This is a genomic window from Streptomyces sp. NBC_00414, assembly GCF_036038375.1.
Taxonomy (GTDB): domain Bacteria; phylum Actinomycetota; class Actinomycetes; order Streptomycetales; family Streptomycetaceae; genus Streptomyces.
In genome coordinates, this window is record NZ_CP107935.1 from 4,821,314 (window position 1) to 4,934,193 (window position 112,880).

At 69.5% G+C, this 112,880-nt stretch carries 108 protein-coding genes, 1 tRNA gene and 1 riboswitch (2 of these 110 running past the window's edge); of the genes, 65 read left to right on the forward strand and 44 right to left on the reverse strand.

Going from position 1 to position 112,880, the window contains the following annotated elements; translation table 11 throughout:
• The 4 genes from OHS59_RS20685 to OHS59_RS20700 all read left to right on the forward strand — a co-directional run.
• A protein-coding gene (locus OHS59_RS20685) for a DUF5753 domain-containing protein (protein ID WP_328494900.1) crosses the window boundary here: on the forward strand, positions 1–587 show its 3' portion. The gene continues 190 nt to the left of window position 1, outside the view; the window shows 587 of its 777 coding nt (coding positions 191–777); its start codon lies off the left edge, out of view; it ends in the stop codon at positions 585–587.
• 107 nt (positions 588–694) lie between these two features.
• A complete protein-coding gene (locus OHS59_RS20690; protein ID WP_328494901.1) occupies positions 695–1,357 on the forward strand; it encodes an HD domain-containing protein in 663 nt (220 codons plus the stop codon).
• 120 nt (positions 1,358–1,477) lie between these two features.
• A complete protein-coding gene (locus tag OHS59_RS20695) occupies positions 1,478–2,707 on the forward strand; it encodes a Cmx/CmrA family chloramphenicol efflux MFS transporter (protein ID WP_328499293.1) in 1,230 nt (409 codons plus the stop codon).
• An 18-nt stretch (positions 2,708–2,725) separates the two neighbouring features.
• The gene (locus OHS59_RS20700) at positions 2,726–3,805 is read left to right on the forward strand and encodes a GNAT family N-acetyltransferase (protein ID WP_328494902.1); all 1,080 of its coding nucleotides are present in this window, start codon (positions 2,726–2,728) and stop codon (positions 3,803–3,805) included.
• On the opposite strand, the gene OHS59_RS20705 is transcribed toward OHS59_RS20700, so the two are convergent.
• The gene (locus tag OHS59_RS20705; protein WP_328494903.1) at positions 3,794–4,084 is read right to left on the reverse strand and encodes a DUF4031 domain-containing protein; all 291 of its coding nucleotides are present in this window, start codon (positions 4,082–4,084) and stop codon (positions 3,794–3,796) included. The two genes, OHS59_RS20700 and OHS59_RS20705, sit on opposite strands and share 12 nt — an antisense overlap.
• The gene (locus OHS59_RS20710) at positions 4,081–4,512 is read right to left on the reverse strand and encodes a hypothetical protein (protein ID WP_328494904.1); all 432 of its coding nucleotides are present in this window, start codon (positions 4,510–4,512) and stop codon (positions 4,081–4,083) included. Before OHS59_RS20710 ends, OHS59_RS20705 begins: the two co-directional genes overlap by 4 nt.
• 93 nt (positions 4,513–4,605) lie before the next feature.
• Between OHS59_RS20710 and OHS59_RS20715 the strand changes: the two genes are divergently transcribed.
• The 4 genes from OHS59_RS20715 to OHS59_RS20730 all read left to right on the forward strand — a co-directional run bounded on the left by OHS59_RS20715 (position 4,606) and on the right by OHS59_RS20730 (position 8,174).
• A complete protein-coding gene (locus OHS59_RS20715; RefSeq protein ID WP_328494905.1) occupies positions 4,606–5,529 on the forward strand; it encodes a MurR/RpiR family transcriptional regulator in 924 nt (307 codons plus the stop codon).
• Positions 5,530–5,781: 252 nt separating this feature from the next.
• The gene (gene murQ / locus OHS59_RS20720; protein WP_328494906.1) at positions 5,782–6,753 is read left to right on the forward strand and encodes an N-acetylmuramic acid 6-phosphate etherase; all 972 of its coding nucleotides are present in this window, start codon (positions 5,782–5,784) and stop codon (positions 6,751–6,753) included.
• Complete coding sequence (locus OHS59_RS20725; protein WP_328494907.1) at positions 6,750–7,214, forward strand: HIT family protein; 465 nt, start codon at positions 6,750–6,752, stop codon at positions 7,212–7,214. Before murQ ends, OHS59_RS20725 begins: the two co-directional genes overlap by 4 nt.
• Positions 7,215–7,574: 360 nt before the next feature.
• On the forward strand, positions 7,575–8,174 hold the full coding sequence (locus OHS59_RS20730; protein WP_328494908.1) for a hypothetical protein: 600 nt from the start codon (positions 7,575–7,577) through the stop codon (positions 8,172–8,174).
• Here the strand turns inward: OHS59_RS20730 and OHS59_RS20735 are convergent.
• Complete coding sequence (locus OHS59_RS20735; RefSeq protein WP_328494909.1) at positions 8,171–9,760, reverse strand: subtype B tannase; 1,590 nt, start codon at positions 9,758–9,760, stop codon at positions 8,171–8,173. The two genes, OHS59_RS20730 and OHS59_RS20735, sit on opposite strands and share 4 nt — an antisense overlap.
• A gap of 316 nt (positions 9,761–10,076) precedes the next feature.
• On the reverse strand, positions 10,077–10,664 hold the full coding sequence (locus OHS59_RS20740) for a TetR/AcrR family transcriptional regulator (RefSeq protein WP_328494910.1): 588 nt from the start codon (positions 10,662–10,664) through the stop codon (positions 10,077–10,079).
• A 108-nt stretch (positions 10,665–10,772) separates the two neighbouring features.
• Here OHS59_RS20740 and OHS59_RS20745 point away from each other — a divergent pair, with 108 nt between their 5' ends.
• Entirely contained in the window at positions 10,773–11,732 is a 960-nt protein-coding gene (locus OHS59_RS20745; RefSeq protein WP_328494911.1) for an NmrA family NAD(P)-binding protein, read from the forward strand.
• Positions 11,733–11,878: 146 nt separating this feature from the next.
• Here OHS59_RS20745 and OHS59_RS20750 read toward each other — a convergent pair whose 3' ends face one another.
• The 5 genes from OHS59_RS20750 to thrC form a co-directional block, all read right to left on the reverse strand.
• Positions 11,879–13,012, reverse strand: a complete 1,134-nt coding sequence (locus OHS59_RS20750) for an NADH:flavin oxidoreductase (RefSeq protein WP_328494912.1) — start codon at positions 13,010–13,012, stop codon at positions 11,879–11,881.
• Positions 13,013–13,333: 321 nt separating this feature from the next.
• Positions 13,334–14,962, reverse strand: coding sequence for a chaperonin GroEL (gene groL, locus OHS59_RS20755; protein WP_328494913.1), 1,629 nt, complete (start codon positions 14,960–14,962; stop codon positions 13,334–13,336).
• Between the two features lie 433 nt (positions 14,963–15,395).
• A complete protein-coding gene (locus tag OHS59_RS20760; RefSeq protein ID WP_007493268.1) occupies positions 15,396–15,602 on the reverse strand; it encodes a cold-shock protein in 207 nt (68 codons plus the stop codon).
• Between the two features lie 451 nt (positions 15,603–16,053).
• Positions 16,054–16,329, reverse strand: coding sequence for a MoaD/ThiS family protein (locus tag OHS59_RS20765; protein WP_210881130.1), 276 nt, complete (start codon positions 16,327–16,329; stop codon positions 16,054–16,056).
• Positions 16,330–16,445: 116 nt separating this feature from the next.
• Positions 16,446–17,753: a threonine synthase gene (thrC, locus tag OHS59_RS20770; protein ID WP_328494914.1), complete on the reverse strand. Its 1,308-nt coding sequence runs from the start codon at positions 17,751–17,753 to the stop codon at positions 16,446–16,448.
• Between the two features lie 15 nt (positions 17,754–17,768).
• Positions 17,769–17,926, reverse strand: a riboswitch (SAM riboswitch).
• Between the two features lie 199 nt (positions 17,927–18,125).
• Between thrC and OHS59_RS20775 the strand changes: the two genes are divergently transcribed.
• Positions 18,126–19,073 (forward strand): glucosyl-3-phosphoglycerate synthase, encoded by a 948-nt coding sequence (locus tag OHS59_RS20775; protein ID WP_328494915.1) that lies wholly within the window; start codon positions 18,126–18,128, stop codon positions 19,071–19,073.
• Positions 19,074–19,303: 230 nt separating this feature from the next.
• The gene (locus OHS59_RS20780) at positions 19,304–20,713 is read left to right on the forward strand and encodes an alpha,alpha-trehalose-phosphate synthase (UDP-forming) (RefSeq protein WP_328494916.1); all 1,410 of its coding nucleotides are present in this window, start codon (positions 19,304–19,306) and stop codon (positions 20,711–20,713) included.
• A 154-nt stretch (positions 20,714–20,867) separates the two neighbouring features.
• Here OHS59_RS20780 and otsB read toward each other — a convergent pair whose 3' ends face one another.
• The 3 genes from otsB to OHS59_RS20795 form a co-directional block, all read right to left on the reverse strand.
• Positions 20,868–21,725, reverse strand: coding sequence for a trehalose-phosphatase (gene otsB, locus OHS59_RS20785; RefSeq protein WP_328494917.1), 858 nt, complete (start codon positions 21,723–21,725; stop codon positions 20,868–20,870).
• A 29-nt stretch (positions 21,726–21,754) separates the two neighbouring features.
• Positions 21,755–21,994, reverse strand: coding sequence for a DUF3263 domain-containing protein (locus OHS59_RS20790; RefSeq protein WP_328494918.1), 240 nt, complete (start codon positions 21,992–21,994; stop codon positions 21,755–21,757).
• 213 nt (positions 21,995–22,207) lie between these two features.
• Positions 22,208–23,473 (reverse strand): ABC transporter substrate-binding protein, encoded by a 1,266-nt coding sequence (locus OHS59_RS20795; protein WP_443061474.1) that lies wholly within the window; start codon positions 23,471–23,473, stop codon positions 22,208–22,210.
• 204 nt (positions 23,474–23,677) lie between these two features.
• On the opposite strand from OHS59_RS20795, the gene OHS59_RS20800 reads away from it, so the two are divergent.
• The 3 genes from OHS59_RS20800 (at position 23,678) to OHS59_RS20810 (ending at position 26,836) form a co-directional block, all read left to right on the forward strand.
• A complete protein-coding gene (locus OHS59_RS20800) occupies positions 23,678–24,628 on the forward strand; it encodes an ROK family protein (protein ID WP_328494920.1) in 951 nt (316 codons plus the stop codon).
• Positions 24,628–25,800: an N-acetylglucosamine-6-phosphate deacetylase gene (nagA, locus tag OHS59_RS20805; RefSeq protein ID WP_328494921.1), complete on the forward strand. Its 1,173-nt coding sequence runs from the start codon at positions 24,628–24,630 to the stop codon at positions 25,798–25,800. Before OHS59_RS20800 ends, nagA begins: the two co-directional genes overlap by 1 nt.
• 106 nt (positions 25,801–25,906) lie before the next feature.
• On the forward strand, positions 25,907–26,836 hold the full coding sequence (locus OHS59_RS20810) for a 1-phosphofructokinase family hexose kinase (protein ID WP_328494922.1): 930 nt from the start codon (positions 25,907–25,909) through the stop codon (positions 26,834–26,836).
• Between the two features lie 119 nt (positions 26,837–26,955).
• Here the strand turns inward: OHS59_RS20810 and OHS59_RS20815 are convergent, their stop codons facing one another.
• A complete protein-coding gene (locus tag OHS59_RS20815) occupies positions 26,956–27,921 on the reverse strand; it encodes a carbohydrate-binding protein (protein WP_328494923.1) in 966 nt (321 codons plus the stop codon).
• A 118-nt stretch (positions 27,922–28,039) separates the two neighbouring features.
• Positions 28,040–29,740 carry a diguanylate cyclase CdgB gene (cdgB, locus tag OHS59_RS20820; protein ID WP_328494924.1) on the reverse strand — a complete coding sequence of 567 codons (1,701 nt, stop codon included), beginning with the start codon at positions 29,738–29,740 and terminating at the stop codon, positions 28,040–28,042.
• Between the two features lie 327 nt (positions 29,741–30,067).
• Between cdgB and OHS59_RS20825 the strand changes: the two genes are divergently transcribed.
• Positions 30,068–30,631 carry a flavin reductase family protein gene (locus OHS59_RS20825; protein WP_328494925.1) on the forward strand — a complete coding sequence of 188 codons (564 nt, stop codon included), beginning with the start codon at positions 30,068–30,070 and terminating at the stop codon, positions 30,629–30,631.
• A 344-nt stretch (positions 30,632–30,975) separates the two neighbouring features.
• On the opposite strand, the gene arfB is transcribed toward OHS59_RS20825, so the two are convergent.
• Positions 30,976–31,404 carry an alternative ribosome rescue aminoacyl-tRNA hydrolase ArfB gene (gene arfB / locus OHS59_RS20830; RefSeq protein WP_328494926.1) on the reverse strand — a complete coding sequence of 143 codons (429 nt, stop codon included), beginning with the start codon at positions 31,402–31,404 and terminating at the stop codon, positions 30,976–30,978.
• 247 nt (positions 31,405–31,651) lie between these two features.
• On the opposite strand from arfB, the gene OHS59_RS20835 reads away from it, so the two are divergent.
• Positions 31,652–32,227: a TerD family protein gene (locus OHS59_RS20835; protein ID WP_328494927.1), complete on the forward strand. Its 576-nt coding sequence runs from the start codon at positions 31,652–31,654 to the stop codon at positions 32,225–32,227.
• Between the two features lie 219 nt (positions 32,228–32,446).
• On the forward strand, positions 32,447–32,962 hold the full coding sequence (locus tag OHS59_RS20840) for a GNAT family N-acetyltransferase (RefSeq protein ID WP_328494928.1): 516 nt from the start codon (positions 32,447–32,449) through the stop codon (positions 32,960–32,962).
• A 63-nt stretch (positions 32,963–33,025) separates the two neighbouring features.
• Here OHS59_RS20840 and OHS59_RS20845 read toward each other — a convergent pair whose 3' ends face one another.
• The gene (locus OHS59_RS20845) at positions 33,026–34,429 is read right to left on the reverse strand and encodes a M1 family metallopeptidase (RefSeq protein ID WP_328494929.1); all 1,404 of its coding nucleotides are present in this window, start codon (positions 34,427–34,429) and stop codon (positions 33,026–33,028) included.
• A 37-nt stretch (positions 34,430–34,466) separates the two neighbouring features.
• Here OHS59_RS20845 and OHS59_RS20850 point away from each other — a divergent pair, with 37 nt between their 5' ends.
• Positions 34,467–34,967: a hypothetical protein gene (locus tag OHS59_RS20850; RefSeq protein ID WP_328499294.1), complete on the forward strand. Its 501-nt coding sequence runs from the start codon at positions 34,467–34,469 to the stop codon at positions 34,965–34,967.
• 332 nt (positions 34,968–35,299) lie between these two features.
• Here the strand turns inward: OHS59_RS20850 and OHS59_RS20855 are convergent, their stop codons facing one another.
• Entirely contained in the window at positions 35,300–35,977 is a 678-nt protein-coding gene (locus OHS59_RS20855; protein WP_328494930.1) for a pentapeptide repeat-containing protein, read from the reverse strand.
• 163 nt (positions 35,978–36,140) lie between these two features.
• Here OHS59_RS20855 and OHS59_RS20860 point away from each other — a divergent pair, with 163 nt between their 5' ends.
• Complete coding sequence (locus OHS59_RS20860) at positions 36,141–37,313, forward strand: NAD(P)-binding protein (RefSeq protein WP_328494931.1); 1,173 nt, start codon at positions 36,141–36,143, stop codon at positions 37,311–37,313.
• A gap of 74 nt (positions 37,314–37,387) precedes the next feature.
• The gene (locus OHS59_RS20865; RefSeq protein ID WP_328494932.1) at positions 37,388–38,401 is read left to right on the forward strand and encodes a zinc-binding dehydrogenase; all 1,014 of its coding nucleotides are present in this window, start codon (positions 37,388–37,390) and stop codon (positions 38,399–38,401) included.
• Positions 38,402–38,445: 44 nt separating this feature from the next.
• On the opposite strand, the gene OHS59_RS20870 is transcribed toward OHS59_RS20865, so the two are convergent.
• Positions 38,446–39,270 carry an aminoglycoside phosphotransferase family protein gene (locus tag OHS59_RS20870; RefSeq protein WP_328494933.1) on the reverse strand — a complete coding sequence of 275 codons (825 nt, stop codon included), beginning with the start codon at positions 39,268–39,270 and terminating at the stop codon, positions 38,446–38,448.
• A 73-nt stretch (positions 39,271–39,343) separates the two neighbouring features.
• On the opposite strand from OHS59_RS20870, the gene OHS59_RS20875 reads away from it, so the two are divergent.
• Positions 39,344–40,828, forward strand: a complete 1,485-nt coding sequence (locus OHS59_RS20875; RefSeq protein WP_328494934.1) for an NAD(P)/FAD-dependent oxidoreductase — start codon at positions 39,344–39,346, stop codon at positions 40,826–40,828.
• A 16-nt stretch (positions 40,829–40,844) separates the two neighbouring features.
• Positions 40,845–41,573 (forward strand): alpha/beta hydrolase, encoded by a 729-nt coding sequence (locus OHS59_RS20880; protein ID WP_328494935.1) that lies wholly within the window; start codon positions 40,845–40,847, stop codon positions 41,571–41,573.
• 26 nt (positions 41,574–41,599) lie between these two features.
• Here the strand turns inward: OHS59_RS20880 and OHS59_RS20885 are convergent.
• Positions 41,600–41,674, reverse strand: a tRNA-Thr gene (locus OHS59_RS20885).
• A 252-nt stretch (positions 41,675–41,926) separates the two neighbouring features.
• Here OHS59_RS20885 and OHS59_RS20890 point away from each other — a divergent pair.
• The 3 genes from OHS59_RS20890 (at position 41,927) to OHS59_RS20900 (ending at position 44,696) form a co-directional block, all read left to right on the forward strand.
• Positions 41,927–43,063 (forward strand): ABC transporter ATP-binding protein, encoded by a 1,137-nt coding sequence (locus OHS59_RS20890; RefSeq protein ID WP_328494936.1) that lies wholly within the window; start codon positions 41,927–41,929, stop codon positions 43,061–43,063.
• 229 nt (positions 43,064–43,292) lie between these two features.
• Complete coding sequence (locus OHS59_RS20895) at positions 43,293–43,775, forward strand: hypothetical protein (RefSeq protein WP_328494937.1); 483 nt, start codon at positions 43,293–43,295, stop codon at positions 43,773–43,775.
• 189 nt (positions 43,776–43,964) lie between these two features.
• Positions 43,965–44,696, forward strand: a complete 732-nt coding sequence (locus tag OHS59_RS20900) for a nucleotidyltransferase family protein (protein WP_328494938.1) — start codon at positions 43,965–43,967, stop codon at positions 44,694–44,696.
• A 112-nt stretch (positions 44,697–44,808) separates the two neighbouring features.
• On the opposite strand, the gene OHS59_RS20905 is transcribed toward OHS59_RS20900, so the two are convergent.
• The 6 genes from OHS59_RS20905 to OHS59_RS20930 all read right to left on the reverse strand — a co-directional run bounded on the left by OHS59_RS20905 (position 44,809) and on the right by OHS59_RS20930 (position 51,597).
• A complete protein-coding gene (locus OHS59_RS20905; RefSeq protein ID WP_328494939.1) occupies positions 44,809–46,482 on the reverse strand; it encodes a DoxX family protein in 1,674 nt (557 codons plus the stop codon).
• Between the two features lie 182 nt (positions 46,483–46,664).
• Positions 46,665–47,609, reverse strand: a complete 945-nt coding sequence (gene rlmB / locus OHS59_RS20910; RefSeq protein WP_328494940.1) for a 23S rRNA (guanosine(2251)-2'-O)-methyltransferase RlmB — start codon at positions 47,607–47,609, stop codon at positions 46,665–46,667.
• 154 nt (positions 47,610–47,763) lie between these two features.
• Positions 47,764–49,164, reverse strand: coding sequence for a cysteine--tRNA ligase (gene cysS, locus OHS59_RS20915; RefSeq protein WP_328494941.1), 1,401 nt, complete (start codon positions 49,162–49,164; stop codon positions 47,764–47,766).
• A gap of 350 nt (positions 49,165–49,514) precedes the next feature.
• Complete coding sequence (gene ispF / locus OHS59_RS20920) at positions 49,515–50,027, reverse strand: 2-C-methyl-D-erythritol 2,4-cyclodiphosphate synthase (protein WP_328494942.1); 513 nt, start codon at positions 50,025–50,027, stop codon at positions 49,515–49,517.
• Positions 50,017–50,769 (reverse strand): 2-C-methyl-D-erythritol 4-phosphate cytidylyltransferase, encoded by a 753-nt coding sequence (ispD, locus tag OHS59_RS20925; RefSeq protein ID WP_328494943.1) that lies wholly within the window; start codon positions 50,767–50,769, stop codon positions 50,017–50,019. Before ispD ends, ispF begins: the two co-directional genes overlap by 11 nt.
• Before the next feature lie 345 nt (positions 50,770–51,114).
• Positions 51,115–51,597, reverse strand: coding sequence for a CarD family transcriptional regulator (locus tag OHS59_RS20930; protein WP_006380568.1), 483 nt, complete (start codon positions 51,595–51,597; stop codon positions 51,115–51,117).
• Between the two features lie 689 nt (positions 51,598–52,286).
• Between OHS59_RS20930 and OHS59_RS20935 the strand changes: the two genes are divergently transcribed.
• Positions 52,287–52,991 carry a copper chaperone PCu(A)C gene (locus OHS59_RS20935; RefSeq protein ID WP_328494944.1) on the forward strand — a complete coding sequence of 235 codons (705 nt, stop codon included), beginning with the start codon at positions 52,287–52,289 and terminating at the stop codon, positions 52,989–52,991.
• A gap of 125 nt (positions 52,992–53,116) precedes the next feature.
• Here OHS59_RS20935 and OHS59_RS20940 read toward each other — a convergent pair whose 3' ends face one another.
• Together OHS59_RS20940 and OHS59_RS20945 are read right to left on the reverse strand one after the other, a co-directional pair.
• Entirely contained in the window at positions 53,117–53,797 is a 681-nt protein-coding gene (locus OHS59_RS20940; RefSeq protein WP_307538050.1) for a response regulator transcription factor, read from the reverse strand.
• Positions 53,794–55,071 (reverse strand): sensor histidine kinase, encoded by a 1,278-nt coding sequence (locus tag OHS59_RS20945; RefSeq protein WP_328494945.1) that lies wholly within the window; start codon positions 55,069–55,071, stop codon positions 53,794–53,796. The genes OHS59_RS20940 and OHS59_RS20945 overlap by 4 nt, the downstream gene beginning before the upstream one ends.
• Positions 55,072–55,359: 288 nt before the next feature.
• Here OHS59_RS20945 and phoU point away from each other — a divergent pair, with 288 nt between their 5' ends.
• Together phoU and OHS59_RS20955 are read left to right on the forward strand one after the other, a co-directional pair.
• Entirely contained in the window at positions 55,360–56,037 is a 678-nt protein-coding gene (phoU, locus tag OHS59_RS20950; RefSeq protein WP_328494946.1) for a phosphate signaling complex protein PhoU, read from the forward strand.
• 158 nt (positions 56,038–56,195) lie between these two features.
• The gene (locus tag OHS59_RS20955) at positions 56,196–56,348 is read left to right on the forward strand and encodes a hypothetical protein (protein ID WP_188113919.1); all 153 of its coding nucleotides are present in this window, start codon (positions 56,196–56,198) and stop codon (positions 56,346–56,348) included.
• A 191-nt stretch (positions 56,349–56,539) separates the two neighbouring features.
• Here the strand turns inward: OHS59_RS20955 and OHS59_RS20960 are convergent, their stop codons facing one another.
• Entirely contained in the window at positions 56,540–58,576 is a 2,037-nt protein-coding gene (locus OHS59_RS20960) for a cell wall-binding repeat-containing protein (RefSeq protein ID WP_328494947.1), read from the reverse strand.
• Between the two features lie 299 nt (positions 58,577–58,875).
• Here OHS59_RS20960 and OHS59_RS20965 point away from each other — a divergent pair, with 299 nt between their 5' ends.
• Together OHS59_RS20965 and OHS59_RS20970 are read left to right on the forward strand one after the other, a co-directional pair.
• Positions 58,876–59,460, forward strand: a complete 585-nt coding sequence (locus OHS59_RS20965; protein ID WP_328494948.1) for an HAD domain-containing protein — start codon at positions 58,876–58,878, stop codon at positions 59,458–59,460.
• A 29-nt stretch (positions 59,461–59,489) separates the two neighbouring features.
• Complete coding sequence (locus OHS59_RS20970; protein ID WP_328494949.1) at positions 59,490–60,020, forward strand: AAA family ATPase; 531 nt, start codon at positions 59,490–59,492, stop codon at positions 60,018–60,020.
• A gap of 1,442 nt (positions 60,021–61,462) precedes the next feature.
• Here the strand turns inward: OHS59_RS20970 and OHS59_RS20975 are convergent.
• Positions 61,463–64,555, reverse strand: a complete 3,093-nt coding sequence (locus OHS59_RS20975; RefSeq protein WP_328494950.1) for an NACHT domain-containing protein — start codon at positions 64,553–64,555, stop codon at positions 61,463–61,465.
• An 825-nt stretch (positions 64,556–65,380) separates the two neighbouring features.
• Positions 65,381–66,439 (reverse strand): HNH endonuclease, encoded by a 1,059-nt coding sequence (locus tag OHS59_RS20980; RefSeq protein ID WP_328499295.1) that lies wholly within the window; start codon positions 66,437–66,439, stop codon positions 65,381–65,383.
• Between the two features lie 453 nt (positions 66,440–66,892).
• On the opposite strand from OHS59_RS20980, the gene OHS59_RS20985 reads away from it, so the two are divergent.
• The 3 genes from OHS59_RS20985 to OHS59_RS20995 are packed head-to-tail and all read left to right on the forward strand — an operon-like array spanning position 66,893 to position 68,097.
• Positions 66,893–67,255: a hypothetical protein gene (locus OHS59_RS20985; RefSeq protein WP_328494951.1), complete on the forward strand. Its 363-nt coding sequence runs from the start codon at positions 66,893–66,895 to the stop codon at positions 67,253–67,255.
• Positions 67,246–67,599 carry a hypothetical protein gene (locus tag OHS59_RS20990; RefSeq protein WP_328494952.1) on the forward strand — a complete coding sequence of 118 codons (354 nt, stop codon included), beginning with the start codon at positions 67,246–67,248 and terminating at the stop codon, positions 67,597–67,599. The genes OHS59_RS20985 and OHS59_RS20990 overlap by 10 nt, the downstream gene beginning before the upstream one ends.
• A 3-nt stretch (positions 67,600–67,602) precedes the next feature.
• A complete protein-coding gene (locus tag OHS59_RS20995) occupies positions 67,603–68,097 on the forward strand; it encodes a DUF6941 family protein (protein ID WP_328494953.1) in 495 nt (164 codons plus the stop codon).
• A gap of 291 nt (positions 68,098–68,388) precedes the next feature.
• Here OHS59_RS20995 and OHS59_RS21000 read toward each other — a convergent pair whose 3' ends face one another.
• Positions 68,389–69,198 (reverse strand): hypothetical protein, encoded by an 810-nt coding sequence (locus tag OHS59_RS21000; protein WP_328494954.1) that lies wholly within the window; start codon positions 69,196–69,198, stop codon positions 68,389–68,391.
• A gap of 2 nt (positions 69,199–69,200) precedes the next feature.
• Positions 69,201–70,106, reverse strand: a complete 906-nt coding sequence (locus tag OHS59_RS21005; RefSeq protein ID WP_328494955.1) for a sigma-70 region 4 domain-containing protein — start codon at positions 70,104–70,106, stop codon at positions 69,201–69,203.
• Positions 70,107–70,506: 400 nt separating this feature from the next.
• Between OHS59_RS21005 and OHS59_RS21010 the strand changes: the two genes are divergently transcribed.
• From OHS59_RS21010 to OHS59_RS21065, 12 genes are all read left to right on the forward strand, one after another.
• On the forward strand, positions 70,507–70,773 hold the full coding sequence (locus OHS59_RS21010; RefSeq protein WP_328494956.1) for a DUF6284 family protein: 267 nt from the start codon (positions 70,507–70,509) through the stop codon (positions 70,771–70,773).
• A complete protein-coding gene (locus OHS59_RS21015) occupies positions 70,770–71,633 on the forward strand; it encodes a protein spdB (protein WP_328494957.1) in 864 nt (287 codons plus the stop codon). Before OHS59_RS21010 ends, OHS59_RS21015 begins: the two co-directional genes overlap by 4 nt.
• Positions 71,633–72,193: a hypothetical protein gene (locus tag OHS59_RS21020; protein WP_328494958.1), complete on the forward strand. Its 561-nt coding sequence runs from the start codon at positions 71,633–71,635 to the stop codon at positions 72,191–72,193. The genes OHS59_RS21015 and OHS59_RS21020 overlap by 1 nt, the downstream gene beginning before the upstream one ends.
• Positions 72,194–72,214: 21 nt before the next feature.
• Positions 72,215–74,332, forward strand: a complete 2,118-nt coding sequence (locus OHS59_RS21025; protein WP_328494959.1) for an ATP-binding protein — start codon at positions 72,215–72,217, stop codon at positions 74,330–74,332.
• Positions 74,333–74,538: 206 nt separating this feature from the next.
• Positions 74,539–74,997 carry a hypothetical protein gene (locus OHS59_RS21030; RefSeq protein ID WP_328494960.1) on the forward strand — a complete coding sequence of 153 codons (459 nt, stop codon included), beginning with the start codon at positions 74,539–74,541 and terminating at the stop codon, positions 74,995–74,997.
• A 27-nt stretch (positions 74,998–75,024) separates the two neighbouring features.
• Entirely contained in the window at positions 75,025–75,450 is a 426-nt protein-coding gene (locus OHS59_RS21035; RefSeq protein WP_328494961.1) for an NUDIX hydrolase, read from the forward strand.
• Positions 75,451–75,540: 90 nt separating this feature from the next.
• On the forward strand, positions 75,541–76,269 hold the full coding sequence (locus OHS59_RS21040; protein ID WP_328494962.1) for a DNA methylase: 729 nt from the start codon (positions 75,541–75,543) through the stop codon (positions 76,267–76,269).
• Complete coding sequence (locus OHS59_RS21045) at positions 76,266–77,108, forward strand: bifunctional DNA primase/polymerase (protein WP_328494963.1); 843 nt, start codon at positions 76,266–76,268, stop codon at positions 77,106–77,108. The genes OHS59_RS21040 and OHS59_RS21045 overlap by 4 nt, the downstream gene beginning before the upstream one ends.
• Positions 77,101–78,576, forward strand: a complete 1,476-nt coding sequence (locus tag OHS59_RS21050) for an ATP-binding protein (RefSeq protein WP_328494964.1) — start codon at positions 77,101–77,103, stop codon at positions 78,574–78,576. The genes OHS59_RS21045 and OHS59_RS21050 overlap by 8 nt, the downstream gene beginning before the upstream one ends.
• 516 nt (positions 78,577–79,092) lie before the next feature.
• A complete protein-coding gene (locus OHS59_RS21055; protein WP_189776308.1) occupies positions 79,093–79,290 on the forward strand; it encodes a helix-turn-helix domain-containing protein in 198 nt (65 codons plus the stop codon).
• Entirely contained in the window at positions 79,290–80,561 is a 1,272-nt protein-coding gene (locus tag OHS59_RS21060; protein ID WP_328494965.1) for a tyrosine-type recombinase/integrase, read from the forward strand. Before OHS59_RS21055 ends, OHS59_RS21060 begins: the two co-directional genes overlap by 1 nt.
• Positions 80,562–80,794: 233 nt before the next feature.
• On the forward strand, positions 80,795–82,033 hold the full coding sequence (locus OHS59_RS21065) for a PIN domain-containing protein (RefSeq protein ID WP_328494966.1): 1,239 nt from the start codon (positions 80,795–80,797) through the stop codon (positions 82,031–82,033).
• 350 nt (positions 82,034–82,383) lie between these two features.
• On the opposite strand, the gene OHS59_RS21070 is transcribed toward OHS59_RS21065, so the two are convergent.
• Both OHS59_RS21070 and OHS59_RS21075 read right to left on the reverse strand, forming a co-directional pair.
• Entirely contained in the window at positions 82,384–82,944 is a 561-nt protein-coding gene (locus OHS59_RS21070) for a GNAT family N-acetyltransferase (RefSeq protein WP_328494967.1), read from the reverse strand.
• Complete coding sequence (locus OHS59_RS21075; protein WP_328494968.1) at positions 82,941–83,714, reverse strand: GntR family transcriptional regulator; 774 nt, start codon at positions 83,712–83,714, stop codon at positions 82,941–82,943. Before OHS59_RS21075 ends, OHS59_RS21070 begins: the two co-directional genes overlap by 4 nt.
• Before the next feature lie 466 nt (positions 83,715–84,180).
• Between OHS59_RS21075 and OHS59_RS21080 the strand changes: the two genes are divergently transcribed.
• From OHS59_RS21080 to OHS59_RS21130, 11 genes are all read left to right on the forward strand, one after another.
• Positions 84,181–84,447, forward strand: a complete 267-nt coding sequence (locus OHS59_RS21080) for a DUF6284 family protein (protein WP_328494969.1) — start codon at positions 84,181–84,183, stop codon at positions 84,445–84,447.
• A complete protein-coding gene (locus OHS59_RS21085; RefSeq protein ID WP_328494970.1) occupies positions 84,444–84,737 on the forward strand; it encodes a DUF6303 family protein in 294 nt (97 codons plus the stop codon). Before OHS59_RS21080 ends, OHS59_RS21085 begins: the two co-directional genes overlap by 4 nt.
• On the forward strand, positions 84,734–85,744 hold the full coding sequence (locus OHS59_RS21090; RefSeq protein WP_328494971.1) for a DUF2637 domain-containing protein: 1,011 nt from the start codon (positions 84,734–84,736) through the stop codon (positions 85,742–85,744). Before OHS59_RS21085 ends, OHS59_RS21090 begins: the two co-directional genes overlap by 4 nt.
• Positions 85,744–86,085, forward strand: coding sequence for an RRQRL motif-containing zinc-binding protein (locus OHS59_RS21095; protein ID WP_328494972.1), 342 nt, complete (start codon positions 85,744–85,746; stop codon positions 86,083–86,085). Before OHS59_RS21090 ends, OHS59_RS21095 begins: the two co-directional genes overlap by 1 nt.
• 18 nt (positions 86,086–86,103) lie before the next feature.
• A complete protein-coding gene (locus OHS59_RS21100; protein WP_328494973.1) occupies positions 86,104–86,412 on the forward strand; it encodes a hypothetical protein in 309 nt (102 codons plus the stop codon).
• Between the two features lie 325 nt (positions 86,413–86,737).
• A complete protein-coding gene (locus OHS59_RS21105; protein WP_328494974.1) occupies positions 86,738–88,579 on the forward strand; it encodes an ATP-binding protein in 1,842 nt (613 codons plus the stop codon).
• A 91-nt stretch (positions 88,580–88,670) separates the two neighbouring features.
• The gene (locus tag OHS59_RS21110; protein ID WP_328494975.1) at positions 88,671–89,411 is read left to right on the forward strand and encodes a DNA methylase; all 741 of its coding nucleotides are present in this window, start codon (positions 88,671–88,673) and stop codon (positions 89,409–89,411) included.
• On the forward strand, positions 89,408–90,250 hold the full coding sequence (locus tag OHS59_RS21115; RefSeq protein WP_328494976.1) for a bifunctional DNA primase/polymerase: 843 nt from the start codon (positions 89,408–89,410) through the stop codon (positions 90,248–90,250). Before OHS59_RS21110 ends, OHS59_RS21115 begins: the two co-directional genes overlap by 4 nt.
• A complete protein-coding gene (locus OHS59_RS21120) occupies positions 90,243–91,724 on the forward strand; it encodes an ATP-binding protein (protein WP_328494977.1) in 1,482 nt (493 codons plus the stop codon). The genes OHS59_RS21115 and OHS59_RS21120 overlap by 8 nt, the downstream gene beginning before the upstream one ends.
• A gap of 445 nt (positions 91,725–92,169) precedes the next feature.
• Entirely contained in the window at positions 92,170–92,415 is a 246-nt protein-coding gene (locus OHS59_RS21125; RefSeq protein ID WP_328494978.1) for a helix-turn-helix transcriptional regulator, read from the forward strand.
• Positions 92,416–92,486: 71 nt separating this feature from the next.
• A complete protein-coding gene (locus tag OHS59_RS21130; protein WP_328494979.1) occupies positions 92,487–93,722 on the forward strand; it encodes a tyrosine-type recombinase/integrase in 1,236 nt (411 codons plus the stop codon).
• Between the two features lie 78 nt (positions 93,723–93,800).
• On the opposite strand, the gene OHS59_RS21135 is transcribed toward OHS59_RS21130, so the two are convergent.
• Complete coding sequence (locus OHS59_RS21135; protein ID WP_328494980.1) at positions 93,801–94,562, reverse strand: phosphoglyceromutase; 762 nt, start codon at positions 94,560–94,562, stop codon at positions 93,801–93,803.
• A gap of 239 nt (positions 94,563–94,801) precedes the next feature.
• Between OHS59_RS21135 and OHS59_RS21140 the strand changes: the two genes are divergently transcribed.
• Positions 94,802–96,106 (forward strand): MDR family MFS transporter, encoded by a 1,305-nt coding sequence (locus OHS59_RS21140; RefSeq protein ID WP_328494981.1) that lies wholly within the window; start codon positions 94,802–94,804, stop codon positions 96,104–96,106.
• Positions 96,107–96,124: 18 nt separating this feature from the next.
• Here the strand turns inward: OHS59_RS21140 and OHS59_RS21145 are convergent, their stop codons facing one another.
• Entirely contained in the window at positions 96,125–96,601 is a 477-nt protein-coding gene (locus OHS59_RS21145) for a DUF2000 domain-containing protein (protein WP_328494982.1), read from the reverse strand.
• Positions 96,602–96,650: 49 nt separating this feature from the next.
• Between OHS59_RS21145 and OHS59_RS21150 the strand changes: the two genes are divergently transcribed.
• Positions 96,651–97,520: a helix-turn-helix transcriptional regulator gene (locus OHS59_RS21150; protein ID WP_328494983.1), complete on the forward strand. Its 870-nt coding sequence runs from the start codon at positions 96,651–96,653 to the stop codon at positions 97,518–97,520.
• Here the strand turns inward: OHS59_RS21150 and OHS59_RS21155 are convergent.
• The 3 genes from OHS59_RS21155 to mshA all read right to left on the reverse strand — a co-directional run bounded on the left by OHS59_RS21155 (position 97,475) and on the right by mshA (position 101,252).
• Positions 97,475–99,265 carry a glycosyl hydrolase family 28-related protein gene (locus OHS59_RS21155; RefSeq protein ID WP_328494984.1) on the reverse strand — a complete coding sequence of 597 codons (1,791 nt, stop codon included), beginning with the start codon at positions 99,263–99,265 and terminating at the stop codon, positions 97,475–97,477. The two genes, OHS59_RS21150 and OHS59_RS21155, sit on opposite strands and share 46 nt — an antisense overlap.
• A 144-nt stretch (positions 99,266–99,409) precedes the next feature.
• Positions 99,410–99,922, reverse strand: a complete 513-nt coding sequence (locus tag OHS59_RS21160; protein WP_328494985.1) for a YbjN domain-containing protein — start codon at positions 99,920–99,922, stop codon at positions 99,410–99,412.
• Entirely contained in the window at positions 99,915–101,252 is a 1,338-nt protein-coding gene (gene mshA, locus OHS59_RS21165; protein ID WP_328494986.1) for a D-inositol-3-phosphate glycosyltransferase, read from the reverse strand. Before mshA ends, OHS59_RS21160 begins: the two co-directional genes overlap by 8 nt.
• A gap of 326 nt (positions 101,253–101,578) precedes the next feature.
• On the opposite strand from mshA, the gene OHS59_RS21170 reads away from it, so the two are divergent.
• The 3 genes from OHS59_RS21170 (at position 101,579) to OHS59_RS21180 (ending at position 106,045) form a co-directional block, all read left to right on the forward strand.
• Positions 101,579–102,388 carry a class I SAM-dependent methyltransferase gene (locus OHS59_RS21170; RefSeq protein ID WP_328494987.1) on the forward strand — a complete coding sequence of 270 codons (810 nt, stop codon included), beginning with the start codon at positions 101,579–101,581 and terminating at the stop codon, positions 102,386–102,388.
• A 311-nt stretch (positions 102,389–102,699) separates the two neighbouring features.
• The gene (locus OHS59_RS21175; RefSeq protein ID WP_328494988.1) at positions 102,700–103,797 is read left to right on the forward strand and encodes a C40 family peptidase; all 1,098 of its coding nucleotides are present in this window, start codon (positions 102,700–102,702) and stop codon (positions 103,795–103,797) included.
• Positions 103,798–104,563: 766 nt separating this feature from the next.
• Positions 104,564–106,045, forward strand: a complete 1,482-nt coding sequence (locus OHS59_RS21180; RefSeq protein WP_328494989.1) for a PP2C family protein-serine/threonine phosphatase — start codon at positions 104,564–104,566, stop codon at positions 106,043–106,045.
• A gap of 209 nt (positions 106,046–106,254) precedes the next feature.
• Here the strand turns inward: OHS59_RS21180 and OHS59_RS21185 are convergent, their stop codons facing one another.
• The 5 genes from OHS59_RS21185 to OHS59_RS21205 all read right to left on the reverse strand — a co-directional run bounded on the left by OHS59_RS21185 (position 106,255) and on the right by OHS59_RS21205 (position 109,602).
• Positions 106,255–106,593 carry a DUF2516 family protein gene (locus OHS59_RS21185; RefSeq protein ID WP_443061475.1) on the reverse strand — a complete coding sequence of 113 codons (339 nt, stop codon included), beginning with the start codon at positions 106,591–106,593 and terminating at the stop codon, positions 106,255–106,257.
• 160 nt (positions 106,594–106,753) lie between these two features.
• Positions 106,754–107,350: a hypothetical protein gene (locus tag OHS59_RS21190; RefSeq protein WP_328494991.1), complete on the reverse strand. Its 597-nt coding sequence runs from the start codon at positions 107,348–107,350 to the stop codon at positions 106,754–106,756.
• 133 nt (positions 107,351–107,483) lie between these two features.
• The gene (locus OHS59_RS21195) at positions 107,484–108,032 is read right to left on the reverse strand and encodes a helix-turn-helix domain-containing protein (RefSeq protein ID WP_328494992.1); all 549 of its coding nucleotides are present in this window, start codon (positions 108,030–108,032) and stop codon (positions 107,484–107,486) included.
• Between the two features lie 90 nt (positions 108,033–108,122).
• A complete protein-coding gene (locus tag OHS59_RS21200) occupies positions 108,123–108,740 on the reverse strand; it encodes an NADPH-dependent F420 reductase (protein WP_328494993.1) in 618 nt (205 codons plus the stop codon).
• A 127-nt stretch (positions 108,741–108,867) separates the two neighbouring features.
• Positions 108,868–109,602, reverse strand: coding sequence for an SDR family NAD(P)-dependent oxidoreductase (locus tag OHS59_RS21205; RefSeq protein ID WP_328494994.1), 735 nt, complete (start codon positions 109,600–109,602; stop codon positions 108,868–108,870).
• Positions 109,603–109,727: 125 nt separating this feature from the next.
• Between OHS59_RS21205 and OHS59_RS21210 the strand changes: the two genes are divergently transcribed.
• The 4 genes from OHS59_RS21210 to gap form a co-directional block, all read left to right on the forward strand.
• A complete protein-coding gene (locus OHS59_RS21210) occupies positions 109,728–110,396 on the forward strand; it encodes a TetR/AcrR family transcriptional regulator (RefSeq protein WP_328494995.1) in 669 nt (222 codons plus the stop codon).
• 177 nt (positions 110,397–110,573) lie between these two features.
• Entirely contained in the window at positions 110,574–111,053 is a 480-nt protein-coding gene (locus OHS59_RS21215) for a hypothetical protein (RefSeq protein WP_328494996.1), read from the forward strand.
• Positions 111,054–111,195: 142 nt separating this feature from the next.
• On the forward strand, positions 111,196–112,203 hold the full coding sequence (locus OHS59_RS21220; protein ID WP_328494997.1) for a GlxA family transcriptional regulator: 1,008 nt from the start codon (positions 111,196–111,198) through the stop codon (positions 112,201–112,203).
• Between the two features lie 290 nt (positions 112,204–112,493).
• Positions 112,494–112,880 carry the start of a type I glyceraldehyde-3-phosphate dehydrogenase gene (gene gap, locus OHS59_RS21225; RefSeq protein WP_328494998.1) on the forward strand. 612 nt of this gene lie beyond the right edge of the window, so only the first 387 of its 999 coding nucleotides appear in the window; its start codon is at positions 112,494–112,496; its stop codon lies beyond the right edge, outside the window.

A 112,880-nucleotide genomic window follows, 5' to 3' on the forward strand; every position in this document is an offset into this window, starting at 1 on the left:
AGGACTGGGCGCCCGACCTGGTCCCCGGCCTGCTCCGTACCGCGGCCTACACACGGGCGGTGATCCGGTCGTACGACCCGGCCGCGACGGACGAGGCCGCCGACGCACGGATGGCCTCGCGACAGGTCCGGTCGCGCATCCTCGACGCCCCGGCGGGGCCCCGCTACTGGGTGATCCTGGACGAGGTCGTCGTACGACGCCCGGTGGGCGGCCCGCCCACCATGGCCGAGCAGCTCCGCCACATCGCCGCGCTGGTCCGCCGCCATCGGATCATCGCCCAGGTGCTGCCCCTCTCGGAAGGCGCGCACGCCGGGCTCGACGGCCTCTTCAAGCTGCTGACCTTCGACGACGCGCCACCCATCGCGTACGTCCAAGGTGTCCGTGCCGGCCGCCTGTCGGCCGATCCGGCCGTGACCACCCGCTGCACGCTCACCCACGAACTGCTCGGGGCCACGGCCTTGTCACCCGCCGCGTCTCTCGCCCTCATCGAGCAGGCGGCCGCGGAGTACGAGACGCACGCCGAGAACGACGAGCACGAGGACCGGTACGAGGCGACGCACAAGTACGAGGACGCGCACCGCACCTGAATGCACAGGACGGTGGCCGGTGGCCGGTGGCCGGTGGCCGGTGGCCTGCGGGTGCTGGGCGGCAAGCGGCAGACGGCAGACGGCAGACGGCAGCGGACAATGGGCCCATGGCCGATCCCGACGCCCTGCGCACCCGTTGGTCCCGCACGCTCCACCGGAGCCGTGGGACGGAGACCCCCACCCCCGCCGCCCCCGCCCCCTCGCCGGAGGCCTACGCCGACAACCTCCTCGCCCGCTGGTCGGAACCCCAGCGGCGCTACCACACCCTCGATCACCTCACGGTGGTGCTGGACCACATCGACGTGCTGGAGGAGGCCGCCGACGACCCGGATCTGGTCCGGCTGGCCGCGTGGTTCCACGACGCGGTCTACCTCCCCGACCGCTCCGAGAACGAGGAACGCTCGGCCCGGCTCGCCGAGCGCGCGCTCCCCGAGGCCGGCCTCTCCGCCGCCGCCACGGCCGAGGTCGCCCGACTCGTCCGGCTGACGGTCACGCACGCCCCGGGCGGTGACGACCCGAACGGCCAGGTCCTGTGCGACGCCGACCTGGCGATCCTCGCCTCGCCCTCCGACGCGTACGCCGCCTACACGAAGGCGGTCCGCGAGGAGTACGCCTTCGTGCCCGCGGACGCCTTCCGGGAGGGCCGCGCGGCGATCCTCCGGCAGCTCCTGGACCTGCCACGGCTCTTCCACACCCCTTACGGCACAAGGGAATGGGAGGGGCCGGCCCGCGACAACCTGACGAACGAGCTGACCCTGTTGACGGCCTGAAGCGCACCCGATGGAATGGGCTGCCCACCGTCGAGGTTGGCACTTGATATGCCCGTCCCCACGAGCTCCAGCTCACCCACGCCTTCCCTCACCCCCGACAGCGGCGCCGCCCGCACCCGGATGCCCCTGGCCGTCTACATCCTCGGGCTCTCCGTCTTCGCGCTGGGCACCAGCGAGTTCATGCTCTCCGGGCTGCTGCCGGCGGTCGCCGAGGACATGAACGTGTCCATTCCGCGGGCGGGACTGCTGATATCCGCCTTCGCGGTCGGCATGGTCGTCGGGGCGCCCCTGCTGGCCGTGGCCACGCTCCGGCTCCCCCGCCGTACGACCCTCATCGCGCTCATCGCCGTCTTCGGCCTCGGCCAGATCGCGGGTGCCCTCGCCCCGAACTACGCCGTCCTCTTCGCGTCCAGGGTCGTGAGCGCGCTGGCCTGCGCCGGTTTCTGGGCGGTCGGCGCGGCCGTGGCCGTCGCCATGGTCCCGGTGAACGCCCGCGCCCGCGCGCTCGCCGTGATGATCGGCGGCCTGTCGATCGCGAACGTCCTCGGCGTCCCGGCGGGTGCCTTCCTCGGCGAGAGCCTCGGCTGGCGTTCGGCGTTCTGGGCGGTCGGCGCGGCCTCCGCGATCGCGCTCGTCGGGGTGGCCACGCTCATCCCCCGTATCCCGCTCCCCGCCGAGAAGCCCCGGCTCATGCGCGAGCTGCGGATCTACCGCGACCGGCAGGTCTGGCTCACCATCTCGCTGATCGCGTTCGCCGCGGGCGGTGTCTTCTGCGCGTTCAGCTATCTCGCCCCGCTGCTCACGGATGTCGCGGGGCTCGACGAGGGCTGGGTGCCCGCCGTGCTCGCGCTGTTCGGGATCGGCGCGCTCATCGGGACGGCGATCGGCGGCCGGATCGCGGACGCGCACCTCTTCGGGGTGCTGCTCTCGGGCATCGTGGCCTCGACGGTCCTGCTCGTGGCGCTCGCGCTGCTCGGACAGTACGCCGTCGCGGCCGCCGCCCTCGCCTTCCTCCTCGGGGTCTCCGCCTTCTACACGGCCCCGGCCCTGAACGCCCGGATGTTCAACGTCGCTGCCGACGCCCCCACCCTGGCCGGGGCCACCACCACGGCCGCCTTCAACCTCGGCAACACCGGCGGCCCCTGGATCGGCGGCGCCACCATCGACGCGGGCCTCGGCTACGCCTCCCCGGCCTGGGCCGGGGCGGCCATCACCGTCGTGGCGGGCGTGCTGACCACGATCTCGCTGCGCCTGTACCGGCGCGGGGCGCCGTCACGGGTGGTCACCGGAGGCGTGACCGGAGGCGTGACCGTTGCGGCCGAGAAAAAGATGAACCGCTCCGTGAACTGATCACCTATCCTCACCGGCATGCGAGCCATGGGCGGGGACCAGGTGGAAGAGGCCGTCTCGGGTGCGGTCGCGGCCCTGCGGGGCGCGGCCGACCGGGACTGGGACGTCAAGGCGGGCCGTCTCGAATGGAGTTGCCGCACGACGGCGGAGCACATCGCGTCGGACCTCATCTCCTACGCGGGCCAGCTGACCGGCCGCCCCACCGACCGCTACGTACCCTTCGACATCACCTTCGAGGAGTGCGAGAGCCCCGAGGACGTCCTGCAGGTCGTCGAGGCGACCGGCGCCCTGCTCGCGGCGGCCGTGCGCACCACCCCCCGGGAGGCCAGGGCCTTCCACCCGTACCCCTTCCGCAGCGCGAACCGTGAGGGCTTCGCCGCGATGGGTGTCACCGAGGTGCTCGTGCACACGCACGACGTGGCGGAGGGCCTGGGCATCGCGTACGAGCCGCCGGCCGCGCTCTGCGCCGACGTACTCACCCGGATCTTCCCGCACGTGCGCCCCGAACCCGGCCCCGACCACTGGCGGACCCTCCTGTGGGCCACGGGCCGCGGCGAGCTGCCCGGGCGCGCACCCCTCACCACCTGGAAGTGGAGCAACAACCTCGTCATACCGGCCGAGCGCCTCACCCTCCAGGGCGTCACCCCCGCGGCCGCCGCCGACCTGTGCGCGGGCGGCAACGGCGGCTTCGAGTGGGTCGAGGGCGGCCCCTTCCAGGGCACGCGGGACGCCGCGGGAATGGTCGTCAAGGCGTACGAGGCCGGGGTGCACCGGCCCGAGTGGGGCATGTTCGTCCTGGTCCGGCGGGAGGACGGCCGCGCGGTCGGCGGCATGGGCTTCCACGGCGCCCCGGACGAGGAGGGCCGCGCCGAGGTCGGCTACGACCTGGCCGAGTCGGCCCGCGGCAACGGTTACGCCACCGAGGCCCTGCGCGCCATGTCCGCCTGGGCGCTGGCCCGCGAGGACCTCACCTACCTGTTCGCGACGGTGGACCGCACCAACTCGCCCTCCCAGGGCGTGATCTCCCGCGCGGGCTTCACCCAGGTCAGCACGGTGGACGACGACGGGGAGCAGTACGCGTACGAGCTACGCGGCTGAACCCGGCCCTCGGGCCACCGGCCGCCCCTTGGGCCTGCGCAGCCCGGCCGCGTGCAGGATGCGTACGACCTCGCGGCTGCGCACCTGTACGGCGCCGGCCCGCACGGCGTCCTCGTACCGGTGCGAGGGAATGTCGTAGTGGTCCCGCTCGAAGGCACGGGCGGGGGCGCCCAGCCGCCGGGCGAATTCATGAAGCTCGTCGAACGAGACATCGCTGACCAGGTGGGACCACATGCGCCCGTGCCCCGGCCAGTCGGGCGGATCTATGTAGACGGTCACGAGGAACCCGCCCCGCCCGACCCGCCGGTACCTCCCATGGCAGGTCCGAGCACGCCCACCGGCGCCACCGAGACCCCCGCCTTGTGGCACACCCAGTGCGGGTCGGGCCCCAGCTCCGGCTCCACCTCCAGGGCGTGCGGATCACCGCCGTCGCAGACGGGACACAGCGGCCAGCGCCCGTACTTCTCCAGCAGCGCGTCCTGTACGTCCTGGGCGATCAGCCCGGCCACGAAGTCGACGCCCTCGGGCCACTGCTCCACCCACCACCGCCGCTGTACGACCGACTCCTCGACCATCGACACGACATCGGCCTCCGCGACCTCCCCCGCGACAAGATCAGCGAGCACCAACGCCCGAGCCGCGTGCAGGGCCTGCTCCAACGGACTCACAGGAGGGGGAGAAGAAGAGGAAGGGACGCCGGATTCCATACCCCCCATTGTGCGCCGTCCCACCGCCGCACCCGCGCCCGCTCCCGACCGGCCCCCCTTGACCCTCCCCCCACCCGAAAATATCTTTCATACGTGACCCACGAAGTGAAGGAAATTTTCGCGGGCGAAACCCCGCCGGCCCCCGCGGCCCTCGCCGCAAAGGTCCGCACCCTCGCCCCCTCGATGACCCGCTCCATGCAGCGAGTGGCCGAGGCCGTGGCCAACGACCCCGCAGGCTGCGCGGCCCTCACCGTCACCGGCCTCGCGGAGCTGACCGGCACCAGCGAGGCGACGGTCGTCCGCACGGCCCGCCTGCTCGGCTACCCCGGCTACCGTGACCTGCGCCTCGCCCTCGCCGGCCTCGCCGCCCAGCAGCAGTCGGGCCGCGCGCCCGCAGTTACCGCCGACATCGCGGTCGACGACCCGATCGCGGACGTGGTCGCCAAGCTCGCGTACGACGAGCAGCAGACGCTCGCCGACACCGCGGCCGCACTGGACACGGTGCAGCTGGGCGCGGCGGTCGGGGCGCTCGCGGTGGCCCGCCGTATCGACGTGTACGGCGTCGGCGCGTCCGGTCTCGTCGCCCAGGACCTCACCCAGAAGCTGCTGCGCATCGGGCTCATAGCCCACGCGCACAACGACCCCCATCTCGCCGTGACCAACGCCGTGCAGCTGCGGGCCAAGGACGTGGCGATCGCGATCACGCACTCCGGGGCGACCGGCGACGTCATCGAGCCGCTGCGGGTCGCGTTCGAGCACGGGGCCACGACGATCGCGATCACGGGACGGCCGGACGGGCCCGTCACGCAGTACGCGGATCACATCCTGACGACGTCCACGGCTCGGGAGAGCGAGTTGCGGCCGGCGGCGATGTCCTCGCGGACGAGTCAGTTGCTGGTGGTGGACTGTCTGTTCGTGGGGGTCGCGCAGCGGACGTACGAGACGGCTGCGCCGGCGTTGTCGGCGTCGTACGAGGCGTTGGCTCATCGGCATCGCCATCGGAACGCGCCCCGGTAGGGGGTGTTCGTCGGGTGCGGGTCGGTGGGGGCCGGTCGCGCCGTTCCCCGCGCCCCTGAAGGCGACAAGACTGCGCCGTTCCCCGCGCCCCTGAAGGCGACAAGACTGCGCCGTTCCCCGCGCCCCTCAAAGACAAAGACTGCGCCGTTCCCCGCGCCCCCGAAATGCACGACCGCGCCCCTGAAGGCATCAGATCGCCCCGTACTCACACCCGTACCGAACCCGTACCCGTACCAGAAAGAGCCGCCGTACATGACCTCCAGCACCGACGCCTCCGATGCCACCGACGCTTCCGATCCGAGCAAGTACCGTGATCTGCGGGACGAGTTGGAGAGCCTGACCACTGAGGCGTTCCGGCCGGAGCATTCCGAGATCGACCGGCTGTCCACCCTCGACATCGCGAAGATCATGAACGGCGAGGACGCCACCGTGCCGACCGCCGTCGCCGCGCAACTGCCGGGCATCGCGGCCGCGATCGACGCCATCGCGGAGCGGATGGGACGGGGCGGCCGGCTCGTCTACGCCGGCGCGGGCACCGCCGGACGGCTCGGTGTACTGGACGCGTCGGAGTGCCCGCCGACGTTCAACACGGACCCGACCGAGGTCGTCGGACTGATCGCGGGCGGTTCGGCCGCGATGACTACGTCGGTCGAGGGCGCGGAGGACTCCGCGGAACTGGCCGTCGAGGACCTGTCCGCCCTGGACCTCACGGCGGACGACGTGGTCGTCGGCGTCTCCGCCTCGGGCCGCACCCCGTACGCGATCGGGGCGGTCGGGCACGCCCGCGCGCTCGGCGCCCTCACCGTCGGGCTGTCCTGCAACGCGGACAGCGCGCTGGCGGCAGCGGCGGACCACGGCATCGAGGTCGTGGTGGGCCCCGAACTGCTCACCGGTTCCACCCGTCTGAAGGCGGGCACGGCGCAGAAGCTCGTCCTCAACATGCTGTCGACGATCACGATGATCCGTCTGGGCAAGACGTACGGGAACCTGATGGTCGACGTACGCGCCTCGAACGAGAAGCTGCGGGCCCGCTCCCGCCGCATCGTCTCGCTCGCCACGGGTGCCTCCGACGAGGAGATCGAGGCGGCGCTGGCCGCGACGGACGGCGAGGTGAAGAACGCGATCCTCACGATCCTGGGCGACGTGGACGGCCCCACGGCCGCCCGCCTCCTGAAGGAGTCGAACGGCCACCTGCGCGCGGCACTGACGGCCGCACCCCGATGACCCCCTCCGACTCCGACGAGACCTGCATGGCCTGCCGCCTGGCCGCCGGGACCGACTTCCTCCCGGGCGGGACGATCCTGCGCACCTCCCTGTGGACCGTCGAACACTGCGTCGGTCCGCTGGGCCTCGGCACGCTGGTGGTCAAGCCGCTGCGCCACGTCCTGCACGTGGCCGAGCTGACGCCGGACGAGTCCGCTGAACTCGGCCCGCTGCTGCAACGCACCGCCGCCGCCGTCACCGCTGTGACCCGGCCCGAGCAGGTCTACGTCTGCCTCTGGTCCCACGCGGACGCCGTCCCGAACCACATCCACTTCCTGGTCCAGCCCGCCCTGAAACCCGACCTGGAACACCACGCCGCCCACGGCCCGGCCCTCCAAACGGCCATGTTCCAAACACCGACGTTCCCACCCGAAGCATCCATAACAGAGATCTGCACCCGCCTACGCACAGCACTGCACTAGCCAAGCCCCCCCCGGGCGCGGGGAACGGCACAATCTTTGGCCTTCGCACTTCTAGGGGCGCGGGGAACGGCGCAGTCTTTATGTCTTTGGGGGCGCGGGGAACGGCGCAATCGTTGGCTTTGAGCTTTCAGGGGCGCGGGGAACGGCGCAATCTTTTGCCTTTAAGGAGCGCGGGGAACGGCGCAATCTTGTCGCTTTCAGGGGCGCGGGGAACGGCGCGACCAGCCCCCACAGACCCGCACCCGACGAACCCCGCCAGACCAAGGCCCCGCCGTACCCCCCACCCCCGCCGGAGGCACCCCGCACACTGTCAGTGCCACATGCGACCCTGGCACAGCCAAAGGGAAGGGACGCCACAACGTGAACCACGCGCAACTGACCGCTCTCGGCCGAGCCCTCCGCGTCCTCGGAGAGCACGGCGACGCGCTGTCCACCGAGATGCCGGACGCCAAGCTCCACGAGGTGAAGGCCGACCTGAAGCGCGCCCTGGACCTCCTGGAGGAGACCGTCACCACCGCGGCCCCCACCACCCGCTGCGCGGAACACCCCACGGGCCCGGTCGACAAGGACGCCGCCGACCTGTGCCTGCTCTGCGAGACCCGCCGCCGCCTCGCGCGCCGCTCGAACGTCAACAACTCGTTCCAGGACTCCTACCCGCAGGGCCGCCCGACGGCCCCGGACGAGAACTCCGAGCGCGCCACGTCCCGTTACGGCGTCCGGGGCGACCGGCCCCAGCCCCAGCAGCGCTGGCTCCCGGAGATGTGGACCGGCCAGGCCTGGCAGCTCTGCGGCACACCCCGCCGCGACAAGCAGGAGGCCGAGCTGTATCTCGCCGCGCAGCGCCGGAACCCCCGCCCGAGCATGGCCTACCGCCTGGTCCACGAGTTCACCGACTACGAGGTGCTGCGCATCTGGGGCACCCCGGTGAAGATCGACATCGAGCCGATGGGAAACCTCTAGACCGTGGGCCGGTAGCCCGAGACCTCCCCGATCCACTCGACGAAGTCGCCCGGGTCCTGGTCGGCGCCGTGACCGGCGTCCCAGTAGTACGCGGTGTCGACGTCGTCGCCCAGGCTCGTCAGACGGGCGGAGAGATTGCCCGCGACCGACAGCGAGGTGTCGGTGTCCTTGGTGCCGAGGCGTATCCACCAGTGCTTCGACCGGTTGTGGTTCACGTCCTCGACGAGGTGGTGCATCGGGTTCATCAGGTCGAGCTTCGTGGGGATGTCGGCGTCCAGCCGCGCGCTGTCGCCGCTCTCGTGCCGCAGGCTGTAGAGCGTGAAGTGCCGGGCCTTCGTGGTCCCCGTACCGAAGAGGTTGTTCTCGGGGGTGGCGAGGTCGAAGCCGTCGAACGACGGCGCGTTCTTCTTCCGGGCGCCGACGTGCGTGAGGAAATCGGCCCAGGAGAAGGCCGCCCGCCCGCCGGACCCGGCACCGGCACCGGCACCGGCACCGGACCCTCCCTCGGACCAGGTGATGAAGGGGTTCGCGGCCAGATAGGCGGCCCGGTCCGTGTCCGACAGCGCCGCGAGGTATCGCGTGGCCGACGGCTCCAGATGGGCCTTGAGCAGGTATGCGTCGAGGTTGCGCGCGGTGAGGGCGCCGAAGCCCTTGGCCCGCAGCCCGAGTGTGGCCAGGTGCTCGGCGTACGCGGCCTTCAGTTCCCCGGAGATGACCGGGTCGACCCGCGCTCCGCCGTTCAGCGGATTGGCGCCCCAGCACCACTCGTACGCCATGTCGGCGTGTTCGAGGTCGATGATCGGACACCAGGTGCCGACGGCGAAGATCGCGTCGCTCGCGTCGGCCGCACCGATCGCCTTCAGGTACGGCTCGTAGAGCGGGCTGTCACCGGACGCGCCGAGCAGTGCGGACAGGGCCCCGCCCGCGCTGACACCGGACGCGACGATCCGCCGCACGTCACCCGGGACACGGCCCTTGTTGAACTTCAGGTACCGCACGGCGGCCTTCAGATCAACGATGACGGCCGGCGCCGTGCCGTAGTACGTCCCCGAGGCGTCGACGAGGGTACGGCCACGGGCACCCGGCTCCACGACGACGTACCCGGCGGCGAGCGCGAGCGCCTGGCGACTCGTACCGCCGCCCATCCCGGAGGCGACGATCCCGGTGTTGTTCGCGACGGACGACGGCATGTATCCGCCGATGCCGTTGGCGAGGAGGATCGGCGCGCCGGTGGCGTCGACGACCGTGCCGTCGATCTTCACCGGCACGCTGACGTTCAGGGACTGGTACGCCACGTCGACCGGCTTCGCCACATAGGAGGCGACCTTGTGGAAGCGGTACACGACCTCGTGGGCGACGCCCGCGGTGTCCTTGATGGTGATGGTCGACTCGGTGCAGGCGTCCGGGTCGAAGACCAGGGCCGAGGAAGCGGCCCCGCTCCCGGCCTGCCCGACCCGTCCGGCCTGCCCGACCCGACCAGCCTGTCCGATCTGCCCGTCCTGCGCGGCCCGTGCCCCGGAAGCGGACCCGACCGTCGGCACCGCGGTAGCCGCGGCAAGCCCCATGACCACTGCTCTACGCTTCACGTCCGTCTCCTGTCCCTCGGTCCCCACGGCTGAGACGGTCGACGCCCGTCGAGGTCGACAACCGTTCGCCCACGCACAGTTGCGCGTCGGCACACCCCAGTGCACCAGCCGTTCCTGAGGACATCCCCTGCCCCTGCGACCGCCGCACAGGGAACCGGCCACCGGCCCGACCACCCGCGTCCTGCCTGGCCCGCCGCCATACCGAGTGAATCGCCCACAAAATTGTCAGCAATTTTTGGCGCAATCCTGCACGGCCCACCGGACCCGGAACGCGGGAGACGGAACGCGGGAGACGGGAGACGGGACAGGGTCCGACCTAGACCCCGCCCAACGGGCTCAGCCCCTCAACCGTCAGACGGAACAGCCGGTCCGCTTCGGCGGCGGGGTCGCGGTGGTGTTCCGTGGCCAGGACGATGCCGACCGCGAGCGTGATCAGGTCGGCGACGGTGACACCCGCCGCGACCGCGCCGTCCCGCGCGGCACGCCGGAGCAGCGGACCACCCGCCTCCTCCAAGGACCGCGAGCACGAGTTCTCGTGCACCGGGTCACCCTCGGAACCGTCGTAGGAGAGCGCGGCCGCCAGCCCCCGGGCGGAGACGCAGTAGGCGACGACATCACCCAGCCACTCCAGCAGGGCGTCCCTGCTGTCCCCCTTGCCGGTCAGCTCCGCGGCGCGGGCGCTCAGCGCCTCGATCCGCTTCCGCGACACCGCTTCCAGCAGCGCGCGGCGCGTCGGGAAGTGCCGGCGCACCGTGGCGGACCCGACCCCCGCGGTGCGCGCGATCTGCTCCAGGGACGCGTCGGCCCCGTGCGCGGCGACCTCTTCCTCGGCCACGGTGAGAATGCGCGCGTAGTTGCGCCTGGCGTCGGCGCGTCGATGGTCGGGGGGTCGGCGGTCAGGCACGGCGTTCACCTCGTCCTTTGTTAAATGGCGGGCCCCGCCGTATCTTAGCCGAGAGGAAACGGCGGGCCCCGCCGTTTTGATGCGCCACGGCCTCGGAGGAGCACTCGCATGCCCAAGAACACCGCCTCAGGCACAAATCCGGGCTCAGGCCCGGACTCCGCCCCCGTCCTGGTCACGGGCGCCACCGGCAGGCAAGGAGGTGCCACCACCCGCGCCCTGCTCGCGGCGGGCGTGCCCGTACGAGCGCTGGTACGCGACCCGGCCACGGCCCGCGCCAAAGCCGTCGAAGCGCTCGGCGTGGAGCTGGTCACCGGCGATCTGCACGACCGCGACTCCGTGACGCGAGCCGCTGAAGGCGCCCGCGCGGTCTTCTCCGTTCAGATGCCCGGCATCACGGAGGACGGCTTCGACTTCGACGGGGAGGTGCGGCAGGGCGTCAACCTCATCGAGGGCGCCAGGGCGGCCGGGGTGCCGCAGTTCGTGCACACCTCCGTCTCCGGTGCCGGTCAGCACACCCGGGACCCCGGCTGGGCCGAAGGCCGGTGGGCGTCGACGGCGGCCACCCTGGAGGCCAAGCGGGCGATCCAGGACCGGCTGCGTGAGGCCGGCTTCCCGCGCTGGACGCTGCTCAAGCCGGGCTTCTTCATGGAGAACTTCCTCCCCTCGATGCGCTTCCTGTTCCCGCGCGGCATCGAGGGCGGCATCGTGAGCGTGCTCAAGCCCACGACCCGCCTGTCCCTGGCCGCGGTGGACGACATCGGCACGGCGGCAGCGGCGGCCGTCGCCGCACCGGAACGGTTCGACCGCGTCGAGCTGGAACTGGCGAGCGACTACCTGTCGATGGCGGAAATAGCCAAGATCCTCTCCGCGGCCCTGGGCACGCGCCTGGCCGCGCCGGACATGACGGAGGAGGAAGCCCTGGCCGCGGGCATGCCGCCGATGGGCGCCTCGCACGAGCGGCTGAACGTGGTCGGCCAGCCCGGCCGCCCCGAGTACGCCACGGAGCTCGGCATCCCGCTGACGTCCTTCGAGGAGTGGACGCGCCGGCATCTGAGCCCGACGGCCTGACCTCGCCCCGCGTCACCGCCTGGGGGCTCCGCCCCCCGACCCCCGGTGGGCAGTTCCCCGCGCCCCCAAGCACCTGGGGGCGCGGTGAACTGCGCAATCCTTTGGGCCCGCCCCCACCTGACCCGCACCCAAAACCTCACCCAGAATCAGCTGAGCGAGCGCAGCGCCTCCGCGTCGAAGGCGCCCAGCTCACCGAAGCGGCCGTCGAGCACCTTCACGGCCCACTCCGGGTCCTGCAGCAGCGCGCGGCCGACCGCGATCATGTCGAACTCCTCGTTCTCCAGCCGGTCGAGCAGGTCGTCGATGCCCTTGACCGGGGCCCCCTCGCCCCGGAACCCCTTGAGGAAGTCGCCGTCGAGACCGACCGAGCCGACAGTGATGGTCGGCCTACCGGTGATCTTCTTCGTCCAGCCGGCCAGGTTCAGGTCGGAGCCCTCGAACTCCGGCAGCCAGTACCGCCGCGTCGACGCGTGGAAGACGTCCACACCGGCCGAGGCGAGCGGCGCCAGCACGGCTTCGAGGTCCGCCGGGGTCTCCGCCAGGCGCGCCTTGTAGACCTCCTGCTTCCACTGCGAGTAGCGGAAGATGACGGGGAAGGTCGGCGAGACGACCGCCCGCACGGCGGCCACGATCTCCGCGGCGAACTTCGTACGGGCGACGAGGTCACCTCCGTACGCGTCCGTGCGGCGGTTGGTGCCCGCCCACAGGAACTGGTCGAGCAGGTAGCCGTGCGCGCCGTGCAGTTCGACCCCGTCGAAGCCGATGCGCTCGGCGTCGGCCGCGGCGTCGGCGAAGGCCCGGACGACGTCGTCCAGGTCGGCCTGGGTCATCTCCTTGCCCTGGCCCGCGGTGCCGTCGAGGCGCAGACCGGAGGGTCCGACCGCGGGCGCGTCCGTGAACGGCTGCTCCCCGGCGGACCGCACCATGCCGATGTGCCAGAGCTGCGGCACGATCGTCCCGCCCGCCGCGTGCACGTCCTCGGCGACCTTCGCCCACCCCGCGAGCTGCTCCTCGCCGTGGAACCGCGGGACCCGGTCGCTGTTCCCGGCCGACTCGTGGCCCACGTACGTGCCCTCGGTGACGATCAGGCCGACACCGGCGGCGGCACGGCGCGCGTAGTACGACGCCACGTCCTCCCCCGGAACACCGCCCGGCGAGAACTGCCGGGTCATCGGCGCCATCGCGATCCGGTTCGGAACGGTCAGGCCGTTGAGGGAGACGGGCCGGGAGAGGATCTCGGCCGCGCGGGAGGCGGAGGTGGCGGAGGGGGCGACAGTCACGTGGGGGCTCCTCGTGTGTGTGGGGGGGAGAGGGATAAGCGCATTCCATTGGGTATGTGCATGCGCATGGAATACTCCCACGGACAACCTCGCCGGAGACCGGGGCATTCCACTCCCCTCCCCCGAGCACCCGTGATCCCGGCCACACCTCCGCACCTGGCCGGCGGCGGGCGGAGCCGGCTCGTGCCCACCGAGAACGTCTGATCGCAGCCGCACCCGCGCGAACGCCCGAGGGCGGCACCCCGTTTCCGGAGTGCCGCCCTCGTTCGCGTGCTGCGAAGAACTCTCTCGCGTGGCTGCGACGAACTACCGAGCCGAGGCTCAGAAGTCCATGTCACCGCCCGGCATGCCGCCACCGGCGCCGGCGCCGGCACCGGCCTTCTCCGGCTTGTCGGCGATGACGGCCTCGGTGGTGAGGAAGAGCGCGGCGATGGAGGCGGCGTTCTGCAGAGCAGAGCGCGTGACCTTCGCCGGGTCGATGATGCCTTCGGCGATCATGTCCACGTACTCACCGGTCGCGGCGTTGAGGCCGTGACCGACGGGCAGGTTGCGGACCTTCTCGACGATGACTCCACCCTCGAGACCACCGTTGACGGCGATCTGCTTGAGCGGGGCCTCCAGGGCGAGCTTCACGGCGTTCGCGCCGGTCGCCTCGTCACCCGTCAGCTCAAGCTTCTCGAACACCGAGGAAGCCTGGAGCAGAGCCACGCCACCACCGGCGACGATGCCCTCCTCGACGGCCGCCTTCGCGTTGCGAACGGCGTCCTCGATGCGGTGCTTGCGCTCCTTGAGCTCGACCTCGGTGGCGGCACCGGCCTTGATGACGGCCACGCCGCCGGCCAGCTTCGCCAGGCGCTCCTGGAGCTTCTCGCGGTCGTAGTCCGAGTCGGAGTTCTCGATCTCGGCGCGGATCTGGTTGACGCGACCGGCAACCTGGTCCGCCGAGCCCGAGCCGTCGACGATCGTCGTCTCGTCCTTGGTGATGACGACCTTGCGGGCACGGCCCAGCAGGTCCAGACCCGCGTTCTCCAGCTTCAGGCCGACCTCCTCGGAGATGACCTCGCCGCCCGTGAGGATGGCGATGTCGCCGAGCATGGCCTTGCGGCGGTCACCGAAGCCCGGAGCCTTGACGGCGACGGACTTGAAGGTGCCACGGATCTTGTTGACCACCAGCGTCGACAGGGCCTCGCCCTCGACGTCCTCGGCGATGATCAGCAGCGGCTTGCCGCCCTGCATGACCTTCTCGAGGAGCGGGAGCAGGTCCTTGACGTTGGCGATCTTCGAGTTGGCGATCAGGATGTAGGGGTCGTCGAGGACGGCCTCCATACGCTCCATGTCGGTGGCGAAGTACGCCGAGATGTAGCCCTTGTCGAAGCGCATGCCCTCGGTGAGTTCCAGCTCCAGACCGAAGGTCTGGGACTCCTCGACGGTGATGACGCCTTCCTTGCCGACCTTGTCCATCGCCTCGGCGATGAGCTCGCCGATCTGGGTGTCGGCGGCGGAGATGGAGGCCGTCGAAGCGATCTGCTCCTTGGTCTCGACATCCTTGGCCTGCTCAAGAAGGGCACCGGAGACGGCCTCGACGGCCTTCTCGATACCGCGCTTGAGAGCCATCGGGTTGGCGCCGGCGGCTACGTTGCGCAGACCCTCGCGGACGAGAGCCTGGGCGAGCACGGTCGCCGTGGTCGTTCCGTCGCCCGCGACGTCATCCGTCTTCTTGGCGACTTCCTTGACCAGCTCTGCGCCGATCTTCTCGTACGGGTCCTCAAGCTCGATCTCCTTGGCGATGGAAACACCATCGTTGGTGATCGTGGGGGCGCCCCACTTCTTCTCTAGGACGACGTTGCGACCCTTGGGACCAAGGGTGACCTTGACGGCGTCGGCGAGCTGGTTCATCCCGCGCTCGAGACCGCGCCGTGCCTCCTCGTCGAACGCGATGATCTTGGCCATGTGAAGTGGTCCTCCCGGACTGGGGTGGAATCTCCAGGACCGCGCCTGCGCCCGCGACGGACGGTCTGCCGACCTCGGTGGTTCCCTGCCCCACCCGGCCCGCGGACCTCACTGACACGGTCCTCGTTGTCACTCTCACCTTCAGAGTGCTAACGCCAATGATTAGCACTCGACCCATGCGAGTGCAAGCGCCTCTCGATGATCCGCAGGTGGGAGAGGGTGCGAGGACAGGGCGGCCGATGACCATGGGGCGCGCGCACGCCTCACGCACCACCCGCGAGCGCCCCGCGACCGGCACCCGGGAGGGCATGCGGGGCACGACAGCTGGACAGACATGCCGCCCGGCACCCGGGCAGACATGCCGAAGGGCCCGTACCCGGGAGGTACGAGCCCTTCGGAAGAAGAACGTCGCTGCAGTAAGTCGGCGCGTGCTTCAGCCGGTCGCCAGCCGGACCATGTCCGCCTGCGGCCCCTTCTGGCCTTGCGAGATCTCGAAATCGACTCGCTGACCCTCTTCCAGGGTGCGGTAGCCGTCCATCTGAATCGCGCTGTAGTGGACGAATACATCCGCACCACCGTCGACCGCGATGAAGCCGTACCCCTTCTCCGCGTTGAACCATTTGACGGTGCCCTGAGCCATGCCTAACTCCCCTATTACTGGCCCTTGCACAGACCCGCACTTCGCGGATCCGGGTCAGACCTCACCCCCCAACGGTTGGGGGTGTGCGCCGGAACGCGTCGACCGCGGCTGAATGTATCCGTCCAACTGCCGTCTGCAACAGGTCAATCCGACGAGAATTCCGGGCACGGCTGATCGGAAATATGTGAAGGATTTACGAAGATTCAGGGCAAGTCGGGCTCGTTAAATGCCATAAACGGCTCAAACAGGCCAGTCACTTTGGCTGCTTCTTGTCGGGCCCCGGGCGCGAACTCCTATGCGCCGACCATGCGAAGCGAAGCAGGTTCCCCAACTGTACCGCGCTCAACCATACAGAATTGCCCCCTCCGCTTCTCTCACGGAGGGGGCAATTCGATGAACTCTGCGTGTTCGGCATTACCTAGGGTAATTTTCAGCCGTCACGCCGGGGCGCTCAGCCTCCGGCGACCGCCGGGATGATCGAGACCCCGACGCCGTCCGGCGTGGCCGTCTCCAGACCCTGCTCGAAGCGGACGTCGTCGTCGTTGACGTACACGTTGACGAACCGCCGCAGCTTCCCCTGGTCGTCCAGCACGCGGGCCGCGATGCCGGTGTGGTTCTTCTCCAGATCGGCGATGACCTCGGCGAGGGTCGCCCCTTCGGCGGCCACTTCGGCCTGACCACCCGTGTAGGTGCGCAGAATGGTGGGGATGCGGACGTTGACGCTCATGGAACAGGACCTCCGGTCGGGTGCGTAGCGCCCCGATAGGGGCGCGGGGCGGTGACATGTGCGGTTCCGCCGCGGGGCGCGGCCGGCCCCCACCGGCCCGCAGCGTAAAACAACGGCTAGGAACCGAGGCCGGCCTCGTGGAAGGAGTCGAGGTTCGGACGAATGGTCGCGGTCAGCCCCGTGTCGGAGGCGACGGCGTCCAGCGTCTTCAGACCGTCCCCGGTGTTGAGGACGACGGTCGTCAGCGTGGGATCGAGCAGACCGGCCTCGATCAGCTTCTTCGCGACCCCCACCGTCACCCCGCCGGCGGTCTCCGCGAAGATCCCCTCGGTCCGCGCCAGGAGCTTGATCGCGTCGACGACCTGCTCGTCGTTCACGTCCTCCACGGCGCCCCCGGTGCGACGGGCGATGTCGAGCACGTACGGCCCGTCGGCCGGGTTCCCGATGGCGAGGGACTTCGCGATCGTGTTCGGCTTCTGCGGCCGTACGACGTCGTGCCCGGCCTTGAAGGCGACGGACACCGGTGAACAGCCCTCGGCCTGGGCACCGAAGATCTTGTACGGCTTGTCCTCGACGAGGCCGAGCTCGATCAGTTCCTTCAGGCCCTTGTCGATCTTCGTCAGCTGCGAGCCGGAGGCGATGGGCACGACCAGCTGGTCCGGCAGCCGCCAGCCGAGCTGCTCACAGATCTCGTACGCCAGGGTCTTGGAGCCCTCCGCGTAGTACGGCCGCAGGTTGACGTTGACGAAACCCCAGCCCTCGCCGGCCGGGTCGCCGATCAGCTCGGAGCAGAAGCGGTTCACGTCGTCGTAGTTGCCCTCGATGCCGACGAGCTCGCCGCCGTAGACCGCGGCCATGACGACCTTGCCCTGCTCCAGGTCGTGCGGGATGAACACGCAGGAACGGAAGCCGGCACGGGCCGCGGCTGCGCCCACCGCACCGGCGAGGTTGCCGGTGGAGGAGCAGGAAAGGGTGGTGAAATCGAAAGCGCGCGCGGCCTCGATGGCCTGGGCGACGACGCGGTCCTTGAAGGAGTGCGTCGGGTTGCCCGAGTCGTCCTTGACGAAGAGCTTGCCCGCGTCGACGCCCAGCTCACGGGCCAGGTTGTCGGCCTGCACGAGCTTGGTCCAGCCGGGGTTGATGTTCGGCTTCTCCGCCACGTCCGCGGGGACGGGCAGCAGCGGCGCGTACCGCCAGATGTTCGCGGGGCCCGCTTCGATCCGCTTGCGGAGTTCCTCGGTGTCGTAGCCGGAGAAGTCGTAGGCGATCTCCAGCGGGCCGAAACACTCCTCGCAGGCGAAGACCGGACCGAGCGGGACGCGGTGGCCGCACTCGCGGCAGGAGAGCGCGGCGGCCGGACCGAGGTCGACGGAGTTGGCGACGGGGGTGGAATTCGTGGTGCTTGCAACTGTCTGCGCAGCCATGGAGGCGAGGCCCTTTCCTCATCTTCCTCACGACGCACTTCGCCATGAGACGGATTTGGCACCTTCCCGAGCCGGGAGCCTCGCTGCGCTGATCGGCGATGATCAGGACGAGACCGGCTGGAGGGTTGCCGGGGCTTCAACGGGCCGTATCCCTCTGCCCCTCTGGATGAGCGGTATTCAGTTGTGGTCCTGCACGTGATTTTAGTTGTCCACGCAACGACCCCCGACATGCGATGGTCATCAGCGTTGTTCAAGACTGTAACCGAAGGCCTGGATGGTGGAGAGAGCCGTCCGAACCGCGAGATGACCGTCACACCGGGTTTCCGTCCCTTCGGACGCACGCATCCCAATGAACGCAAGGGAGAGCCGCACGTGCTGGAAGACGTCGAGCGCTGGCTGAGCACGCGCTCCTGGTCCGTCGAGGACCGCCCGCTCAAGAAGATCGTCGCCGCGAAGCGGTCCACCGGGTCCACGGTGAGTGTCGTACTGCCCGCACTCAACGAGGAGGAGACGGTCGGCGAGATCGTCGCCGTGATCCGCCGCGAGCTGATGACCGCGAAAGTGCCGCTCGTCGACGAGATCGTGGTGATCGACTCGGGCTCCACGGACCGCACCTCCGAGGTCGCCGCGGCGGCGGGCGCCCGTGTGGTGCACCGGGACGAGATCCTGCCCCGCATCCCGGCCGTCCCCGGCAAGGGCGAGGTGCTGTGGCGCTCGCTGCTCGTCACGCGCGGGGACATCGTGGCCTTCGTCGACGCGGACCTGAAGGAGTTCTCCGCGGACTTCGTCTCCGGGATCGTCGGTCCGCTGCTCACCGACCCGGGCGTGGACCTCGTCAAGGCGATGTACGACCGTCCGCTCGGCTCCGCCGCGGGTCAGGGCGGCCGGGTCACGGAACTCATGGCCCGCCCGCTGCTCAACATGCACTGGCCGCAGCTGGCGGGCTTCGTCCAGCCGCTGGGCGGGGAGTACGCGGCCCGCCGCTCCCTCCTCGAACGGCTGCCGTTCCCCGTCGGGTACGGCGTGGAGCTGGGCATGCTGGTCGACTCGCTGCACCTGGTCGGCCTGGACGCCCTCGCGCAGGTCGACGTGGGCGTGCGCAAGCACCGGCACCAGGACGGGCAGGCGCTCGGGCGGATGTCCGCGGCGATCTACCGCACGGCTCAGCTGCGGCTTGCGCGTGGGCACATGATCCGGCCGTCGCTCACGCAGTTCGTGCGGGGGGAGAGCGGCTTCGAGCCGCGGACGCATTCGGTGGACATGGAGGAACGTCCCCCGATGATCGACATCGGAGAGTACGTGTCGCGGCGCGCGGCGTAGGGGCACGGCTCCGCTGCGCGGGAAGCACCGTCGTCGGCTGCGGCCCGGTGGAACCGATTGCGCCGTTCCCCGCGCCCCCATCAGGGGCGCGGGGAACGGCGCAATCTTTTGTCTTTAGGGGCGCGGGGAACTGCGCGGCCCGCCCCCGCCGGGGGCCAGGTGACCCACGACCTCCCTCCGCGGCCAGGGGGAACGTTTGAGCGGATAGCGCTGCGGCTAGATTTCGAGTCATGGCTCACACGCACGGCACCCACCCCGTCCTCGTCGCGTCCAACCGCGGCCCGGTCTCGTACACGAAGGACGAGTCCGGCGAGCTCACGGCCAAGCGCGGCGGAGGCGGACTCGTGTCGGGCCTCTCCGCGATCGGCCCCGACGCCGGCGCCCTGTGGGTCTGCTCGGCCCTCGGCGACGGCGACCGCGAGGCGGTACGGCGCGGCGTCGGCGAAGAGGGCGTACGGATGCTCGACATCGACGCCGAGACCCACGCGGCCGCATACAACGGCATCGCCAACTCCGCGCTCTGGTTCGTCCACCACATGCTGTACCAGACACCCCTGGAACCCGTCTTCGACGCGGAGTTCCGGCGCCAGTGGGCGGCCTACGAGACGTACAACCAGGCCTTCGCCGAGGCGCTGGCCGAGGAGGCGGCGGACGGCGCCGCGGTCCTCGTACAGGACTACCACCTCACCCTCGTGCCTCGGATGCTCCGCGAGCTCCGTCCCGACCTGCGGATCGGGCACTTCTCGCACACCCCGTGGGCCCCGCCGGACTACTTCCGGCTGCTCCCGGACGACATCGCGGCGAAGGTTCTCGACGGGATCCTCGGCGCCGACCGGGCCGCGTTCCTCACCCAGCGGTGGGCGGACGCGTTCACGGAGTGCTGCCGGACCGTACTGGGGCCCGACTACGACCCGGACACGCGGATCGGCGTGCACGGCCTCGGCGCCGACGCGGACTTCCTGCGCGAGCGCTCGCACCGCGAGGACGTCGACGAGCGGATGGCCGCGCTGCGCGAACAGATCGGCACCGCCCCCGACGGCGGCGCCCGGAAGGCGATCGTGCGGGTGGACCGGACCGAACTGTCCAAGAACATCGTGCGCGGGCTGCTCGCCTACCGGCAGCTGCTGGACGACCGGCCCGAGTGGCACGAGCGGGTGGTGCACGTGGCGTTCGCGTACCCCTCGCGGCAGGACCTGGCGGTCTACCGCGACTACACGGCCGAGGTGCAGCGGGTCGCCGACGAGATCAACTCCGTGTACGGGACGGAGGGCTGGACGCCGGTCGTGCTGCACGTGAAGGACGACTTCGCGCGCTCGCTCGCGGCGTACCGACTGGCCGACGTGGCCCTCGTGAACCCCATCCGCGACGGTATGAACCTCGTCGCGAAGGAGGTGCCGGTCGTGTCGGACGACGGGTGCGTGCTGGTGCTCTCGCGGGAGGCGGGGGCTTACGAGGAGTTGGGCGAGGACGCGATCGTGGTGAACCCGTACGACGTGTCGGGCACGGCGGAGGCCCTGCACGAGGCGTTGACGGTTCCCCTGGGGGAGCGGGCCGAGCGGACCAAGCGGTTGGCTGCGGCGGCTACCGCTCTGCCTCCGGCGCGCTGGTTCTTGGACCAGCTTCACGCGCTGGACTCGTAGGGGGTCGCTGACGCGGGGTCGGTTCGGAGCTGCGGGCCGTGGGGACTGGGTGCGCAGTTCCCCGCGCCCCTCAAAGCCAAAGCCAAGAGACCGCGCCGTTCCCCGCGCCCCTGAGCGGGGCGCCTCTGGCTGGACGCCCCTGGTGGGACGGCCCCTAGCGGGTGGCCAGTTGGTCGGCCAAGGTTGTGAGCAGGTGGGCTACGCCCTCCGGGCCGTCCACCACCAGGTCCGCTCGGTCGGCCAGTTCGGTGACCTCCGTGCTGCCGCTGCAGACCAGGAGGCCCGGGATGCCGTCGGAGCGGAGTTTCTCGACGGCGGCGAAGGCCGGCAGGTCGCCGAGGTCGTCTCCGCAGTACAGGACCGACTCGGCGCCGACCTCGCGCACGTACTCGCCGAGGGCGACGCCCTTGTCCATGCCCGCCGGGCGCAACTCCAGGACCAGCCGCCCCGGTTCGACGATCAGGCCGTGCTTCTGGGCCAGCCGGGCCAGCGGTTCGCGCAGTGCCTCGAAGGCGGCCTGGGGGTCCTGGGCGCGGCGGGTGTGGACCGCGACAGCCCGGCCCTTCTCCTCGATCCAGCTGCCCTGCCAGGCACCGATGCCGTCGAGGAAGCCGGGGAGTTCGGCGCGGGCGGCGGCGACGCCCGGGTGCGGGGCGGGGGCCCGGACCGTGCCGGTGACCGCGTCCCAGCGCTCCGCCCCGTAGTGGCCGAGCACGACGAGGTGGTCGAGACCCGGGACTCCCGCGAAGCCGCCGTACCGCACGGCGACACTCGCCGGCCTGCCGGTGACGACGGCCACCGACGCCACCTTCGGGGCCAGCGCCGCCAGTGCCGGTACGGCGTCCGGGTGGGCGCGGGCCTGCTCGGGGTCGGGGACGATCGGCGCGAGGGTGCCGTCGAAGTCGAAGGCGAGGACGGCCCTGTGGGGCCGCGCGACGATGGCATCGAGGCCTTCTCGGCCCGCCGACGTCACGGGGCTCGGCATCGACGATGAGGCGGGGTGACTGGCCATGCTGCGACCCTATCCGCCGAGGTGGGTTCTTACGCCTCCCGCCCGGACCTGCGTACCTCACGAATGCGCCGCAGGCGGTTCACCGTCACCGGGTCGTGGGCCAGGGCCCGCGGCGCGTCCAGGAGGGCGTTCAGCAACTGGTAGTAGCGGACCGGGGCGAGCCCCAGCTCCTCCCGGACAGCCCGCTCCTTGGCCCCGGGCGACTCCCACCCCCGCCCCTCCAAAGCAAGCACAGCCCGCTCCTGCGCACTCAGCCCCTCATCACCCATACCAACACGCTAACCCCCGCCCTCAGGGGCGCGGGGAACGGCGCAGTCTTTTCGCTTTCAGGGGCGCGGGGAACGGCACAATCCTTTGCCTTCAAGGGGCGCGGGGAACGGCGCAGTCTTTCGTCTTTCAGGGGCGCGGGGAACGGCGCGACAAGCCCCCACCGAACCCGCACCCGACCGACCCCCGGCCCCCGGCCCCGGCCCCCGCCGAGGTCACCCCGAGTTCTGCGCCGCGGCAGCGACCCGCTGCAACCGCCCCAGCACAGCCGCAGGCTGCCCCTCCGGACTCACCGCCTGCCCGATCTGCCGTTTGATCTCCGCACTGACCGTCGCCCAGGACGTCTGCCCCACCGGATACAGCTCGGAGTTGGGCAGCTCACCGAGGAAGTCGACGAGATCCGCGTCGTCCTTGTCCGCGGCCATCGTCTCGGAGGCGGACGTCGTCACCGGCAGCAGGTCGTACTCGTGGGAGAACTCAAGGACGTTCTCGTCGCTGTACACGTAGTCGAGGAAGTCCCCGATCTGTTCCGCGTGCCCGTTCTTCTTGAACGCCATCATCCAGTCGGCGACACCCATCGTGGCCTTGGAGCGCCCCTTCGCGCCGGGCATCGGCACCATGCCGAACTTCACGCCCTTCGCGGCGGCGGCCTTCATCAGCGTGGGGTGGCCGTTCAGCATGCCGACCTCGCCGCGCGTGAACGCCGCGAAGGCCTGCGCCCGGTTGAGCTTCGCGGGAGCGACCGGCCCGGTGAGGCCCTTGTCGACCAGCTTGTCCTTCAGCCAGGTGAAGGTCTCTATGTTCTGCTTCGAGTCGATGCTGTAGGAGCCGACCGTGTCGGTGTACCCGTCGCCGCCGCTGAGCAGCCACATCATGGTCTCGGCCTGCGCCTCCTCCGGCCCCAGCGGCAGCGCGTACGGGTACTTCACGCCCTGGGCCTTGAGGGCCGCCGCGTCGGAGGCGAGGTCGCTCCAGCTCTCCGGCGGGGTGAGGCCGGCGTCGGAGAAGAGGTCCTTGTTGTAGAAGAGCAGCCGGGTGGAGGAGGCGAACGGCATGCCGTACTGCGTGCGGTTTATCTCCCCCGCCACGGACAGCTGCGACACGAAGCCGGCCTGGGTGTCGATGGAGAGCACGTCGCCCGCGCGGTAGAGCTGCCCCGCGTCGGCGTAGTCGGCGTACGCGCCGATCTGCGCCATGTCGGGCGGACTGCCCTCGTCGACCATCGCCTTGACCTTGGCGTCCACGTCGTTCCACGAGTAGACGCTGACCTCGACGTCGACACCGGGGTGCTTGGCCTCGTAGGCCCGGGTCACCTTGTCCCAGTACTTCTGGGAGCTGTTCGCCTTGGAGTCGCCGTAGTCGGCCGCCACGAGTTTCAGCGTGACGTCCTTGGACTCGGCGGAGTTTCCGCAGCCTCCGAGGGCCGCGGTCACACCCAGTGCGGACATCGCCGCGATCAGACTTGTCACTCGCCGCTGCACTGCTGCCGTCCCCAACCCTGTTCGTCGCATGAGCGCATCCACCTACCCGCGAGGTGCGTACTCACGCGTCCGCGCGTCCACATGTCCGCGCATCCACCGATTCGCTGATGCGATCTCAAACTTCCGATTCGCAATTTTCGCTCTAAGGTCTACACCACGTAAGTGGACTAGACCTCTCACGGGGTAAGGGGCGACACTGTACGCGTGAGACACGTCATCGCCCTCGATGTGGGCGGCACCGGAATGAAGGCCGCCCTCGTGGGGGCGGACGGCGAGCTGCTGCACCAGGCCCGCCGCTCGACGGGCCGGGAGCGCGGCCCGGACTCCGTCGTCGAGTCGATCCTCGCCTTCGCGGCCGACCTGCGTGCGCACGGCGAGCGCCACTTCGGCGAGCCCGCGGCCGCCGCCGGTGTGGCCGTCCCCGGCATCGTGGACGCCGACCGCGGCATCGCCGCCTACTCGGCGAACCTCGGCTGGCGCGACGTCCCCCTGCGGAACCTGCTCAGCGAGCGGCTGTACGGGGTCCCGGTCGCCCTCGGCCACGACGTACGCACCGGTGGCCTCGCCGAGGGCCGGATCGGGGCCGGCCGGGGCGCGGACCGCTTCCTGTTCGTACCGCTGGGCACGGGCATCGCCGGCGCGATCGGCATCGACGGCCGGGTGGAGGCGGGCGCGCACGGTTTCGCGGGCGAGATCGGCCACATCGTCGTACGCCCCGGGGGCGCCCCCTGCCCCTGCGGGCAGCGCGGCTGTCTGGAGCGTTTCGCGTCGGCCGCCGCGGTCAGCGAGGCGTGGGCCGAAGCCTCCGGCGACCGGGACGCGGACGCGGCGGACTGCGCGAAGGCCGTCGAGTCCGGCGACCCCCGGGCACAGGCCGTCTGGCAGGACGCCGTGGACGCCCTCGCCGACGGGCTCGTCACCGCGCTCACCCTGCTGGACCCGCGCACCCTGATCGTCGGTGGCGGTCTCGCCGAGGCGGGGGAAACCTTGTTCACGCCACTGCGGGCCGCGGTCGAGCGGCGCGTCACCTTCCAGAAACTGCCGTCCATCGTCCCCGCCGCACTGGGAGACACGGCCGGCTGCCTCGGCGCGGGCCTCCTCGCCTGGGACCTGCTCGCCCTCCCCACCCACCCCGCTTCGGAGGTATCCGCCTGATGACCACTGAGCGCGTCTCTCCGACCGGCCCGCAGGTCACCGTCCTCACCGGAGCGACTGTCGTACTCCCCACCGGAACGGTGCCGGGCGGCCGTCTGATCATCGAGGGCTCACGGATCGCCGGGAGCGCTCCCGAGGGCGCCCCCCACAAGAACCTCTCGGGGCACTACCTGGTGCCCGGCTTCGTGGACATGCACAACCACGGCGGCGGCGGCGCCTCCTTCACCTCGGGCACGGTCGAGGAGATCCTCCAGGGCATCCACACCCACCGCGCGCACGGCACGACGACCCTCGTCGCCTCCACCGTCACCGGCGACATGGACGGCCTGGCCCAGCGCGCGGGCCTGCTCTCCGAGCTGGCCGAGCAGGGCGACCTCGCGGGCGTCCACTTCGAGGGCCCGTTCATCTCCCCGTGCCGCAAGGGCGCGCACTCCGAGAAGCTGCTGCGCGACCCCGACCCGGCGGAGGTCCGCAAGCTGATCGACGCGGCGCGCGGCCAGGCCCGCATGGTCACCCTCGCCACCGAACTGCCGGGCGGCATCGACTCCGTACGCCTCCTCGTCGAGCACGGCGTGATCGCGGCGATCGGGCACACGGACGCCACGTACGAGCAGACCGTGGAGGCCATCGACGCGGGCGCCACCGTGGCGACGCACCTGTTCAACGCGATGCCCGTGCTCGGCCACCGCACCCCGGGCCCGATCGCGGCCCTGCTGGAGGACGAGCGGGTCACCGTCGAGCTGATCAACGACGGCGTCCATCTCCACCCCGCTTCGCTGCAGTTGGCGTTCCATCACGCGGGCGGCGGGCGGGTGGCGTTCATCACGGACGCGATGGACGCGGCGGGCTTCGGCGACGGCCGCTACATGCTCGGCCCGCTGGAGGTCGAGGTCGCGGACGGCGTGGCGCGTCTGGTGGAGGGCGGCTCGATCGCAGGCTCCACGCTCACCCTGGACCGGGCCTTCAAGCGCGCGGTGACCGTGGACCGGCTGCCCGTCGAGGAGGTCGTGGCGGCCATCTCCGCCAATCCGGCACGGCAGTTGGGCCTGTACGACCGGGTGGGCTCGCTGGAACCGGGCAAGGACGCCGACCTGGTGGTCCTGGACTCCGACTTCGAGGTCAAGGGCGTGATGCGGCGGGGTGAATGGCTGGTCGAACCTGCGGCCACCTGAGTCGGGGGGCTGGGCCGAGGGCCGTTGTCTTTGACATGATCGGGCTTCGGACAGGCACCGGAACACGCACTCGGTGAGCGCGTGCACATCGAGGGAGGTCGCCCAGGTGATCCTCACGGTCACGCTGAACACCGCTCTCGACATCACGTACCGCGTACGGGAGTTGCGCCCACACACGTCCCACCGGGTCGACGAGCTGACCGAACGGCCCGGCGGGAAAGGGCTGAACGTCGCCCGGGTCCTCGCGGCCCTCGGCCACGACGTGACCGTGACCGGCTTCGTGGGCGGCGCCACCGGGCGGGCCCTGCGGGACCAGCTCGCGCGCACGCCCGATGTCGTCGACGCGCTGGTCCCGGTGAGCGGCTCGACCCGCCGCACGATCGCGGTGGTCGGCACGACGACCGGTGACACGACTCAGCTCAACGAACCGGGACCGGAGATCACGCCCGCCGAGTGGTCCGCCTTCCAGGAGGCGTACGAGGTTCTGCTGCGCTCCTGCTCGGCGGTGGCCCTGTGCGGCAGCCTGCCACCCGGGGTGCCGGTCGGGGCGTACGCGCAACTGGTGCGTACCGCGCGGGCGTTGGCGATACCGGTACTGCTCGACACGAGTGGCGAGCCGTTGCGGCGGGGGATCGCGGCCCGGCCCGACATCGTCAAGCCGAACGTGGACGAGCTGGCCGAACTCACCGGTTCCCACGATCCGTCGCAGGCCACCCGGGACGCGCGCCGGCGTGGCGCGCACGCGGTGGTGGCCTCGCTCGGCGCGGAGGGGCTGCTGGCCCGTACGCCCGACGGTCACTGGCGGGCCGCTCCGCCGCGGGCGGTGCGGGGCAATCCGACGGGGGCAGGGGATTCCGCTGTCGCGGGGCTGTTGTCGGGGCTGGTGGAGCGGCTGCCGTGGCCCGAGCGGTTGGTTCGGGCGGTGGCGTTGTCCGCGGCGACTGTGCTGGCGCCGGTCGCCGGGGAGTTCGATCGCTCGGCGTACGAGGAGTTGTTGGGGCGGGTGTCCGTTACGGGGCACACCACCGCGGCGTAGCGCTCCGCTTTGGGCTGTTGTCGGCTGCGGGTCGGTGGGGGCTGGTCGCGCCGTTCCCCGCGCCCCTAAAGGCAGAAGACGAAAGACTGCGCCGTTCCCCGCGCCCCTGAAAAGGTGGCCTAGTCCTTGACCTGGCCTGCCTTCAGGCGGAGTTGGTCCAGGAGGACGTCGCAGTTGTCGCCCTCCTGGCAGGAGATGGAGATCGTGTTCGTGCCCTTGGTGAGGGTGGGCCAGGAGTAGGTCTCCGTCCAGCCCTTGTCCCACTCGTTCTCCTTGGCCTGCGCGAAGTTGCCCAGGTTCAGCTTGGTGCCGAACTCCTTGCCGTTCACGGTGAGCGTCATCTTGGCGTCCTTGCCGGGGACGCTGTACTTCGTGAAGACGGTGTAGGTGCCGGCCTTCGGGATGCCGTTGACGGTCCAGGTGACCTCGGCGCCGACCTGGTTGAGGCCGGTCACGTAGATGCCGCCCGCCGCGCTCGCGCCCTTGATGTCCGAGGCGGTCGTCACACCGGAGCCGAGCTTCAGGGCCTTCGCGTCGATCTCGGGCAGCTCGGCCGCGTCGTCGGCCGGTTTCGTGCCCGTCTTGCTGGGCTCGGCGCTCTGGCCGGCCGACGCGGTCGGACCCGCGGCGTCGTCGCCGCTCTTGTCGTCGTCCGAGTCGCCGCCGAGCATCGCGATACCGATGCCGATCACCACGGCCGCGACGACGGCGACGGCGCCGATCAGCAGACCCTTGGTGTTGGGCCCGCGGCCCCGCCCGCCGCCACCGTGGCCGCCGTGCGTCTGCTGGTGCGTGGTGGTCGCGCCGCCGGAGAAGTTCTCGGCCGTCGCGTAGTTCGCGTTCGGCTGCCCGTACGTGCCCTGCTGCTGCGGCACCTGCCCGTACTGCGCGGTGGGGGCGGCCTGCGCGGCGGACTGGCCGTACTGGCGCTCACCGACCGGACGCACCCGGTTGACCGAGCCGGGGTAGCCGTAACCACCACCGCCACTCGGCGGCTGGGCTCCGGCGGCCTTCCCGTCCTCGTACAGATAGCCGAACGGGTCGTCGTCCTCGGGCGTGCTCGCGCCGTTGTTGCCGGGCGTCATCCCTTGGTCTCCTAGCGGGTGCGGTACAGATGCGGTACGGGGGATCGAAAGGCGAGCCTACCCGGTCCCGCTGCCCCAAACGGGTGACTCAGCTCGCACGGCAGCGCTGACCTGCGGATCAGCCCGCGCGCCTGTGCGCTTTGGGACGAGAACGTTTCTCTACGTACATCCGCTCGTCAGCGGACTGCAGGACCTCGTCCGCAGACATGCCGCAATGTGCCCACCCGATACCGAAGCTGGCACCGACGCGCATGGCCCGTCCGTCGACCCTGATCGGCTGGATTATCTCGTTGCGCAGCCGCACCGCGAGGTCCTCCGCGTCGGCCCGGCCGAGGCCGTCGGCGAGCACCACGAACTCGTCGCCGCCGAGCCGGGCGACCGTGTCCCCGTCGCGCACGGCGCCGCCCAGCCTGCGGGCCACCTCGATCAGCACGTAGTCCCCGGCGTTGTGCCCGAAGCGGTCGTTGATCGACTTGAAGCCGTCGAGGTCGCAGAAGAGGACCGCGAGTCCCTTGGTGCCGTCGTCACGCTCCCCCTCGGGTGTGACGGTGTGCACATGGTGGTCGTACGCGTCGATGGCGTCCGGGACCGGCCGGTAGTCGAAGCCGTGCCCGTTCACGTCGTAGGCGTTCATGTCGTACCCGTTCGCGTGCGCGTTGCGCGCGGCCACCACTTCCCCGTACGCGGCGTCGATCGTGTCGACCACGCCGGGTTCCGTCGCCGTGGGGCGCGCGCACAGCCGGGCGGCGAGCCGGGAGCGCAGCTCCGCGGAGTTCGGCAGGCCGGTGAGCGAGTCGTGGGAGGCGCGGTGGGCGAGCTGCAGCTCGCGGCGCTTGCGCTCCTCGATGTCCTCGACGTGGGTGAGCAGGAAGCGCGGCCCGTCGGCGGCGTCCGCGACCACGCTGTTGCGCAGCGACACCCACACGTACGTGCCGTCGCGGCGACAGAGTCTCAGTTCGGCGCGCCCGCCCTCGGCGGAGGTCCGCAGCAGGGTGCCGATGTCCTCGGGGTGGACGAGGTCGGAGAACGAGTAGCGGCGCATCGAGGAGGCGGGGCGGCCGAGGAGGCGGCACAGGGCGTCGTTCGTGCGCAGGATCCGGCCGTGCTGGTCGCCGCCCATCTCGGCGACGGCCATGCCGGACGGTGCGTACTCGAAGGCCTGCCGGAAGCTCTCCTCGCTGGCGCGCAGTGCCTGCTGCTCGCGCTCCAGACGGACCAGCGCGCGCTGCATGTTGGCCCGCAGGCGCGCGTTGCTGATGGCGATGGCGGCCTGGAACGCGTACATCTGCAGGGCCTCGCGGCCCCACGCGCCCGGGTGCCGGCCGTTGCGCGGGCGGTCCACGGACAGGACGCCGATCAGTTCACCGCAGGAGCCGCTCGGGACACTCGGGGTGTACATGGGCGCGAAGAGCCGGTCGGCGGGGTGCCACTCGTCCTCGAAGCGCGGTTCGGGTCCGTCGGTGTACCACTGCGGGACGTCGTCCTCGTCGAGGACCCAGCCCTCCGTGTGCGGTATGAAACGCAGGTCGCCCCACGCCTCGCCCATGTTCAGCCGGCGCTCCCAGGACTCGCGGGAGCCGGTGCGGCCGGTGATGAGCGCCTCGGCGGCGGAGTTCCCGGCGAGGGCGGCGACCACCAGGTCGCCGTCGGGCTGGACGAGGTTGACGGCGGCCAGCTCGTAGCCGAGTCCGTTGACGGCTCCGTCGGCCACGGTCTGCAGCGTGTCGGCCAGGCTGCGGGCCGTGTTCATGTCCGCCATGACCGTGTGCAGCTGCCGCAGGGTGGCAAGGCGGACGTACGGCTCCGACTCCGTCTCCATTCGCCCTCCCCCCTCGAAGACCTCGACAGCAACTCCAGGGTTCTCTCCCGGCCTACTCCTGCCAGCTTCCCCGCCACTGAATCACAGCGCGCTGCCCACTCGGTACACAGGGTCAACAAATTATGGCACCTGTGACTCAAGTCACAGGTGAAGATGAACAATTGAGTAGAGTTTCTGTGTTTTCGCGGTGCGTTTACTGAACGCAAATCTGTGGAAGATGTGCGCGCGCCTGGTAAGAGATCCGAGTCACACTCCCACTTCAGTCCTAGGACCCGCTTCGGGCCTTGGTCGGATGTGTTCGACGTCGGCGGAGAATAGCGTCTTCGTGTGCTGAACACTCCCTCTGCCGCTCCGCCCGCCCCTCCCGTGCATGCTGAGGGGGTGAGCAACGAAGAGTTCCGCGCCGCCATGTCCCGGCTGGCCGCCGGCGTGGTCCTGGTGACCGCGCACGAGCCGCAGACCGACCCGGACGCCCCGAGCGGCGAGGACGTCAGCATGACGGCGACCTCCTTCATGTCCGTGTCCCTGGACCCGCCCCTCGTGCTCATCGGCCTGCGCGAGGGCTCCCGTATGGACGACCTGCTCGACGAGCAGCCCGTGTGGGCGGTCTCCCTGCTCGCCGAGGGCCAGAGCTCCGTCGCGAGCCGCTTCTCCATGAAGAACCGCATCTCCGACCGCCTCCTCTTCGCGGACGTGCCGTTCGTCCGCGGGAAGGTCTCGGGTGCGCCACTGCTGGACGGATCGCTGGCGACCCTGGAGTGCCGCACCGAGCAGCGGGTGACGGCGGGTGATCACACCCTGGTGATCGGCCGGGTGCTGACGTCCTCACTGCCGGGCCCCGAGGGCGGACCGCTCACGTATTTCCGAGGCCGTTACCGGCAGTTGGGCTAGCCCGCCTTCCAGGCATGAACCGTGTACGACTGTGAAGCCGCGCGCACTTCCCGCCCACCCACGGCGCCGGAAACGCCCGGCTCGCCGTACGCCGCCCTCGACCCCGACGGCCGCGCTTTCCACAGCATCCGCGTCACAGGATTCACGGAACGGGAAATTCCGTCCCGGTCAGCGTTCTGCCGCGCTTTTCTCCGGCCTTTTCTTCCGCCGCCAGAAAAGCCGCCCGAAGCGGCACCACGATCCCGCCCCCGCACTCCCCCGCCCCACCGCGGGAGCGGCAATGGGAAGCGCGGAAAGCGAACAAAGCAAAGGGGGAGCGAGTCCGCCCGACCCCTCCCCCTCGCTCACCCCCAGTCGCGCCCGGAACGCCCACGCTTCGTATCGCCCCGCTGCTTCTTCTCACGGAGCCGACGTTCGTTGATCCCACGCGGAATGCGGGTGGCCCGGCGGGCCCTGGGCGGCGGGGCACTGGCCTCGGCGAGCAGCGAGGCGAGCCGCACGGCGGCCGTCTCGCGGTTGCGCCACTGGGACCGGTGCTCGGAGGCGCGCACGGCGACGACCCCGTCGACCAGCCGGTCGGCGAGCTTGGCGAGTGCCCGCTCCTTCCACACCGGCGGCAGCGACTCCGTCTTCGCGAGGTCGAAGCGCAGTTCGACCTGCGAGTCGGTCGTGTTGACGTGCTGGCCGCCCGGCCCGGAGGAGCGCGAGAAACGCCACATGAGCTCGGCCTCGGGCAGCGAGACGGAGCCACGGATGACGTAGGGACCGGACATGGACCCATGGTCCCCTGTCTGTCCGGTCCACGTCACCAGCTTTTCGCCACCGGAACGGTCACCGCCCCGTACCCGACCCGGCGCGGAGCGGCCCTCCCACCCCCAGGTAAAGAAAGTAAAGAGGAGCGGAACCCTGGGGACCCCCATCGGCGTTCTTAGGGATGGCGGTAGCTTCGTCCCGTACGAAGCCCGACGCGCACCACCGCACGACCCGTACGTACAAATAACGAGGGAAGGACTCCCAACCATGGCTGTAAGCCTGTCCAAGGGTGGCAACGTCTCGCTGACCAAGGAGGCTCCGGGCCTGACCGCCGTCACCGTGGGCCTCGGCTGGGACGTCCGCTCCACCACGGGAACCGACTTCGACCTGGACGCCTCGGCCATCGCGGTCAACCCCGAGGGCAAGGTCTACTCGGACGCCCACTTCATCTTCTTCAACAACAAGCAGACCCCGGACCAGACGATCGTCCACACGGGCGACAACCGCACGGGTGAAGGCGCCGGCGACGACGAGGCGATCAACGTCAACCTCGCGGGCCTCCCGGCCGACGTCGACAAGATCGTCTTCCCGGTGTCCATCTACGACGCGGAGACCCGCTCGCAGAACTTCGGCCAGGTCCGCAACGCGTACATCCGCATCGTGAACCAGGCCGGTGGCACCGAGATCGCCCGTTACGACCTCTCGGAGGACGCGGCCACGGAGACGGCCATGGTCTTCGGCGAGCTGTACCGCAACGGCGCCGAGTGGAAGTTCCGCGCGGTCGGCCAGGGCTACGCGTCCGGCCTGACGGGCATCGCCAAGGACTTCGGCGTCAACGTCTGACCCAGCACGCGCACGACACACGAGGGGCCCGGTACGGCTGCAGCCGTACCGGGCCCCTCGGTCTTCCCCCGGAGCCCCCTGCGGCAGCACCCGAAAGGGGCCCGAGGAACGGCGCGCCCGCCCCCACGCCCCCACAGACAACTCCCCGGACTCCGGACGCCCAGCCCCCACCCTCCCCGAAACCCTCAGGAGGCATCCGGAGCGCCTACCCTGCCCGGGGTGATCCTCGAACCGCTCGCCCTCACCCCGGACCGCGACCTGCCGGGCCCCCTCCTCACGGAACTCACCGCCCTCTACGCCTCGAACCACGCGTTCTACGCCCTCAGCGGCGACTTCCCCGACCCGCACGACATCCGCCCGGAGCAGGTGGCGAAGGCACTGGCGGACGAGCTGGCCAACCCGGACGTGGAGGTCCTGCAGGCCCGCAGCGCCGGACAGCTCGTCGCGGTCGCGATCACACTCGCGCACCATCCGGACCCGGGCGACCCCGATCCCTGGATCGGCCTGCTGCTGGTCGACGCGGCACACCAGGGCAAGGGCCACGGACGGCGGCTGGCGGCACACATCGAGGCCCGCTTCCGCGAGGCGGGCAGGGACGCCGTACGCCTGGCGGCCCTGGACAACAACCCAGGAGCCTTCGCCTTCTGGACGACCATCGGCTACGAGACGATCGGCCACCGCAAGGACCGCCAACTGGGCCGCCCCTGCACGGTGCTGCGCAAGATCCTCCACTGACCCCGCCACGGCCGTCACAGCCACCCGGAACCACACGTGGCCCGGAATGACCCTCCTCGGGGACTACCGAGCCGCCGGTCGCCCCTCCCCATAGAGCCAGTCCTCCCAGATCCCGGAGAAGTCCTCGTCCGGCGCCTTCTTCTCCACGTAGGCGGTGAAGTCGTCCGTGTCCGCGTTGCCGTGGCGCCGGGTGGTGGCCCAGCCCCGAAGGATGTCGTGGAACAACTCGTCGCCGACGGTCTGGCGGATCTTGTGCAGCACCATGGCGCCCCGCTCGTACACGGGACTGTCGGAGATCCGCGCGGCACTCGGCGGCCGGGCGGGCGGGAAGTCCCAGACGGCGTCGTTGTCCGCCTTCTTGTCGAAATAGTCACCCTCGTACAGCGCGTCGAAGACGTCCTGCACGGAATCCCCGCCGTGGTCCTCGCCCCACAGCCACTCGGCGTACGTCGCGAAGCCCTCGTTCAGCCACATGTCGCGCCACGACCTGGGAGTGACGGAGTTCCCGTACCACTGGTGGACCAGCTCGTGCACGAGCAGCTCAACGCCGGGCACACCGGGAAACACGGGCCGGTTCTGGGTCTCCAGGGCGTACCCGGCGTCGTTCTCCCGCTCCACGATCGCGCCGGTCGACGAGAAGGGGTACGGCCCGAAGTTGAGCTCGGCCCACTCCACGACCTCAGGAATCCGACCGAGCACCGCCCCACTCGCCGCGGCCTCCTGCGGATCCACAGCCACATAGACAGGCAGCCCGCCCGCCTCAGACCGACGAATCCCGAACTTCCCCACGGCCATCACGGCCACGTAGGACGCCATGGGCTCCGGGACATGCCAATCAAAAACGGCACGCCCGCCCTTCACCGTCTTCCTCCTCAGCTCCCCGTTGGAGACGGCTTCCAGCCCTTCGGGCACGGCGATCGAGATGTCGTACGAGGCCTTGTCACCCGGGTGGTGGTTGCCGGGGAACCAGGCCATCGACCCGGTGGGCTCCCCCAGCCCCAGTGCCCCGTCCTCGGTGGGCAGCCACCCTTCCTCCGACCCATCGGGATCGGTGATGACCTCCGGCACCCCGGAATAGCGAACAACGGCGACAAAGACATCCCCGCCGCCCAAGTCGTCCCGCGGCCGAACGGTCAGCTCATGATCCCCACTGCGGTTGAACCGCGCGGGCTTCCCCTCCACCTCGACCGACCGAACCCCCATGCCTTTCAGATCAAGGTTGAACGCGCTGAGGTCCTTCTCCGCCCGAGCCCGGATCTCCGCCTTGCCCACCAGCCGGCGTGTCCGCGGCTCGTAGTCGAGCGTGAGCCCGTAATGCGTGACGTCGTACCCACCGTTCCCCGACTTGGGAAAGTAGGGATCCCGCACCCCGGGAGCCCCCGCGACGCCCCGCACACCTCCATCACAGCCGGCCAGAACACACACCAGCAGAACGACAACGGGACCAAAGCCAGCAGACCGGGGCATGGCGGCGATCCTAGAACGGCGTGACACCATCACCCACGTGCTCGACATCGGCTACGCCCTCTCCTCGCGCTTCCCGGACCCCCCGCAGACCGACTACCGCCGTGCGGACGTCCACGCTCTCCGCCACGACCTGTTCTGCGGGGACGTCTACCTCGCCGACACGAAGGCGGACCGGGAGCTGTCCACAGGCTGGGGATGGGTGCCGGTGCTCGACTTCGCGTGGGCCCTGTGCGACATCGTCGAACAGCTCGACCAGGACCCCATGGGCAGCAGGGCCTCCCGCCCCCAGCGCGCCGAACTGGACTTCACCGAGTCCACCGACCGCATGCTCTTCGAGCGCCGCTTCGGCTGGGTCGACATCGAGTCCGACTGGATGCCCGCCGACGAGCCCCCGCTCACCTTCTCCCACGCCGAACTCCGCCGTGAGGCCCGGGACTTCCTCCACGACATCCTGGCCGACCTGACCGACCTCCACGAGGCGCTCCGCGACAACCCGGCAATCTGGAACCTTGAGGCCCGCTTCCCCCGCCTCCCCTGACACCTAGCGCACCCTCCCTGAGGGCTGCGCCCCCAGACCCCCCATCGGCCTGAACGGCCTCGTCCTCAAACGCCGGACGGGCTGAAAGACGAACGCCCGGCCGCAGCCAGCCCACAAAGCCCCCGGCACCCGGCGACGGCGCGGGAGCGGGCCGTGCCGGTACGTCGAAAGCCCGCCGCGTAGGGCTCCTCCAGGAAGGGGCGCCCGACAAGACCAAGAGCAGTACACCCGGGGGCGGCGGGCTCGACGTACCGGCACGGCCCGCTCCCACCCCCGCCGCACCCCCGGCCCTCACCCTCACCCCCGCCAGACGGCGAAACGCGCTCAAAAAGTCACACATCAACCCCCACCACCCGAACCCCCACCTCCGCAGCAAACACCCCCGCAAGATCCAACAACTGCGCCGGACTGATCACAGCCCCCGCCAGCCGATCAACCCCCCGCGAGAACCCCACCTCCGCGGCCCGCCGCAGATCCACGTCCGTCAGCGACACCCCGCTGAAGTCCGCCCCCTTCAGCACACAGTCCACGAATTCGACCCGCTCCAGCCGAGCACCCCCGAAGTCCGGCTCGACCAGCACGCACCCCTCGAACACCACATCCCGGATCCGAGCCTCCCGCAGATTCAGGTAGTCGATCTTCCCCCCACGGAAGACCACCCGCTCCAGCACGGCGCCATGCATCTGCACCCCGCCCAGCCGGGCGTCGACCACTTCCACGTCCCGGAAGGTCGCCGACCCGAAGTCCGTCCCCACCCCCCGCATCCCGGTGAGCACGGAATCCAGCACCCGCGCATGATGCAGCCGCGTCTCGTCGACCGCGCACCCCGTCAGCGCGCAGTCCATGAACCGCGCACCCCCACCGTCCTGCCCCACGAAGTCCACGTCGGTGAACCGCAGCCCGTCATAGTCCCCGTCCGGCTCAAGCCCACCACCCTCGAACGGCTCCAGCGACGGCAGCCGCACCTCGGGCCGCCGCGCACCCTTCACCTTCACCGCTCTGCTCACCATCCCCCCATCCTGCACCCCACCACTGACAACACCCCGCCCCCCAAGAGCCCCCTCCATCCCCTCCATCTCCCCCCCACCCACCCAAGATCCCCGGATGTCACATCCCGAGCCCGCCAGGAGTCATGACGACAACCCAGAAACAGCCCAGAACGGAGACCCACCCATGCACCGCATCACGATCATCGGCGGCGGCTTCGCCGGCCTCACCGCCGCCATCACCGCCGCGGAGGCAGGCGCCAAGGTCACCGTGTACGAGGCCCATCACACCCTCGGCGGCCGAGCCCGCACCGCCGAGGGCCCGTACAGGACGAACGAGGGCCCCCACGCCCTCTACAAGGGCGGCCCCCACTGGACCTGGCTCAAGCAGCGCGGCCTGCTCGGTGAACTGGCCCCGCTGCCACCCCTGGAAGCGGCCCGCCTCCGCCTCCGCCACAACGGCGCCCTGCGCCGCACCCCACCCCTGTCGATGCTGAAACTCCTCCGCCGCACGCCCCAACAGGCACCCGTCGACCAGGATTTCACCACCTGGGCCACGGACATCGCGGGCGAGGAGGGCGCGACCGCCGCAGCCCACTACTCCGCGGTCGCCCTCTTCCACCACGCCCCGGGCACCCTCTCCGCGGCCTTCGTCCAGGAACGCCTGCGCCGCGCCACGAAGCTCCCCCCGGAGGCGCACTACCCGCGCGGCGGCTGGGCGGGCGTCATCGACAGGATGGCGGGCCGCGCCTGGAACCTCGGCGTACGGGTGGAGACCCTGGCCCGCGTCGCCGCACTGCCCGCCGACCACGGCCCGGTCATCGTGGCCACCTCCCTGGACGCGGCCCGCACGCTCCTCCGGGACAGCTCCCTGACCTGGCCGAGCGGCCGTACGGCCCTGATCGACCTGGCCGTCCGCACCCGCCGCGGCGACGCGTTCGCCGTCTCCGACCTCGACGCCCCGGGCTGGATCGAGCGGTTCACGGCCCAGGACCGTACCCTCGCCCCGCCCGGCGAACAGCTTCTCCAGGGTCAGATCCCGATCGCACCGCACGAGTCCCGCGCGGACGGCATCGCCCGCGCCGAGCAACTCCTCGACCTGGCCTTCCCGGCCTGGCGCGACCGGGTCACGTACCGCCGGGAGGCACTGGCGAACGGCCGCACGGGCGCGGTCGATCCCCCGGGCACGAGCTGGCGCGACCGCCCACGCGTGGACCGAGGCGACGACGTCTACCTGGCGGGCGACCAGGTGGCGGCCCCCGGCGTGCTGTCCGAGGTGTCCTTCAACAGCGCGCTGGAGGCGGTGTCCCTGGCCTTCAGGATCCGCACCAGGGCAGGCCTTGACCTCAAGCACGCTTGAGGTCAAAAACTGGCAGTCGCGCACCCCGCCCCAAGCCCGACGCGACTCCGCAGCCACGCCTCCCAGGGGGACCCATGCAAGCCACCCGCCTCCACACCTTCGGCCCGCCCGAGAACCTTACGTACGAGCGAACGGAAGCCCCCGTCCCCGCCCCCGGCCAGGTCCGTATCAAGGTCGCGGCCGCCGGCGTACATCTCCTGGACACCGCGCTCCGGGCAGGCGTCAAGGGCCCGTACCCGGAACTGCCCGACCTCCCCACGATCCCCGGCCGAGAGGTCGCCGGCACGGTCGAATCCCTCGGCGAGGGCGTGGCCGCCCTGTGGCTCGGCAAACAGGTCGTGGCCCATCTCGGCCTCAACCCCGGCGGCTACGCGGAACTGGCCGTCACAGACGTCGACCGCGTCCACGAGATCCCCGGGAACCTGGACTTCGCCCAAGCGGTCGCGATGATCGGCACGGGCCGTACGACGATGGGGATCCTCCAGTTCGCCGAACTGACCCCCGATTCCGTCGCCGTGATCCCCGCCGCGGCGGGCGGCATCGGCACCCTGCTCGTGCAGTACGCGAAGAACGCGGGCGCCACGGTGATCGGCCTGGCGGGCGGTTCGGACAAGGTGGCGCGGGTCGAGAAGAACGGCGCGGACCTGGCAGTCGACTACTTGGACCCTGACTGGCCGGACCAGGTGAGGCGGTTCCTCGGCAACCGCCCGGCCACAGTGGTCTTCGACGGCGTGGGCGGCGAAACGGCCCGCAAGGCAGTCGCACTCCTCACGCCCCGCACACCGCACGCACCACACCCCCCTCACCCCCGAGGCAGCCACATCGTCTTCGGCTGGTCGGGCACGGGCCTGCACGACGGCACCCCGTACCTCGTCGAAGGCGTGTCCCTGTCGGTCCTCGGCCCCGCCATGATGCAGAAGGCGGGCGGCCCCAACCCGATCCGCACCCTGGAACTGCGCGCCCTCGCCGAAGCAGCAGAGGGCCGCCTGGTCCCGGCGATCCACCGCTTCCCCCTCGCGGAAGCGGCCGCAGCGCACCGCGCGCTGGAGACCAGGGCCACACACGGCAAGGTGATCCTGGAACCCTGACCCTCCACGACCCCAGCCCTTCCTTCCCCCCTTCCCCTCCCTCCTCAACGCCCCAACAACAGCAACGCGATGGCCACCTGCTCCTCGTCCAGCCCCTCCCCCTCCTCGACCTGCCACAGCGAGTTCTGAAGCACCCGCCCCAAGGTCCAGGCGCGCGCCCGTCCCCGATCCACCCCCAGCACCTCCGTCATCAGGTCGAAGCGGCGCGTGAACATCCCCTCCTCGAACCGGTTCCAGAGGGCGGGCAGCAGATCGAAGCAGGGATCACCGGCGAGCGGCTTCGGGTCGATGACGAGCCAGGGTTCGCGGTCGGCGGCGAGGACGTTCTCGAAGTGCAGATCCCAGTGCAGCAGCCGGTCCCCCGGCTCGCCCGCGACCTCGCGCACGGCCGCCGCGCAGTCCGCGAGCAGCCGCCGGTCGTCCTCCGCCGCGAGGGACTCCAGCACCGGGGGCAGCCGCTCGAACATGCCCGCGGTGACGGAGTCCAGCCGCCGCAGACCCGCCGGCGCGGGCACAGCCGTGATCCGCGCCAGCAGCCCGGCCAGGATCGACGTCGCCTTCATCACATCCGGCACATCGGCCAACGGCCGGTCCTCGTCGAGCCGTTCCAGCAGCAGCGTGCCGGTCGCCGCGTCCTCGTCCAGCAGCCGTACGGCCCCGTCGCCGCCCCAGGTCCGCAGCGCCGGCCCCTCACCGGCCGTCTCCTCATCGACGTCCTGCAGCTTCAGTACGGCCGGTGTCCCGTCGCCGCGCACCACCGGCAGCACGACCGAGACCTGCCCGCTCATCGGCGCCCCCTCCTGACGCAGCCCCCACTGCTCCAGGAACCGTCCGCCCCGCTCCAGCAGCCGCCCAAATCCCACCTTCACCACCCCCACCCTCTCCAGAACCACGAAATCCGAAGGAGACACCCACCACCTGGAGAAGCTAACGTCACCGCGCATGAGCAGCACGGAGAACGCGGACAGCGCGTCCGACACGGACAGCACACCCCCCGCGCCTTACGCGCCCCCCACGGCCCCGTCACCACGCGCGCCCCGCACCACCGTCAACGGCGGCATATCGTTCTGGTACGCCGAGGACGGCCTTCCCTTCCCCCGGGAGTCCCTCCCGGGTGACGCGAGCGCCGACGTGGTGATCGTCGGCGGCGGCTACACCGGGCTGTGGACCGCGTACTACCTCAAGAAGGCCGCGCCCTTCCTGCGGATCACCGTCCTGGAGCAGAAGTTCTGCGGCTACGGCGCCTCCGGCCGCAACGGCGGCTGGCTCTACAACGGCATCGCGGGCCGCGACCGGTACGTGCGCCTGCACGGCCACGAGGCCGCCGTGCGCCTCCAGGAGGCCATGAACGCCACGGTCGCCGAGGTCGTCAGGGTCGCCGCGGAGGAGAACATCGAGGCGGACATCCACCAGGGAGGCGTACTCGAAGTCGCGTGCACGCCCGCCCAGATGTCCCGCCTCAAGACCTTCCACGACACGGAACTCTCGTACGGGGAGGAGGACCGCGAGCTGTACGGCGCGCGCGAGACCGCGGACCGGGTCCGGGTCGCGGACGCCGTCGGTTCCACCTGGACCCCGCACGGCGCCCGGCTGCACCCGGTCAAGCTGCTCAAGGGCCTCGCGGCGGCCGTGGAGGCACTCGGCGTCACGATCCACGAGTCGACACCCGTCACCGAGATCAGACCGAAGCGCGCCGTCACCCCGTACGGAACGGTCCGCGCCCCCTACATCCTGCGCTGCACGGAGGGCTTCACGGCCTCCCTCAAGGGCCAGAAGCGCACCTGGCTCCCCATGAACTCGTCGATGATCGCCACCGAGCCGCTGACGCCCGCCCAGTGGGAGTCGGTCGGCTGGGAGGGCCGGGAGACCCTCGGCGACATGGCCCACGCCTACATGTACGCCCAGCGCACCGCCGACGACCGGATCGCGCTCGGTGGCCGTGGAGTTCCGTACCGTTACGGTTCCCGTACGGACAACGACGGCCGTACGCAGGCGTCGACGGTCGAGGCGCTGCGCGAACTTCTCGTCCGCCTCTTCCCCCAGCTCTCGGGCATCGCCGTGGCGCACGCCTGGTCGGGTGTGCTCGGCGTACCGCGCGACTGGTGCGCGTCGGTCACCCTCGACCGCTCCACGGGCCTCGGCTGGGCGGGCGGCTACGTGGGCTCCGGAGTGGCCACGGCCAATCTCGCCGCCCGCACGCTCCGGGACCTGGTCCAGCGGGACTCGGGTCAGTCGGGCGCCACCGACCTCACCACACTCCCCTGGGTCGAACACAAGGTCCGCAAGTGGGAACCCGAACCTTTCCGCTGGCTCGGGGTACACGGCATGTACGCGACGTATCGAGCCGCCGACCGCCGCGAAGTCACCACCCATGCCGCACAGTCGTCCCGGATCGCGCGTATCGCCGACCGGGTCGCGGGCCGCTGAGAGACAGGGGAACCCCATGAGCACCGCAGTCATGGACACCGTCCGCTACTCGTCCGACGGTCAGCTCCTCGACATCCATCGCGCCGCCGCCCCGGACGCCCCGACGGTCCTGCTCTGGCACGGCCGCGGCCCCGCCGAACGGGACGTCCTGGGCGCGCTGGCGGCGGAGGTCGCCCGCCTCGGCGCCACCGTGATAGTCCCCGACTGGCACCCGGACGCCCCCGACGGCGGCCGTCCCCAGCTCGCCGCGTCGCTCCGCTTCACCTGGGACTTCGTACGCGACCCGGCGGAGGTCGTCCTCGTCGGCTGGTCCCTGGGCGGGCGCGCCGCGATGGCCACGGCCCTGCGGCCGGACCCGCCGGAGGGCTGGCGCCCGGCCGCCGTGGTCGGCATCTCGGCCCGCTACAACCAGCCCGAACCCCTCCTCGGCCTGCCCTCCCCCATGGCCGTCTGCGCCTCCGCGCCGCCCCTCCCCATCCACCTGGTGCACGGCAGGGAGGACACGGTGTGCGACTTCGCCAACGCGGGCGAGTTCCAGTCGGTCCTGGCCGCCTGCGGCCGCCAGGCCCCGCTCACGGAACTCACCACGGACCACCCGGGCGCGGTCATGGCCGAGTACTCCCCGGAATGGGGCCGCTGCCGCCCGGCCCACTCGGGCTCGGCCCACCGGGAGGGCCTGCGCACGGCCCGGGTCATCGCCCGGGCGGCCGGCCTCCCCACGCAGAAGGTCCGGGCCACCGAGTGACCCGGACCTCCCGGCACGACATCAAGAGCCCCCTGTCGGATTCGAACCGACGACCTACGCATTACAAGTGCGTTGCTCTGGCCGGACTGAGCTAAGGAGGCCTGCACGCGGGCGTGCCTGTGCGTACACGCAGGCACGCCCGAAGCAGTGTACCCACGTCACAGCGGGGCCCCGTCGAAAATTATCTCGAACTTCATTACCCACCGAGTACTGACAGAACGTGTGAACGCGGGGTAGCGTCCTGAACCAGTCCGCTCGTGTGGACTACACCACTACGGATCGTTCCGTAGCGGTACACCACCTTTACAACGGATCGTCCGGCACGTTCCTGCCGGTGAAGGGGGCCCCTCACCATGGCCACTGTCTCGTTCAACAAGGCGACCCGCATCTACCCGGGTGGCGACAAGCCCGCCGTCGACCAGCTTGAGCTCGACGTCGCGGACGGCGAGTTCCTCGTCCTCGTCGGTCCCTCCGGCTGCGGAAAGTCCACCTCCCTGCGGATGCTCGCGGGTCTTGAGGACGTCAACGGCGGTTCCATCCACATCGGTGACCGCGACGTCACGCACCTGCCGCCCAAGGACCGGGACATCGCCATGGTGTTCCAGAACTACGCGCTGTACCCGCACATGACGGTCGCGGACAACATGGGCTTCGCGCTCAAGATCGCCGGCATCAACAAGGCCGAGATCCGCCAGAAGGTCGAGGACGCGGCGAAGATCCTCGACCTCACCGAGTACCTCGGCCGCAAGCCGAAGGCCCTCTCCGGCGGTCAGCGCCAGCGTGTCGCCATGGGCCGCGCCATCGTGCGTGAGCCCCAGGTGTTCCTCATGGACGAGCCGCTGTCGAACCTCGACGCCAAGCTCCGTGTCTCGACCCGTACGCAGATCGCGTCGCTGCAGCGCCGCCTCGGCATCACCACGGTGTACGTGACCCACGACCAGGTCGAGGCCATGACGATGGGCGACCGCGTGGCGGTCCTCAAGGACGGTCTGCTCCAGCAGGTCGACTCGCCGCGCAACATGTACGACCGCCCGGCGAACCTCTTCGTGGCCGGCTTCATCGGCTCCCCGGCCATGAACCTGGTCGAGGTCCCGATCACCGACGGCGGCGTGAAGTTCGGCAACAGCGTGGTGCCCGTCAACCGCGAGGCCCTCAAGACCGCCTCCGACAAGGGTGACCGTACGGTCACGGTCGGTGTCCGTCCCGAGCACTTCGACATCGTCGAGCAGGGCGGCGCCGCCGCCGCGACCCTGTCGAAGGAGACCGCGGACGCCCCGGCCGGCCTCGCCGTCACCGTGAACGTCGTCGAGGAGCTCGGCGCCGACGGTTACGTCTACGGCAGCGCCAAGGTCGGCGAAGACATCAAGGACCTGGTCGTCCGCGTCAGCGGCCGCGCGGTCCCGGAGAAGGGCTCGACGCTGCACGTCGTGCCGCGCGCGGGCGAGACCCACGTGTTCTCGACCTCCACCGGTGAGCGCCTCACCGACTGATCGCGCAACCGCACCGACCGGCCGGGAGGATCCCGGAGAATTCACCCAGGTTGACGAAGAAGGCCCCGCAGTCCGCTGCGGGGCCTTCTTCGTTGTCGACAAATACCCCGGCAGACCGGTCATTTCGACATCTGTTCGTCAACATCAAACTCGAAAACGGGCGTTCACCCGTCCCCCGAACTGATTACTAAATGTCGCCAAATCATTACCCCGCGCTACCCTCACTCGCGTGAAGCACTCCACTAACCACTCGACGCGACACGGCCGCGGCCCCTCCGGCCGACCGACTCGACACGGCCGCGGTCCGGCCCGCCGGATCGGCCGTACTCTCGCCCTCGTTCTGCCCGTCGTCCTGGTGCTCTCCGGGACGCTCGCGGTCACCCGGGTCAACTGGTCGGGGAACGAATCCTCGACGTCGGCCCTCGCCGCATCCGCCGAGGACGTCTCCCGGCGCGCACCGTCCCGCGCTCCGCACGACGTGCTGCGCGACAAGCTTCTCCTGGAGCTCCAGGAGAAGAACCCGGGGGTCGCCCTCACCCATCTCCAGGAGGCTGTGAACGGCCGTCCGTCCCTCGGCAGGCACTGTGCCTCCATCGCCCGTGCGCTGGGCCGCGCGGCGGTGCGTGCGTACGGCCCGGTCCGCGCCCAGTCGTTCGCCCGCCCGGTCTGCGACACGTCCTTCGCCACGGGCGTGGCAGCCCAGCACGCCTGAGCCGGCAGGGGGCACGTACCCGTTGGGGGCGCCGGGCCGCACCCCGGCCCCGCAAGGGGCGCGGGGCTGTGACACGTGCGGCTCCGCCGCAGGGGCGCGACCAGCCCTCACGGACCCGCGGCCATCCACCCGCTCAGCCAGTCCCACACCCACCCGCAAAACCCGCGGGGCGCCACGTAAAGTTCGGGCATGACCGATCCGAACGCAGCGTCGCGCCCCGTTCAAGCCGTCGTCCTGGCCGGCGGCCAGGGCTCAAGGCTGCGTCCCTACACCGACGACCGTCCGAAGCCGATGGTCGAGATCCCCGGCACCGGGACTCCGATCATCGGCCATCAGCTGACCTGGCTCGCCGAGGAGGGCGTCACCGACGTCGTCGTCTCCTGCGGTCATCTCGCCGAAGTCCTCCAGGAGTGGCTGGAGTCGGCGGATCTGCCCGTCTCCGTGACCACCGTGGTCGAGTCGGAGCCCCTGGGCCGCGGCGGCGGTCTCAAGTACGCCGCCAAGCACCTGCCCCACCCGGACCGCCCCTGGTACGCGACGAACGGTGACATCTGGACCCGTTTCTCGCTGCGCGACATGGCGGACTTCCACACCGAGCGCGACGCGGTGGCGACCCTCGCGCTGGCCCGCCCCCGTCTCCCGTGGGGCGCCGTGCAGACCGACGACTTCGGTCACATCACGGACTTCATCGAGGCCCCGCCGACCGCGCACGGCATCAACGCGGGTGTGTACGTGTTCTCCCCCGAGTTCGCCGAGCTGCTGCCCGCGCTCGGTGACCACGAGCGCTCCACGTTCCCGCGGCTGGCCCGCGAGCGCCGGCTGGCCGGCTATCCGATCCCGCAGGGCGCCTACTGGCGCGCCATCGACACCGCGAAGGACCTCACGGAGGCGGCCAAGGAGCTGGCGGCGCTGGGCCGTTGAGCGCCTTCTGAAACACCCAGCCGGCCCGCGGAGACAAGCGAAACGACCGGCCCGTACGCCGATGGGCCCCGCACCGGTCAGGTGCGGGGCCCATCGGCGTCGTACGGGCTTCTCAGCCGAGCAGACCGCCCACCAGCTTGGAGTTGCCGCCGGAGCCGCTGGAGCCGCCTGAGCCGCTCCCGCCGCCCGTGCCGCCTCCGGAGCCGGTGCCACCGCCCGAGCCCGTGCCGCCGCCCGTGGCGGTACCGCCGCCGCCCGAGGAGGACGGTCCCGCGGTGGTCGCGGGCGCCTGCGGGGGCGCCGACTGCTGCGGCGGGGCCTGGCCCGAGCCCTGTGTCTGGCTGGGCTGGCCCGCGGTGGCGCCGGCCGTCTCACGGGCCGTCGCGCCGGGCGAGGTCGCGGCGCCCGACGGGCTGGCCGAGGTCGCGCCGCGCGTGGGCGAGTCGGCCGACGCCGACGGGCTCTGGCGGTCGCGGCGCGCGCCGGGCTCCTCCGGGAGCGCGGAGCCGGGCAGTTCGTTGCGCGGTGCCTCGCCCGGACCGGGCACGACCACGCGGTCGGAGTCGCGGACGGCGCCGCCGAGCATCGAGCCGATGAGCAGCGTGAGTCCGACGACGATGGCCGTGACGAGCGCGCCGCGCCGCAGTACGCGGCGGCGCAGTTCCCAGATCTCGGCGCGCGGCCCGAGGGTGCGCCAGGCCTCGCCCGCGAGGCGGCCGTCGATGGAGTAGACCGGGGCGCCCGCGATGATCAGCGGCGACCAGGCGGCCAGGTAGATGATGTCGGGCGCGTCGTAGGCGGGGACGGACTTCCAGCTGACGGTGAGCAGCAGCGCCGCCGACAGCAGTGCGCCGACGACCGCCGCGACCCGCTGCCACAGACCGAGGACGGTGAGGACGCCGACGATCACCTGGAAGAAGGCGATGAGGAGTCCGGCGCCGACGGGGTGCTGGAGTGCGAACTCGCGCAGTGGCTCGGCGAGTTCCCAGGGGTGCAGCGAGTTGAGCCACTTGACCATGGAGCCGCGCTTGCCGCCGTCGAAGTAGACGGGGTCGCAGAGCTTGCCCATGCCTGCGTAGATGGAGATGAAGCCGAGGAAGACGCGCATGGGGAGCAGGACGACGCCGAGGTTCATCCGGCGGCCGGGGTAGTACCCGTGCCGGACGGGGGCGGCTCCGTGCCGCTTGAGCGCCCCGTCGTCCTCGTCCCGGTAGTCGTCGTCCTCGTAGGAGTCGTCCTCGAAGTCGCCCTCCGCGTACGGGGGTTCGTCGAGCTCCTCGTAGGCGCTGCCCGCGCTGCGCATCTGCTGCGGCAGGAGGCGTTCGGGGCCGCGGACGGTCGGGGTCTCGACGGTGGCGTCGACGTCGAACCCGGAGGGTCCTTCGCCTTCGACACGCGGGATGACCTGGGTCGCGCCGCCTTCGCCCGCCGGCGCCTCGGCGCCGTGGCGCAGGCTCGTGCTCCGCACGGCCTGCAACAGCCGGGTGGCGCCCGTGTCGTCGGGGGCGGACTTCCCGCTCCAGACGACGGGCGCGCGGCGGCGGGTGCCTGCGGCGGTGCCGACTACGGGGACGCGCGCGGTGTCGCCGCCGGAGCTCAAGTTCCGCGCGGCACGCGGGGACTGGGCCCGCGGCGCGGTGTTCAGCTGCACGCGGAAGCTCGCATGATTGACGATGACCTGCGCCGGATCGCTCGGCACCTTCACCATGCTCAGCGCGGGAGCGTCGTCGAATCCCAACGAGCTGTCCCCCGTGGGTGTGCGGGGTGTTCTGGTGTCCACACTCATCTAACCGAGTGACGTGTGTTTAGGACACTGCTTTGACCGGCCGGATCTGTCCGGACTCCGTCAAGATCAACCCAGCCCCCGTCAGGCCGCGGGGCTGTGACACATGCGGCTCCGCCGCGGGTGCGCGACCAGCCCCCACACACCCGCGGCCTGACGACCGCCCGGGGGCAGCCGAGCCCCGACTAACCCCGCTTGCGCGAAGCCTCGTACAGCACAACTCCCGCCGCCACACCCGCGTTCAGCGACTCGGTCCCACCCGGCATGGGAATCCGGACCCGGAAGTCACAGGTCTCCCCGACGAGTCGGGAGAGCCCCTTCCCCTCGCTGCCGACGACGATGACGACGGGCCCGCCGAGGGCCTCCAGGTCACCGACCGTGGCCTCGCCGTCCGCGGCGAGCCCGACCACGATGATCCCGGCCTTCTTGTACGCCTCCAGGGCCCGCGTCAGGTTCGACGCGCGGGCGACGGGCGTACGGGCCGCGGCACCGGCGGACGTCTTCCACGCACCGGCGGTCATGCCGGCCGCGCGGCGCTCGGGCACGACCACGCCGTGACCGCCGAAGGCGGAGACGGAGCGGACGACGGCACCGAGGTTGCGCGGGTCCGTCACCCCGTCGAGGGCGACGATCAGCGGGTCCACGCCCGCGTCGTACGCGGCGGCCGCGAGGTCCTCCGGGTGCGCGTACTCGTACGGCGGGACCTGGAGGACGAGACCCTGGTGGTTGAGCCCGTTGGTCATGCGGTCCAGCTCGGGGCGCGGGGCCTCCATGAGGTGGATGCCGCCGCGCTCCGCGGCGAGCTGGAGCGCCTCGCGCACCCGCTCGTCGTTGTCGATGAACTGCTGGACGTACAGCATCGTCGCGGGGACGCCCTCGCGCAGCGCCTCGACGACGGAGTTGCGCCCGACGACCATCTCGGACGTGCCCTTGCCGCCCCGGCCGCCGCGCGGCGAGGGCTTGCGCACGAGCTGCTTGGCCTTGGCGCCGGCGATGCGGTTCTTCTTGTGTCCCTTGCGCGCCTCGGCGGGCGGGGTGGGGCCCTTGCCTTCGAGGCCCCGGCGTCGCTGGCCGCCACTGCCGACCTGCGCGCCCTTCTTGCCGGACATGCGGCGGTTGTTAGCGGCCATGACCTACCTGTCTGTGTGAACGCGTACGGGTGTACGACTGTGGTCTACGGGCGTACATCTCCGCTGTGCGGGCGAGAACCACGCCTGCGAAATGACGTACGTACATGAAGTGTGCCGCCCGGACACCCGGACGGCACAATCGATCAAGAAATGGTCAGCGCGGGCCGAGGGTCCAGCGCGGTCCCTGGGGACCGTCCTCGATGACGAGCCCGGACTGGTTGAGCTGGTCCCGGATGGCGTCGGCGGTGGCCCAGTCCTTGCGGACACGGGCGGACTCGCGCTGCTGCAGCACCAGCCGTACGAGCGTGTCGACGACTCCGTGGAGGTCCTCGCCGCGGTCGCTCTCGCCCGCCCAGTGCGGGTCGAGCGGGTCGAGGCCGAGGACCGCGAGCATGGCCCTGACCTCGGCGAGCCGGGCGACGGCCGCCTCCTTGTCGTCGGCGGCCAGCGCGGAGTTCCCTTGGCGGACCGTGGTGTGCACGACGGCGAGGGCCTGCGGGACACCCAGGTCGTCGTCCATCGCCTCGGCGAACGCCGGCGGCACCTCGGCCGCGGGCTCGACCGGCCCCCCGGCCTTCTCCACCACGCGCTGCACGAAGCCCTCGATCCGCGCGAACGCCGACTCGGCCTCGCGCAGTGCCTCTTCGCTGTACTCGATGGTGGAGCGGTAGTGCGGGGTGCCCAGGTAGTAACGGAGCACGATGGGCCGCCACGCCTTGACCATCTCGCTCACGAGCACGCTGTTGCCGAGCGACTTCGACATCTTCTCGCCGCTCATGGTCACCCATGAGTTGTGCACCCAGTAGTGCGCGAACTCGTCGCCGAAGCCGACGGCCTGGGCGATCTCGTTCTCGTGGTGCGGGAAGATCAGGTCGATGCCGCCGCCGTGGATGTCGAAGGCGGAGCCCAGGTACTTGTGCGCCATGGCACTGCACTCCAGGTGCCAGCCGGGCCGGCCGCGCCCCCAGGGCGTCTCCCAGGACGGCTCGCCGGGCTTGACGGCCTTCCACATGGCGAAGTCCCGCGGGTCCCGCTTGCCGGTCTCGCCGTCCTCGGCGGGCTGGCGCAGCTCGTCCAGGTCCTGGTTGGACAGGGAGAGGTAGCCGGGCAGGGACCGTACGTCGAAGTAGACGTTGCCGTCGGCCTCGTACGCGTGACCACGCTCGATGAGCCCGCGCATCATCTCGACCATCTCGGTGATGTGGCCGGTGGCGCGCGGCTCGTACGTGGGCGGGAGGCAGCCGAGCGCCGTGTAGCCGTCGTTGAACGCGCGCTCGTTCTCGTAGCCGATCGACCACCAGGGCCTGTCCTGCTCCGCCGACTTCCTGATGATCTTGTCGTCGATGTCCGTCACGTTGCGGACGAACGTGACGTCGTAGCCGCGGTACTCGAACCAGCGGCGCATGATGTCGAAGTTGAGCCCTGACCGGATGTGGCCGATGTGCGGGGCCGCCTGCACCGTGGCGCCACACAGGTAGATCGAGACACAACCCGGCGTGATCGGGGTGAAATCGCGAATCTGCCGGGCGCTGGTGTCGTACAGGCGAATAGTCACCACACCAGGGTAGTGCGCGGTGACCCGTGCCCCGCGACCCTTGTCCCGTATGGGACACGTATTCGTGACATCTGTGCCCCACCGGTGACGCGAACCGGCTTTTCCCTCGCCCCCGCCGCCCCTACCCGTCCCGCAGCTGCCTCGGGGGCTCCGCCCCCGAACCCCCGGTCCTCAAACGCCGGACGGGCTGAGAGACAGCCGGACCGGCGGACATCTCCAGCCCGTCCGCGAATCTTCAGCCCGTCCGGCGTTTGAGGACGAGCGCGTCAGCGCGATACGGGGGCGAGGGGCGCAGCCCCATGCAGTGACGATGGGGGAGGGTAAGGGCGGCGGGGGCGAGAAACCCCCCGTCAACCCACCCGCGCAACCAACGCCGTCGCCACCGCCATCAACCCCTCGTCGCGCCCGGCGAACCCGAGCCCGTCCGTCGTCGCCCCGGACACCGACACCGGCGCCCCCACCGCCTCGGAGAGAACCGCCTGCGCCTCGTCCCGCCGCTTCCCGATCTTCGGGCGGGGCCCGACGACCTGCACGGCGACATTGCCGATCGTGAAACCGGCCGCACGGACGATCCGGGCCGCCTCGGTCAGCAGCGTCACGCCGGACGCCCCGGACCACTCGGGCCGCCCCGTACCGAAGTGCTGCCCGAGATCGCCGAGCCCCGCCGCGGAGAACAGCGCGTTGCACGCCGCGTGCGCGACGACGTCCGCGTCGGAGTGGCCCGCGAGCCCGGGGCCCTGGCCCTCCCACTTCAGCCCGGCGCACCACAGCTCACGGCCCTCTTCGAAGGCATGGATGTCGGTACCGATACCGACCTGCGGCAACAGCGGTGCCCCGGAGCCCTCGGGACTCTCAGAAGCCATCGTTCAGCCTCCGCCGCGTCAGGACCGCCTCCGCGAGGATCAGGTCCAGCGGACGTGTCACCTTGAACGCCTCCTCGTGGCCTGGCACGACCACGACCCGCAGCCCGAGCTGCTCGACCATGCTCGCGTCGTCGGTGACATTGTCCGTGACCGTCGCGTGGGCCCGTACGAGGGTGTCGCGGTCGAAGCCCTGCGGCGTCTGGACGGCACGCAGGCGCGCCCGGTCCGGAGTGGCGACCACGGGCTCGGGCTCGCCGGCCGTGTCCGCGGGCTCGACCTGCTTGACGGTGTCCGTGAGCGGCAGCGCGGGCACGACCGCGGGAGCCCCGTCGCGTACCGCCTCGATGACGCCGTCGACCGTGTCGACGGGTACCAGCGGGCGGGCCGCGTCGTGCACGAGCACGATGTCGATGCCGGACGGCAGCGCGTCGAGGCCGAGCCGCACGGAGTCCTGGCGGCTGTCGCCGCCGGGCACGACGAGGAACTCGGTCCGCTCGGGCAGGGCGTGCGAGTCGAGCAGCGTCTTGACCTCGGCGGCTCCGTCGGGCGGCGCCACGACGACGACGAGGGAGACGGCACGCGACGCGGCCATGGCCCGCACCGCGTGGATCAGCATGGGCGTGCCGTTCAGCGCGCGGAGCGCTTTGGGAGCGCCCGGGCCGAGGCGTACGCCTCGGCCTGCGGCCGGAATCACGGCCGCCGTACGGGCCCCGGGAGGCGTGGGGCGCGAATCGTCAGACATCGGTTCCTGTCAGGTTTGTATGCTCGGCCGACGTGGGTATGGCCTGGGCGTACCCCGGCCGACGGGCTGGGGGAGTGCCGGGCGCGACGCCTTGACCGGACCCTTCCGTGAAGATGGTCGAGCCAACTGTCCGGGCCCGGCACTCCGAGTATCGGATCCCTGAATTCTGAGGGCCGTCCGAGTGCAGGGTTTCCCGGTATGACGTGCCCCGGGTTCGAACGGGCCGGGGTACGAACATGCCGCAGCGCCCGGCGACATGAATACGTCATCGGGCACCGCGGCATTTCATTGCGCCGAACCGCTCGTTTCACCTCTGGTCAGAAAGCGATCAGAGCGCGACGGGCGTCAGGACGCGAGGACCTCGTCGAGCAGTGCCTCGGCCTTGTCCTCGTTGGTGTTCTCCGCGAGGGCGAGCTCGCTCACCAGGATCTGGCGGGCCTTGGCGAGCATGCGCTTCTCGCCGGCGGAGAGTCCACGCTCGCGCTCACGACGCCACAGGTCACGGACTACCTCCGCCACCTTGATGACATCGCCGGAGGCGAGCTTTTCGAGATTTGCCTTGTAACGACGGGACCAGTTGGTGGGCTCTTCGGCGTACGGCGCGCGCAGTACCTCGAAGACCCGGTCCAGCCCTTCCTGACCGACCACATCACGCACGCCGACGAACTCCGCATTGTCCGCTGGCACACGCACTGTCAGGTCACCCTGGGCGACCTTCAGGACCAAGTAGGTCTTGTCCACGCCTTTGATCTGGCGAGTTTCGATAGCCTCGATCAGCGCGGCCCCGTGATGGGGATAGACCACGGTGTCGCCAACCTTGAACGTCATGTGACAGGTACCCCTTCCGTGGCTATCCAGGGTAACACGGAAACCGCGTGTTCTGAATGGCGTTTTCGCAGGTCAGGGCATATCTCGGGGCTTGACAATCCCAACAGGAACGTGCTTCGGAGGGGCCGCGGACGACGGTATTCGCAGGTCGGAGCGGCTGTCCCGGCGGGGAGAAACGCGCACGTTACAACACCCCCGATCCCCTCCCACGTGCCCGAACGTCCAGATTTGTCGGGTTCCGGGAGCCCATCTTCCGCTACTCCGTTCGGTCACCGGAGCCGCGTGCGAGACGAATCCGGAATTGATCACGCGGGCCCGAGATCGCGCGGAGATCGGCCCGAGATCGCCCCGGAGATCGACCGAAGATCAATTTCCCGGACCGCCATGCATTCCTTACGAGAAATCCGCAAGCCCGCGCGGGGGCCTTTCGGAGGCTTACCGAGGGTTCTTATGTGAAAGACGGACGAGTGTGTGGCGGATGTGTCCGTGTGACATGCAAGTACCCCGGGGGACGTGAGTGTCCGAGGGGTGGAGAACCGGCGTCCGGCCAAGGGTCGGGCAGCCGTAGGGGCGGGTCGGGTGCGGCGGCACGGGAACGGCTCGGTAACCTGAGGCCGCTGACTGACCCTTGGGGCGGCCTTACAGAGGAGCCGCTCTGATCCGCCCACGTTCTAGGAGTTGCCGCCGCCGTGAGCAGCAGCCTTCGACGCGGCAGCCTCGCCGCCGCCGCCATCGCGTTCTCGATCGCCTCGCTCGCCGCGTGCGGTGCCGGCAACAAGGCCCAGACGCTGGAGATCAAGCCGGACAACGCCGCCGTCACCGTCGGCGTCATCAAGATCCAGAACGCCGTCGTCATCACCCAGCCCGAGCCGGAGTCGACGGGCCCGACCGCGGTCGCCGCGACCCTGTTCAACAGCGGCGACACTCCCCAGACCCTGGAGTCCGTCAAGGTCGAGGGCATCGGGCAGGCCGCGCAGCTCAAGCCCGCCAAGGGCTCGGGCAAGCTGACCGTCCCGGCCGGCGGCTCGCTGGTCCTCGGCGGCAAGGACAACGCCTCCGCCGTACTGGAGAGCAGTCGTGAGGCCTTCAAGGACGGCGACGCGCAGCCGGTCACCTTCACCTTCAGCAAGACCGGTGACGTGAAGCTGGAAGCGTTCGTCGTGCCCGCCAACAGCTACTTCTCCGACTGGGGCCCCAGCGCGGTCCCGGCGGCGCCGAGCACCGAGCCGTCCGCGTCGAAGTCGGAGTCCGGTACGGCCACCGGCTCACCGTCGCCCTCCGGGTCCGCGTCGGGTGAGACCGAGGAGACGGGTGAGACGGGCGAGGCGGGCACCGAGGTCTCCGACGCGGCGTCGGCCAGCGCCGATGCCTCGGAGTCGGCAGCGGGCCACTGAGAGGCTCACAGCCACCGTTCTCCCGTACGGGCAGGTGCCGTGCGTGCGCATGACGAAGGGCGGGACCCCTGGGACAGGGGTCCCGCCCTTCGTCACTCCCGTCGTGCCGCTGTGCGCCGTGCGGTCTACGGCTCGAACTTGTAGCCGAGGCCGCGGACCGTGACCAGGTAGCGGGGCGCGCCGGGGTCCGGTTCGATCTTCGCCCGCAGGCGCTTCACGTGGACGTCCAGCGTCTTGGTGTCACCGACGTAGTCGGCGCCCCACACCCGGTCGATGAGCTGCATACGCGTCAGGACGCGTCCCGCGTTGCGCAGCAGCATCTCCAGGAGGTCGAACTCCTTGAGCGGGAGGTCGACCTTGGAGCCGGAGACGGTGACCACGTGGCGGTCGACGTCCATCCGGACCGGGCCCGCCTCCAGGGCGGCCGGGCTGACCTCCTCCGGCTCGCCGCGGCGGCGCAGGACGGCCCGGATGCGGGCGACCAGCTCACGCGACGAGAAGGGCTTGGTCACGTAGTCGTCGGCTCCTATTTCGAGCCCCACGACCTTGTCGATCTCACTGTCCTTGGCGGTGACCATGATCACCGGAACGTTCGAGCGGCTGCGCAGCTGCCGGCACACCTCGGTGCCCGGCAGGCCGGGCAGCATCAGGTCGAGGAGGACGAGGTCGGCGCCATTGCGCTCGAACTCGTCGAGGCCGTCGGGCCCGGTGGCCGCGATGGCGACCTCGAAACCCTCTTTGCGGAGCATGTAGGACAGGGCGTCGCTGAAGGACTCCTCGTCCTCGACGACGAGCACTCGGGTCACGGGTGGACCTCCGGGGCAGAAAAGGGTTCGTACGGGGATGAGACGGTGGTCGTCCCGTCGGTCTGACCGGTCTCGTCGTCTTCGTCGAGGCCGGGCGTCTGGTCACTGCTCGCGCGGTCACGGGCGGCGCCCGCCTCCGGCAGCCGCAGGGTGAAGGTGGAGCCCTGACCCTCGGAGCTCCACACCGTGACCTCCCCGCTGTGCGAGGCTGCCACGTGCTTGACGATCGCGAGCCCGAGACCCGTACCGCCGGTTGCGCGGGAACGGGCCGGGTCGACGCGGTAGAAGCGCTCGAAGACGCGCTCCTTGTCCTTTTCGGAGATGCCGATGCCCTGGTCGGTCACGGCGATCTCGATGAGGTCTCCGCCGGGCGCGGTCACCCGGCGCGCGGCTATGCCGACCCGGGTGCGGGCCGGCGAGTAGTTGACGGCGTTCTCCACGAGGTTGCCGAGTGCTGCCGCCAGCTGCCCCCGGTTGCCCCACAGGCGCAGGTCGGCCGTGCCGCCGGCGGCCATGGTGATCTGCTTGGTGCCGGCCTGGTGGCGGCAGCGGTCGATCGCCTCGGCGACCAGCTCGTCGACGCGTACCGGCTCCGCGTCCTCCAGCGGGTCGTCGTTCTGGACCCGGGAGAGGTCGATGAGTTCCTGGACGAGGTTGGTGAGGCGGGTCGCCTCTATCTGCATGCGTCCGGCGAAGCGCTCCACGGCCTCCGGGTCCTCCGAGGCGCCCATGACGGCCTCGGAGAGGAGGGAGAGCGCGCCGACCGGGGTCTTGAGCTCATGGCTGACATTGGCCACGAAGTCGCGCCGTACGGCCTCGATCCGGCGGGCCTCGGTGAGATCCTCGACGAGGAGCAGTACGAGCCGGGAGCCGAGCGGCGCCACCCGGGCGGACACGGCGAGTGCCTCTCCCCGGCCGGTGCCGCGCCGGGGCAGGTCCAGTTCCGCCTGGCGTATCTCCCCGTCCCTGCGGGTGTCGCGGGCCATCAGGATCATCGGCTCGACGGCCAGTTTCCCGCCGCGCACGAGCCCGAGGGCGTACGCGGCGGAGCTGGCCTTGACCACGGCGTCGGCCTCGTCGAGTACGACCGCGGAGGAGCGGAGCACGGACAGAACCGTGTCGACGCCCGGCGGAAGGACCGGGTCGGTGTGCAGAGAGGTGCGGGTGGGGCGTTTCTGTTCCCGCTCACTCCAGCGGAACGCCAGCACGGCGATGACGCCGGTGAGTACACCGGCGATCGCTGCCGCTGCGGCGACAGCCGCGTTCACGTCCATGGCCCCAGGTTAGGCACGGTGTACGCCCCGGTCACAGCCGTCCGAGGGTGGACTCGAACACTCGTCGCCCAGAGTTCACCCTGGAGACCCTGCCGGTTCACTTCGTACGACCGGGCCGCGCACCCTTCCCACCAGCGGGAAGAGGCGACGTCGCCCAGAATTCACCTGGGTGCCGGTGATGGTTCATTTGAGGGGACGTAAACCGACGCGTTCAGGCCGGAGCGTGGGAACGTGGGGTTCACGAGCCCCTATGAGCCCCCGAAGCAGACGTAGGAAAGGGACATCCTGATGCGGGACGCGTACCACGAGGAACTTGACTCGATCGGCGAGGGCCTGGTCGAGATGGCCCGCCTCGTCGGGTCGGCGATCGGTCGCGCCACGACGGCGATCCTCGACTCCGATCTGAAGCTCGCGGAGAGCGTGATCGCGGCCGACCAGAAGGTCGACGATCTCCAGCACGACCTTGAGGCGCGGGCGATAACCCTGCTGGCCCGGCAGCAGCCCGTGGCCACCGACCTGCGGATCGTCGTCACCTCGCTCCGCATGTCGGCCGACCTGGAGCGCTCCGGCGACCTCGCCCAGCACGTGGCGAAGCTCGCGCGGCTCCGCTTCCCCCAGCGGGCCATCCCGCAGGATCTGCACGCCACGATCCTGGAGATGGGCCAGCTCGCGCAGCGGCTGATGGCGAAGGCGGCCGAGGTGATCGTCACCAAGGACGTCGACCTCGCCCTCCAGCTGGAGCAGGACGACGACGCGATGGACCTCCTCCACCGCACGCTCTTCCAGCACCTCCTGGACGACCGGTGGAAGCACGGCATCGAGACGGCGGTGGACGTGACGCTGCTGGGCCGTTACTACGAGCGGTTCGCGGACCACGCGGTGTCGGTGGCGAACCGGGTGGTGTACCTGGTGACCGGCGAGCACGCCGACGAGCTGCAGACCGCTCCGCAGGTCGAAGGGGCGTAGTCCGACGGCGGCCGCGGGGGCTCCCGGCCGGGCGGGTTCCCGGCTGCGAGGGGGCGCATCGGGTGCGGGCGGGAGTGCGAAAGCCTCTGTGCGCCGTTGATGCGCCCGACCTGGTGGGAATGCAATGGGAGTAGGCACAAGCCTTCGAGGAGGGACCCATGGCCGATTCCCCCACCACGCCCGACCCGACCCAGGAACGCGAGACGCAGCAGCCCGTCGAGATCAAGAGCCTGCCGCTCTTCGGCGCCTGCGGCTGCGGCTCGGGCTGCGGATGCGGGTGCCAGTCCGGCAATCCCTGTCAGTGCGGCTGACGCGCCACCGGCGCGACGTATGAACGCGGAAGGGCCCCGCTTCAGGTGCGGGGCCCTTCCGTTCGTTCGTGAACCGTGTCGGCGGCTCGGCCTGTACGGGTCGCTCGGCCTGTAGGGGCCGCTCGGCCTGTAGGGGCCGCTCGGCTGTAGGGGCCGCTCGGCCTGTACGGGTCGCGTGTCCGTCGGCGGTTCTAGCGGTTCGTGGTGCGCACCGCGTCCAGGTTCGGCCGCGGTGCCGTGGTGCCGGTCGTCCTCTGCGGCTGCGGGGCGGAGGCGGTGTCGTTCACGGCGCCGGTTGCCGAGCGCGCCGACTGCTGCGCCGGGGCGGCACCGTTGTAGTACGGCCGGTACTGCGCCAGCGAGCTGCTCGCGCTGATGGCGGAGCCCGCCGCGGTCAGCTCGGCCGCGGAGACCGATCCGGTCCCGCCGAAGGCGATGACGGAGTTGACGCCGGCCGCCTGCTGACGCAGATAGGTGGCGCTCGTCTCCGACAGGGTCGTCTCGTCGGTCCACAGGACCGGGCCGAAGTAGAGCATGCCGGTGCTCGCGGAGACACCGCCGCGCCAGCTGTCCGTCCAGGCAAGACCCACCTGGAACGGGGAACTCCACCAGAACCGGGCCAGCTCGGCCGACGTACCGTCGTGGCCGCTGCCGCTGATCGGGTAGTACGAGTAGGTGTCGGGCCAGTTGGAGAAGGCCGTGTGCGTGAGCGCGTACTTCGCCGAGGCGCCGACCGGGACGACCATGGTCCGGTCGGGGTCGACCGAGTTGAGGTACGACTTCACCGACGAGGACAGCTTGTTGCCCTCGTTGAGGACGACCGTGCCCTTGCCGCCGGCGCCCAGGGCCCCGGCCGCCGCGGAGGCCGCGATCGCCGAGTGGTAGTCGGTGCCGGTGGCGATGAACACGTACTCCGGGGAGCTCGTGACGGCCTTGGCGACCGCCACGGAGGTGGAGTAGCGCGAGGTGCCCGACAGCCGCTTCGGGGTGAAGCCGAGCGAGCTGACCTTGGTCGCCACCGCGCTGGACAGGATGTCCGTGCCGCCCACCAGGTAGACCGTGGCGCCGGGCTTCAGCGCGCGCTTCAGCTCGCTCTGCACGCCGGCCGACACCGAGGTCTTCGACGTCATCAGCAGGGGACCCTGCTTCTGGCCGGCGAGAGTCTGGCCCGTCAGGGCGTACGACGGGCTGTCCTTGCTGATCAGGACGGCGGACTTCGCGTCGATCAGGCCCGGCTCGCTCTGGCCGGTGGTGTTCCAGGTCCAGCGGGACGCGGCGACGTTGGTGGCGTACGAGTCGGCGCCCCAGACCCGGCCGACGGACTGGCTGCGCAGCGGCTGCCAGACCGGATCGAGGACCGACGAGGTGCCCTGCGGCATCGCCAACTTGGTGACGTCACCGGTGGCGACGTCCACGACGCGCGGGATGGCCACGTCCTCGTCGGTGCCGTTGGTGACGACGATCCGGTTGCCGGTGGGCGCCCAGGCCGGGGTGTACGCGGCGTCGGTGAAGGTGAGCTGGCGCTCCCCCGTGCCGTCGGTGTTGATGACGAAGAGCCGGGTGAGGCCGTCCACCTCGCGCACGAAGGCGACCTGGGTGCCGTCGGGCGAGATCGCGGGGTTGGTACCGGCGTCGGTCAGCTTCGTGAAGCCGCCGGTGGTGTCCTCGTACAGCCAGATGGCCGAACCCGTCGGCGAGCCGCAGGTGTCGCCGGTGCGGACGAAGGCGATGAGGCCGTTGACGGACGCGCTGGGCTGGCGGTCGCAGCCGTCCTCCGTGGTGGAGAACAGCGGCTGGGCGTAGTACGAACCGTCCGAGGGCGCGTAACGGAGGCGACCGCCGCCGGAGTAGACCACCGTGTTGCCCGAGCGCAGGAACGTCGGGTGACCGACGCTGCTCATGGAGCCCTGCTCCTGGATCTTGACCAGGGTGGAGCCGGTGTAGCGGCGGGTCTCGATCCGGCCGCTCTTCACGTACGCGACCCGGCTGCCGTCGGGCGACCAGGCCGGCTGGCGCGCGTCGGCGAGGAAGTCGCTGTAGGTGCTGCTGCCGGGTTCCTGCGTCTGCATGACGTTGCGTGCGCCGTTGACGAACGTCAGCTTGCCGTCGGTGGCCTGCCAGGTGACGGGTTCCGCCGCCGCCGCGCCGGGCGTGACGGTCGCCATGCCCGCGGTCACGGCGACGACGGTGCCGAGCGCCGCGAGCACGCGGCGTCTGTGAATCTTCATGTGCCCCCACAAGAATGATGACAAGGGTGTCGAAAGCTGTGAAAAAAGGCTGTCGTTCGCCTCCCCGACGTGGAACGGCAACCTCACGTTCCTGTACGACAGCTGGGTCACTGTAACGGCACACATGATCGGAAAGAAACAGCTTTAGAGCAGCTTTGAACGGCAGTTGCTTCGCGGGGCTGCCGTGCGGCTGCGGCCGGCGCGGGCGTGCGGCCCTCGGCCGTCCGGCTGATCGCCCGGCCGTTCGCCGATCGCCCGGCGTTCGGCCGTTCGGCCGTGACAGGCGCTATCGTGCGGCGGTGACCGGCTCGGCGGGGCGCCCCGTCCTCTTCCTCGATGTCGACGGACCGCTCATCCCCTTCGGCCCGTCGGCGGGCAGTCGGCTTCCCGGGCCCCCGGCCTCCGACTCTGCCGGTCGCCCGGCCCCCGCCCCTTCCATCGTCCCCGCCTCGGGGAACCCACTGCTCGGACGCCTCGATCCCACCGTCGGGCCGCGCCTGTCGGCGCTGGGGTGCGACCTGGTGTGGGCGTCGACCTGGCTGGACGACGCCAACGAGGTGGTCGCGCCACGGATCGGACTGCCGACGAGCCTGCCGGTGGTGAGGTGGCCGGATACGTCCGCCGACGCGTCCATGTCCACGGGCGTGTCCGTTGAAGAGGGTCCGCGGGGCCTGCACTGGAAGACCCGGCACATCGTCGAGTGGGCGGGTGGCCGCCCCTTCATCTGGGTCGACGACGAGATCGGCGCCATGGACCGCCTCTGGGTCGACGCCCAGCACCGGGGAGAGTCACTGCTTCACCGCGTGGACCCGGGCAGGGGCTTGGCCGACGACGACTTCGCCGTACTCGCCGACTGGCTCCGTTCAGCCGTACCGAAGGCGTGACCGGGCGGCGCGGCGCTAGCGTTGAAGCCATGATCGTATGGCTCAACGGCACCCACGGCGCGGGCAAGACGACGACCAGTGCGCTCGTTCAGCAACTGGTCCCGGATTCACGGGTGTTCGACGCCGAGAAGGTCGGCGAGACACTCATGGACATCACGCCGGGACTGCCCGGTGCGGGGGCGGACAACTTCCAGCACTGGCCACCGTGGCGCCCGCTCGTCGTCGAGACCGCCCGCCGCGTACTCGACTACGCCGGCGGCACGCTGGTGATGCCGATGACCGTCCTGGTCGAGCAGTACTGGCGCGAGATCAGCACGGGCCTCACCCAACACGGCATTCCGGTACGGCACTTCGTGCTCCACGCCGACCAGGCCACGCTCCGGGGCCGCATCGCGGGCGACACGGTCCTGGGCCCCGACTCCCCGTTCCGCCTCCGATACCTTGAGCCCTACGCGGAGGCGGCCCGCACGTGGCTGCACGACGAGGCGGAGGTCGTCGACACGACACACCTCACACCGGCGGAGGCGGCACTGCGGATCGCGGAGGCGGTCAAGGGCTGACCCGAACTCGCCGTACTGCTCACGCGATACAGCCGTGTCCCACGGTCCAGGGACAGCGCGTCGGCCGCAAGTGGGTGGGTGACTGGTGACGTCTGCTCGGAGCTGGATACGGGCCCGTCCGTGCCTCAGCCGACGACGGTCAGCCACGACGGCGAGAAGGCCGGCCGATGACGCGCGCATGTTTCGCTGCGCCCCCACCGGCTTCCGCCGCGATGCCAACCTCTCTCTGTCCGCCGTCCCCGTGGCTCCCCGCCCAACCTGGCACGGGTCCGGCACGAACAACAGCCGAGTCCTGCTGGGAAGGTGCGGAGAGGGGTGGGGCACGGTTTCATCGGTTGAGTCCCGAGCCGGCTGCCGGGGACCTTAATTCCCACCCCTCATGACCGCGGAGTCCTGTACGGACGTACCTGACCGGCCCAACAAGCTCAGACCGTAGCGAACGCCACTGACAGAGCAGCCTACGAAGGAGGCACGGACGCCTTCCGATCCGTAGCCGTACGCGGCCCAGCGACAGCCCAGGGGCAGCAATGAGCCCCCTACCAGCGGAGAACCCGCAGGTAGGGGGCTTGCTCAGCTCCGCTTACTTCTTCTTGCCCTGGGTCTGGCGGGCCCGGTTTTTGCCCCTGGTCAGCAGGGTGCGAACCCCAACTGACCTGCGGTCGAGCGGTCGTTGTTGGTCGTTGCCTGTCGTCGTCGGTCGTCCTCGGAGGGCCCAGAGAGGGCCCGGCGGTGTCGCCGCGGACCCTCACTGACGAAGAGGAGCAGCCTCCCACCTGGCATGCGAGCACAGCCTTCCCTCGGCCCGCTGGGAAACGCAGGGGGCTCCGGACCTCTCCGGGGCCCCTTGCCTGTTTGCACGCGGCAGGTTCGAACCTGCAACCTTCTGATCCGTAGGCGGGTGCGCTACCCACGAACGATCAGTGAGCGGTGGCTCAGGCGGGAAACTAGGTACGGCCCCGAACTGCACCACATACGTCGACGTCCGCAGTTGTGCACCCCTGTTGATGTCACCGGCTGATGTCAGGCAACCGTCGGCTCAACTGGCCTCTGGATCGGGCCACGATGCCTCCGGGAACTCCCCACACGCTTTCCAACTGTGCTCGTTTCAGTTCCTGGTAGCTCAGGCTTGTTCAGATCCCGTGTGTCGTCTACTGCTGACGTAGCCGTGAACGAGCGCGAACTTATCGGAGTGAGACTTCCGTTGAAACTGGACGACAGTGTGGGTGGGTAGTTCCCTTACGCGCTGCTTACGTCAACGTTGAGCAGAAAATTCTCCCAGCCGGGATCCTTCCGCGGGACACCTGGGAGCATCCCAGCTTGTCCCGGAGAGCTCTATACCGGACAACATTCATAGGTTCGGGACCAGCTGCAACGGCTCAACTAGGTGAGGCTCTCGGCGCATAGGGGGCGAGTCGCCTCTGAGAGGTCGGGCTGCCGTGCTGTCAGCTAATCTGGGTATGCACACCCGGGATGTCTAGGGTGGTGACGATTGTGCCGTCAGGGGTGTAACACCCGGTGAGAGTTACCAGTTCAAGGTTGCTGAGCTGCACAAAGACGTGAGGGTCGGGGGGCACAACGCAGCTGTATAGGTGGAGTTCGGTCAACGAGGGGGGAACGCTTTTGAGTGCTGTGAGCCAGGCTTTCACGTCTTGGTCATAGAGCCACAGGCTGTTGAGGCCGGTCATTCCCGCGAGTTCCTCGAAACCGCGCAGCCTGCACTTGTCATCTGAGACCAGGTGCAGGTCTTCCAAGCCGGCGAACGTGGTTAGCGGGCTCAGGTCAATTTCCGGCAAACTGCCGAAGCTGAGTACCTTCAGCTTGGGAATCAGGCGCAAGGTGTTCAAATCCAGATCTTCAGGGTAAGGCAGTGCCAGCCAGGTTAGTTCCGTGAGGTCTGCAAGGACCGAGGCCCCTCTCACCGGCCCGCTGCCGAACAGCAGGAGTTGCCTGAGACCGTGATGGGCTCGAAGGACGGACAGGTCCGCTTCGCGTAGCTGGGTCATCCACAGCTCTTGCAGTGGCGGGAGCTCAGCGAGAAACCCGAGTCCCCGTACGGCGTAATCGATTCGAACCGCTGTCAGCGAACGCAACCGGCTTGCCGCTTGCAATTGGCCGGAATGAGTTAGCGAGACGTCAAGTCCAGCCAGCGGCAGCCGAGACAGAACCTTGTCGGCATAGGCGTCTGCGTCGAAGTAGTCCCATGCACGGACTAGTTCATCGACGACGTCCGCACGCTCATCTCTCACGTATCCCGCTAGCAGTTCCAGAGCCTCCACACCCCCGATCAGCGCCACGGTCCGTACCGTCTGTTCCGCAGCTTGCTGGGTCAGCTGTCCCACTGACCGTGGCAACCAGCGCAGAAGGCTGGGTCCCACCGCCGCCAGAGCGGGCGGATCCGTCCTCCGCCGTGCCGGAAGCAATTTGGTCACGGCCGAGTCCAAGCGATCCGCGAGATCGTCCGACACGGAAGGCAGCGTCTCTTGGCATGCTGCCGCCAGCAGCCGCAGCGTTCGTGCATGCCGGGGTTCCTCCTCGGCGCGGTCGAGGATGCCGCCGAGCAACTCCTCCCGTTGGCGGGAGTTGGCATGGCCCGCCGCCATGATGATCGTCTCCCGCCACAGGTCCAGATGCGCTCGGCTAACCAGGTTGCCGATGCGATCCTCTTCCGTGGCTTCCTCGGAGGCGAGGTACTCCTGGAAAGTACGGTGCACGAAGTCCATGCGCCCATCGGCGGGGGACCGGAGGATCCCGGAGCGGTGTCGTAACTGATCCAGGACCTGGGTGCCGTCCAAAACGTCCAGGTGGCGCATTGCCCTCAGCTTCGCCGCGACGTACCCCGCAGCCCTCTCTAGGTCGATCTCGCTTCGGTTGTTGTCCGACAACCGCCACGCGAGATCCCTCAGTATGACGAGTTTGTCGCGGAGGCTGAGCTTGCTGTCCACTGCACTCGGTACATTCCGATCCGCGTCCCGGTCGTGGACCAGAGTGTGCAGACCATTGCGATACAGCTCCATACGATCCCGCGGCAGTTGGCGGCCCCTGTTCAGATGCATCGCGCACAGCATGGCCGCCAACAAGGGTGAACCTGCCAGCGATTGGAGATGCGCGCGGTCCTTGAGGCTGGTGAGGAGGGACTGCTCATATTGCGGAAGTTCAGCGACATCGCAAGGCAGTTCGCTACCCAGTTCGCGTACAGCATGGTGCCATTGCCGTACGAATGCCGCCAGGTCCGGTGGCGTCATACGATCCAGGTGGAGGGCTGTGAACTTTTCACGGCGCAGCCAGTCCGCGCTGGCCGCTGAGGGGCGCGATGTGACAATCACCCGAACTCCCTGATACTGCCCCAGAAGCTTGCGTAGCCAGTCCCGTACTGCTCGGCGCTCCCGATCGAGCAGTTCGTCCACCCCGTCGATCAAGAGGAGTGCTTTGCCGCCTTCGAGCTGCCGTTCAACCCACCCTCTGGGCATAATCCCGGTAATTGGCCCGGCGATTCCGTCGAGCATTGCCTCCGGGGCGGGTGGCGTGCGCCCGCTGTATTCCCGCAGCTTGATAAAGATGGGGGTGAGTCCGTTCCAGTCGGCCAGCTCACCGTTCAAAGCCCCGCGCGCTGCCATGATGGCCAGCCAGCGCAGCAAAGTCGTCTTGCCCGAGCCGGCCTCGCCACGAACCAGTACCCGGGACCCATTCCTCAATGCGGCCTCGACCCGCATGCCCGAGCTCTCGCCTCCCGCTTCTTCCCAGTTACTCATGTCGGGCCTGAGCGGTGGCAAAGAGCGAGCGGTCCGTCGGTGCTTCCCGTCGTCCCCAGTGGTCCGCAGGCTGACGTACGCAACCGATAGTTGTACGCGGGGTGCAGTCGCCTGGTCGGTCGTACGGCGAAACAGCTCGACTTCGTCGAGGTCCCTACTCACCAGCTCCAGGTACTTACGGCGGAAAGCCGTGTCGTGGTCCGTGCCATCCGGCGCAAAAAGTGAACGATCCGGAAGGCGTTCCAGGATCCGCGACACCTCGGCACCTAACGTGGCCGTCCGTGCCAGCAACTCCCCCGCTGCCCGCTCCTCGAAGACCGGCAGGCTGCGCACGATGCGGACGTAGTACTCGACACATTCGCTGAAGAGCACCTCATACAGGCGGGATTCCGCCTCATTTAGGCCGACGGGTGCTTTCACGGAACCCGTGATGGAGCGGATGAGCTCGGCAGGGTGGGCGTTCGCGGCGAGGAGAGCCTCGTCTGAGAGGTCCGCTCGCGTGAACGTGTCGGACACACCGTCGACTACTGCTTGGCGACCTCCCTCCTCTAAGCGCTGGAACGCGTGCTTCAGGAAAGGCTCCAGCCGATCGAACACCGCGTTGGTGATCTGCTCGAACTGCTGCCTGACCTCGCGCTGGAGGCGCATGCCGGGTACCCGTAGGCGGACCAGCTCCTCCATCGGCAGCAAGCGCTCCTGCTCCCGCTGCTTGCCTCCCAGCCACAACTTCCCCGCCGCATTCGCCACGGTGGTGCCCAGCCGTAACGCCGCCGTTTCCGCAAGCATGGATACCCCTTCTTCGCCCCGAACCAGGCATTGTGGCAGTGGCCAGCCGCAAAAGGAGCCTCTTTCGATCAAAAAGGACATCTTCATCGGCGTTCGCTTGCCCATGAGCACGCGCTCGACCGGGGCGATCAGGGGTTGACTTGGAAAGATTTGAACCTCAGGTCAGGGACTTCGCTGGCCCCACGATGGTTTTCCAGAGCGTCGCCCTATGCGCCTTCACGACCATCTGACCTGCTTGAACACGGCGACCCGCGGGCAGCCGTGCACTTCCTGGCCCACGGATGGCCCATGGGCCCCGGGAAGGGTCACCGAGGTCGGGGCTGCAGCGTGCCAACTCGTGAAGGGTCATCCATAGCGCGCCTCCGCGCTGTACTGCCGAGCGTGAGACAGAGCGCGAGGAATGCCGCTCCATCCGCGTACGCGCCTACGATCTGCGTCCACGTCGGAGAGGCGAGCACGATCACGACAATGATGGTGATCAATGCAAGTTGCTGACGCGGGTTTGACACGCAGTGTGTGACAAGGGGCAAACTCATATCTGGGCCTCCGGGTTCAGTTGCCCACCTGCCGTTCGGCCTGTCAGCATGCGCGGTCAGGTGGGCTCCGTCATGACCAGACCGATGCTAGCCGGCACTCACGATCCACCTCACGTGATGCGATCGATCTCGGATAGGCCGTGCGTGGCCACGGACACCAGGCGTCAGGAGTAACGCAAGCGGGGCTTGCGTTACTGCGAATTGCGTATCTGCGGGGGCTACATACCAACTAGTAACATAACGCAGGGTGACGACTGATTTTCACCCCTTCGCGTTGCCTCGTGCGCCTTCAGCGCACCGTCCTCCGGTCGAGTCGGGTTTGCTCGGGCTTCGCTTGGGAAGGAATCTGCGCCCCGCCTGGGTTCGTTGTCTCCTGGATGAGGCTCCGGAGTTCGCTGGGTGTGGGCCATGGGGCGTGGCGGTGGATCATCCGGTGGCAGTTGGCGCAGATCAGAGCGAGATCACGGAGCTTGGTTCGCCCCTCGCCGGCCTCGTGGAGCGGTACGACGTGGTGGCACTCGATGTATCCGGCGCCTCGCGGGCCGTAGGTCGCTTCGAAGTCGAAGCTGCACGCCTCGCACGTGAGCCTGTGGCCCTGGCGCAGGACGGCATCGATCTTCCTCTTGCGCAGCCCTTTGTCACGCTCCCGACTTCTGTGGCGCCGGAAGAGCAACTTGCCCTCGGGTGCGCTGTAGTCGTCCTCTTCGTCGGCCTCCGAGGACAGGTCTTGGAATTCTCCTGCAGTGAGGCCGTCCCGGATGCGCTGGGCTGCCTCTACCATCTCGGCCGGCCGGGCGAGGAAGTCGTTCATGACCTCGACATCGAGTGCGTTGCCGTTTGTCGGCTTCCCTCGGTAGTCCGGGTGTCGGGACGTGATGTCAGCCGTCTTGTGGGCCACGCCGTTGGGGTTGCGGAACAGCTCGGTGCGTACGTCCTGGGGGTGGATCGGCATGGTCTGCAGCAGTGCGGACAGTTCGATCACTCGCGGGTCGTTGAAGTCCAGTCGCTTCCAGCCGTTGGCCATCGCGAGATCGCAGGCCAGGATGATCTCGTCTCGCGTCCAGTCGGGATTGCGCGACGAACGGATCACGAAGCCGAGTCGGGCGAGCCACTTGGCAGCGTGGGACCTTCCTCCGCTCAACTCGTCCGGCCTCAAGGCTCGCCCCTGGTCGAACTTGTGGGCCACTCCGGCGATGGCCTTCGAGTCGTACGACCGGTCCTCGTGAACGAGAAAGTACCCGGTCGCCGGCTCGTAGCCGTAGGCGGAGAGAAACCGGTCGTGCCCCAACTCGTCGCACTCAGCAACGGCCTTGAGGACACCATCTCGACTGATCGCACCTTTACGCATGACGGCAGGGTAGGCATCACTCATGACACTCCCTCAGGAGCATGCCTCCCCAGACTCCCATCCCCATAGCCTCCTTCCCGCACCTCAAACCGGGGCGGAAGAAGGAGCGCTACCCGCGACAGACGCAGCCAAGCGAAGAGAGTGAAGGCGATGCCCTCGGCTCGCACCTGTTGAAAACTCAGTCACATATGGTCACTTTGCGCATCTTGGGGTCCGATGGGTGAAGGTGGCTCTAGTTTGTGCACCATGCTTGCCCCACTTCGTTGCCGTGCCACGCGACCCCAACTTGCAGGTATTGACCATGCGTCAATGAGCATCCTCCCGCGCCCTGCGCAGGGTCCCCAACTCGCCCAGCCTGCCCGTCTTATGATCATTTGTACACGTTCGAATGCTTACAGCTAGGCTCGCCCTGTGCGCACTCCCGGGCAACCTCCCCTCGCAGGGTCCCTAGTCATGCGTGAAGGGAAGCGCAAGGCTGCGGAAAGAGTTATCGAAGAAGCAGAGGACGAAAAGCTTGAGCGTGAAGACTCTGGAGATCACAGCGAGAGCTACCAGCTGAGTACCTTCGCGGCCCCGCTCGAACCAGGGGAGGACTATGACGCTCTTGTTGTACGCTTGTTCGAGGGGCACCGAAAAGTGAAGTTTTACCGAATCGCCCCGGTGGAAACACTCATAGAGGCAGGGTTTACTTTGGTGGCATCCCCGCCACACCCCTACCACTATGATGCGCAGCTTGGTCCCGAGGCCTCACCCGAGGTGATCAAGCGTTTCGATGATTGTTTTGGTGAGCCAAGGAGGAATCCGGCATGGCGCTAGCGCTCTTCCTCAACATCTTTGCTCCACCCACCCTCAATCGTGCGGCCGTTAACTTCAACGCACTCACCGAAGACGGCTGCATCCGGATCCGACACAGCCACTTCCCCCACCCCATCAAAGTCGGTAGCCTCGTACGCGTGTTCGAGCCCGATGACGAGATTGAGGGATTCGCGACCGTCGCCCGTATCAACGAGCGGACCGGTCTCGTCTACCTCAATGTGGCCTGGGACTCCTTGAGGGACCTGGAAATCGCTCACACCGAGGAGGCACAAGACGTCGACGCAGGCCCGACTACGTCTCCTCAGCCCGCTCCGTGGCAGCAGCCACAGCTAGTGTCTCGGTGATTCATGGACGTCACGCTATCCCTTGCTCAAGCCGCAAACATCGATGTCAGCGGCCACCTGAATGCCCTAGGGCTGAGCTGGGAGATTATCGGCCCTTCGCCGCTCCCTGCCTTTGTGGTCGTGGCCGTGGTCCGAGTGCCGCCCGACCAGAGCAAGCAAGCGCTGCGGGCGGAACTACGGCTCGTTGATGCAAGCGGGCAAGACGTCACGCTAGGTGATGGCTCTGAGCGCAAGATGCTGATTCAGGACACCATCACCGTGCCGCCAGCTTCAGAGCGACCCGCAGGGCTAAGCGGTGGCGCCGCCATGATCGTGGAGATGTCGGCAGGTCTAGTGCTTGATCCCGGCCTATACGAGTGGATCTTGACGGTCAGCGGAGAGTCTAGGCCTGAGTGGCGGCGCAGGTTTTATGTACGCGCCAAAGCCGACGAATATCCTCCTCGGCTGCGTCTGACGGGTCGTACGCTCGCTGAGCGATCAGTTGGCGATGCTGAATAGCTGGCTGTAGTCCGGCTCCATGCCCCAATCAGCCTACAGATCGCTTAGCACTCTGAGTATTTGCGGGGCGGTTGGGGTTGGCTAACGCGGTACTACGCAGAGCAAGACCAGGTAGCTGCCAGCGGGCGTCACGAGCTGATGCGGGAACTGTTGCGGTAGGGGCTCCAGCGCCCTTACCGCGGCTGCCCGTCGCCGTGCTCCCCTTGCCGAGGTCGGGCTAGACCCTCTGGTGTCAACGCAGGCTGCGCCATCAGCCAACTGGGACAGATCGCGTCAATTCCCGACCAAGGTTTATCCCCACTCGCAGAAGGCAACGGAAGCGTCGTCCCCGGACTTGTAGCGTGGCCACCGCTTCCCATGAGGGTCTGCGGCTTCCGCCTTACGAACTGAGTCGATCAGCGCTCGCGGCCCCCCGTTGCGAAGTGTCCTGAAGACTTCGGGCCACGTCGCCATTGCATAGTCCGTCACGAGGCATGCCGAGCCGTCGGACAAGAGGGCAGCGGCGCGTAGATCCTCAGCGGGAGCGCTGCCGGTCAGTGCATGCTCTGCGGCTTCGGGTCCGGACGCCGCGACCCAATACCCGGTGGCCGTGTTGCGGGTCTGTCGCTGTGCGAGCACCAGCCGGCGCAGAGCCTCTTTGTGCTCCGCCGTATGGGTCTCGTACCGACCGACTTCCGCCTTCAACTCCGGAAGGATCTCCTTCACGCGCAGGTCAGTGATCACGGAGAAGCCTTGGCGGTCTTCGAGCACGATCGGGGAGTCAGCCAAGACGAGGTGATCGAAAAAGCCTTCGCGCTGCCGCAGGACAGCCACCGTTGCGGATGGGGTTCCTGGATTCCCCAAGTCACATTCGGGGTGCTTGGCCGCCACGCGTTCGAGGGCATCGGCCAAGCCGATCGACAGCGAGCGCTCCGGATCAGTCAGTGCGGCCACGAGCTGACTGCCCAGGTGCTCGACGTACCACGGAACGCCGTGGCGGCATCCCGTCTCCAGACCGGCAGTGCTGAGTCCGTCCAGCACAATGGCAAGAGCTGGTGTGCCAGCCACCCAATCTTCGTTTGGTGCCGCTCCACCGGGGCGGGTTTCGATCGCGACGCGCATGTTCAGCCTTCGTGTCGGTATAGCGGGGTGACGCGTCGACTCTCCAGTACTTCGAGCGTCGTCGGGTCGTAACGGCACGAAATCAGAGTGGAGAAGCGGCGCGTTCGCACTTCTCTGTACAGCTCTGCCAGGTTGTTCTCTAGGAAGTGAACGACTCCGTTCGCTCCAATGGCATGGACACCAGCGATGTAGAGGAACGTCCCCTTTCCGTCCAAGCGGGGGAGGCGTCCCAAGTATCCGACGTCGCCGGCCGAACCGTCCTCATCCTGCGGTGACCGGAACTCCTTCCCAGCTACCTGGTCAACCAGGTGCCACGCGTGATCCTTGGCAAACCGAAGGTTGTCGTCCCCTTCGAGCACCTGCGCCACGATCGGAGACAGGCGAGGGCCGCAGACAACGACGTGGTTGTCCCTGTTCAAGTTGACGATCCCGGTCGGCGGGATCACCTCGTACTGAGCCTCAAGCTTCATCCCCGCAAGCATCTTGCGTAGGTGCTCGAAGTTGTCGAGGTCCTCCCTAACAACCACCGCGCTTGGGTTTTGCTCGGGACTCTTGCCTGCCTCGTACTTGCCGCCGAGGGACACGGTGACCAAGTCCGTCCCGAAGAAGGCCCGCTCGGGGGGAGGGCCCGCTGATGCAAGTTGCCCGACTCGCCCGCGGCTGACTCCGAGTTTTTTCGCGATCTCGGCCTGCGTCATGCCGGACGCCTGCGCTTCCTCAATGGCTTCGCGACGGATGCGCGAGAGCTCCAGGACCCATCCCTGGTAGGTCGCCATCAGGTCAATCGCTGCCTTGGCCCTGTCAACCGGAACCGCGATCTCAGAGACGCGCTGCATGTCGTTGTCCACTGCTCTCCAACCGTCGCCTAGGGGGGCTAACAGACTGTACCGCGAGAGGGGGTTGCGCACAGCTTCGACTTTGCCTACGGTACCTAACAAGCGATGCGGTAACCCCCCCTAAGCAAACGAGGGGAAACCCGTTATAGCGGCTTGACCTGCCCGTTTTGGATAGCTCGCCTCCACCGGAGCCCTCTGCGGGTCGTTCTTTGAGAACTGAACAGTGTGCCTGAGGTAGCCGCTCCACCTCTGAAGCAAGAGGGCGGCGTGCGCGGGTTTTGTCCCGTGTGCGGTTCAGCGCGACTCGACCTTTCCGCAGCTCATCGGCTGTGGGCCGGTTGCCTCCGCTGCTCGTCTCGTACGAGCAGCGCTGAGGGGAGCCGGACATCCGACTTCAACGGCGCGCGGCCCCGGTGCTCGAACACCGGGGCCGCTGTTCGGGCCGTTCACCCTGTGAGAGGAACCACGACCCATGAAGCACATCGTTGCTGATCAGGCGGTTGTTACCGCCGACGTTCTCGACCGCGAGCCGACGGCCGCGGAGCTGGACGCGATCGAGCAGGAGATGCCCGTCATCACGGCGGACATCGACCTGCTCGACGCGCAGATCATCACGCTGGACCGCATCCCCACCGAGCTGGACGCACGGCGTATCCGCCGGGCCCGCCGCCGGGTGCTGGCCGCTCGCCGCACGCTGGCGAACACGGCCGCGACGCATGCGGCGGGGGTGTCCGCATGAACGCCAAGACCGTTCTTCCCGCCGTCGCCATGACGGCGGTATCCATGGTCCTCACCCTGGCCGTGGTCGTGATGTGGCTGGGCACGGCGATGCCGTGGCCGGTCGCCCTGGTCGTCGGTCTGGGCATCGACGGCGGATGGCTGGCCACCCTCGCTTACGAACGCCGCCTTGCCGCGCAGGGCGACCACAGCAACGCCGTCACCGCCGTCGGCTGGTCCTTCGGCCTCATCGCCACCGGCGTCCTGATCGCCCACGCCCTCACCGGCGAGGACAACCCGGGTGCGTGGCTGGCCGTGGCGTGGCTGCCGATCGCGGCCAAAGCCTTGTGGCTGGTCCACGGCCTGTGGGAGCGCACCGCCCTCACCTCCAACGCGCTCGGTGCGATCAAGGGGATTCAGCAGGAGGCGCGTGATGAGGCGGCCGTGGCGCGTGCCCGGCTGCGGGCGGAAGCGTCTACGGAGGAGACGCGGCTGACGGCCGTGACGGAGGCCGGTGCCCGTGTGGCCCGCGTTCAGGCCCGGACGGCACAGAGTCTGTCGCGGGCGTGGTCGACGCTGGAGGTGGCGCGTGAGGGTGAGGACACGGGCAGGGCGCTGAGCAGCGTGACGGCCCGCGTCACGCCCGACGTCACACCCCGCTGGGACCTGCCCGTCTGGGGTCCCATCGAGCCCGTCGCAGCCCTCCGGCTGGAGGCTGCGCCCGCGCTCACCGACGCCGCCCTTGACGCGCTGGTGGATGAGATCCGGCACAGCGAGGTGCCCGCCCTGTCGTACCGCGAGATGGCCACCCGCTTCCGCGCGGCCGGCCACTCGGCATCCGAGGTCCGTTTGCGGGCCGCGTGGAAGCGGCTGGTGGCCTGATGTCCGCGAAGATCACCGTGAGCGCGCACAAGCTGCCCGGCTACGGGCCCACGATGCGCACCGCCAAGCGCCTCACCGAGCAGGCCGTACGCATCGTCGGCCGCGCCGTGTCCGGCCGGATGCCCGATGTTGAGGTCACGCTGACGACTGAGCGTGGCATGGCCGAACTGAGTGCCGCCGCCGATCTCGCCCTGGCCGGCAGCACGGACCGCCGTGCGCAGCGGCGGGCGGTCGACGAGGGCAAGCGCCTGGCCCGCACGGTCATGGCGCGTGCTGTTCCGTGCCCGGACGGGAGCGTGTTGGTGCTGGTCATCGCTGACAAGCACCGCACCGAGGCTGAGTTCGCCGTGACCGTCGTGCATGAGCTGGTGCACGCCATGCAGTTCAGCCGCAAGGGCGTCATCGAGCGGGTCGTTCGCGACACCCGCGACCGCCTCGGTATCGAGCGCCAGTCCCGCCGCGACGCCCGCGACCACCTGTACCTGCTTCAGCAGGAGGAGCGCGAGGCGCGCGGCTGCCATCACCTCGCCAATCAGATCGTTCCCGCTGCCGCTGCCTGAACCCGTCAGGAGTCAACTCGCATGACTGAGAACGTCGTTCACCTCTTCAAGGACCCGCAGAACGGCCCCGAGACGCCCTCCGTCGTACCGGTGGCTGCTGTAGCAGCGCCGGACGCTGAAACTCTGTCTGTGCCCCTGTGGGCGCGCTCCGCACGGGCCATCCGTGCGATGGCCACCCACGAGACCACCACCACGGCCTGCCGGGCCATCGCCCGCCATGGCCTGTACGTCGTCGGCGGGACTCGGATTGTGGCCCGTCGGACGTGGGAGAGCCGCACGCCTGCACGGTACGAGCGGATGATCCGGGCGGCGGAAGCCGCGGGGAACTATGAGGCCGCGACCGAGTGGGAGGAGCGCGGGCAGCGCTTCCGCGACGCCCGCCACCGCCGCCGCATGGACCTGCTCACCGCCCCGCTCGACGCCGCCAAGGGCGTCGCCGCCGCTGCCGGAATGGGCGCGGGGATGCTGCTACTGATCGGGATCGCGCTGGCGGTGGCGAACGAGAACTTCGCCGACGTCGCCACCCCGGTCATGGCCGTGGTCCAGCTCATCCAGTGGATCGTGTTCGTCATCTCCGTGACCTGGGGACCGGCCGTCACGATCGGCCCCTGGGCAGCACTGATCGGCCTGTGGGCGGTCGGCAAGCACCAGCAGGCGGCCCCGGCGTGGGCGATGCCCGCCAACCTCCGCGACACCGACGGTGAACCCGTCACCCCCTCGGCCGTGGTGCTGGCCCTGCGCAACCTCGGCGTCGCCCCGCTGCGCAACGCCATCAAGGACATGGGCGACGCAGGCGCGAGCATGCTCGGGCCGATCCGGATCGCCGGATGCGGCGTCGAAGTCGACGTCACCCTCCCCTCCGGGGTGTCCACGGACGAGGTCCAAAAGCGCCGGCGGAAGCTCGCCGAAAACCTCGGACGGCACGAGCACGAAGTGTTCATCACCATCCCCGTCGCCGCCCGCACGGTCCGACTGTGGGTAGCCGACTCCGGAGCACTGGACGAGCCGATCGGCCCGTCTCCGCTGGTCACCGACGAGAGCATGACCGCCAACTACAAGACCGGACGCGCACCCTGGGGCCAGGACCTGCGCGGAGACGCTGCCGCGCTGAGCGTCTACCAGCGCCACCTCCTCATCACCGGCCTGTCCAACCAGGGCAAGACCGCCGCCCTGCGCGCACTGGCCCTGTGGCTGTCCCTGGACCGCACGGTGGAGTTCCGCATCGCGGACCTGAAGGGTGCGGGTGACTGGGCGATGTTCCTCGGTCTGGCCACCGTCCTGATCCAGGGGCCGACGGATGACCACGTGATCCAGGCGACCGAGATGCTCGAAGACGGCGTGCGCGAGATGGAACGACGCCTCCAGGCGCCTCCCGGGTCGGTGTTCCCGCCGCTGGTGCTGCTGGTGGATGAGGCGCAGGTCGCGTTCATGTGCCCGCTCCAGGACGAGACCAAGCGCCCGTACGGCGGCTCGAAGGCCACCTCCCGCTACTTCATGGCCGCGCGGAAGATTCACAACCAGGGCCGTGCGGTGAACGTGACGTTGTGGCAGGGGACGCAGGACCCGACGGACCAGAACCTTCCCAAGCTGGTCCGCGAGGGAGCCCACACCCGCGCCTCCCTCGCCCTCGGTACCGAGTCGCAGGCCCGCATGGCACTCGGGGACAAGGCCGTCGACGGCGGGGCCGCGCCGAACCTGCTGCGCCCCGGCCTGGACAAGGGAACGCTCGTGGTCGCCTCCGACGGGATCGAGATCCCCGCCGGGCAGGCGTCGGTGACCGTGCGCACGCACTACGTCAACGATGAGGACGCGACCGCGATCGCGGAGCGGGCCCGCGCGCTGCGGGACGGCGTCATCACCCTTCAGGTCATCGAGCGGGGCGAGGAGCGCGACCCGCTCGCCGACATCCTCGCCGCCCTCGGCGACGCGGCGCGGGTCCCGACCACCGACGTCCTCAAGCGGCTCGCAGGCTTGAACGAGGACGCCTACGGCAAGTGGACCAACGGCGACCTCAAGCGCGTCCTCGACGGCACCGGGGCGGAGCCGTACAAGTCCGAGGGCCGCATGGTCGTCGGCCGCGACCGCCTCGCCCGCGCCCTCGCCAACCAGGACGACGAGGGTTCCGCTTCCGCGTCCTGACAGCAGGGAGCCGACCCCCGACGGGTCAGGGAGGCAGGGAGAACTCCCTGAACCCCTCCCTGACCCGCCTCCCTCACCCTGACCTGCACAAACGATCTGTCAGGGAGGCAGGGAGGACCGCAGGTCAACGCCCCCGAAACCCGCTCCACACACCTTTCCCGGGGGGTTTCTGCGCCTCCCTGGCCTGACCGGAGAAGGGATTCCGGATGTACCCCGAGAGCCTTGGCCGCCTGCCCGCTGAGCGGGCCGTGACCGTCCACCAGCCCACCCCCATCACCCACCCGCCGGCCGCCCCGCTCGTGCCCATGCAGCCGAGCACGGTCCCGGCCGTGGCGAGCATCGTCCTGCCCGACGGGCGGGTCGTCACCGGCTACGCGATCAGCCCCATGCAGCCCGAACCCCTCGCCGCCAAACCGGCCGTCTCCCGTACGGCGGTGAACGTCGCGTTGGGCGGGGTCGGGTTCCTCGCCGTGTGCGGCGGGCTGCTCCTCCTCACCTCGTTCATCGCCGCGCTGACCGCGTTCATCACCCAACTGATCACCCTCGCCGCCGTCATTTTCGGCGGCTGGATCGCCGTACAGATCTTCGGCGCGAGCGGCCACCACGGCGGGACCACGGTCAACATCCGTAAGGCCGTGATCAAGCGCAACCACTTCCACGGCTGAACCGACCGAGAATCGAGAGCCGAAGACATGATCGAGACCTTCGAGACCATCCGCTACACCGCCGACGTGGTGTGCATCCGTGACGGCGCCCTCCTGCTGATCGAGCGGGGATGGCCGCCGCACAAGGGACAGTTCGCACTGCCGGGCGGGCACGTCGACCCCGGCGAGACCTCCCGGACCGCAGCCGCGCGGGAGTTGCTGGAGGAGACCGGTGTCCGTGTCGACGCCGACGACCTGGACCTGATCGGCGTCTTCGACACCCCCGACCGTGACCCGCGCGGCCGGTACGTCACCGCCGCCTACCTGGTCACCGTCCCCGCCGACACCATCGCGCGGGCCGGAGACGACGCCGCCGCCGTGCGGTGGATGCCGCTGGACGACACCGGACACCTCGCGTTCGACCACGGCGCGATCGTGGCCGCCGCCCGGTACCGGCAGCACGCCCCCTTCTAGCTATGCCAAGGGCGGCCCCCCACTCACGCCAATGAAGCGGGGCCGCCCTTGATCCACCTGCCGTCAACAGACCTGTGGAGGTCTCCCAGCATGACCCAACCCACCGACATCCGGCGAGCCCCTGGCTCCCGGCCGCGTCTGCTGGATCTGTTCTCGTGCGCCGGCGGCGCCGGTACCGGCTACGCACGGGCCGGTTTCGCCGTGCACGGATGCGACATCGCCGACCGCCCGAACTACCCGTTCCCCTACCACCGGGGCGACGCGCTCACCTACCTCGCCCACCTGATCGGCACCGGGGACATCCACCGGTACGCGTTCGTCCACGCGTCCCCGCCCTGCCAGGACAAGTGCACGCTCACCGTGGGCACCAACCACTCCCAGGGATGGGGCGGCACTCACGTGGACCTGGTCGCCCCCACCCGCGCCCTACTGGAACTCACCGGCCTTCCGTACGTGATCGAGCAGCCCAACGGGCGCGCGGTCCTCCGCAAGGACCTCACCCTGTGCGGCGAGATGTACGGCCTCGGGGTCATCCGGCACCGCAACTTCGAGTTGGGCCGCTGGACCATCGAGCAGCCGGCCCACGTGGCGCACCGGGGCCGCGTGCGCGGCTACCGCCACGGCGAGTACTTCGACGGCCCGTACGTCGCCGCCTACGGCAACGGCGGCGGCAAACCGTCCGTACCGGAGCTGCAAGAGGCCATGGGCATCACATGGACGAACGTGCGCGAGGAACTCACCGAGGCCATCCCACCCGCCTACACCGAACACATCGGCCGCGCCTTCCTCGCAGCGACCGTGTTGGGGGTGGCGGCGTGAGCGATCACCTGCGTACGGCCCTCAGCCTCGCGGCACACGGCGTGCCCCCGCTGCCGCTGCGGGCGGGGAAGGTGCCGTTCGGAAACTGCCCGACCTGCGCCAAGAACGTGTGCGGCGGCCGGCCGAACATGAAGAATCCCGGCCCCTGCACCTGCCCGTACCCGTGCCACGGTTGGGCCGCCGCCACCACCGACCCCACCGTCATCGACTCGCCGATGTGGGCGTGGGCGTGGCGGGAAGCGGCGGGCGTGGCCTACCACCCCGGCGGCGCCGGCCTGACCGTCGTGGATCTCGACAACCCCGCCGCCATGGCGTGGGCCCGTGCGAGCTTGCCCCTCACCCGGATCGTGCCCACGACCCGGGGCGAGCACTGGCTCTACCAGGGTGCAATGCAGGGCGCCAACGGCGTACGGCCCGGCGTCGACATCAAGTCGACCATGGCCTACACCCGTTACCTCGGGCCCGGAACCGGCACCATGACGACCCTGCCGGACGTCGTACGCGCCCTGACCGCGAAGCAGTCGGCCCCGGTCCGCCCGGCATCCGTCACGGTGCCCGCGCCGGCCGGTGGCGGCGCGTGTCCGCACCGCACGCCCACCTATCTGGACCGTGGAATCGCCATGGCGGAGCAGCGCATCACCGAGGCCCGCAGTGCGGTGCACGCGACCGTCTACCGGACGTTCCTCGCGGTGCTGTCCACGCACGGCCGGTGCGGCTGCCTCACCGAGACGCACACCGCCCGGCTGTTCACCGCAGCGCAGGCCAAGGGCGAGAGCGCCCGGCACTGCACGGATGCGTGGACCAACGCCCTGACCACGTTGGGACTGAGCCATGTCTGAGGACGACAAGACGCCCGGCCGCGAAGTCATCACCGACTACGCACAAGCGCACTTCCGCTACTTCCGCACCGCCGGCGGAACCGTGTACGCGCAGAAGAACGGCCACCCCGTCGCCCGTCCCATCCGCTCCCAGGGAACGACCGGCAGCCACCGGCAGGAACTCATGGTCGGCCTGTACCGGGACGGGCGCGGCGCGTTCAACGGGTCAGCGATCAAAGAGGCGTTGGACCTGATCGAAGCCCTCGCGCTGACCGAGCAGGTGCAGCCGGTCCATATCCGCGTGGCTCCCGGGTTCGACGGGGCGACGTGGCTGGACCTGGGACGCGATGACGGGCAGTCCGTCCGCATCCACCCCACCGGCTGGGACATCCTCACCCCCGACCCCCGCGAAGTCTGCTGGCGGCGCACCCAGCTCACGGGGGAGCTCCCCCTGCCGGTCAAGGACACCGAGGGCAAGGGCATCGACCTGCTCATGCGGCTGTGCAACTTCGCCAACGCCGAAACCGAATGCCTCGCCATTGCCTGGCTCATCGGCTGCCTCGGACCGTCCGTGCCCGTCCCCGCCCCGTTCCTCACCGGCCCGCAAGGGGCGGGCAAGTCCACCGGCGGCCGGATGCTCGTGCGGATCATCGAGGGCATGACGGGCGACCTGCGCCGGGCACCGAAGGACGAGGAGAACCTGATCGCGGCCGTGGCCGCCGGATGGGTCACCGCGCTGGACAACCTGTCCCACATGACCCCGGACCTGTCCGACGCGATGTGCTGCATCGTCACCGGAGCCGAAAGCGTCAAACGGGCCCTGTTCACCGACGGGGACGTCTTCCGCGTCGGCTACCGCCGTCCCCTCCTCCTCACCGGCATCGACGTCGGCGTCATCCGCCCCGACCTCGCCGAACGGCTCCTACCGCTGCGCCTGGAGCGGCCTCGCGTGCGGCGCACCGAGGCCGAACTGTGGACCGACTACGCAGAAGTCCTGCCCGTCGTCCTCGGTTCACTCCTGGATCTCACCGTCAAAGTCCGCGCCGTAACGGCAGAAACCCCCACCGACCTGCGCATGGCCGACTTCGCCCACCTGTGCGCCCAACTCGACGCAGCCACCGGCCTGGGCGCGCTCGCCGCGTACCGGACCAGCCTGGACGACCTCAACGACGACGTCATCGAGGGCGACCTCCTCGCACAGACCGTCCTCGCGCACGCCGACAGCATGGAGGCAGGCGCAGAGCAGCGGATGACGTCCACACAGTGGCTGCACTGCCTCAGCCTCCTCTACAGCGGCGACGAACTGCGCTCCCTGCCCAAGGGGTGGCCGACCACCGGCAAAGTCCTCTCCGACCGCCTCAAGCGCCTCCAACCCACCCTCGCCGCACGAGGAGTCCTCATCGACACCGGCCGCACCAGCGAAGGCCGCTACCTCGAAATGACCCGCCAATCCGCACCGCCGCCGTCCGAACAGAAGCGGATGTTCTGACCGCGCTCCGCAATCCGCGCGACCGGACCGGACAAGCAAGAGGAGCACCAGCGGCCAGGCGTGCTCCTCTTGCTGTTCGGCGGAACGCCGCCCGAGGGTCGTGCGCGAGCGCTCCTTCTTCACGCCCAAAGTGGCACCGCACCACTACAAACGGCCCCTCTTTTGTCCTAAGAGGGAAGACGCTGCGTCATCTGCGTCATCCAGGCCAGAAAACGGCCCCTGACCTGCGGCGAAAGCCATGACGCAGACGGCCGCGCCTGCGTCATCCTGCGTCATCTGCGTCATGGGCTGCGTCACGGATGACGCAGGCCATGACGCACCCATGACGCACGCCCACACCAGTGCGTCACTCAAAACCGCAGGTCACAAGCCCGAATGACGCTGATGACGCAATGACGCAGAAATCCGCACCTCGGACACACGCGGGCTTCGAAGCAAGCTCCCCCGCCCCCAGAAGTCCGCTACCTCGCCGATACGGCTCCCAAGATCCTCTCTCGCTCCCGGAGGTTCGTCCTCGTGCCCAGCGTCGCCCCTGCGCTGCCTGAAGCGCTCACCGTTCCCGAAGTCATGCACGCGCTGCGCCTCAGTCGCAGCAAGGTCTACGACCTCTTCCGCTCCAAGCAGCTCGAAAGCTTCACCGCTGGCCGCGCCCGCAGGGTCCCGGTGACCGCCGTACGCCAGTACATGCAAGACCGACTTGAGGAGGCAGCCTGATGGCCAAGCGCCGCGCGAATGGCGAAGGAACGATCACCAAGCGCAAGGACGGTCGTTACCAGGCAGCCGCTTACGTCTTCCGTCCCGACGGGACCAGGACGAGGAAGTTCGCCTACGGCAAGACCCGCGAGGAAGTCGCCTCGCAGCTCACGGAGATGCAGGAGATGACCCGGCAGGGCATCCCCGCGGCCTCATCCACGATGGCGTTCGGGGACTACCTCACCTACTGGTTGGCCACCATCGCCCCGGAACGGTTGAAGCCCGCGACGCTGAACAGCTATGAGGGGCTGTCCCGCCTCTACATCCGCCCAGCGCTCGGCAAAAAGCGCCTCAACCGGCTCTCCCCGGCAGACGTCCGGCGATTCCTCGCCGAATTCAAGGCTGCCTGTCTCTGCTGCCTGCGGGGTGCCGACGAGGAGCGGCCGGAGGACAAGCGCACGTGCTGCGCCGTGGGTCGCTGCTGCAAGCGCCGCCCGTCGGCCCGCACGGTCCAGTACATCCACGCAGTGCTGCGGTCCGCGCTGCAACAGGCGATGCGCGAGGAACTGATCGCACGCAACGTCGCCCGGATCGTGGAAACCCCCACGGTCGAATCGAAGGAGGTGCGTCCACTGGACGCGGCCGAAGTCCGCCTGTTGCTAAAGACCGCTCAGCCTCATCGCCTCTACGCCCTGTGGCTGCTGCTCGTCTCCACCGGCTTGCGGCGCGGGGAAGCTCTCGGGCTCACGTGGGCGGACATCAACCTCACGGCCGGCACTCTCCGGGTCCGGCGGAACGTGCAGCGCATCCGACGAGAGCTGATCTTCGGCACGCCCAAGACGATGCGCTCCGTCCGTACGATCTCCCTGCCCAAGCACTGCGTGCGGGCGCTCACCACACACCGGGCGCAGCAAGAACGAGAGCAGAAGGTAGCCGGAGCGAAGTGGCAGCCCACTCCGGGGCACCCAACCGGACTCGTCTTCACCACGGTGACCGGACGGGTGACGGACCCGCGCAGCCTGAACCGGATGCTCACCATCCTGTGCAGAGACGCGAAGGTGCGACGGGTGCGCGTGCACGACCTCCGGCACACCTGCGCGTCCCTGCTGCTCGCCCAGGGCGTCGACGCGCGCACCATCATGGAGACGCTCGGGCACAGCACGATCACGATGACGCTCGACACCTACGCGCACGTGATGGGGTCGACGCTGCGCGCGGCTGCAGAGCGGATGGATGACGCGCTCGGACTCGAAGATGTGGACGACGACCCGGAGGGCGAGAACGCCGCCTGAGCGGCCATTCCGGGGGCGTTGATGTCACCCGCTGATGTCAAAGGCCCCGCCGGGCGAACCGGCGGGGCCTTTGACCTGTGTGCACTCGGCAGGATTCGAACCTGCAACCTTCTGATCCGTAGGCGGGTGCGGCCCAGCGGTACGAGCACCTCGCTTGCGTCGGACGTTGGAAAACAGCTCTCCTGTAGTGGCGATTCGTAATAGTTTGACCGCAGCAGCCAACCGGGGGTGTCATGACCGAGCATCGCTCCAGCACGTTCACATTGGGCTACGAGGAATTTGGACGCAAGTCCGAACAATTCATCGATCAGGAAATCCGCTCCAGCTCCATCGTTCTGGACACGAATGCGGTTTTGAATCTATACCGCATGAAGCCGTCAGCGCGAAATGAGTACCTTCGAGTCCTAGAAAAGGTCGCCACTCGAATCTGGATCCCAAGACAGGTGGCGGATGAATTCCACAGGAACAGAATCTCCTGTGTGGACAGTCACGCAAAGTCTCTCAGCGAGAAATACGACAAAGTAGCCGAGGCGGCAAAAGTCTTGGTGGCAGCTTTGGGTGATTTTTACAAACTACATTCCCTAGCCGACGGTCGCTCAGCACAACACCTTGCACCACTAAACCAATCCATCTCCGAAATAACCGACACAATCGCAGCAGAAGTTTCCGAATACGATCTCACTCCTGGGGCTCTACTTTCGCAGGATCCAATCCTGGAGAGGCTTGGGGTTATCTTCGACGGGAGGGTCGGACAGGAGATCTCGAATAACGAGAAGGAGGAGCGGAAAAAAGAGGCACTCAAGAGGGGGAAAGAAAGCACCCCTCCGGGATATTTGGACGTACAGAAAAAGGGCGACGATGGGGTCGGAGACTACTTGATCTGGATGGAGATGCTGGAGCACGCCAAAGACAAAAAGAAGAATATTCTCTTCATCTCCACGGACACCAAAGGGGACTGGATTAGATTCCAGTGCGGCATGGCAGTCGGCCCTCGACCCGAACTGGTCGAAGAAATGCGCACAATTGCTGAAGTCGGATACCATCAAATTACGTTGGCTCATTTTTTGGCTCGCGCTGCACACGTTCTCGATGTACAGGTTAGCCAAGCAACAATCGACCAGGCGAACGAAACGCCACTTGACTTCGGAAAAGCTATGCGCCACATCGAGAGGAGGGCTCACGATATTGCGGATCTAGAGGGACGGATCTCGACAGTCAAAGATATGCTAGACGGGATTACGCAGCGAAAGGAAGCGGCGCAGAGACAGTTGAGCGTTGCTAGCGAAAGAGCCACGATGGAAGACTCGCAACTTCGGAGGGATCAACTTCTGGCTGAGGCATCAGACGCCGAAGCCTATTTTCGGTCGATTGAGGAGCAGCACCGCAGTGCACTCAATGGGCTGGGCGCACTCGAAGCCCAGCGGGCTTCCTTCATTACGGAAGTACAGGTACTTGAGCAATATGCGATCTGACCAGTTGGCGACGTTATGCATTGCGCTCGTGCCATGCATCAGTCGCGGGAACAACAAGACGCTCCTTGCTCATCCGCCTGCCTCCCGAAAAGCATCCATACATTTGCGTGTACTCTGATTTCGATGAATGAGTGCGGATCTAACACGTGCAGTCGATACTGTCTTACGGCAGCAACGAGGGACGCATAGTTTACGCGTCGCGTTTCGCGCCATGCCTGGCGTTCCTGATGCAGTCGCGCTCGTTCCTGTATCCGAAACGACAGCAGGCCACCTAATCCGACGCCAGCCAAAGCCGTCAATCCGCTAAGCCAGACAGTCGCGTCCATATCCCCCCACAGGTGTTCGCGATTTCAGACGATAAGATCCGGACTTGGTGTTTCATCAAAGAAGCCGTGTTCTGCTGGACGTGCGGGACGCTGGGCGAGCCACCCCGAAACTCGCGGTCCGCCGTTCACTGCAACGCCCTCAAGAACCGTGCGGACGTGTTCGAATCCTTGGCGCACGTAATACGCCTGTAGTCCCTGATTGGTCGTCCACGCGTCCAGTCGGAGCCACTTCGCGCCTGCCTGGTAAGCCCGGTCTTCTGCCCAATCGAGTAGTCGTCCACCAACGTTCTGTCCAGCGTGTGTGCGAGCCACCGTGAGTTTGTTGATGAACAGGGAAGGCTCTTTGAGCTCCTGCTCTGTCCAGAGCCCCGCCTCCGCGTTGGGAGTCAGGGTGATCGTGCCTGCCGTCGCGTCACCATCCAAGGCCATGAAGACGGTTCCCGCCTCAATTGTCTCCAGCAACTTGTCAGCCGGATATGGGCGTTGCCACTGGTCGCTACCAATACGGGAGAGCCAGGCTGCAGCCTCCTCTCGGAAGGCCAACAGCTTGGCGACGTCGTTCGGCTGGGCAGGGAGGATTTTCACTGAGGCTCGTTCTCACTTCGGGCGGACAGGTCGCCGATCTCGTAGTTCATGCGGTTCAGGTCGCCCCGGAACGTCGTAATGGTGCATCGGATGGGTCGATCCGCCGTATAGCCCGTCCGTGTCCAGAGCAGCACCGGAACACCGGCGCCGATCTCCAACAGCCGTGCCTCCTCCGGCGTCGGCATCCGCGCAGCGATCTCATCGAAGTACCCGACCTGCTCGATGCCCTGAGCAGCTAGGTATCGCGTCGTGCCCTCTTCGATGTCGCCTGGTTCGGCCAGTCGTGGCGACTCGTCGACCAGCCACGATGGATAGTAGGTCGCTTGCGTCGACCAAGGGACGTCGTCCACGTAGCGATGACAAAACCGCAATACCGCCTTCGCACCTGTCGTGGTGTTCAGACGCTGAGCGATCCCCTCCGGCGCCGGCAGCATCTCGACTCGGAACGTCTGGTGCGGTCGTCGACCCGCGTTAGTGACGTCGGTGCTGTACGAGTCCCCGTTCTGCGGGAAGTTCAGATTCTCGAACCGGGACGCGTTGAGTTCGAACACCTCGTGAGACTTGACCTCGTAGCCGAGTCCCTGGCTGGACGTCAGCAATCCCTCGCTGACCAGCAGGCTTAGCCCGTTGCGGACGGTGTTCCGCGACGCGTCGAACCGCTGCTGTAGGTCGTTCTCGGAGGGCAGCCGCGACCCCGGCGGGAACGTGCCGTTGTCGATCTCGCGGCGCAGGGCATCGGCAACTTGCCGGTACTTCGGCTGCTTGTTCATGCCTTCATCATGACGCACTCGCGCAACTTGTTGGTACATGTAGGCCAACCCCCTTGACGACTCACTGTCCGTGGGTGCAGCATCACCGCATCAGCTTGTACCAACAAGCTGCACAGGTGGTGCAACACCTTCAAGTGTGCCTCACCTGCACTGCCAGCGCCCGGAGGAAAGCCCGCAGGGGTGAGTACGAAGGAAGCGCCCGTTGGTTGAGAACTCAACAGAGTGTCGAAGCAAGACCACCGCCCCACCGCTGTGAGCGAGAGGGCGGGCGCGTACGGGCTCGTCCCGTACGCGGTACAGCACGACCGACCCCCGCAGCGGTTCTGCGGGCCGGTTGCCTCCGCTGCTCGTCTCGTACGAGCAGCGCTGAGGGGAGCCGGATTGACCGACTTCAACGGCGCGCGGCCCCGGTGCTCGAACACCGGGGCCGCTGTTCGGGCCGTTCACCTGAGAGGAACACGACCCAATGGATCACATCGTCACTGTTCAGGACGCTGTTACCGCGTTCGCCGACTTCATGGAGCCGACGGACGCTGAGCTGGACGCGATCGAGCGGGAGATGCCGGTCATCCTGGCCGGCGTCGAGCTGCTCGACGCGCAGATCATCGCGCTCAACCACTCCCCGAACGAGCTGGACACCCGCCGCATCCGCCGGGCCCGCCGCCGGGTCCTCACCGCCCGCCGCGAGCTGGCCAACCAGACGGCGGACATGCACCGGGGCGGCGCGGCATGAACGGACAGACAGTGCGGGAGTTCACCGCGCAGATGTCCCTCCGTGAGGGCTTCTGGCGTCTGTACGTGGTGCTGCTGAACACCTGCGAGAGGTGGCCGGAGCACCGGTTCGGGCGTGCGGTGCCGACGTTCACGGACCGTACGGACGCGCTCAGCGTGCTCGGTTTCGAGCCGATGCCGGGCGCTGAGTGGACGTGGACCGAGGACAACGAGACCCCCGAGGACCCTGCCTCTGCGGTCGTTCTGATCGCTGCGATCCGGGTGCGTTCATGGTCGGGGGTGAGTGTATGAACGGCGTTCAGATCCGTTCAGCGGAGCGGGCGTTGTCGGTCGGCACGTGGTTGATCGTGGCGGGCGCGATGCTCTACTCGATCCTCACCGTCACCCCGCTCGCGGCCGAGCACACCCCCGACAAGTGGGACTGGACCGCACCCATCCTTCCCCTGGTCGTGGACGCGGCCGTGGTCATCGTGGTCCGGCTGGACGCGGTACTCGCCCGGCTCGGGGGCAACGGCGGACGGTGGCCCATCGCACTGCGGTGGATGACCGGCTGCATGACCCTGGCCCTGAACGTCGCGGACTCCGCGTTGAAGAACGACCTGGTGGGCGTGGCTGTGCATGCGGTCGCGCCGCTGCTGCTGATCGTCACGGCAGAGACCGGACTCGCCTACCGGCGGGCCATCACCGCCGCCGTGGTGGTGCTGGAAGCCAAGCAGCAGGCGGAGCGGGAAGCCCGCGAACGTGCATCCGCTGAGCGGCGTGATGAGGCTGCCCGGCGGGCCCGCGAGGAGCGCGAGCATGCGGCGGCGCTGGTCCGTGAACAGCGGGAGCACGAAGCCCGCATGGTCCGTGAACAGGCCGAGCGGGAGGCCGCCGTCCGGCGCGAGGAACGCGAGCGCGAGCAGGCTCGGGAACGTGCCGAGCGCGAGCAGCGTGAACGCGTGGACCGTGAGCGTGAACAGCGTGAGCGCGACCGTGAACGCCGTGAACGAGTGGCCGCCGAGCACGCGGAACACGAGCAGCGGGAGCGTGCCGAACGCGAGAGCCGTGAACAGGCTGAGCGGGAGGAGCGGGCCGCGCGTGAACGCGCCGCGCTGCTGTCCGCCGGCCCCGCCACGGACAAGCTCCCCGAGGACGACGCGCGCGCCATCGTGGCCGCCGCCCACGGGGAGGGCATGTCGGTGCGGACCGCAGCGGAGCTGTGCGGCTGGTCGGTGGGCTGGGTCTCGACCCGGTACGCCGAACTGCGCGGGCCCGTCAACGGCACTCCGGTTGATCTCGCCGGTACGGGCCGCTGATGACCACCGCACCGGTGGGTGGCTCGCTGTCCGTGTATCGGTGGCGCCTTGCTCCTGAGGGACTGGCCACCCGTCGGCAGCTCCGCGCGATGGAGCTGCGTCCGGGTGGCCAGGACGTAGCCGCCGAACTCCAGCGCCCCCGCCGCCGGCGGGGCCCGCTGGTCGCCTACCTCTACCTCATCGACCTGGCCAAGCCCGTCCGCCCGATGACACCTGCCCGGTGGGCCGCGCTCGCCAAGGCCAACCGTGCCCGGCGGATCTGCCCCGAGTGCCGGCGCGATGCCGGATACGTCATCGCCACCTCGCTCGGCATGTGCGTGCCCTGCGCCGACTCGAACTGACCCGAGGAAGGAGCCCTGATGGCACATCGTGACCCGCCGGGGATCATCGCCCCGCACATTCCCGCCGACGCCTACCGCCGCGCCGAAGCGACCGGGCAACCGGTCGTCATCGTCGTCCACACCACCGACCAGGAGGGGCGCCCGCTGCGCCACTACCTGTTGCCCCTCGCCATCGCCGGAGCCGCCGCCCTGGGTGGCTGGGGACTGGTGGCCGCCCTGTGCGCGCTGCTCGACGCCGCCGCCCACACGGCCACCGTCATCGCCCAAACCGCCGGACCCATCGGCATCGGCGGCATCACGCTGCGCCTCGCCCGCCCCAAGCACTGAACCGGAGCCGGGAGCCGTAGGCGGCCCGCAGGGCGCCCGGACCCCCTTCCGTGTGGGTCGAGATCCCCCGGTCCGTGAACGGCTGTTCAGGGCCTCGTGAGGGGGTTGCACGGCCCGATTTTCCGCCGCTCTACGCGCGCGGGCGCGTAGGGCCCCCACCCTCCCCACTGCTCAACTCTGCAACTTCGCAGGTCAGATGTGGTTGCGGGGGTTCAACCGGTGCTGTCGACGCAACCGACAGCACCACCCCTGTGCAACTCGGGCGGGCCGGTGACGCCATGCGACGGCGCACCGGCCCTCATCCACGGTCTTGGAGGACCCTTTCGTGGACTGGAAGCAAGCATGGTCGACCACCACCACAACCACCAACGGCGCGTTGGATTCGCTCTCTCCGGTGTGCGTTCCGTTCGCGGCCCGCTGGGATCTTGAGGCGGACCGGCGGGACAAGCTGCGCACCCCCGAGCACCTCAAGGCGTTGATGGCCGCGCAGAAGGAGCACAACGCCGCGCGCTCGACGCTGTCCACTGCCAAGTCGCAGCAACTCACTGCGCGTGCCGCGTCGAACAATCCGTTCGCGGCCGGCCGCCGTGCCGCCCGGGTGGCAAGCAAGGCAGCTTCTCGCCACGAGCGTGACACTCGCGCCAAGCTCAAGGCCGCACGGGTCAACTACCCCAGCACGCTCAAGGCCCGCGCGATCCAGGCGCACTCGCTGCACGCCGTGCCCACGGTCGTCACGTCCGTGGTCATGTCCGCCTCGCACCTGACACTGTGGCCGGCCGCCACCTCGGCCGCGCTGATCGGCGCGAACGTGGCCACTCTCGCGCTCGGTCGCCGCAAGCTGCGGGTACCGGTCGATGAGTCGGTCTCGCTGGAAGAGCGTCAGCTCATGGAACGGCTCGACCCCTCGTACTGGGTGGAGCACGCCCCCGACCGTGGTTTGTCGGGCACGGTGACAACGCCTCCGGCGATGGAGCCGGGCGGTATCCGGTGTGAGATCCGTCTGGATGGCACGTGGACGGTCAAGACGCTCGCGGACAAGGCCGATTCGGTCCGTGCGCTGCTGGGTGCCCGCACCGCGCTGCGCATCCGGATCACGTCCGCCTCGCGCGGCGGCTGGGCCGTCGTCACGTTGGCGACCCGGTCGGCAGCCGCGGGCGTTTCCTCGCTGTGGACCCCGGACCGCATCCCGTCCGACCCGATGGCGATGAGCCTCGGTCTGGACACCGAGACCGGGGATGAGGTCCTGATCCCGTTTGATGAGCGGCTGTTGGTGTCCGGTGCGTCCGGCACCGGCAAGTCCTGGTCGTTCCGTCCGCTCATGGCGACCGCGCACCTGCGCGGTGACCTGCTGCTCATCGACGGCAAGGGCGAAGAGGCCAACATCTGGGAGCACTCGTGCCGCGTCGCCGTGGAACGTGAGGAGATCACGGCCGGTGTGGACGACGCGCACGCGGAGATGACCCGCCGCAAGGTCGACATGAAGCAGCGTGGCATCTCGGTCTGGGACGGCCGTCAGCTCACCGTCGTCGTGGACGAGGGACAGGTGATCCTTGCCCTGATCGCCAAGGACAAGGACCGGCTACAACGGCTGATCGAGCTGTCCTCGCTCGGTCGCTCGCGCGGTGTCGTCCTGTGGTGGGCGACGCAGTACCCGCTCACCGATGGCGGTGCGCCGGGCGTGCACAAGCTGATCGCACCCAACCTCCTCACCCGGTTCTCGCTGCGGGTGGCCGGCACCACGCAAGCCCAGGTCGCGCTGGACGACTGCGCGCACTACGCGCCGCACCAGATCCCCGAAGGCCGCGAGTACCGAGGGCACGGCTACCTCAAGGGCTACGGGCCGCGCATGCTCCGCACCTGGACCCTGGACGACGCAGGCGTCCGCGCACTGCCCAAATCGATCTGGACCCCGGACCAGTCGACCGGCGGGCAGTCGCCGCGACCGCTGCACCTGGTCAAGGAGACGGCCGCACCGTCCGGGGCGCTGAGCAACCGGGACAAGGTGCTGGCCGCCGTGCAGACCGGTGCCCGGACGGCCAAGGACGTGGCCGACCGGACCAGCCTGAACAAGGGCACCGTCTCCCGCGAGATCAGGGCCCTGACCGCTGACGGAGCCGTGCACAGGACCGCCGACGGCCGGCTCCTGCCCGGCCGGCAAGCGGCCTGACCACCCCCGACGAACGACAACGGCGGCCCCCTCACGCCAATGACCGGGGCCGCCGCCAATCCAGCACACCTACGAACTGGAGACCTCCAGCATGACCCAACCCACCGACATCCGGCGAGCCCTCGCCGGGCTCGAACCTGTCCGCGTGCTCGATGCGTTCTCGTGCATCGGTGGCGCCACCAACGGCTACCGGCGGGCGTTCGGGCCGAACTGCCACGTCACCGGCGTCGACATTCAGGCCCAGCCGGACTACTGCGGTGACGCCTTCCACCAGGGCGACGCGATCGAGTACATCCGCGCGCACGGCCACGAATTCGACTTCATCCACGCCTCGCCCCCGTGCCAGGGCGAGGGTGCCCCGACCAAGGGCACGAACGCTGCCCGCAACGCCGCGATCGGCCGCTCCTATCCCCGGCTGATCGTGCCGACCCGGGCCGCGTTGGAGGCGACGGGGCGGCCGTATGTGATGGAGAACGTGGCCGGCTCCGACGTCCGCAAGGACATCCGCCTCTGTGGAGAACAGTTCGGCCTCGCGGTGCTCATGCACCGCTACTTCGAACTCGGAGGCTGGACGTTCCCGCAGCCCTCCCACCCGCGCCACCGTGGGCGGGTGCGCGGTTGGCGGCACGGCGAGTACCACGAGGGTCCGTACGTCGCCGCGTACGGCAAAGGTGGCGGCAAGGCGACCGTGGAGGAGATCCGGGAGGCCAAGGAAATCGACTGGTCCACCGATCACCTCCGCCTCCGCGAGGCTCTCCCGCCCGCGTACACGGCGTGGATCGGGGCCGCCTACCTCACCGCCCTCGCCCCCCGGCTGGAGGCGGCGGCATGAGCGAGCACTTGCGCACCGCGCTCAGCCTCGCGGCCCACGGCGTGCCCCCGTTGCCGTTACGAGCAGGGAAGGTGCCGTTCGGGAACTGCCCGGCCTGCGCCAAGAACGCCTGCAGCGGCCGTCCGAACATGAAGACCCCCGGCCCCTGCACCTGCCCGAACCCGTGCCACGGCTGGGCCGCCGCCACCACCGACCCCCACGTCATCAACTCCACGCCGTGGGTGCGGGCGTGGCGGGAGGCGGCGGGCGTGGCCTACCACCCCGGCGGCGCCGGCCTCACCGTCGTAGATCTCGACAACCGGGCCGCTATCGCGTGGGCCCGTGCGAGCCTGCCCGCGACGCGGACCGTGACGACGACCCGGGGCGAGCACTGGCTCTACCGGGGCGCGATGCAGGGCGCCAACGGCGTACGGCCCGGCGTCGACATCAAGTCGACCATGGCCTACGCCCGGTGGCTCGGACCCGGCACCGGCACCATGGCGCCCCTGCCGGACGCCGTGCGCGCCCTGACCGTGAAGGAGCCGGCCCCGGCCCGCTCGGTAGCCGTCACGGTGCCCGCGTCGATCGGTGGCGGAGAGTGCCCGCACCGCACGCCGACCTATCTGGACCGGGGGATCGCCATGGCGGAGCAGCACATCACCGAAGCCCGTGAGGCGGTGCACGCGACCGTCTACCGGACGTTCCTCGCGGTGCTGTCCACGCACGGCCGGTGCGGCTGCCTCACCGAGACGCACACCGCCCGGCTGTTCACCGCAGCGCAGGCCAAGGGCGAGACCGCCCGGCACTGCACTGATGCGTGGACCAACGCCCTGACCACGTTGGGACTGAGCCATGTCTGAGGACGACAAGACGCCCGGCCGCGAAGTCATTACGGACTACGCACAGGCGCACTTCCGGTACTTCCGCACCCCCGACGGCACCGTGTACGCGCAGAAGAACGGGCACCCCGTGGCCCGCCCGATGCGCTCCCAGGGCACCACGGGCAGCCACCGGCAGGAACTCATGGTCGGCCTGTTCAAAGACGGGCGCGGCGTGTTCAACGGGTCCGCGATGAAAGAGGCGTTGGACCTCATCGAAGCGCTCGCGTTGGACGCCGACACGCACGCCGTGAACATCCGCGTCGCCCCCGGGTTCGACGGGGCGACGTGGCTGGACCTGGGACGCGACGACGGCAAGTCCGTCCGCATCCACCCGTCGGGCTGGGACATCCTCACCCCCGACCCGCGTGAGGTGTGCTGGCGGCGCACACAGCTCACCGGGGAACTCCCGCTGCCGGTCAAGGACACCGACGGCAAGGGCATCGACCTGCTGATGCGACTGTGCAACTTCGCCAACGCGGAGACCGAATGCCTGGCCATCGCCTGGCTCATCGGCTGCCTCGGACCGTCCGTGCCGGTCCCCGCCCCGTTCCTCACCGGACCACAAGGAGCGGGCAAGTCCACCGGTGGCCGCATGCTCGTGCGGATCATCGAAGGCATGACCGGTGACCTGCGCCGGGCGCCGAAGGATGAGGAGAACCTCATCGCGGCCGTTGCGGCGGGCTGGGTCACCGCGCTGGACAACCTCTCCCACATGACCCCCGACCTGTCCGACGCCATGTGCTGCATCGTGACCGGCGCCGAGAGCGTCAAGCGGGCCCTGTTCACCGACGGCGACGTGTTCCGCGTCGGCTACCGCCGCCCCCTGCTCCTCACCGGAATCGACGTCGGCGTCATCCGGCCCGACCTCGCCGAACGGCTCCTGCCCTTGCGGCTGGAGCGGCCCCGCGTGCGGCGCACCGAGGCGGAACTGTGGGCGGACTACGCGGAAGTGCTGCCGGTCGTTCTTGGCTCGCTCCTGGACCTCGCGGTCAAGGTCCGTGCCGTGGAGGCGGAGACCCCCACCGACCTGCGGATGGCGGACTTCGCCCACCTGTGCGCGCAGTTCGACGCCGCGACCGGCCTCGGGGCTCTGCCCGCGTACCGGGCGAGCCTGGACGACCTGAACGACGACGTGATCGAGGGCGACCTCCTCGCACAGACCGTTCTCAGGCACGCGGAGACCATCGAACCGGGCGCAGCTCAGCAGATGACATCCACCGAGTGGCTGGCCTGCCTCAGCAGCCTCTACAGCGGCGACGACTGCCGTCCCCTGCCCAAGGGGTGGCCGACCACCGGCAAAGTCCTCTCCGACCGCCTCAAGCGCCTCCAACCCACGCTGTCGGCTCGGGGTGTCCTCATCGACTCGGGCCGCACCAAGGCGGGCCGCTACCTCGAAATGACCCGCACAGTCGTCCTGACCCTGCCTCCGCACGAGCAGACGCGGGCGTTCTGACCCTTGATCCGCACGCTCAAGCGAACAGCAAGAGGAGCACGTGCTCCTCTTGCTGTTCGGCGGAACGCCGCCCCAAGGTCGCGCCGCGCAGCGGCCCCTTCTTCGCTCTGTGAGCCGCACCGAACTACCACAGGCGGCCCCTTCTTTGTCCTAAGTAGGAAGACGCTGCGTCACCTGCGTCACCCGGCCCGGAAAACGGCCGCTGAGCTGCGGAGACAGCGGTGACGCAGACGGATGGCTCTGCGTCATCCTGCGTCACCTGCGTCACCCGATGACGCAGCCGATGACGCACCGGTGACGCAGCCCCGAACTGCCGCGTCACCCAAACCAGCAGGTCAGATCCTCAAGTGACGCTGATGACGCGGTGACGCAGAAATCCACACCTCGGACAGACGCGCACCGCGAGAAGCCCCCGAACGCAACACGACTCGACGCCGAGGCCCCTATGAGCCGACCCCGTTCCGCTCAACCCGACGCTCGCGCTGCCCTCCGCAGTGGCCTGCCCGACCGATACCTAACCCCGAACGACATCGCCGAGATCTTCGGCGTCCCCCGCGAAACCGTCTACCAGTGGCGCAGGAAGCGCACCGGCCCGCCGGGCTTCCGCATCGGCAAACACGTCCGTTACGACCCGGGCGAAGTCGGTGCCTACGTCGCGCAGCTCAAGAACGCCGACCGCATGGCGGTCTGACACAACCTCACACACAAGCAGGGCCGGCCGCATGGTCGGCCCTGCTCTATGCCGAGAGGACTCCGCCGAATATGGCAGGGAGCATCCAAGACCGCTGGTTCAAGACCGAAACCGACGCTGACGGCAAGACCGTCCGCACCAAGACCGCCCGTCACGGCACCGGACTGCGCTACCGGGCCCGGTACTTCGCACCTGACGGCAAGCGCAAGGGCAAGTCCTTCGCCGATGGACAGAAGCGCCTCGCCGAGCAATGGCTCAGCAGCATCAGCGCAGATGTGGCACGCGGCCAGTACATCGACCCGAACGCGGCCCGTACGTCCTTCCAGGACTTCGCTGAGAAGTGGTTGGAGAGCCAGAGTGGCGACCCGAACACCCGGGCGTCGATGCAGTCTCAGCTCAAGCTGCATGCCTTCCCGCGCATCGGGACGCGTCCGCTCGGCTCGTTCCAGCCGAGCCACATCCGAGAGTTCGTCACGCAGCTCGAAACGGCCGGCATGTCTGGCTCGTACGCCCGCGTCATCTTCTCCAACGTACGAGCCATCCTGAGCGCGGCCGTTGAGGACGGCTACCTACCCCGGAACCCCTGCCACTCGCGCACGGTGACGCTCCCGGAAATGGGCGCGCGCCGTGTCGTCCCGTGGCTGCCGGATCGGGTCTTCGCCATGCGCGGCGCTTTGGTCGAGAGGTTCCGGCCCATGGTCGACGTGGGCGCCGGTTGCGGCCTGCGTCAGGGGGAGATCCTCGGACTGTCCGTCGAAGAGCTGGACTTCGGCAACGGCACGCTTCACGTCGTCCAGCAACTCAAGCTGAGCCTGAGTCAACCCGTGTTCGCCCCGCCCAAGGGCGGCAAGCTGCGCGACGTGCCGCTCCCCGAGCCCGTGGCGGACGCGCTCAAGGCGCACATGAAGCTCTTCCCGCCGATAGAGATCACGCTCCCGTGGATGCGCGCTGGAGGTTCGCCCGTGACCAAGCGCCTGATCTTCACCGGTCCCCTCGGCGGGCACGTCTGGCGTACGTCGCTGAACGAGGACCACTGGAAGCCCGCACTCGCCAAGGTCGGCGTCATCCCCAAGGCGAAGAGCCGCGAGCATGCCGCCGCTCGGGAGCACGGAATGCACGCCCTGAGGCACTTCTACGCCTCGGTCCTACTGGACGCCGGAGAGAGCATCAAGGCCGTCAGTGAGTATCTCGGGCACTCCGACCCGGGGCTCACGCTGAAGGTGTACGCCCACCTCATGCCCAGCAGTAGCGACCGGGCGAGGAAGGTTCTCGGCAAGGCTCTGCGGCCGAACGATCCTCCGCGCTGAGGGCCCACAGTGGGCCCAGAACAAACGAGGGCCCCTGATCTGCGCCGTGTGCGCAGGTCAGGGGCGTGATCGCTATTCCTACTTCTTCTTGCCCTGGTTCTTCACGGCCTCGATCGCCGCCGCCGCCGCGTCCGCGTCCAGGTATGTGCCGCCCGGGTTCACCGGCTTGAAGGAGGCGTCCAGTTCGTACGCGAGCGGGATGCCCGTCGGGATGTTCAGGCCCGCGATGTCCTCGTCCGAGACGCCGTCGAGGTGCTTGACCAGGGCCCGGAGCGAGTTGCCGTGGGCCGCGACCAGGACCGTGCGGCCGGCCAGGAGGTCGGGGACGATGCCGTCGTACCAGTACGGGAGCATGCGGACGACGACGTCCTTGAGGCACTCCGTGCGGGGGCGCAGCTCCGGGGGGATCGTCGCGTAGCGCGGGTCGTCCGACTGGGAGAACTCCGTGCCGTCCTCGAGGGGCGGCGGCGGGGTGTCGTACGAGCGGCGCCACAGCATGAACTGCTCCTCGCCGAACTCCGCGAGGGTCTGCGCCTTGTCCTTGCCCTGCAGCGCACCGTAGTGGCGCTCGTTCAGGCGCCAGGAGCGGTGGACGGGGATCCAGTGGCGGTCCGCCGATTCGAGGGAGAGCTGCGCCGTGCGGATGGCGCGCTTCTGGAGGGAGGTGTGCAGCACGTCGGGGAGCAGGCCGGCGTCCTTCAGCAGCTCACCGCCGCGGACTGCCTCCTTCTCGCCCTTCTCCGTCAGGTTGACGTCCACCCAGCCGGTGAACAGGTTCTTCGCGTTCCATTCGCTCTCGCCGTGGCGGAGGAGGATCAGCTTGTACGGTGCGTCGGCCATGGCCCCGAGCGTAATCGAAGCCGCCGACGGCCCGCTCGCCCGCCCGGAGGACGGACATCCGTCGGCCGCCTCCCCTTCGCCGCCGTGACACTTGACGACTTCTGTTAATTGAGTGGCCGCCGTCGAACCCGCCCCCATAAGTTGCCTCATGAGCCGCTCTCGTAAGCTGCGCCAGCCGCACGAGCCGCTTACATGAGCTGCTTACTCGCACGCCGATCACACGTACCTGGGGGTCCCCGATGCCGTTCACGTCCCTGAGCGTGAGACGTGTCGCCCGCGAGACCCTCTCCGGGCTCCCCCGCGAGTTCTGGTGGCTGTGGACCAGCACCCTCGTCAACCGGCTCGGCGCCTTCGTCGCCACCTTCATGGCGCTGTACCTCACGCTCGACCGCGGCTACTCCGCCTCGTACGCCGGACTCGTCGCCTCGCTCCACGGGCTCGGCGGAGTGATCTCGTCCCTCGGCGCGGGCGTGATGACGGACCGGCTCGGGCGGCGGCCCACGCTCCTCATCGCCCAGACGTCCACCGCGGTCTCCGTCGCGCTGCTCGGCTTCATGCACGACCCGGTGTCCATCGCGGCCGTCGCCTTCCTCGTCGGCATGGCCAGCAACGCCTCCCGTCCCGCCGTCCAGGCGATGATGGGCGACATCGTCAAGCCCGAGGACCGGGTGCGGGCCTTCTCGCTCAACTACTGGGCGATCAACCTGGGCTTCGCCGTCTCGTCCACGGCGGCCGGGTTCATCGCGGAGGTCAGTTACCTAGCCGGGTTCCTCGTCGAGGCCGGGATGACGCTGGCCTGCGCGGTCGTCGTCTTCGTGAAGCTGCCCGAGTCGCGGCCCGAGCCGGTCCCCAAGAAGGCCGGCGAGCCCGAGGTGGGGCTGGGGACGGTCCTGCGCGACGGGCGTTTCATGAGCGTCGTCGGGCTGTCCTTCCTCGTCGCCCTGATCTTCCAGCAGGGATTCGTGGGCCTGCCGGTGGCGATGGGCCAGGCAGGATTCACGCCCGCCGACTACGGCCTGGTCATCGCGGTCAACGGCGTCCTGATCGTCGTACTCCAGCTCCCCGTCACCCGTTTCATCCAGCACCGGGACCCGAAACGGCTCCTCGTCGTGTCGTCCCTCCTCGCGGGGTACGGGTTCGGGCTCACCGCCTTCGCGGGCTCGGTCGGCGTCTTCGCGCTCACGATCTGCGTCTGGACCCTCGCCGAGATCGTCAACGCGCCCACCCAGACCGGCCTCGTCGTCCGCCTCTCCCCCACCCACGGGCGCGGCCGGTACCAGGGCATGTACACGATGTCCTGGTCCGTCGCCGCCCTCGTCGCGCCCCTGATGTCCGGTGTGATCATCGACCGGTTCGGGGCCGAGTGGCTGTGGGGCGTATGCGCGGTCGTCGGCACGGTGGCCGGACTGGGATACGGACTGCTGATGCGGCGGCTCCCGGACGAGGAACCCGCCACCACCGACCTCCCCCAGCCCCTGCCCCTGCCCCCGCCTCTGCCTCCGTCTCTGCCCACCACCGAGAAGCCCGAGGTCAGCACCCCGTAGTGACGCGCCCCGCACCCCTCAGTGGTGCATCCGCGCCCCCTTCACCACCTTGTCCACCGCGTTGCGGGGGCCGTACACCGCGAGGCCGACCAGATCCAGCTCCGCGGTCGGTACGGCCCGTACCGCCGCCCGGTTGTCGCGGTCGTTGCCGGTGGTGAACAGGTCGGAGGTGAACAGCGCGCGGGGCAGGGCGCGGGACAGTGCCTTGCCGTGTGCCGCCTTCAGCGTCTCCTTCGTACCCTCGAAGACCAGGACCGGCTGGCGGAACATCGGCAGGTAGCCGACGCCGTCGGCGTCCTCGTACGGCTCGCCGACCACCTCCGGGACGGACGGGCCGAGGCCGCTCACGAGGAACGCGGTCACGTTCAGCCGCTGCCACGGCTCCAGGTCCTCCCGCAGCAGGACGGCGATCTTGGTGTCGAAGCGGACGGGGGCCGGGGTGTTCCCGGACAGGGCGTTCTCGGCCGGGGCGTTCTGAAGGGTCTCGCTGCTCATGCTTCGAGACTGCCGAGCCGGGTGCGCGGCCGTCTTGTACGTTCTTTGCATGGTGGCCCAGCGTGAAGTCTCCGCCTGGCGCCCGAGCGTGCCGGGTGTCGTGGAGGTCTTCCACGCCCACTTCACGGAGTACGCGTATCCGATGCACGTCCATGACGCGTGGACCCTGCTGATGGTCGACGCCGGGGCGGTGCGGTACGACCTCGACCGGCACGAGCACGGCACCCCGGACGGCACGGTCTCGCTGCTCCCGCCGTACGTTCCGCACAACGGGTCGCCGGTCACCCCCTACGGCTTCCGCAAGCGCGTCCTGTACCTGGACCTCAGCAAGCTCGACGAGACGTACATCGGCCCGGCGGTCGACACCCCGGAGCTCGTCGACCCCGTGCTGCGGCAGCGCGTCGAGCAATTGCACACCGCCCTCGCCCACCCCGGTGACGAGCTGGAGGCGGAGAGCAGACTGACCCTGATCGGCGAGCGGCTGCGCCACCATCTGCGCCCCGCGACCAGGTCCGGACCCGGGTTCGGGCCCAGGAGCAGCCCCGGGTCCGGACCCATCAGGGACGGGCGGGACGCCGACCACCCCCTCGCCCACCAGCTGCGCGAACTCCTCGACGAGCGTCTCCTCCAGGGCGTGACCCTCCAGGAGGCCGCGGCCCTCGTGCACGCGCACCCCGCCCACCTGGTGCGGGCGTTCAGCGGTGCCTACGGGATACCGCCGCACCAGTACCTGATGTCGCGCCGGGTCGAGCGGGCCCGCCGGCTGCTGCTGGAGGGCCGCCCGCCGGGCGAGGTCGCCGCGGAGACCGGCTTCTACGACCAGTCCCATCTGAACCGCCACTTCAAGCGGCTGGTCGGAGTGGCGCCGGGCCGCTACCGCGACAGCGCCCGCTGGAGATCGCGCCCCAGCCCGCGCTGAGCGTCGTACAGGTTCCGGGGACGTACGGCGTCCGTCGTCCCGTACAGCTCCAGGCGGGAGTGCAGCGGCCCGGTGAAGTCGGGTACGTCGATCTGGTCGAACTCCGTCACCTCGTTGATGCCGACGGTGGCGCTGTACGGGGCCAGGCCGTCGATCCTCATCAGGCCGGCGCGGCCGTTGGTGACGCGGATGTTCCAGTGCGTGAAGCGGGCGCCGAAGAGAGGACCCGCGCTGGCGTCGCCGCCGTGGCGGCCGTTGTTGACGACCGTGATGTCGGTGCGGACGTTCGCGAAGGGCATCCCGCGATGGGAGTCGAAGGTGCCCATGCGCATGTCACCACGCGACCAGACGTTGTACGAGGACAGCCCCTCCACGTTGATGCCGTGGAGCTGGATGTTCGCGGGGGCGGGAGTCGTGCGCTCCTCGATCGTGAAGCGGTCGACGAGGTTGTCGTGCGAGCCCTCGCGGCAGAAGTACGGGTGGTGCGAGCCGCGCCCCGCGACCCGGGTGTCGCGCAGGGTGCAGGCCGAGGCGGCGACCAGCCCGAAGCCGTTGTCCATGTGCCGTACGACGATGTCCTCGGCCCAGCAGTCGTACGCGCACTGGAAGGTGACGCCGTTGTAGCCCTTGTCCAGGAGATGCGGGGACTGCGGGGTCTCGACGGCCTCCAGGGTGAGGCCCTCCACCCCGGATCCCGTCAGGGCCTTCGCATGGGTGGTCAGACGCGGGTCCCACTCCGGGCGCACGTCGAGCGGGAGGGGCCGCTCAAGGGTGACCCGCCGGCCCCGCACACGGGTGATGCGCACCGGCCACTCGTACGGGACATAGCTGGTCAACTTCGTCTTGTCGTCCCAGTAGTACGCCTCCGGGCCCGGGCCGCCGCCCGCCATGTGCTCCAGGAGGGTGTGGGAGGGGTCGTCGGCGAGGCGCAGGAGGACCAGGTCGCCGGGGGCGAGCGCGCCCGGGTCCGCCACGGTCACCGTCCAGGAGCCCCGGCGGGCCGGTTCGACCGTGGTCAGCGTCTTCCATTCGTCTCTCTTGTTGCCGGTCCAGCCCTCGAAGGGCCACTGCTTGTTCCTGATCGCGTCCGTCAGGCTCGCGAACCGGTCCGTGGGGCAGAGCCAGACGAGGCCGCCCGCCCAGGACCAGGACGACTTGTCGCCGCCGTAGCGCGACCCGTAGGCACCGATCAGTTCGGTGAGGCTCCGGGTGGCAAGGAGTTTCGTACGGGTGCTGCCGGCGCCGCGCAGGACGACGTCCGAATGGCCGATGCGGATCAGGCCGTCGAGGCGGTAGGTGCCGGGCGGGATGAGTACCGTGCCACCGCCGGCCCTTCCGGCAGCAGCGATGGCACGGTTGATCGCGGGTGCGGAGTCGGTGGAACCGTCCGCTTCGGCGCCGTACGCGCGGACGTCGACCAGGACGCCCGCGCCGGGGCGGCGGGGGAAGTGCGCCGCCCCGGCACGTCGGCCGGCTCTGCCGATGTACGGGATCTGCGGGTGCTCGTAGGGGGTGCGGGTGAACTCCCGCCAGAGTTCGGGCACCTCGGGACGCGGGGTCGCCGCCGACGCCTGCGCCCCGGCTGCCGTGCCGGTGACGGCGCCCGACGCCACGGCTGTCGCGATGCCCAGCAGGGCCCGTCTGGTGATGGTCCGGCCGGTGCCGGTCCGCCCATCGCCTGCCGGTCCATGGCCGACCGGTCCAGTGACGGCCGATCCGGTGATGCCCGCGCCACGGTCACTCATGCCCGAACCGCCTTCCAAGGAGGGGAATTCCATGGATGTGAACAAAGTTCAGATGTGCGTCGGCCGTGAGCATGACACGGCATCCGTGGGACGGGAAAGAGTCGTACAGCGGTTATTTACTGCTAGCTGGTACGGACCACCGGCTCAGCCGGTCGAACGCTGAGTCAGATGGCTGAACGCGTCCAGGTTGCGCGTGGACTCGCCGCGCGACACCCGCCAGGCGTACTCCTTGCGGATCGCGGACGCGAAACCGAGCTCCAGGAGGGTGTTGAAGCTGCCGTCGGCGGCCTCCAGGACCGAACCGAGCAGCCGGTCGACCTCGTCGGCGGTGACCGCGGCCAGCGGCAGTTTGCCCGCCACGTAGATGTCCCCGAGCGGGTCTACGGCGTACCCCACGCCGTAGAGCTTGAGGTTGCGCTCCAGGAGCCAGCGGTGCACTCCGCCCTCGTTCTCGTCCGGGTGCCGGATCACGAAGGCGTTGAGCGACAGGGAGTGCCTGCCGACGATCAGCGAGACGGTCGTCGACAGCTTCCGGGTGCCGGGGAGCTTCACCACGAAGTGGCCGGGCTCCGGGCCCTCCCACTCCAGTTCGGCGTCCCCCAGGAACTCCTCGATGGTCCCCGTCGCCCGCTCCACCGCCCGCTCCGCGTCAGCCATGGTGGGAGCGTACGTGACGGCGATGTTCGTGCATCGCCGCCGTGTAGACGTCGGCCGTGGCCGCGGCGGCCGTGTCCCAGCCGAAGGATTTCGCGTGCCAGGCGGCGGCCGCGCCCATCCGGTCCGGGAGCGCCCGGTTGTCGGCGAAATCGCGCAGCACGCGCGCGTAGTCGACGGGATTGTGCCCGGACACCAGAAAGCCCGTCTCCTTGTGGCGGACCGCGACCGGCAGGCCGCCCACCGCGGCCGCGAGCACCGGGGTACCGGCCGCCTGCGCCTCTATGGCGACGAGCCCGAACGACTCGCTGTAGGAGGGCATCACCAGGACGGACGCGGCCCGGAACCAGTCCGCGAGCTGCTCCTGGCCGACCGGCGGACGGAAGCACACCACGTCGGCGATGCCCAGCCGGGCGGCGAGTTTCTGCAGCCCCTCGGGCTTGGCGAGACCGCTGCCGCTCGGGCCGCCCACAATGGGGACGACGATGTTCGAGCGCAGGTCGGGGCGCTCCTCCAGGAGGACGGCGACCGCGCGCAGCAGGACGTCGGGTGCCTTCAGGGGCTGGATGCGGCCCGCGAAGAGCGGTATGAGGGCGTCCTGCGGGAGGCCGAGCCGCGCGCGGGCGGCGGCGCGTCCGTCGGCCGGGCGGAAACGGTCGAGGTTCACGCCGGGATGGACCACCGCGACCTTGCCCTGCTCGGCCTCGTAGTGCCGGACGAGCTCGTCGGCCTCCTCCGCGGTGTTGGCGATGAGCCGGTCGGCGGCGCGGACGATCTGGGTCTCGCCGATGACACGGGCGGCGGGCTCCGGGGTGTCGCCCTCTGCAAGAGCGGCGTTCTTGACCTTCGCCATGGTGTGCATGGCGTGGACGAGGGGGGCGCCCCAGCGTTCGGCGGCCAGCCAGCCGACGTGTCCGGAGAGCCAGTAGTGCGAGTGGACCAGGTCGTAGTAGCCGGGACGGTGGCCGGCCCAGGCCTGCATCACACCGTGCGTGAAGGCGCACAGCTGGGCGGGCAGGTCCTCCTTGGCGAGGCCTTCGTAGGGACCGGCGTCGACGTGCCGGACCAGTACACCCGGCGCGAGCTCCACCTTGGGCGGCAGGGCCCCGGTCGTCGCGCGCGTGAAGATCTCGACCTCGATGTTGATCGCGGCGAGGCGCTGGGCCAGCTCCACGATGTAGACGTTCATGCCGCCCGCGTCGCCCGTGCCCGGCTGGTGCAGCGGTGAGGTGTGCACGGAGAGCATCGCCACGCGGCGTGGCCTGCGGTGCAGGCGAAGCCTTGTCGGGGCCGCCGGCGAGCGGCGCCCGAGCCTGCTCACGTACTGGCTCACGTGGCGTTCCTCCTTCTGCGGACCGGCGACCGGACCGGCGATCGGCTCTGCGGGCATGCCTGCGGCTGGGCGTGGAAAGCCCTTCAAGTCCTGAACATCAAAGGACTCTGCTCCATTTCCTCTTTACCGAATTATTACTGCGGGTCGCTCAACCGTTCGAGTTGCTTCTGCGTACGGCCGGGATGGGCGGGACGGGCGGGTTGCGGTACGCATTCCAGCCCGTCCGGGGGCCGTTCAGGCCGACGGCGGGGGCCCGGGGGCGGCAGCGCCCGCGACGCCCACACCGACCGGGGGCCCCACCACGGGCGCGGCATACCCTTGACCCCATGAGAGCCCGCGCAGCGACCCCCGTGGGGACGGTGACGCGCGGCACCACCAACCCGAACCGCCTCCGCCGCATGGACCGCTGGATCGCGGCCACCCACGGCGCCGAACTGCGCCGCGCCGACGACCCCGTGGCGGTCGACCTCGGCTACGGCGCGGCCCCCTGGACCGCGGTCGAGCTGCTCCAGCGCCTGCGTACCGCCGCTCCACGCGCGCGCGTGGTGGGCGTCGAGATCGATCCGGCCCGGGTCGCCGCCGCGAAGCCGTACGAACGCGACGGCCTCCGGTTCCGGCACGGTGGCTTCGAGATCCCGCTGCCCGTACGGCCGTCCCTGATCCGCGCGGCGAACGTCCTGCGGCAGTACGAGGAGGCCGAGGTCGCCGCGGTGTGGGCCCGGCTGTGCGAACGCCTGGCACCGGCGGACGGCACCTCGCGCGGCGGGCTTCTCGTCGAGGGCACGTGCGACGAGATCGGCCGCCGGCACGTGTGGGTCGCGCTCGGCCCCGAGGGTCCGCGGACCGTCACGTTCGCCACCCGCCTCGGCTCCCTGGACCGCCCGTCCGACCTGGCCGAACGCCTCCCCAAGGCCCTCATCCACCGCAATGTCCCGGGCGAACCGGTGCACGCCTTCCTGCGCGACTTCGACCGCGCGTGGGCGTCCGCCTCGCCGTACGCCTCGTACGGCGCCCGGCAGCGATGGATCCGGGCGGTCCGCGACCTGGCGGCCGACTGGCCGGTCACGGACGGGGTGCCGCGCTGGCGGCAGGGCGAAGTGACCGTGCGGTGGGAGGCGTTGGCGCCGTCCGCGTAGGAGTGCGACGACGCCCGACGCGGGCCCGGTGGGCGTGCGGCTCGTACCTGGCGGGCGTCCGACAGGTACGCGGCGGGCGTCCGGCACGTATGCGGCGGGCGTCCGACGTGCCGGGAACGATCTCGCTGAGTCGTTCGTCACATTCACGAGGAACGCGAAGGAGATCACCGTCGGGTGGGCAGTGAGGGGGAGGGAAGGGGCGGAAGGGAAGCGGGAGTTCTTGCCCGCCTCTGTCGTATTGCGCTCCGACATGGCACGATCCCCGAGGCGTTCCTAAGTTACTGACGGTAAATCAGTTTGGGGGTCGGTTCATGGGATCCGGTGTGCGGAGCGTGACCACTACTGCTCTGGCCCTGGCCTGCGCGGCAGTCATCCTGGCCGCGCCGGGAGTGGCCTACGCGGCCCCGACGCCGACACCCACCCCGACCCCGACTCGGACCCCGACCCCCGCTCCGAGCTCAACGCCCGTCAGCAACAAGGACCTTGAAGCGGTCCGCAAGAAGCTGGACGAGCTGTACCACGACGCGGCGGTCGCCACGGACGCGTACAACCTCGCCGAGGAGCGGACCGAGAGGCAGTCCACGCAGATCGTCGGGCTCGCCCGAGAGATCGTCGAGGGCAAGGCCCGGCTGGCCAAGCTGAAGAAGCGCGTGGGTGCCGCCGCCCGCGCCCAGTACCGCGTCGGCGGGCTGCCGGACGAGGCGCGTCTGGTGCTCAGCGACGACCCGCAGGCCTTCCTGGACGGCGCGGGCCGGATCCGCCAGGGCGCACAGGCGACCAAGGGCCTGCTCGCCGAAATGCGGCGCACCCAGCAGGACTTGGAGCAGTACGCGCGCGACGCGGCGGCCCAGTGGACGAAGCTCGAAGCCAACCGCGAGGCGAAGGCCAAGGCGAAGAAGAAGGTCAAGGAGCAGATCGCCGCCGCCGAAGAGCTTGAGTCCCAGTTGGAGAAGGACGAGAAGGAGCGCCTGGCGAAGCTGGAGCAGCAGGCCGCGTACGAGGCGCAGACGAGCTGGCTGGACTCCGGCGTCCTCGACGGGATCAGCGGCAAGGCCTCCGCCCAGGGCAAGAAGGCCGTGGAGTACGCGACGGCACAGATCGGCAAGCCGTACGAGTGGGGCGCCGAGGGGCCGAAGACGTTCGACTGCTCCGGGCTGACCTCACAGGCGTGGGCAGCCGCCGGACAGGCCATCCCCCGCACCTCGCAGGAGCAGTGGAAGCAGCTCGACCGTGTCGCCGTCGAGGCCATGCGCCCCGGCGACCTCATCATCTACAACGCCGACGCCAGCCATGTCGCGATGTACATCGGCGACGGCGCGATGGTCCACGCGCCCCGCCCCGGTCGTACGGTCACGATCGCGGGCGCGGGCTCGATGCCGATACTCGGGGTCGTCCGCCCCGGCAAGTGAGGTTCGTCCGGTCCGCCGATCCGGTCCACCGGTCCGGTCAGTGGACGGGGGCGGAGCGGAGCGGCTGATGGCCGGACGGCCGGATGACAGGGGCAGCCGCGGCCACCGGACCGCCGGGGCGACCGACGTACGCGGCGACCTGGACGCCACCCACGCTCGCCGACGCGCGATCAGGTGGGCGGCCGGGGCGTGCGTCCAGCGGATGCGCCACCCGGTCGCGGATACGCCCGGGCGACTTCGGAAGCGCCGTACGTCACCTCGGTACACCCGCCGAGGTGACGCGAGCCGATCGGGCCCACCGGACCTATCTGGCTCACCGGACCGATCAGGTCTACCGGACTGATCGGGTCGAATCGGTTATTCGGTCCACTCCGGCCGCTCGGGCTGATCGAGGGTACGCGGGCCAGGCGGGCCACGCGGGCTGAGCAGGTCGAGCCAGGTCGAGCAGGCCGCTCAAGGCTGCGGGCGCTTGCCGACCCTGGGGGCTCCGATCGGCCCGGGGCCGTCGCCGGGGTGACCTGCCGCACGTGATCCGCGGCACGTTCGGGGCCGGCGGTAAACCGGTGGGGCGTGATGTACGTCATCCCGTACAAGAGCACATCCTGCCCAATTGCGGTACAGGATGCGGCATATGACGGCGGCCGTTTTGAAGGCGTGCGGGCTGCCGCCATTCCTATGTGACGGCGCCTGACGCTATGGTCCCCGTCGGTGGATCGAGATCCCTTGACCCGCCATGCCCTCGGGGGGAGGGAAGGAACCCAAGACGATGCCCGTACCCGTACCGCGGCAGAGAGCGATCCCCGCCGTGGAAGGTGGACAGGCTCACGCCGCGTCTCCATCCGGCGGACCGGCACAGGCCGCGCCCGCACCCGGCGCCCTGTCCGGCCAGGAGCCGTCCTCGACGAGGCACGGCACCACCGGCGACGCCTCCCACGGCGGCACCCGCGACCACAGCGACACCGGCGGCGACGCCCACCACGGCAGTGCCGTCAACGGCACGGCCCCGCTGACGCTGCTCGTGATCGAGGACGATCCGGCCGGCGCGCTGACCGTGCCCGAACTGCGGGACGCGGCCGGCAGGCAGATCCGTGTCCGCACCGCCCGCAACCTCACCGAGGCCGAGCGGCTGCTCACCGACGACGTCCAGTGCGTCCTGCTCGACCTCGCGCTGCGCACGCCCGGTCCCGCCGCCACGTCCGAGGAGACGGCGGGGGGCGGGGCCGACGACGAGCTGGCCACGCTCAGGCATGTGCTGCGGCTCGCGCCCCGGCACGCCGTCCTCGCGCTCACCCCGGCCGAGGACACCGAGCTGGGCGCGGAAGCGGTACGTGTGGGCGCCCAGGACTATCTCTTCCGCGACGAGCTGGACAGCCGGCTGCTGAGCCGCGCGGTCCGCTACGCGGTGGAGCGCAAGCGTTCCGACCGGGCCGAGCGACGGCTGACCGAGTCCAAGCTGCGCGCGCAGGAGAACGCGCGCCTTGAGCGCGGTCTGCTGCCCACGCCGCTCCTGGAGGGCTCCTCGCTGCGATTCGCCGCGCGTTACCGGCCCGGCCGCTCGCGCGCGCTGCTCGGCGGCGACTTCTACGACACGGTCCGCACCCCCGACGGCACCGTCCACGCCATGATCGGCGACGTCTGCGGGCACGGCCCCGACGAGGCCGCGCTCGGCGTGGAGCTGCGGATCGCCTGGCGCGCGCTGACCCTGGCGGGCCTGTGCGGCGACCGGCTGCTGTCGACGCTCCAGCAGGTCCTGGAGCACGAGCGGGACAGCGAGGAGATCTTCGCGACGCTCTGCACGGTGGACATCGCGCCGGACGGCCGCCGCGCGGGTCTGTGCCTGGCGGGCCATCCCGCTCCGCTGATCTCGCGTCCGGCCCGCTCCCGGGCCCTGGTGGGCGCCGACGGGACCGGCGCGGCCGAGGCACCTCCCGTCGCCGAGCTGCTGCCGTACGAGAACGGCGGCCCGGCGCTCGGTCTGCTGCCGAACGCACGGTGGCCGCGCCAGCAGGTGGAGCTGGGCGGCGAGTGGAGTCTGATGCTCTACACGGACGGTCTGATCGAGGGCCGCACCGGCGAGGGCAGGGAGCGGCTCGGCCAGGACGGGATGGTGGACATGGTCCGCCGCCAGCTGGCCCAGGGCCTGCGCGGCGAGGATCTGCTGCGGGCCGCGGTGAACGAGGTACGGGACCTCAACGGCGGGGAGCTGACGGACGACGTTGCGGTCCTGCTGCTGGACCGCGTGGCGTAACGCACCGAGAAGCCCGGCGCCCCAGGGACCAGGGACTCGCCTCGCGGGCTGTCGCAGCCCTCAAAAACCTCAGGGACCTCATAGGTACCCGAGGTGTCGGAGGTGTCGGGCTTCCCGGCCGTATCGGACTCCTGGACTCGCGGAGCCGCAGGGCCGGGGCCCGCGTCTCGGATCTCGCGGGGCTCAGGGGGGGCGGAGGGCTCGGGGGGTCAGCGTCCGCCGTTGTAGGGCCCGTACGGACCGTCACTGCTGCTGCCGCCGCCCCGACGACCGCCCCGGCCGCCGCCCGAGACCTGCTGGAGAGCGGGCCGGACGTCGACGAAGAAGACGATCGTGGCGATGAGGCCCGCGATCTGCAGGAAGACCATCGGCACCAGGAGGTTCACGGCCACCGTGACGCCGAGGATGATCAGCCAGAACATCTTGTTCTGCTTGTTCGCGGCACGGTAGGCGTCATCGCGGGCCAGTCCGGCCATCACCAGCGCCACCACCGCGAGCACCAGCATGGCGAGGAAGATCAGCGACATGAAGCCGCCGAACGCCGTCATCAACACTTAGCCCACCACCCGAGTCGAGTCGTCGTCCCTACGCGGTCACCGTACCCGCAGAACGGGCCGGGAACTCCGATAGTGCCCGGAGTGCCCGGCCCGTTCTCGTGGGACGGGTTTCCTGCTCCCTGCGAACTTCTGCGAACTTCCCGCGAAAGGCCTACTTCGCGGGCGGCGTCGACTTCTTCGCCGTGGTGGTGGTCTTGCGGGCGGCCGGAGCCTTCTTCGCCGGGGCCTTCTTCGCCGGGGCGGGCTCGGTCTTGGCCTCGGCGGGCGTCTCGATCTTGCCCTCGGACGGCTCGGGGTTCGGCTCGACGGCGATGGCCAGCTCCTCGATCTCCTCGGCAGCCTCGCCACGCCAGGTCTTCACGGTCTGCTCGCCGTGCTCGGCGACCTTCTCGTACGTCTCACGCGCCTTCACGGCGTACTCGGCGGCGACGCCGACACCGCGCAGTGCGAAGTCCTGAGCCGTCTCACCGATCTTCTTCAGGTCGGTGTCCAGCGTGCTGATGAAGCCGTTCACCCTGGTCTGAAGGGTCTCCTGCGCCTCCTTGGCGCGGGCGGTGGCCTTCTCCTGGACGGCGTTCGGGTCGATGCCCCGAACGGCGTCGATACGGGCCGGCGCCTCGGCGCGCAGCTGCTCGACGAGGCCTGGCACCTTCTTGGCCTGCTGGATGGCCAGATCGGCGGTACCGGCGGCGAAGTAGAGAGGGGTCGGGTCGCTGAGGGTCTTACGCAGGTCGTCGGTGATGGCCATGGTGATGGTCCTCCCGGAATCACTATCGCGTGGAGCGTGAGGGTTTGGTCTGGCTGTCTGTCGTTACTCCGTGGCCGGCCGGCCCGTTCCGAACGGGGCCCGGCCGTGCCGCACCCGGTCGCGCCGGGCCCGGTCAGCTCGCGGAGGACTGCTGGTCGTGCGGGTCGCTCTGTCCGGCGTCGTTGCCGTCGGCCGTGCGGGCCCTGTCAACGACGGTGTCCCCGCCGTCCGTCACACGTGCGACGGCTGACACGTCCGACACGGTCGCCATGTCCGACGCGTCCGGCACACCTTCCGCGTCCACGTCCAGCGCGTCCTCCACGGCCTTGATCTCGAACCCGTTCTCCTTGCGGAAGGACTCGTAGATCTGGAGCAGCACCTGCTTCTGCCGCTCGGTGAGCGTCGGGTCGGCGAGGATGACGGCACGCGTCTCCACCTCGTCCCGGTCACGCTCGGCGTCGAGGATCCCGGCACGGACGTACAGCGTCTCGGCGGAGATCCTCAGGGCCTTGGCGACCTGCTGCAACACCTCCGCGCTCGGCTTGCGCAGCCCGCGCTCGATCTGGCTCAGATACGGATTGGACACCCCGGCGGCCTCGGCGAGCTGCCGCAGGCTCAACTGCGCGTTGCGCCGCTGGTCCCGCAGGTACTCACCAAGATTGCCGACGTTGAGCGATGCCATGTCCCCTACCCTGCACCACCCGCGCTAACTATTGCAAGCACATGCTTGCAAAAGTGCGCTACGCCACGTGCGGCCGGGTGATGCGGATCTTCAGAGGGCCCCGGCGCCCAGGGCGATGTCGAAGCCCGCGCCGTTGCGGGCCAGGCCCACCAGGAGGATGCCGGCCCATTCGAGGGCGTGGGTCATCTCAAGCCCTCCCGCGTCGAGGGCCCGCATGTCCAAGCTCTCCAGGAACGCCGCTACACGTGCCTTCGCCTCGGCGCCGTCACCGGCGAAGAACACGTCCACCGGCCTGTCTTCGGCGAGCACGCCGCGGAGGATCGAATTGAACGCCTTCACGACGTGTGTGCCCTCGGGGGCAGCGGCGGCCATCTGCTGGGACATCGAGTTGCCCACGGTGGTCACGAGTCCGCTCACGTCGGCGTCGAACGGGTTGGTGATGTCGACGAGGATCTTGCCGGCCAGCGCATCGCCGTAGTGCGCGACCACTTCGACCGCGCCGGCGTACAGGACGGCCACGACGACGATGTCACCCGCCGGCCTTGCGCCGAACGTGCCGACGGTGGCTCCGTTGCCGATCCGGTCGGCGAGTGCCTGAGCCTTGGCGGTGTCGCGGCTCATGAACTCGACGGTGTGGCCGTGCTTCGCCGCCCGGGTGCCGATGGCGGTGGCCATGTTGCCCGAGCCGATGATGCTGATCGTGGTCATGGCGTGTGTTCCCTTGGTGTGTACGGAGCAGTTGGGCCCGGGGGGCTTGCCGGCGTGCCGACCGGGTGTCTGAGGTTCGCGGCGCCCGGGTGTCGGACCGGCCCGCCGACGACCACCGGTGACGCGCTCAGATGACCGTGGTGCCGCCGTCGGCGACCAGCTCCATGCCGTTGACGTAGCTCGATTCGTCGGAGGCGAGGAACAACGCGACCGACGCGATCTCTTCGGGGCGGCCCATCTCCCGCCGCGGGATCACGGATTCGAACTGCGCCTTCATCTGTTCGTCCATCACCTCTTCCAGGATCGGCGTGGCGACCTGGCCGGGGGTCAGTACGTTCGCCCGGATCCTCCTGTCCCTCAACTCGGACACCCACACCCGTGCGTACGCGGGCAGCACGGCCTTGCTCGCCGCGTACACACTCCAGTCGGGGTAGCCCCGGAGCGACGCGTTCGACCCGGTCATGATGATCGAGCCTCCGTCGTTGAACAGCGGCAGCGCCTTCTGGACCGTGAACAGCGTGCCGCGCGCGTTCAGCGAGAAGGCGGCGTCGAACTGCTTCTCGGTGATCTCACCGAGCCCGCCCTGCTCGCCCGTCCCAGCGCTGGCCCACAACACGTCGACCGCGCCCTTCTCCTGCTTGACCGTCTCGAACAGACGGTCGAGGTCATCGAGGTCGGCCGCATCGCCCTGCACACCGGTCACGTTCCGGCCGATCAGCTTGACGGCCTCGTCCAGCGCATCCTTCCGCCGGCCCGAGATGAAGACGTGCGCTCCCTCGTCTGCGAACAACTTCGCACCGGCCAGCGCCATCCCACTCGTCGCGCCGGTGATCACCGCAACCTTGCCATCGAGCTTTCCCACGATTACTCCATCCACGTGCTGCGCCGATGTTAAGTACACCGGTCTGCGTACTTAACGTAGAGGACAGTCATGGAGGGTGCAAGCTATGCACACCGATCGGTACCCAAGGGGGTTATGCTGGGCCAATGACAGAGCTGGAGAAGGGGCCGCGAGGTCTGCGCCGCGGCAGGGGGGCACGGGAGCGCATCCTCAGCGCGTCACAACAGCTGTTCCGCGATCAGGGCATCAACTGCACCGGCATGGACCAGCTCTGCGCGGTGGCCGAGGTGTCCAAGCGCACGCTCTACCAGCACTTCGCAGGCAAGGACGAGCTGATCGCCGAAGGCCTGCGGCGCTTCGATCCCGACGTCCTGCCCGAAGTGTTCGACCGCACCGACCTCACGCCTCGCGAACGGCTCCTCGCCGTGTTCGACGTGCACTCGCCCCTGTGCCCGTTCATCGCGGCGGCCGTCGAGATCCCCGACCCGGGCCATCCGGCACGCGAACTCGCCCGCGACTACAAGAAGGACTTCGCCGCCCGGCTCACCGAAGCCGCCCGCGAGGCCGGTGCCACCGACCCCGAACAGCTCGGCGAGCAGCTGGCGCTGCTCCTGGACGGCGCTTCGGCCCGCGGCCGGGTCCTCAACACCGAAGCGTTCACCACCGCCGCCGCCATCGCCGCCGTCCTCGTCGACAACGCCATCCCCACGGCAGGGGCACCGGCAGCGGCCGGTGTCGGCGCTGGCGCCGGTGCCGGTGCCGGCGAGCAGCTCGGTCGGGGCCACATCCTTGACCGCGTCACCGAGCAGATGTGATCGAAAAACTCCGTCGAGCCGACCAGCGCGCGAAGTCCGGACGACGCGCGAGGATCGCGGCGTCGACTCGCGCAGGCGCGCAGGCCACGATGCGCCACGGCACCGACGAACCTCGCGTCCCGGTCCATCGCGCGATGGACGGGGACGGGCACAGGCCTTCCTCACCGAGGAGTCGCAGTGACATCCAGCATGCGCATCACCTGGATCCTCGGAGCACATGGATGGGCCGACTGCACTGTTGAGGGCGAGCGGGCTGGAGCCGAGCTCACCGCGTCCTGCATCAGCAACGCGCCCGAGGACCTTCTGACGGCCGTGGCCCGCCTCGTCGCCGGTGAGGCGGAGACCCGCGCGCAGTTCGAGGCGGAACCAACGGCCTACCGCTGGATCTTCTACCGCGAAGGCGCGGACAGCTGGGTCCGCCTGCTGGAACTGCGTGACGGCGGTGACCACGACAACAAGGGCACGGAGATCTGGTCGGCCCAGCTCCCCGTCGACGCGGTCGCCCGAGCGGTGATCCGCTGCTTCGACGAAGTGGCTCGGACCCACGGCGAAAGCGGCTACCGCGGTAAGTGGGGCGAACACTTCCCCCGAACCGAGCTCGAAGCCCTCAGACGCCTCCGGGACGCGTACCGCCGCGTCGATGGCACACAGCCATGAGGTGCCCGCTGCGCAGGTCGGTCGAGACGGGCCGGCGGTTGCCGTCTCCGTCGACCTGGACCACCTCAACAGGTCACCGCTTCGCGACGGCCCACTTCCACCGAGCCGGTGTCGACGGCCGGACAGTCGCGGCCTCACCGTGATGCGTCACGTCGACGTCGCGCTCCCCGCCCCTGCGTACCCTCTTCCCGTGCCAGCCTCATCACCCCCGCATCGTGTCGCCGTCCTCGTGCTCGAAGGCGCGAAGCCCCTCGATGTCGGGATTCCCGCGCAGGTGTTCACGACCCGCGCGAGCATGCCGTACGAGGTGCGGGTGTGCGGCGCGGCGCCCGGGCCCGTGGCCGGCGGGGACGGGCTGTCGTACCTCGTCGCCCACGACCTCGACGCGCTCGCGTGGGCCGACATCGTCTTCGTACCCGGATACCGGTTCCCGGACCGCGACGACCCGCCGCAAGCCGTCGTCGATGCGCTGATCGCCGCCCATGACCGGGGTGCGCGACTCGCCGCCATCTCGACGGGCGCCTTCGCGCTCGCCGCCACGGGCCTGCTCGACGGGAAGCGCGCCACGACGCACTGGCACTACACGCGGGCACTCGCGGCGAAACGTCCGCTCGTGCGGGTCGACAAGAACGTCCTGTTCGTCGACGAGGGCAGCGTGCTGACGTCGGCCGGCGCCGCCTCCGGCATCGACCTGTGCCTGCACATTCTGCGCGGCGATCTCGGGGTGGCCGCGTCGAACCACGCGGCCCGGCGCCTGGTCGCGGCCCCCTACCGCAGCGGCGGCCAGGCGCAGTACGTGCCGTACAGCGTGCCCGAGCCGCTCGGTGAGCGGTTCGCCGCCACTCGCGAGTGGGCGCTGCACCGGCTCGGCGAGCCCCTCACCCTCGACGTGCTCGCCCGGCACGCGGCGGTGTCGCCGCGTACGTTCTCGCGGCGCTTCGTCGAGGACACCGGTTACACGCCGATGCAGTGGGTCATGCGCGCTCGCATCGATGTGGCCCGTGAGCTGCTCGAACGTTCGCAGCGGGGTATCGAGCAGATCGCCGCCGACGCCGGTCTCGGCACCGGTGCGAATCTGCGGCTGCATTTCCAGCGCATCCTCGGCACCACACCGAGCGAGTACCGGCGCACCTTCGCCCGGGGCGAGTAGCCCACGGCCGGGCGTCCGCCGCCGAGTGCCCACCGCCGGGCGTCCACCGTCGGATGCCCACCTTGAGTGCCCACCCGGGGTGCCCCCCCGGATGCCCGCCGACGGGCGTCCGCCACCGGATGCGCTCCTGGCGGATGTCCGCCCCGGGTGTCCGCCGTCAGATGACCGCCATCGGGCGTCCCCGGCGTGGCGCGATCCTTTTGGACCGTGGCGATCGCGCCGCTGTCACCCACGCGGACCGCACGAGAACCTGGGGGCGAACCGGGCCAACCGACCAAGGGACACCTCTCATGACTCGCATCGCCATCAACGGATTCGGCCGCATCGGACGCAATGTGCTGCGCGCGCTGCTCGAACGCGGCAGTGACCTGGAGGTCGTCGCCGTCAACGACCTCACGGAGCCCGCCACCCTCGCGCGGCTGCTCGCCTACGACTCGACGGCGGGCCGGCTCGGCCGCCCGGTGACCGCCGACGGGGACGCCCTCGTGGTGGACGGCCGTCGCATCACCGTGCTCGCCGAGCGCGAACCGGCGCAGCTGCCGTGGGCCGAGCTCGGCGTCGACATCGTGCTGGAGGCGACCGGCCGCTTCGCCTCCGCCAAGGCCGCCGGCGCGCACATCGACGCGGGCGCGAAGAAGGTGCTCGTCAGCGCGCCCGCGGACGGCGCCGACGTCACC

Excerpts from the sequence above, each read along its gene's own strand:
- OHS59_RS20980 (WP_328499295.1), bottom strand. The coding sequence starts at position 66,439 with ATGCGTAAAGGTGCGATCAGTCGAGATGGTGTCCTCAAGGCCGTTGCT.
- nagA (WP_328494921.1), top strand. The coding sequence starts at position 24,628 with ATGACCACTGAGCGCGTCTCTCCGACCGGCCCGCAGGTCACCGTCCTC.
- OHS59_RS20860 (WP_328494931.1), top strand. The coding sequence starts at position 36,141 with ATGCACCGCATCACGATCATCGGCGGCGGCTTCGCCGGCCTCACCGCC.
- OHS59_RS20865 (WP_328494932.1), top strand. The coding sequence starts at position 37,388 with ATGCAAGCCACCCGCCTCCACACCTTCGGCCCGCCCGAGAACCTTACG.
- OHS59_RS21220 (WP_328494997.1), top strand. The coding sequence starts at position 111,196 with ATGCGTCACGTCGACGTCGCGCTCCCCGCCCCTGCGTACCCTCTTCCC.
- OHS59_RS20960 (WP_328494947.1), bottom strand. The coding sequence starts at position 58,576 with ATGAAGATTCACAGACGCCGCGTGCTCGCGGCGCTCGGCACCGTCGTC.
- OHS59_RS21115 (WP_328494976.1), top strand. The coding sequence starts at position 89,408 with ATGAGCGAGCACTTGCGCACCGCGCTCAGCCTCGCGGCCCACGGCGTG.
- OHS59_RS20970 (WP_328494949.1), top strand. The coding sequence starts at position 59,490 with ATGATCGTATGGCTCAACGGCACCCACGGCGCGGGCAAGACGACGACC.
- OHS59_RS21180 (WP_328494989.1), top strand. The coding sequence starts at position 104,564 with ATGCCCGTACCCGTACCGCGGCAGAGAGCGATCCCCGCCGTGGAAGGT.
- OHS59_RS21110 (WP_328494975.1), top strand. The coding sequence starts at position 88,671 with ATGACCCAACCCACCGACATCCGGCGAGCCCTCGCCGGGCTCGAACCT.
- otsB (WP_328494917.1), bottom strand. The coding sequence starts at position 21,725 with ATGGCCAGTCACCCCGCCTCATCGTCGATGCCGAGCCCCGTGACGTCG.
- OHS59_RS20765 (WP_210881130.1), bottom strand. The coding sequence starts at position 16,329 with ATGAGCGTCAACGTCCGCATCCCCACCATTCTGCGCACCTACACGGGT.
- OHS59_RS21010 (WP_328494956.1), top strand. The coding sequence starts at position 70,507 with ATGAAGCACATCGTTGCTGATCAGGCGGTTGTTACCGCCGACGTTCTC.
- OHS59_RS20945 (WP_328494945.1), bottom strand. The coding sequence starts at position 55,071 with ATGGACGTGAACGCGGCTGTCGCCGCAGCGGCAGCGATCGCCGGTGTA.
- OHS59_RS21200 (WP_328494993.1), bottom strand. The coding sequence starts at position 108,740 with ATGACCACGATCAGCATCATCGGCTCGGGCAACATGGCCACCGCCATC.
- OHS59_RS20700 (WP_328494902.1), top strand. The coding sequence starts at position 2,726 with ATGCGAGCCATGGGCGGGGACCAGGTGGAAGAGGCCGTCTCGGGTGCG.
- OHS59_RS21140 (WP_328494981.1), top strand. The coding sequence starts at position 94,802 with ATGCCGTTCACGTCCCTGAGCGTGAGACGTGTCGCCCGCGAGACCCTC.
- OHS59_RS20815 (WP_328494923.1), bottom strand. The coding sequence starts at position 27,921 with ATGACGCCCGGCAACAACGGCGCGAGCACGCCCGAGGACGACGACCCG.
- OHS59_RS21130 (WP_328494979.1), top strand. The coding sequence starts at position 92,487 with ATGGCAGGGAGCATCCAAGACCGCTGGTTCAAGACCGAAACCGACGCT.
- OHS59_RS21195 (WP_328494992.1), bottom strand. The coding sequence starts at position 108,032 with ATGGCATCGCTCAACGTCGGCAATCTTGGTGAGTACCTGCGGGACCAG.
- ispF (WP_328494942.1), bottom strand. The coding sequence starts at position 50,027 with ATGGCTTCTGAGAGTCCCGAGGGCTCCGGGGCACCGCTGTTGCCGCAG.
- OHS59_RS21025 (WP_328494959.1), top strand. The coding sequence starts at position 72,215 with ATGACTGAGAACGTCGTTCACCTCTTCAAGGACCCGCAGAACGGCCCC.
- rlmB (WP_328494940.1), bottom strand. The coding sequence starts at position 47,609 with ATGGCCGCTAACAACCGCCGCATGTCCGGCAAGAAGGGCGCGCAGGTC.
- OHS59_RS21155 (WP_328494984.1), bottom strand. The coding sequence starts at position 99,265 with ATGAGTGACCGTGGCGCGGGCATCACCGGATCGGCCGTCACTGGACCG.
- OHS59_RS20905 (WP_328494939.1), bottom strand. The coding sequence starts at position 46,482 with ATGAGTGTGGACACCAGAACACCCCGCACACCCACGGGGGACAGCTCG.
- OHS59_RS21100 (WP_328494973.1), top strand. The coding sequence starts at position 86,104 with ATGGCACATCGTGACCCGCCGGGGATCATCGCCCCGCACATTCCCGCC.
- OHS59_RS20875 (WP_328494934.1), top strand. The coding sequence starts at position 39,344 with ATGAGCAGCACGGAGAACGCGGACAGCGCGTCCGACACGGACAGCACA.
- OHS59_RS20890 (WP_328494936.1), top strand. The coding sequence starts at position 41,927 with ATGGCCACTGTCTCGTTCAACAAGGCGACCCGCATCTACCCGGGTGGC.
- OHS59_RS20695 (WP_328499293.1), top strand. The coding sequence starts at position 1,478 with ATGCCCCTGGCCGTCTACATCCTCGGGCTCTCCGTCTTCGCGCTGGGC.
- OHS59_RS20710 (WP_328494904.1), bottom strand. The coding sequence starts at position 4,512 with ATGGAATCCGGCGTCCCTTCCTCTTCTTCTCCCCCTCCTGTGAGTCCG.
- phoU (WP_328494946.1), top strand. The coding sequence starts at position 55,360 with ATGCGGGACGCGTACCACGAGGAACTTGACTCGATCGGCGAGGGCCTG.
- OHS59_RS21085 (WP_328494970.1), top strand. The coding sequence starts at position 84,444 with ATGAACGGACAGACAGTGCGGGAGTTCACCGCGCAGATGTCCCTCCGT.
- OHS59_RS21125 (WP_328494978.1), top strand. The coding sequence starts at position 92,170 with ATGAGCCGACCCCGTTCCGCTCAACCCGACGCTCGCGCTGCCCTCCGC.
- OHS59_RS21175 (WP_328494988.1), top strand. The coding sequence starts at position 102,700 with ATGGGATCCGGTGTGCGGAGCGTGACCACTACTGCTCTGGCCCTGGCC.
- OHS59_RS20745 (WP_328494911.1), top strand. The coding sequence starts at position 10,773 with ATGCCCAAGAACACCGCCTCAGGCACAAATCCGGGCTCAGGCCCGGAC.
- OHS59_RS20975 (WP_328494950.1), bottom strand. The coding sequence starts at position 64,555 with ATGCTTGCGGAAACGGCGGCGTTACGGCTGGGCACCACCGTGGCGAAT.
- OHS59_RS21150 (WP_328494983.1), top strand. The coding sequence starts at position 96,651 with ATGGTGGCCCAGCGTGAAGTCTCCGCCTGGCGCCCGAGCGTGCCGGGT.
- OHS59_RS21160 (WP_328494985.1), bottom strand. The coding sequence starts at position 99,922 with ATGGCTGACGCGGAGCGGGCGGTGGAGCGGGCGACGGGGACCATCGAG.
- OHS59_RS20760 (WP_007493268.1), bottom strand. The coding sequence starts at position 15,602 with ATGGCTCAGGGCACCGTCAAATGGTTCAACGCGGAGAAGGGGTACGGC.
- OHS59_RS21000 (WP_328494954.1), bottom strand. The coding sequence starts at position 69,198 with ATGCGCGTCGCGATCGAAACCCGCCCCGGTGGAGCGGCACCAAACGAA.
- OHS59_RS21135 (WP_328494980.1), bottom strand. The coding sequence starts at position 94,562 with ATGGCCGACGCACCGTACAAGCTGATCCTCCTCCGCCACGGCGAGAGC.
- cdgB (WP_328494924.1), bottom strand. The coding sequence starts at position 29,740 with ATGGAGACGGAGTCGGAGCCGTACGTCCGCCTTGCCACCCTGCGGCAG.
- OHS59_RS21065 (WP_328494966.1), top strand. The coding sequence starts at position 80,795 with ATGACCGAGCATCGCTCCAGCACGTTCACATTGGGCTACGAGGAATTT.
- OHS59_RS20930 (WP_006380568.1), bottom strand. The coding sequence starts at position 51,597 with ATGACGTTCAAGGTTGGCGACACCGTGGTCTATCCCCATCACGGGGCC.
- OHS59_RS20690 (WP_328494901.1), top strand. The coding sequence starts at position 695 with ATGGCCGATCCCGACGCCCTGCGCACCCGTTGGTCCCGCACGCTCCAC.
- ispD (WP_328494943.1), bottom strand. The coding sequence starts at position 50,769 with ATGTCTGACGATTCGCGCCCCACGCCTCCCGGGGCCCGTACGGCGGCC.
- OHS59_RS20900 (WP_328494938.1), top strand. The coding sequence starts at position 43,965 with ATGACCGATCCGAACGCAGCGTCGCGCCCCGTTCAAGCCGTCGTCCTG.
- OHS59_RS20990 (WP_328494952.1), top strand. The coding sequence starts at position 67,246 with ATGGCGCTAGCGCTCTTCCTCAACATCTTTGCTCCACCCACCCTCAAT.
- OHS59_RS21145 (WP_328494982.1), bottom strand. The coding sequence starts at position 96,601 with ATGAGCAGCGAGACCCTTCAGAACGCCCCGGCCGAGAACGCCCTGTCC.
- OHS59_RS21170 (WP_328494987.1), top strand. The coding sequence starts at position 101,579 with ATGAGAGCCCGCGCAGCGACCCCCGTGGGGACGGTGACGCGCGGCACC.
- OHS59_RS20985 (WP_328494951.1), top strand. The coding sequence starts at position 66,893 with ATGCGTGAAGGGAAGCGCAAGGCTGCGGAAAGAGTTATCGAAGAAGCA.
- murQ (WP_328494906.1), top strand. The coding sequence starts at position 5,782 with ATGACCTCCAGCACCGACGCCTCCGATGCCACCGACGCTTCCGATCCG.
- OHS59_RS20855 (WP_328494930.1), bottom strand. The coding sequence starts at position 35,977 with ATGGTGAGCAGAGCGGTGAAGGTGAAGGGTGCGCGGCGGCCCGAGGTG.
- thrC (WP_328494914.1), bottom strand. The coding sequence starts at position 17,753 with ATGGCTGCGCAGACAGTTGCAAGCACCACGAATTCCACCCCCGTCGCC.
- OHS59_RS20790 (WP_328494918.1), bottom strand. The coding sequence starts at position 21,994 with ATGGGTGATGAGGGGCTGAGTGCGCAGGAGCGGGCTGTGCTTGCTTTG.
- groL (WP_328494913.1), bottom strand. The coding sequence starts at position 14,962 with ATGGCCAAGATCATCGCGTTCGACGAGGAGGCACGGCGCGGTCTCGAG.
- OHS59_RS21190 (WP_328494991.1), bottom strand. The coding sequence starts at position 107,350 with ATGGCCATCACCGACGACCTGCGTAAGACCCTCAGCGACCCGACCCCT.
- OHS59_RS21210 (WP_328494995.1), top strand. The coding sequence starts at position 109,728 with ATGACAGAGCTGGAGAAGGGGCCGCGAGGTCTGCGCCGCGGCAGGGGG.
- OHS59_RS21185 (WP_443061475.1), bottom strand. The coding sequence starts at position 106,593 with ATGACGGCGTTCGGCGGCTTCATGTCGCTGATCTTCCTCGCCATGCTG.
- OHS59_RS21090 (WP_328494971.1), top strand. The coding sequence starts at position 84,734 with ATGAACGGCGTTCAGATCCGTTCAGCGGAGCGGGCGTTGTCGGTCGGC.
- OHS59_RS20845 (WP_328494929.1), bottom strand. The coding sequence starts at position 34,429 with ATGCCCCGGTCTGCTGGCTTTGGTCCCGTTGTCGTTCTGCTGGTGTGT.
- OHS59_RS20725 (WP_328494907.1), top strand. The coding sequence starts at position 6,750 with ATGACCCCCTCCGACTCCGACGAGACCTGCATGGCCTGCCGCCTGGCC.
- arfB (WP_328494926.1), bottom strand. The coding sequence starts at position 31,404 with ATGTCCGGTCCCTACGTCATCCGTGGCTCCGTCTCGCTGCCCGAGGCC.
- OHS59_RS21095 (WP_328494972.1), top strand. The coding sequence starts at position 85,744 with ATGACCACCGCACCGGTGGGTGGCTCGCTGTCCGTGTATCGGTGGCGC.
- OHS59_RS21050 (WP_328494964.1), top strand. The coding sequence starts at position 77,101 with ATGTCTGAGGACGACAAGACGCCCGGCCGCGAAGTCATCACCGACTAC.
- OHS59_RS21015 (WP_328494957.1), top strand. The coding sequence starts at position 70,770 with ATGAACGCCAAGACCGTTCTTCCCGCCGTCGCCATGACGGCGGTATCC.
- OHS59_RS21080 (WP_328494969.1), top strand. The coding sequence starts at position 84,181 with ATGGATCACATCGTCACTGTTCAGGACGCTGTTACCGCGTTCGCCGAC.
- OHS59_RS21120 (WP_328494977.1), top strand. The coding sequence starts at position 90,243 with ATGTCTGAGGACGACAAGACGCCCGGCCGCGAAGTCATTACGGACTAC.
- OHS59_RS20955 (WP_188113919.1), top strand. The coding sequence starts at position 56,196 with ATGGCCGATTCCCCCACCACGCCCGACCCGACCCAGGAACGCGAGACG.
- OHS59_RS21040 (WP_328494962.1), top strand. The coding sequence starts at position 75,541 with ATGACCCAACCCACCGACATCCGGCGAGCCCCTGGCTCCCGGCCGCGT.
- OHS59_RS21060 (WP_328494965.1), top strand. The coding sequence starts at position 79,290 with ATGGCCAAGCGCCGCGCGAATGGCGAAGGAACGATCACCAAGCGCAAG.
- OHS59_RS21030 (WP_328494960.1), top strand. The coding sequence starts at position 74,539 with ATGTACCCCGAGAGCCTTGGCCGCCTGCCCGCTGAGCGGGCCGTGACC.
- OHS59_RS20995 (WP_328494953.1), top strand. The coding sequence starts at position 67,603 with ATGGACGTCACGCTATCCCTTGCTCAAGCCGCAAACATCGATGTCAGC.
- OHS59_RS21035 (WP_328494961.1), top strand. The coding sequence starts at position 75,025 with ATGATCGAGACCTTCGAGACCATCCGCTACACCGCCGACGTGGTGTGC.
- OHS59_RS20780 (WP_328494916.1), top strand. The coding sequence starts at position 19,304 with ATGGCTCACACGCACGGCACCCACCCCGTCCTCGTCGCGTCCAACCGC.
- OHS59_RS21020 (WP_328494958.1), top strand. The coding sequence starts at position 71,633 with ATGTCCGCGAAGATCACCGTGAGCGCGCACAAGCTGCCCGGCTACGGG.
- OHS59_RS20880 (WP_328494935.1), top strand. The coding sequence starts at position 40,845 with ATGAGCACCGCAGTCATGGACACCGTCCGCTACTCGTCCGACGGTCAG.
- OHS59_RS20835 (WP_328494927.1), top strand. The coding sequence starts at position 31,652 with ATGGCTGTAAGCCTGTCCAAGGGTGGCAACGTCTCGCTGACCAAGGAG.
- OHS59_RS21075 (WP_328494968.1), bottom strand. The coding sequence starts at position 83,714 with ATGAACAAGCAGCCGAAGTACCGGCAAGTTGCCGATGCCCTGCGCCGC.